This window comes from Lentzea alba (assembly GCF_011067745.1).
GTDB classification, from domain to species: domain Bacteria; phylum Actinomycetota; class Actinomycetes; order Mycobacteriales; family Pseudonocardiaceae; genus Lentzea; species Lentzea alba.
In genome coordinates this window covers 1-114,264 of sequence record NZ_JAAMPJ010000012.1, presented here as the reverse complement: position 1 = coordinate 114,264, position 114,264 = coordinate 1, and the positions used below count along the sequence as shown (strand labels likewise).

At 70.2% G+C, this 114,264-nt stretch carries 100 protein-coding genes (1 of these 100 only partly in view); 43 read left to right on the top strand and 57 right to left on the bottom strand.

Translation table 11 applies throughout. The features are described 5' to 3' along the window. The 3 genes from G7043_RS35455 to G7043_RS35445 all read right to left on the bottom strand — a co-directional run. Nucleotides 1–2,080, bottom strand: partial view of a tetratricopeptide repeat protein gene (locus tag G7043_RS35455; RefSeq protein WP_166053035.1) — the 5' portion only. It extends 293 nt beyond the left edge of the window; the window shows 2,080 of its 2,373 coding nt (coding positions 1–2,080); the start codon lies at nt 2,078–2,080; its stop codon lies beyond the left edge, outside the window. Nucleotides 2,081–2,088: 8 nt separating this feature from the next. Further along, nucleotides 2,089–4,782 (bottom strand): helix-turn-helix transcriptional regulator, encoded by a 2,694-nt coding sequence (locus G7043_RS35450; RefSeq protein ID WP_166053034.1) that lies wholly within the window; start codon nt 4,780–4,782, stop codon nt 2,089–2,091. A gap of 438 nt (nt 4,783–5,220) precedes the next feature. Then, nucleotides 5,221–5,973, bottom strand: a complete 753-nt coding sequence (locus G7043_RS35445; protein WP_166053033.1) for an IclR family transcriptional regulator — start codon at nt 5,971–5,973, stop codon at nt 5,221–5,223. Nucleotides 5,974–6,275: 302 nt separating this feature from the next. Between G7043_RS35445 and G7043_RS35440 the strand changes: the two genes are divergently transcribed. Then, nucleotides 6,276–8,648, top strand: coding sequence for an ATP-binding protein (locus G7043_RS35440; RefSeq protein ID WP_166053032.1), 2,373 nt, complete (start codon nt 6,276–6,278; stop codon nt 8,646–8,648). Nucleotides 8,649–8,655: 7 nt separating this feature from the next. Continuing rightward, complete coding sequence (locus tag G7043_RS35435) at nt 8,656–9,972, top strand: MFS transporter (RefSeq protein WP_166053031.1); 1,317 nt, start codon at nt 8,656–8,658, stop codon at nt 9,970–9,972. Between the two features lie 181 nt (nt 9,973–10,153). On the opposite strand, the gene G7043_RS50105 is transcribed toward G7043_RS35435, so the two are convergent. The 3 genes from G7043_RS50105 to G7043_RS35420 all read right to left on the bottom strand — a co-directional run bounded on the left by G7043_RS50105 (nt 10,154) and on the right by G7043_RS35420 (nt 12,651). Next, entirely contained in the window at nt 10,154–10,846 is a 693-nt protein-coding gene (locus tag G7043_RS50105; protein WP_166053030.1) for a response regulator transcription factor, read from the bottom strand. A gap of 77 nt (nt 10,847–10,923) precedes the next feature. Then, nucleotides 10,924–11,526 carry a helix-turn-helix transcriptional regulator gene (locus tag G7043_RS35425; protein WP_166053029.1) on the bottom strand — a complete coding sequence of 201 codons (603 nt, stop codon included), beginning with the start codon at nt 11,524–11,526 and terminating at the stop codon, nt 10,924–10,926. 183 nt (nt 11,527–11,709) lie between these two features. Beyond that, nucleotides 11,710–12,651, bottom strand: a complete 942-nt coding sequence (locus tag G7043_RS35420) for a hypothetical protein (RefSeq protein WP_166053028.1) — start codon at nt 12,649–12,651, stop codon at nt 11,710–11,712. Between the two features lie 392 nt (nt 12,652–13,043). Here G7043_RS35420 and G7043_RS35415 point away from each other — a divergent pair, with 392 nt between their 5' ends. Continuing rightward, nucleotides 13,044–13,553 carry a hypothetical protein gene (locus G7043_RS35415; protein WP_166053027.1) on the top strand — a complete coding sequence of 170 codons (510 nt, stop codon included), beginning with the start codon at nt 13,044–13,046 and terminating at the stop codon, nt 13,551–13,553. Between the two features lie 9 nt (nt 13,554–13,562). Next, complete coding sequence (locus tag G7043_RS35410) at nt 13,563–14,483, top strand: MBL fold metallo-hydrolase (protein ID WP_313888228.1); 921 nt, start codon at nt 13,563–13,565, stop codon at nt 14,481–14,483. Nucleotides 14,484–14,557: 74 nt separating this feature from the next. Here the strand turns inward: G7043_RS35410 and G7043_RS35405 are convergent, their stop codons facing one another. The 5 genes from G7043_RS35405 to G7043_RS35385 form a co-directional block, all read right to left on the bottom strand. Continuing rightward, entirely contained in the window at nt 14,558–14,926 is a 369-nt protein-coding gene (locus G7043_RS35405; RefSeq protein WP_166053025.1) for a peptidase inhibitor family I36 protein, read from the bottom strand. 43 nt (nt 14,927–14,969) lie between these two features. After that, a complete protein-coding gene (locus G7043_RS35400; protein ID WP_166053024.1) occupies nt 14,970–15,512 on the bottom strand; it encodes a hypothetical protein in 543 nt (180 codons plus the stop codon). A 45-nt stretch (nt 15,513–15,557) separates the two neighbouring features. Beyond that, entirely contained in the window at nt 15,558–15,932 is a 375-nt protein-coding gene (locus tag G7043_RS35395) for a hypothetical protein (protein ID WP_166053023.1), read from the bottom strand. Between the two features lie 6 nt (nt 15,933–15,938). Further along, nucleotides 15,939–16,265: a hypothetical protein gene (locus G7043_RS35390; protein WP_166053022.1), complete on the bottom strand. Its 327-nt coding sequence runs from the start codon at nt 16,263–16,265 to the stop codon at nt 15,939–15,941. A 221-nt stretch (nt 16,266–16,486) separates the two neighbouring features. Then, nucleotides 16,487–17,122: a winged helix-turn-helix transcriptional regulator gene (locus G7043_RS35385; protein ID WP_166053021.1), complete on the bottom strand. Its 636-nt coding sequence runs from the start codon at nt 17,120–17,122 to the stop codon at nt 16,487–16,489. Nucleotides 17,123–17,586: 464 nt separating this feature from the next. Here G7043_RS35385 and G7043_RS35380 point away from each other — a divergent pair, with 464 nt between their 5' ends. Then, a complete protein-coding gene (locus G7043_RS35380; RefSeq protein WP_166053020.1) occupies nt 17,587–18,678 on the top strand; it encodes a PucR family transcriptional regulator in 1,092 nt (363 codons plus the stop codon). 64 nt (nt 18,679–18,742) lie between these two features. Here G7043_RS35380 and G7043_RS35375 read toward each other — a convergent pair whose 3' ends face one another. Beyond that, the gene (locus tag G7043_RS35375) at nt 18,743–19,822 is read right to left on the bottom strand and encodes a PucR family transcriptional regulator (RefSeq protein WP_166053019.1); all 1,080 of its coding nucleotides are present in this window, start codon (nt 19,820–19,822) and stop codon (nt 18,743–18,745) included. 88 nt (nt 19,823–19,910) lie between these two features. Then, on the bottom strand, nt 19,911–20,528 hold the full coding sequence (locus G7043_RS49595; RefSeq protein ID WP_166053018.1) for a helix-turn-helix transcriptional regulator: 618 nt from the start codon (nt 20,526–20,528) through the stop codon (nt 19,911–19,913). A gap of 262 nt (nt 20,529–20,790) precedes the next feature. Here G7043_RS49595 and G7043_RS35365 point away from each other — a divergent pair, with 262 nt between their 5' ends. Continuing rightward, complete coding sequence (locus tag G7043_RS35365; protein WP_166053017.1) at nt 20,791–21,555, top strand: SDR family oxidoreductase; 765 nt, start codon at nt 20,791–20,793, stop codon at nt 21,553–21,555. Nucleotides 21,556–21,612: 57 nt separating this feature from the next. On the opposite strand, the gene G7043_RS35360 is transcribed toward G7043_RS35365, so the two are convergent. Genes G7043_RS35360 through G7043_RS35320 form a run of 9 tightly spaced genes read right to left on the bottom strand, consistent with a single transcriptional unit; the run spans nt 21,613 to nt 30,638 of the window. Beyond that, complete coding sequence (locus G7043_RS35360) at nt 21,613–22,617, bottom strand: 2-hydroxyacid dehydrogenase (protein WP_207312171.1); 1,005 nt, start codon at nt 22,615–22,617, stop codon at nt 21,613–21,615. A 9-nt stretch (nt 22,618–22,626) separates the two neighbouring features. After that, nucleotides 22,627–23,424: an IclR family transcriptional regulator gene (locus tag G7043_RS35355; protein WP_166053016.1), complete on the bottom strand. Its 798-nt coding sequence runs from the start codon at nt 23,422–23,424 to the stop codon at nt 22,627–22,629. Then, nucleotides 23,417–24,460 (bottom strand): L-idonate 5-dehydrogenase, encoded by a 1,044-nt coding sequence (locus G7043_RS35350; protein WP_166053241.1) that lies wholly within the window; start codon nt 24,458–24,460, stop codon nt 23,417–23,419. The genes G7043_RS35355 and G7043_RS35350 overlap by 8 nt, the downstream gene beginning before the upstream one ends. 9 nt (nt 24,461–24,469) lie before the next feature. Beyond that, nucleotides 24,470–25,228, bottom strand: coding sequence for an SDR family NAD(P)-dependent oxidoreductase (locus G7043_RS35345; RefSeq protein ID WP_166053015.1), 759 nt, complete (start codon nt 25,226–25,228; stop codon nt 24,470–24,472). After that, nucleotides 25,225–26,091, bottom strand: a complete 867-nt coding sequence (locus tag G7043_RS35340; RefSeq protein ID WP_166053014.1) for an NAD(P)-dependent oxidoreductase — start codon at nt 26,089–26,091, stop codon at nt 25,225–25,227. The genes G7043_RS35345 and G7043_RS35340 overlap by 4 nt, the downstream gene beginning before the upstream one ends. Then, on the bottom strand, nt 26,088–27,236 hold the full coding sequence (locus G7043_RS35335; protein WP_166053013.1) for a substrate-binding domain-containing protein: 1,149 nt from the start codon (nt 27,234–27,236) through the stop codon (nt 26,088–26,090). The genes G7043_RS35340 and G7043_RS35335 overlap by 4 nt, the downstream gene beginning before the upstream one ends. Next, entirely contained in the window at nt 27,233–28,282 is a 1,050-nt protein-coding gene (locus tag G7043_RS35330; protein WP_166053012.1) for an ABC transporter permease, read from the bottom strand. Before G7043_RS35330 ends, G7043_RS35335 begins: the two co-directional genes overlap by 4 nt. Then, on the bottom strand, nt 28,282–29,730 hold the full coding sequence (locus G7043_RS35325) for a sugar ABC transporter ATP-binding protein (protein ID WP_166053011.1): 1,449 nt from the start codon (nt 29,728–29,730) through the stop codon (nt 28,282–28,284). The genes G7043_RS35330 and G7043_RS35325 overlap by 1 nt, the downstream gene beginning before the upstream one ends. Then, nucleotides 29,727–30,638 (bottom strand): SMP-30/gluconolactonase/LRE family protein, encoded by a 912-nt coding sequence (locus G7043_RS35320; protein WP_166053010.1) that lies wholly within the window; start codon nt 30,636–30,638, stop codon nt 29,727–29,729. Before G7043_RS35320 ends, G7043_RS35325 begins: the two co-directional genes overlap by 4 nt. A gap of 206 nt (nt 30,639–30,844) precedes the next feature. On the opposite strand from G7043_RS35320, the gene G7043_RS35315 reads away from it, so the two are divergent. Continuing rightward, entirely contained in the window at nt 30,845–31,768 is a 924-nt protein-coding gene (locus tag G7043_RS35315) for a hypothetical protein (RefSeq protein WP_166053009.1), read from the top strand. Between the two features lie 46 nt (nt 31,769–31,814). Here the strand turns inward: G7043_RS35315 and G7043_RS35310 are convergent, their stop codons facing one another. The 6 genes from G7043_RS35310 to G7043_RS35285 form a co-directional block, all read right to left on the bottom strand. Further along, on the bottom strand, nt 31,815–32,306 hold the full coding sequence (locus tag G7043_RS35310; protein ID WP_166053008.1) for a hypothetical protein: 492 nt from the start codon (nt 32,304–32,306) through the stop codon (nt 31,815–31,817). 124 nt (nt 32,307–32,430) lie between these two features. Next, nucleotides 32,431–33,357, bottom strand: a complete 927-nt coding sequence (locus G7043_RS35305) for a substrate-binding domain-containing protein (protein WP_242643038.1) — start codon at nt 33,355–33,357, stop codon at nt 32,431–32,433. Between the two features lie 198 nt (nt 33,358–33,555). Then, nucleotides 33,556–35,043, bottom strand: coding sequence for a glycoside hydrolase family 43 protein (locus G7043_RS35300; protein ID WP_166053007.1), 1,488 nt, complete (start codon nt 35,041–35,043; stop codon nt 33,556–33,558). Continuing rightward, the gene (locus G7043_RS35295; protein ID WP_166053006.1) at nt 35,040–36,017 is read right to left on the bottom strand and encodes a carbohydrate ABC transporter permease; all 978 of its coding nucleotides are present in this window, start codon (nt 36,015–36,017) and stop codon (nt 35,040–35,042) included. The genes G7043_RS35300 and G7043_RS35295 overlap by 4 nt, the downstream gene beginning before the upstream one ends. Next, on the bottom strand, nt 36,014–36,928 hold the full coding sequence (locus G7043_RS35290; protein ID WP_313888227.1) for an ABC transporter permease: 915 nt from the start codon (nt 36,926–36,928) through the stop codon (nt 36,014–36,016). The genes G7043_RS35295 and G7043_RS35290 overlap by 4 nt, the downstream gene beginning before the upstream one ends. Continuing rightward, the gene (locus tag G7043_RS35285) at nt 36,925–38,595 is read right to left on the bottom strand and encodes a Tat pathway signal sequence domain protein (protein WP_166053005.1); all 1,671 of its coding nucleotides are present in this window, start codon (nt 38,593–38,595) and stop codon (nt 36,925–36,927) included. The genes G7043_RS35290 and G7043_RS35285 overlap by 4 nt, the downstream gene beginning before the upstream one ends. Nucleotides 38,596–39,526: 931 nt before the next feature. Here G7043_RS35285 and G7043_RS35280 point away from each other — a divergent pair. Then, nucleotides 39,527–40,696, top strand: coding sequence for a thiolase family protein (locus tag G7043_RS35280; RefSeq protein WP_166053004.1), 1,170 nt, complete (start codon nt 39,527–39,529; stop codon nt 40,694–40,696). 7 nt (nt 40,697–40,703) lie between these two features. On the opposite strand, the gene G7043_RS35275 is transcribed toward G7043_RS35280, so the two are convergent. Next, complete coding sequence (locus G7043_RS35275; protein WP_166053003.1) at nt 40,704–41,174, bottom strand: winged helix-turn-helix transcriptional regulator; 471 nt, start codon at nt 41,172–41,174, stop codon at nt 40,704–40,706. A 132-nt stretch (nt 41,175–41,306) separates the two neighbouring features. Between G7043_RS35275 and G7043_RS35270 the strand changes: the two genes are divergently transcribed. From G7043_RS35270 to G7043_RS35245, 6 genes are all read left to right on the top strand, one after another. Next, the gene (locus G7043_RS35270) at nt 41,307–42,644 is read left to right on the top strand and encodes an alpha/beta hydrolase family protein (protein WP_166053002.1); all 1,338 of its coding nucleotides are present in this window, start codon (nt 41,307–41,309) and stop codon (nt 42,642–42,644) included. A 117-nt stretch (nt 42,645–42,761) separates the two neighbouring features. Next, nucleotides 42,762–45,518, top strand: coding sequence for an ATP-binding protein (locus G7043_RS35265; RefSeq protein WP_313888226.1), 2,757 nt, complete (start codon nt 42,762–42,764; stop codon nt 45,516–45,518). A 101-nt stretch (nt 45,519–45,619) separates the two neighbouring features. Next, nucleotides 45,620–46,369, top strand: coding sequence for an SDR family NAD(P)-dependent oxidoreductase (locus G7043_RS35260; RefSeq protein WP_166053000.1), 750 nt, complete (start codon nt 45,620–45,622; stop codon nt 46,367–46,369). Between the two features lie 68 nt (nt 46,370–46,437). Beyond that, on the top strand, nt 46,438–47,319 hold the full coding sequence (locus G7043_RS35255; RefSeq protein ID WP_166052999.1) for a hypothetical protein: 882 nt from the start codon (nt 46,438–46,440) through the stop codon (nt 47,317–47,319). Nucleotides 47,320–47,401: 82 nt separating this feature from the next. Further along, nucleotides 47,402–48,346 (top strand): hypothetical protein, encoded by a 945-nt coding sequence (locus G7043_RS35250; RefSeq protein ID WP_166052998.1) that lies wholly within the window; start codon nt 47,402–47,404, stop codon nt 48,344–48,346. Between the two features lie 61 nt (nt 48,347–48,407). Continuing rightward, the gene (locus G7043_RS35245) at nt 48,408–48,818 is read left to right on the top strand and encodes a Calx-beta domain-containing protein (RefSeq protein WP_166052997.1); all 411 of its coding nucleotides are present in this window, start codon (nt 48,408–48,410) and stop codon (nt 48,816–48,818) included. Here G7043_RS35245 and G7043_RS35240 read toward each other — a convergent pair. Then, complete coding sequence (locus G7043_RS35240; RefSeq protein ID WP_313888225.1) at nt 48,796–51,579, bottom strand: AfsR/SARP family transcriptional regulator; 2,784 nt, start codon at nt 51,577–51,579, stop codon at nt 48,796–48,798. The two genes, G7043_RS35245 and G7043_RS35240, sit on opposite strands and share 23 nt — an antisense overlap. 100 nt (nt 51,580–51,679) lie before the next feature. Between G7043_RS35240 and rox the strand changes: the two genes are divergently transcribed. Next, complete coding sequence (gene rox / locus G7043_RS35235; protein ID WP_166052996.1) at nt 51,680–53,122, top strand: rifampin monooxygenase; 1,443 nt, start codon at nt 51,680–51,682, stop codon at nt 53,120–53,122. On the opposite strand, the gene G7043_RS35230 is transcribed toward rox, so the two are convergent. Together G7043_RS35230 and G7043_RS35225 are read right to left on the bottom strand one after the other, a co-directional pair. Next, entirely contained in the window at nt 53,103–53,678 is a 576-nt protein-coding gene (locus tag G7043_RS35230; RefSeq protein ID WP_166052995.1) for a M15 family metallopeptidase, read from the bottom strand. The genes rox and G7043_RS35230 overlap by 20 nt on opposite strands. A 127-nt stretch (nt 53,679–53,805) precedes the next feature. Further along, nucleotides 53,806–54,261: a hypothetical protein gene (locus G7043_RS35225; RefSeq protein WP_166052994.1), complete on the bottom strand. Its 456-nt coding sequence runs from the start codon at nt 54,259–54,261 to the stop codon at nt 53,806–53,808. A gap of 113 nt (nt 54,262–54,374) precedes the next feature. Here G7043_RS35225 and ppk2 point away from each other — a divergent pair, with 113 nt between their 5' ends. After that, a complete protein-coding gene (gene ppk2, locus G7043_RS35220) occupies nt 54,375–55,319 on the top strand; it encodes a polyphosphate kinase 2 (protein WP_313888224.1) in 945 nt (314 codons plus the stop codon). Here the strand turns inward: ppk2 and crtI are convergent. Together crtI and G7043_RS35210 are read right to left on the bottom strand one after the other, a co-directional pair. Next, nucleotides 55,310–56,776, bottom strand: a complete 1,467-nt coding sequence (gene crtI, locus G7043_RS35215) for a phytoene desaturase family protein (RefSeq protein ID WP_313888245.1) — start codon at nt 56,774–56,776, stop codon at nt 55,310–55,312. The two genes, ppk2 and crtI, sit on opposite strands and share 10 nt — an antisense overlap. A 17-nt stretch (nt 56,777–56,793) precedes the next feature. Continuing rightward, nucleotides 56,794–57,870: a polyprenyl synthetase family protein gene (locus G7043_RS35210; RefSeq protein ID WP_166052991.1), complete on the bottom strand. Its 1,077-nt coding sequence runs from the start codon at nt 57,868–57,870 to the stop codon at nt 56,794–56,796. 143 nt (nt 57,871–58,013) lie between these two features. On the opposite strand from G7043_RS35210, the gene G7043_RS35205 reads away from it, so the two are divergent. The 4 genes from G7043_RS35205 (at nt 58,014) to G7043_RS35190 (ending at nt 62,083) form a co-directional block, all read left to right on the top strand. Next, entirely contained in the window at nt 58,014–58,940 is a 927-nt protein-coding gene (locus G7043_RS35205) for a phytoene/squalene synthase family protein (protein ID WP_166052990.1), read from the top strand. Between the two features lie 13 nt (nt 58,941–58,953). Beyond that, a complete protein-coding gene (locus G7043_RS35200; RefSeq protein ID WP_166052989.1) occupies nt 58,954–59,916 on the top strand; it encodes a DUF5914 domain-containing protein in 963 nt (320 codons plus the stop codon). 81 nt (nt 59,917–59,997) lie between these two features. Then, nucleotides 59,998–60,306: a WhiB family transcriptional regulator gene (locus G7043_RS35195; protein WP_166052988.1), complete on the top strand. Its 309-nt coding sequence runs from the start codon at nt 59,998–60,000 to the stop codon at nt 60,304–60,306. A gap of 577 nt (nt 60,307–60,883) precedes the next feature. Beyond that, a complete protein-coding gene (locus G7043_RS35190; RefSeq protein WP_166052987.1) occupies nt 60,884–62,083 on the top strand; it encodes an HNH endonuclease signature motif containing protein in 1,200 nt (399 codons plus the stop codon). A 277-nt stretch (nt 62,084–62,360) separates the two neighbouring features. Here the strand turns inward: G7043_RS35190 and G7043_RS35185 are convergent, their stop codons facing one another. From G7043_RS35185 to G7043_RS35170, 4 genes are read right to left on the bottom strand one after another with little or no spacing between them, the layout of a single operon-like run. Next, the gene (locus tag G7043_RS35185; protein WP_166052986.1) at nt 62,361–63,884 is read right to left on the bottom strand and encodes an FAD-dependent oxidoreductase; all 1,524 of its coding nucleotides are present in this window, start codon (nt 63,882–63,884) and stop codon (nt 62,361–62,363) included. Continuing rightward, nucleotides 63,881–64,573: a class I SAM-dependent methyltransferase gene (locus G7043_RS35180; protein WP_166052985.1), complete on the bottom strand. Its 693-nt coding sequence runs from the start codon at nt 64,571–64,573 to the stop codon at nt 63,881–63,883. Before G7043_RS35180 ends, G7043_RS35185 begins: the two co-directional genes overlap by 4 nt. Then, complete coding sequence (locus G7043_RS35175; protein WP_166052984.1) at nt 64,560–64,877, bottom strand: lycopene cyclase domain-containing protein; 318 nt, start codon at nt 64,875–64,877, stop codon at nt 64,560–64,562. Before G7043_RS35175 ends, G7043_RS35180 begins: the two co-directional genes overlap by 14 nt. Next, on the bottom strand, nt 64,870–65,196 hold the full coding sequence (locus G7043_RS35170) for a lycopene cyclase domain-containing protein (RefSeq protein ID WP_166052983.1): 327 nt from the start codon (nt 65,194–65,196) through the stop codon (nt 64,870–64,872). The genes G7043_RS35175 and G7043_RS35170 overlap by 8 nt, the downstream gene beginning before the upstream one ends. Nucleotides 65,197–65,350: 154 nt before the next feature. Between G7043_RS35170 and G7043_RS35165 the strand changes: the two genes are divergently transcribed. Continuing rightward, the gene (locus tag G7043_RS35165; protein WP_166052982.1) at nt 65,351–68,773 is read left to right on the top strand and encodes a S8 family serine peptidase; all 3,423 of its coding nucleotides are present in this window, start codon (nt 65,351–65,353) and stop codon (nt 68,771–68,773) included. A gap of 236 nt (nt 68,774–69,009) precedes the next feature. On the opposite strand, the gene G7043_RS35160 is transcribed toward G7043_RS35165, so the two are convergent. Then, the gene (locus G7043_RS35160) at nt 69,010–69,756 is read right to left on the bottom strand and encodes an MBL fold metallo-hydrolase (protein WP_166052981.1); all 747 of its coding nucleotides are present in this window, start codon (nt 69,754–69,756) and stop codon (nt 69,010–69,012) included. 20 nt (nt 69,757–69,776) lie between these two features. Between G7043_RS35160 and G7043_RS35155 the strand changes: the two genes are divergently transcribed. Continuing rightward, complete coding sequence (locus G7043_RS35155) at nt 69,777–70,619, top strand: lipoyl protein ligase domain-containing protein (RefSeq protein WP_166052980.1); 843 nt, start codon at nt 69,777–69,779, stop codon at nt 70,617–70,619. A gap of 60 nt (nt 70,620–70,679) precedes the next feature. Here G7043_RS35155 and G7043_RS35150 read toward each other — a convergent pair whose 3' ends face one another. From G7043_RS35150 to G7043_RS35135, 4 genes are all read right to left on the bottom strand, one after another. Beyond that, nucleotides 70,680–71,345 (bottom strand): lytic polysaccharide monooxygenase auxiliary activity family 9 protein, encoded by a 666-nt coding sequence (locus G7043_RS35150; RefSeq protein ID WP_166052979.1) that lies wholly within the window; start codon nt 71,343–71,345, stop codon nt 70,680–70,682. Between the two features lie 120 nt (nt 71,346–71,465). Further along, nucleotides 71,466–72,722, bottom strand: coding sequence for a 3-deoxy-7-phosphoheptulonate synthase (locus tag G7043_RS35145; RefSeq protein WP_166052978.1), 1,257 nt, complete (start codon nt 72,720–72,722; stop codon nt 71,466–71,468). Next, nucleotides 72,719–74,095: a lyase family protein gene (locus G7043_RS35140; protein ID WP_390828832.1), complete on the bottom strand. Its 1,377-nt coding sequence runs from the start codon at nt 74,093–74,095 to the stop codon at nt 72,719–72,721. Before G7043_RS35140 ends, G7043_RS35145 begins: the two co-directional genes overlap by 4 nt. Nucleotides 74,096–74,317: 222 nt before the next feature. Then, entirely contained in the window at nt 74,318–76,195 is a 1,878-nt protein-coding gene (locus tag G7043_RS35135) for an FAD/NAD(P)-binding protein (protein WP_166052977.1), read from the bottom strand. A 217-nt stretch (nt 76,196–76,412) separates the two neighbouring features. Between G7043_RS35135 and G7043_RS35130 the strand changes: the two genes are divergently transcribed. Genes G7043_RS35130 through G7043_RS35105 form a run of 6 tightly spaced genes read left to right on the top strand, consistent with a single transcriptional unit; the run spans nt 76,413 to nt 84,470 of the window. Next, the gene (locus G7043_RS35130; RefSeq protein WP_166052976.1) at nt 76,413–77,210 is read left to right on the top strand and encodes a hypothetical protein; all 798 of its coding nucleotides are present in this window, start codon (nt 76,413–76,415) and stop codon (nt 77,208–77,210) included. Between the two features lie 52 nt (nt 77,211–77,262). Continuing rightward, nucleotides 77,263–79,458 carry an aminodeoxychorismate synthase component I gene (pabB, locus tag G7043_RS35125; RefSeq protein ID WP_166052975.1) on the top strand — a complete coding sequence of 732 codons (2,196 nt, stop codon included), beginning with the start codon at nt 77,263–77,265 and terminating at the stop codon, nt 79,456–79,458. After that, nucleotides 79,458–80,927, top strand: a complete 1,470-nt coding sequence (locus tag G7043_RS35120) for an AMP-binding protein (RefSeq protein ID WP_166052974.1) — start codon at nt 79,458–79,460, stop codon at nt 80,925–80,927. The genes pabB and G7043_RS35120 overlap by 1 nt, the downstream gene beginning before the upstream one ends. An 18-nt stretch (nt 80,928–80,945) precedes the next feature. Next, a complete protein-coding gene (locus G7043_RS35115) occupies nt 80,946–82,523 on the top strand; it encodes a class I adenylate-forming enzyme family protein (RefSeq protein WP_207312170.1) in 1,578 nt (525 codons plus the stop codon). Further along, nucleotides 82,516–83,712, top strand: coding sequence for an FAD-dependent monooxygenase (locus G7043_RS35110; protein ID WP_166052973.1), 1,197 nt, complete (start codon nt 82,516–82,518; stop codon nt 83,710–83,712). The genes G7043_RS35115 and G7043_RS35110 overlap by 8 nt, the downstream gene beginning before the upstream one ends. Beyond that, a complete protein-coding gene (locus G7043_RS35105; protein WP_166052972.1) occupies nt 83,712–84,470 on the top strand; it encodes an aminotransferase class IV in 759 nt (252 codons plus the stop codon). The genes G7043_RS35110 and G7043_RS35105 overlap by 1 nt, the downstream gene beginning before the upstream one ends. Here the strand turns inward: G7043_RS35105 and G7043_RS35100 are convergent. Together G7043_RS35100 and G7043_RS35095 are read right to left on the bottom strand one after the other, a co-directional pair. Continuing rightward, nucleotides 84,450–84,932 (bottom strand): carboxymuconolactone decarboxylase family protein, encoded by a 483-nt coding sequence (locus G7043_RS35100; RefSeq protein WP_166052971.1) that lies wholly within the window; start codon nt 84,930–84,932, stop codon nt 84,450–84,452. The two genes, G7043_RS35105 and G7043_RS35100, sit on opposite strands and share 21 nt — an antisense overlap. A 74-nt stretch (nt 84,933–85,006) precedes the next feature. Beyond that, nucleotides 85,007–85,399 carry a hypothetical protein gene (locus tag G7043_RS35095; RefSeq protein WP_207312169.1) on the bottom strand — a complete coding sequence of 131 codons (393 nt, stop codon included), beginning with the start codon at nt 85,397–85,399 and terminating at the stop codon, nt 85,007–85,009. A gap of 198 nt (nt 85,400–85,597) precedes the next feature. Between G7043_RS35095 and G7043_RS35090 the strand changes: the two genes are divergently transcribed. From G7043_RS35090 to G7043_RS35065, 6 genes are all read left to right on the top strand, one after another. After that, entirely contained in the window at nt 85,598–86,620 is a 1,023-nt protein-coding gene (locus tag G7043_RS35090; protein ID WP_166052970.1) for a LacI family DNA-binding transcriptional regulator, read from the top strand. Nucleotides 86,621–86,699: 79 nt separating this feature from the next. Continuing rightward, the gene (locus G7043_RS35085; protein WP_166052969.1) at nt 86,700–88,064 is read left to right on the top strand and encodes an ABC transporter substrate-binding protein; all 1,365 of its coding nucleotides are present in this window, start codon (nt 86,700–86,702) and stop codon (nt 88,062–88,064) included. Then, nucleotides 88,061–88,951 (top strand): carbohydrate ABC transporter permease, encoded by an 891-nt coding sequence (locus tag G7043_RS35080; RefSeq protein ID WP_166052968.1) that lies wholly within the window; start codon nt 88,061–88,063, stop codon nt 88,949–88,951. Before G7043_RS35085 ends, G7043_RS35080 begins: the two co-directional genes overlap by 4 nt. Next, a complete protein-coding gene (locus tag G7043_RS35075) occupies nt 88,948–89,796 on the top strand; it encodes a carbohydrate ABC transporter permease (protein WP_207312168.1) in 849 nt (282 codons plus the stop codon). The genes G7043_RS35080 and G7043_RS35075 overlap by 4 nt, the downstream gene beginning before the upstream one ends. Before the next feature lie 23 nt (nt 89,797–89,819). Next, nucleotides 89,820–91,907, top strand: coding sequence for a beta-galactosidase (locus G7043_RS35070; RefSeq protein ID WP_166052967.1), 2,088 nt, complete (start codon nt 89,820–89,822; stop codon nt 91,905–91,907). 10 nt (nt 91,908–91,917) lie between these two features. After that, nucleotides 91,918–93,441, top strand: a complete 1,524-nt coding sequence (locus G7043_RS35065; protein ID WP_166052966.1) for an RICIN domain-containing protein — start codon at nt 91,918–91,920, stop codon at nt 93,439–93,441. Nucleotides 93,442–93,529: 88 nt separating this feature from the next. Here G7043_RS35065 and G7043_RS35060 read toward each other — a convergent pair whose 3' ends face one another. From G7043_RS35060 to G7043_RS35045, 4 genes are all read right to left on the bottom strand, one after another. Further along, nucleotides 93,530–94,024 carry a GNAT family N-acetyltransferase gene (locus G7043_RS35060; protein WP_166052965.1) on the bottom strand — a complete coding sequence of 165 codons (495 nt, stop codon included), beginning with the start codon at nt 94,022–94,024 and terminating at the stop codon, nt 93,530–93,532. Between the two features lie 9 nt (nt 94,025–94,033). Then, a complete protein-coding gene (locus tag G7043_RS35055) occupies nt 94,034–94,546 on the bottom strand; it encodes a MarR family winged helix-turn-helix transcriptional regulator (RefSeq protein WP_207312167.1) in 513 nt (170 codons plus the stop codon). Between the two features lie 178 nt (nt 94,547–94,724). Further along, the gene (locus tag G7043_RS35050) at nt 94,725–96,506 is read right to left on the bottom strand and encodes a bifunctional sugar phosphate isomerase/epimerase/4-hydroxyphenylpyruvate dioxygenase family protein (protein WP_166052964.1); all 1,782 of its coding nucleotides are present in this window, start codon (nt 96,504–96,506) and stop codon (nt 94,725–94,727) included. Continuing rightward, complete coding sequence (locus G7043_RS35045; protein WP_166052963.1) at nt 96,496–97,344, bottom strand: shikimate dehydrogenase; 849 nt, start codon at nt 97,342–97,344, stop codon at nt 96,496–96,498. The genes G7043_RS35050 and G7043_RS35045 overlap by 11 nt, the downstream gene beginning before the upstream one ends. 112 nt (nt 97,345–97,456) lie before the next feature. Between G7043_RS35045 and G7043_RS35040 the strand changes: the two genes are divergently transcribed. Both G7043_RS35040 and G7043_RS35035 read left to right on the top strand, forming a co-directional pair. Then, nucleotides 97,457–98,098 (top strand): TetR/AcrR family transcriptional regulator, encoded by a 642-nt coding sequence (locus G7043_RS35040; RefSeq protein ID WP_166052962.1) that lies wholly within the window; start codon nt 97,457–97,459, stop codon nt 98,096–98,098. A 75-nt stretch (nt 98,099–98,173) separates the two neighbouring features. Then, nucleotides 98,174–99,478: an MFS transporter gene (locus tag G7043_RS35035; RefSeq protein WP_313888223.1), complete on the top strand. Its 1,305-nt coding sequence runs from the start codon at nt 98,174–98,176 to the stop codon at nt 99,476–99,478. A gap of 46 nt (nt 99,479–99,524) precedes the next feature. On the opposite strand, the gene G7043_RS35030 is transcribed toward G7043_RS35035, so the two are convergent. Genes G7043_RS35030 through G7043_RS35015 form a run of 4 tightly spaced genes read right to left on the bottom strand, consistent with a single transcriptional unit; the run spans nt 99,525 to nt 102,234 of the window. After that, a complete protein-coding gene (locus G7043_RS35030) occupies nt 99,525–100,148 on the bottom strand; it encodes a response regulator transcription factor (RefSeq protein WP_166052960.1) in 624 nt (207 codons plus the stop codon). After that, nucleotides 100,145–101,239, bottom strand: a complete 1,095-nt coding sequence (locus G7043_RS35025) for a sensor histidine kinase (RefSeq protein WP_242643037.1) — start codon at nt 101,237–101,239, stop codon at nt 100,145–100,147. Before G7043_RS35025 ends, G7043_RS35030 begins: the two co-directional genes overlap by 4 nt. Before the next feature lie 5 nt (nt 101,240–101,244). Next, nucleotides 101,245–101,814 carry a hypothetical protein gene (locus tag G7043_RS35020; protein ID WP_166052959.1) on the bottom strand — a complete coding sequence of 190 codons (570 nt, stop codon included), beginning with the start codon at nt 101,812–101,814 and terminating at the stop codon, nt 101,245–101,247. 60 nt (nt 101,815–101,874) lie between these two features. Continuing rightward, a complete protein-coding gene (locus G7043_RS35015) occupies nt 101,875–102,234 on the bottom strand; it encodes a winged helix-turn-helix transcriptional regulator (RefSeq protein WP_166052958.1) in 360 nt (119 codons plus the stop codon). Between the two features lie 27 nt (nt 102,235–102,261). On the opposite strand from G7043_RS35015, the gene G7043_RS35010 reads away from it, so the two are divergent. Continuing rightward, complete coding sequence (locus G7043_RS35010; RefSeq protein ID WP_207312165.1) at nt 102,262–102,774, top strand: group II truncated hemoglobin; 513 nt, start codon at nt 102,262–102,264, stop codon at nt 102,772–102,774. Nucleotides 102,775–102,783: 9 nt separating this feature from the next. Here the strand turns inward: G7043_RS35010 and G7043_RS35005 are convergent, their stop codons facing one another. Then, nucleotides 102,784–103,335, bottom strand: a complete 552-nt coding sequence (locus G7043_RS35005) for a CGNR zinc finger domain-containing protein (protein ID WP_166052957.1) — start codon at nt 103,333–103,335, stop codon at nt 102,784–102,786. Nucleotides 103,336–103,417: 82 nt separating this feature from the next. On the opposite strand from G7043_RS35005, the gene G7043_RS35000 reads away from it, so the two are divergent. Further along, nucleotides 103,418–104,368, top strand: a complete 951-nt coding sequence (locus G7043_RS35000; protein WP_166052956.1) for an EamA family transporter — start codon at nt 103,418–103,420, stop codon at nt 104,366–104,368. Nucleotides 104,369–104,372: 4 nt separating this feature from the next. On the opposite strand, the gene G7043_RS34995 is transcribed toward G7043_RS35000, so the two are convergent. Then, complete coding sequence (locus tag G7043_RS34995; RefSeq protein WP_166052955.1) at nt 104,373–104,834, bottom strand: VOC family protein; 462 nt, start codon at nt 104,832–104,834, stop codon at nt 104,373–104,375. Nucleotides 104,835–104,895: 61 nt separating this feature from the next. On the opposite strand from G7043_RS34995, the gene G7043_RS34990 reads away from it, so the two are divergent. After that, on the top strand, nt 104,896–105,873 hold the full coding sequence (locus tag G7043_RS34990; protein ID WP_166052954.1) for a helix-turn-helix transcriptional regulator: 978 nt from the start codon (nt 104,896–104,898) through the stop codon (nt 105,871–105,873). A gap of 230 nt (nt 105,874–106,103) precedes the next feature. Here G7043_RS34990 and G7043_RS34985 read toward each other — a convergent pair whose 3' ends face one another. Beyond that, nucleotides 106,104–107,309: a PP2C family protein-serine/threonine phosphatase gene (locus tag G7043_RS34985; RefSeq protein ID WP_166052953.1), complete on the bottom strand. Its 1,206-nt coding sequence runs from the start codon at nt 107,307–107,309 to the stop codon at nt 106,104–106,106. A 54-nt stretch (nt 107,310–107,363) separates the two neighbouring features. Next, nucleotides 107,364–108,497 carry a carboxylate-amine ligase gene (locus tag G7043_RS34980; protein WP_166052952.1) on the bottom strand — a complete coding sequence of 378 codons (1,134 nt, stop codon included), beginning with the start codon at nt 108,495–108,497 and terminating at the stop codon, nt 107,364–107,366. Nucleotides 108,498–108,652: 155 nt separating this feature from the next. Here G7043_RS34980 and G7043_RS34975 point away from each other — a divergent pair, with 155 nt between their 5' ends. The 4 genes from G7043_RS34975 to G7043_RS34960 all read left to right on the top strand — a co-directional run bounded on the left by G7043_RS34975 (nt 108,653) and on the right by G7043_RS34960 (nt 114,141). After that, nucleotides 108,653–110,911, top strand: coding sequence for a catalase (locus G7043_RS34975; protein WP_166052951.1), 2,259 nt, complete (start codon nt 108,653–108,655; stop codon nt 110,909–110,911). Next, nucleotides 110,911–111,294, top strand: coding sequence for an ankyrin repeat domain-containing protein (locus G7043_RS34970; RefSeq protein WP_166052950.1), 384 nt, complete (start codon nt 110,911–110,913; stop codon nt 111,292–111,294). Before G7043_RS34975 ends, G7043_RS34970 begins: the two co-directional genes overlap by 1 nt. A gap of 92 nt (nt 111,295–111,386) precedes the next feature. Continuing rightward, nucleotides 111,387–113,366 carry a DNA ligase D gene (gene ligD, locus G7043_RS34965; protein ID WP_166052949.1) on the top strand — a complete coding sequence of 660 codons (1,980 nt, stop codon included), beginning with the start codon at nt 111,387–111,389 and terminating at the stop codon, nt 113,364–113,366. An 82-nt stretch (nt 113,367–113,448) separates the two neighbouring features. Continuing rightward, nucleotides 113,449–114,141 (top strand): GAF and ANTAR domain-containing protein, encoded by a 693-nt coding sequence (locus G7043_RS34960; protein ID WP_166052948.1) that lies wholly within the window; start codon nt 113,449–113,451, stop codon nt 114,139–114,141. Nucleotides 114,142–114,264 lie beyond the last annotated feature (123 nt).

The window sequence follows — 114,264 nt, the reverse complement described above, 5'->3', positions numbered from 1 at the left end:
CCGCGGCCAGCGCGGCGGCCCGGCCGGGGTCGCCCAGCGCACGCCAGGCGCCTGCCGCCAGCGAGCGCCACGGCACCAGGGCGGGGTTCTCCGCGTCCCTGGCACGCAGGCGGATCGCGCACCTGTCCAGGTGTCCGATCGCCTGCTCGGCGTCACCCCTGGCGACCGCGACCGTCGCTCGCGCGAAGTCGAGGGCGACGCGGAAGTGCCCGAGCCCCAGCTCCGGTATCCCCGAGAGCGCCTCCTCGGCACGATCGATCTCCCCCCGCGCGACCATGAGCCGCACCTGCACCGCGTCCAGCAGCAGCCGGACGTCCCGATGCCATCTCGGCAGCTCGGCGACAGCGCGCTCGAGGTCGGCCTCGGCGTCGTCGAACCTGCCTTCCTGCGTCCTCGCCACGGCTCGCAGCATCAGCGCCCGGCCGGTGACCGCGATCAGTCCGCGCCGGCGCGACTCGCCCAGCACGCCCTCGATTCCGGCCACGGCATCGGCCACGTCGTCGGTCAGCCACAACGCGGAGGCGGCGGTCAACCGGCACATCAGCATCGCCGACGGATCAGCGAGGGCGGTCCGGGCGAGAGACCTGACGAGCTGCGCGTCCTCACCGCGCGCGGCGCAGACCCACGCGGCCACCCCCGCGCTGCCGGTGTCATCCGGCGCGGCGGCCAGGACCGGTGCCTCCAGCGCGCCGTACTCCGGTGCCTCGACCGGTGCGTCTCCGTTGATCCAGTACAACGACGTGACGCTGTCCCACTCGGTCGCGGACTCCGCGACCGCGCCGAACGTGTGCCGGATCAGCACGCCGTCACCCCGTGCGAACAGCTGGTCGGCAGCGGCACGGCGCACCTCCGCGCACTCCGGTGGCTGGGTCTCCAGCAGCATCCGGGACAACCGGCGGTCGCCGATCTCCGGTGCGCGGACGCTCTCCGCCAGCGCCAGCCGCAGCACCAGCTCGGCCCTGGTCACCGGGTCGAGGGGTTCCCGCAGGGCGCGTTCCAGGTGACGGACGGCCTGACAGGACTGGCCCCGTGCGATCTCACGCCGTGCGGAGGTGCGCAGCAGCGGCACGACCCAAGGGTCACCGAGCGGCGGCGTCCCGGCGAGGATCCGCGCCACCTCGATCTCGTCGACCGCGCCGCGGTGGCCCAGCCGCGCGGCCCGCGCGTACAGGTCCTGCCGCGCGGTCGCGGGCATGCCCTGCACCACCCGTGCCGCCGGGACGCCTGCCGCCAGCTCCGGCCGCGCGCCCGCGGTGACGAGGCCGGCTCCGACGAGCACGTCCAGCGCGCGGGCGGGCGAGAACTCCCGCAGTCCGGCCAAGGTGCAGGTGAGCGAGAAGCCGAAGCCGGGCCCGCAGGCCGCGATCGCCCGCACCAGCGCAGCCACCTCGGCGGGCAGCTCGCCCACGATCCTCGCGACCCGATCACCCACGACCTCGGCCGCCAGGTCGGCGATCATCGCCGCCGTGGACGCCACCGGTGCGAGCTCCTCGGCGGCACACCGGTCCAGCACCTCGCGCACCACGGCGGGCAGACCACCGGTGGCCAGCACGAGAGCCTCCGCGAACTCGCACTCCACCGGCGCGCCCACGAGCTCGGTGACGTGATCGATCGTCAACGGGCGCGGCACCAGCAGTCGCGCGCCGTCCAGCACCGGGTGGACACCGTCGGTCACGGTGACGATCATGAGACCACCATCGGCCCGGCCGCCCAGCTCCGCGAGCCACTCCCGGGACGAGTGGTGGAACCGGTCGGCGTCGTCCACCGCGACCAGCACCGGCGTCGTGCGCGCGAGACCGAGCAGCGTCGACGTGGCGGCGGAACCACCGGTGGGCCCGTCGACGAGCTGCATGAGTTGCAGGACAACGCTGAACTCGTCGGTCAGCGAGTCGCTGTTGCTGAACGCGGACAGCACCACCGCTCCCGCGCGCCGCGCGGAGCGCATCACGTGGCGGAGCAGCGTGCTGCGGCCGGCTCCGCGCGCACCGGCGATCTCGACCAACGGCGCACCGCCCCGGCCGAGGCAGACGACCGCCTCGTCCAGTGCCGCGAGTTCGGCTTCCGCGCCGACGATGGTCATCAGCTCGCCTACCGCAGCCGGGCGGCGAGTTCGGTGCGGGTCTGCACGCCCAGTTTTCGGTAGGCGTTGGACAGATGGCTTTCGACCGTGCGCACCGCGACGAACAGCGTGTCGGCGATCTCCCGGTTGGTCAACTTCCCGGCGGCGAGCTCGGCCACCCGGCGTTCGCCGCCGGTGAGCGCCTCGAGCGGCGTCGCGGACAGCACTCCCATCCGGCCGCCGGCCTTCACCAGTGCGTCCCGGGCCGCGTTGCCCGCGAGGACGTCACCGCAGCGCACCGCGAGGTCGACCGCCGCGCGGAGGTGCTTGCGCGCCGCCTTCTCCTGACCGGCGTTCAGCAACGCCAGTCCGAGTGCCGTCAGCGCTTCGCACTCCAGGAGCCGGACACCGGCGGCCGCGAGCTCGCTCACCGCGTGCTCCAGCGTCTCGATCTTCCCGGTCGCCAGTCCTTCGACGAGCAACGCGGAACCGCGCACCCACGCCGTGTCCCAGCCGTGGCGGTCCGGGCGGAAGCGCTCGACCAGGTCGAGGGCCTCTTCCTCGCGCCCGAGCTCGACCAGCAACTTCGCGGCGTCGGCCCACGGCACGATCAACGGGCTCGCGATGCCCATCTCGTCGAAGTCGCGGATGCAGCGGAGCAGCATCTCGACCGCGGTCCGCAGATCGCCGCGATTGCTCAGCAGGCGTGCCCGCGCCGCCGTCGCCCAGCTGTGTTCGATCGGCTCGATGGGCGTGGTGTGCTCGACGAGCAGCTCCGCGGCGCGGTCGTTCGCGCCACGGCGCACGGCCACGGCGGCGAGCAATCCGCGTGACCACGTGTCGCCCGCGCACATTTCGCGCGGCACATCCAGGTTCAACGCCCGTTCCGCGTCCGCCGCCGCGGCGGCGAGGTCGCCGCCGTCGAACGACATCGCCGCACGGGCGTTCAACGCGAGTGCCAGGGTCATCCGGCTGTCCCAGACCTCCGCCGACTCCACCACGCGGTTCAAAAGTGCCATCGCCTCAACCGGTTCGCCGCACAGGTGCAGGTTCGCGGCCGGCAGGACGTCCCAGAAGTCGTAGGGTCCGCGCGCGGGCGGCATCGACAGCTCGGTCAGTTCGCGCACCCTCGCGACAGAGCCGCCGGTCAGCAGTTCGGTGGACGCGAGCTGGTGGACCAGGCGCCGGTTCTCTCCGGCGGACAGGTCCGCGGACAGCGTGACGTCCCGCGCGAACGTCAGGGCCTGCCGCACGGTGGTCACGTCGTGGAAGCCGGTCACCATCAGCGTTTCCTCGACGAGAGCACGCAGCCGGGCGTCTTCTGGAGGAGCCTCGCGCAACACGCCCAGCAGCAACGGGAACGCCTCGTGGGAACGCCGGGCGTCCAACGCGACCTGGCCGTACCGAACCACCACGGACGCACGGGTCACGCCGTCCGGAACGTCCCGGACGACCTCGGCGTACATCGCCAGCGCGGCAGTCGGATCGGTGCGGACGAGTGCGTCCGCCAGCTCCAGTCGCGTGTCGACGTGATCGGGCACCGCCGCGACGGCCTTGCGCAACAAGGCGATCGCGGTGTCGGCACCGGCGGGCACGGCCCGCGCGGCTTCCCGCAGCGTGTAGACCATCCACGGCTCGTTCAGCTCGGGCAGGGCCAGGAGCAGGTCGGCGATGTCGGCGTGGGAGGCGCCTTCGTCGCGCAGCATCCGCGCGGCCCGCGTGCGCAGAGCGGTCAGCTCGTCCGGGTCCAGTTCGACGAGCACCCTGTCCCGCAACGCCCGCGAGGCGAACCGGCCTTCCGCCGTGAGCACCCCGATGTCGGTCAAGGTGGTCCTGGCCGCCTTCACCGCCGCCGCCGAGAAACCGAACAGGGCACCCGCGGTGTCCGGTCCGCTGCTGCCGATCAGCGCGACCGCGGTGGCGTACTGCCGCACCGGCGAACCCTGCGCCGCCAACCGATCCCAGACGCGCCCGACCGCCGAGGCGATCCCCTTGTCGCGCAACCACTCCGCTCCGGCGCTGTCGGGTTCCACCCCCTGCCCGGCCATGTCGTCGAGCCACCTCCGGAGATCGGCGGGAACTCCGCCGCACACCTCCTGGCAGGCCTGCACGAACTCGGGCGCGGGAACCCTGCCGAACCGCCGGAAGACCAGCTCCCGCACCTGCTCCTCGCTGAACGGGCCGACGCGGATCTCGGACGTGTCCAGCACCTCGATCAGGTCGCCGAACAGCGTCTCCAGCGAGGTGCACCCGGTGGGCGGGCAGGTGAGAACGACGCAGAGCGGCACGTCCGCGCTGCGCCGCGCGAGAAATCCCAGCCAGCGCGCACTCGCGGCGTCGCACCGGTGGGCGTCGTCCAGCACGATCACCAGCGGATGTCGTGCGGCGAGATCGAGAACAGCGGCGGTCAGCCTCGACAAGCGCGTGTAGTCGTCAACGTCCTCCGCGAGCAACCCAGCGGCGTGCTCGGACAGCCCTCGCACAGCGGTGTAGCCGGGGCCGCCCGCACAGGTGGTGACCAGCATTTCTGCCTCGTCACGCACCGAGTCGCGAAGCAGTTCGGCGAACGACGACTTGCCCATGCCGTCCACACCGGTCAGGAGCACCAGGCTCGGACGGCCCGCGACCACGTCCCGCACCCGTGTCCGCACGGCCTCGACCTCGACCGGCCGGTCCACGAGCAGACTGGTCGCCAGACCGCCGTCAGGCTCACCTCGCCGCATGCGCGCCCCTGTCCTCGCCACGTCCGAACCCATGCGTCGTACAGCATTTGGTACAGCGTTCAGCAATTGGCTCAGGCTACACACAACCTATTGAGACCGAACGACTTGATGACTACTTGAGGTAGCAAGTCCGTACCGCCCCGCAACCACGACACAGCGCCAACTTACGCCGTTCGGTCCAGAGTCCGTTCCGTCGCACGGCCACAGCCGCAACCAAGTGCCCGGCGTCGAAGTGGACCCATTCACTCACAGGAACCCCACCAGCCCCACTTTTCGGCACGCGGGGGCCCTACGTATCTCTGGACGGCACGCGGGGACCCCGCGTATCCGTCGCGGCGGGGCGGGGACTACGGAGCGTGATGGCGGCCGCCGGGTTGAGCAGACGGGCGGAAAGTGCAGATGACTACGTTGTCAGAACAGTCCGACTCGTCAGTGCTGCTAGAGCGCGGCGGTCTGGGCGAGGGTCCGCGCGAGCGAGGTCAGGTCGGTCACGAGCGATTCACGGAGCTCGGGCGTCAGCCTGGCCGCCAGCAGCGTCGCGCTCACCGCGGTCGGCGTCGCGGCCGCACTACCCGGCACGGCCACACCGACGCACACCACGCCCTCGGTGTTCTGCTCGTCGTCGAGCGAATGACCGCGTTCCCTGGTCAGTTCGAGATCGCGGCGCAACTCCTCGATCGTGCGGTGCGACCGCGGGGTGAGCACGGGGAGTTCCGCGATGCCGGCGAGGCGTTCGTCCAGTTCGTCGTCCGGCAACGACGCCAGCATCGCCTTGCCGAGCGCGGTCACCCCCGCGGGCATGCGACGCCCGATGTCGCTCGCGAGCCGGATCGGCTGGGAGCCGTCGTGCCGGGCGAGGTACACCACCTCGAGGCCGTCGAGCACGGCCAGCAGCATGGTCTCCTGGGCTCCGACCGGCAGCGTGGTGGCCGTGCGCCGGAACTCCTCGACGATGTCCGTGCCGGCGAGAAACGCCTGTCCCAGTTCGACGACCTTGTAGCCGAGGGACCAGCGCCCGTCGACCCGCCGGATCATGTGCGTGCCCTCGAGCGCGGTGCAGAGGTTCGCCACCGTCGACTTGGCGAGGTCGAGCGAACGCGCCAGCTCGGCGATGCCCAGTGGCCGCCGCTGCCGGGCGAGTTCCTCCACCAGCGCGACAGCACGGGTGACGGCGGGGGACCTGCTGTCCACCGACCGCAAGGATCGGGCCCCGTCCACCATCGTCTCCCTTGTTGCCAGATACTTGGACCGCAATGTATCTCATTCCGGTCCATCCGGTCCGCGATACGCCCACTTGCCAGACAGGCCGCCCCACCCGCCGCGCCGCGACACCGCGACTCGACCGTAGAACCGGAAACCGGCGGCGTGCCGCGTTCCAGAACACTTTTCAGGAAAGAACGATCCTGATTCCGTGAAGTTCGGCGCCCGATCCCGTGAATCGACGCCGATTCGGACTATTGACCCAAGAGCATCAGGCGCGTGACCCTGCGTTCATGCCGGCTGTCGCCAAAGGCACGCCTGGGAACCTGCCCTCGGATCTGTCGGCTTTCGTCGGTCGCCGACGAGAACTGGAGGAGCTCAGAAGCCTGCTGACGGAGTCGCGGCTGGTCACGCTGACCGGCGTGGGAGGGGTCGGCAAGACCCGGCTGGCCCTGCGGGTCGCGAGCACCGTGCGACGGGCGTTCCCCGACGGTCTGTGGTTCGTGGACCTGACCGAGTTGCAGGACGGGGCACTGCTCGCCCAGGAGGTCCACACCCCCGACACGCTGGCGTACCTCGTCATCACGGTGCTGGGCATGCCGCAGGGCGCGGGGCCGCCGTTGCGGCAGCTGACCGATCTCCTGGCCGACCGGCAGATGTTGCTGGTGCTGGACAACTGCGAGCACCTGTTGCCGGCGAGCGCGATGCTCGCCGACGTGCCGTTGCGCTTCTGTCCCGGACTGCGGGTGCTGGCCACCAGCCGGGAGCCGCTCGCGGTCCGGGGCGAGGCGCTCTACCCGGTGGCGCCGCTGGCCACTCCGGACGGCGCGGTGCACGCCGCCGACCTCGACCGGAACGACTCGGTGGCGTTGTTCCTGGCTCAAGCCCGCGCGACCGTGCCCGACTTCGCGCTCACCGGCGCGAACGCGGCCGCGATCGCCGAGCTGTGCCGCCGGCTCGACGGACTGCCGCTCGCGATCGAGCTGGCCGCCGCCAGGGTGAGAGCGCTCTCCCCCGCGCAGATGCTGGAGCGGCTGTCCAGCCGGTTCGCGTTGCTGTCCCGTGGCCCCCGCAACGCCCCGGAGCGCCAGCAGGCGCTGCGGGCCTGCGTCGAGTGGTCCTTCGCCCTGTGCAGCAAGCCGGAGCGGTTGTTGTGGGCGAGGGCGTCGGTGTTCGTCGGCGGGTTCGAACTGGACGCGCTCGAGGGTGCCTGCACCGACGACCGCCTGCCGGTCGACGAGGTGGTGGACGTGATCGCCGGCCTGATCGACAAGTCGATCGTGGAGCGGGTCGGCGGACAGGACGGGCACGCGCGGTACCGCATGCTGGAAACGCTGCGCGACTACGGACAGGAACAGCTCTGCAGGGCGGGCGAGCAGGCGATGTGGCGTGGCCGGCACCGCGACTGGTACGAGCGAACGGCGACCACGGCCGCGGCCGAGCGGATCAGCCGGCGCCAGACGTACTGGATCGCCCGCTTCACCAGAGAGCACCCCAACATCCGCGCGGCGGTCGAGTTCTGCCTGACCGAACCCGGCCAGGCCGAGCACGCGCTGAGCGTCGTCACCGGTCTGCCGTGGTTGTACTGGTGGTCGCGCGGCGTCTGCAGCGAAGGCCTGATCTGGCTGGAGCGGGCACTCGACCAGACCGGCGCCGCCACCACGACCCGCGTCCGGGCCCTGCTGCTGGCCGCTTTCCTGGCGACCTGGCTCGGTGACACCGCCGTCGAGACCTCGCGTCTGGCGGAGGGCGAGCGACTGGCCCGCGACCTGTCCGACACTCCCGGACTGGCTCTCGCCGCACTGATCAGGGGGTCGGCGGAGCAACTGCGGGGCAACGACCTGAGGGTCGTGGCCGCCTTCGCGCGGCGCGGCCTGGACATCCTGGCCACGCTCCCCCGGCCCGACCAGGAGCGGGAGACCACTCTCCGCCTGCAGTTGCTGCTCCAGCTGGGGCAGGCCGCCGCGCTCACCGGCGAGCACGACCGCGCCAGACGGTGTTTCCAGGAGGCGCTGTCGATCGCCGAGCACGAGGGCGCGAGCGTCAACGAGGCTTGGGCGAGGTGGGGCCTGGGGCTGGTGTCCTGGCGGCAGGGCAACACCGCCGTCGCCGCCCACCGCGTGCGCGAATGCCTGCGCTTCGTCAAGGACCAGGGCCTGCCGGACCCGCTCATGGCCGCGCTGTGCGTCGAGGTGCTGGCCTGGATCACCGCCGGCCGGGGTCAGCACCAGCGGGCCGCGGTGTTGCTCGGGGCCGCCGACCGGGCGCAGTCGTACCTCGGCAAGCCCGTGCTCACCACCGAGGCGCTGACCGCGGAGCACGGCCGCTGCACCGAGCAGATCCTCGCCGCACTCGGGGACGCCGCCTTCACCGAGGCGTTCCGCCGCGGCCGCGCTCTGCGGCTCGGCGAGGCGATCAGCCACGCACTCGGCGACCACGACGAACCCGTCCCCGCACCACCCGCCGCGTCGCCGCTGACCCGCCGCGAGCGCGAGGTCGCCGCCCTCGTCGCCCAGGGCCTCACCAACAAGGAGATCGCCGCCCGGCTGGTGATCGCCCGCCGGACCGCGGAGGGCCACGTGGAACGGATCCTGACCAAGCTCGGCTTCACCAACCGGACCCAGCTCGCCGCGTGGATGGCCGAACACACCTCGCCCCAGGAGTGAATCAGCCATGACGAACCGGACGGGCAGCTACCGCCGCGTCGCGGTGGCCGGTGGTGTCGGAACGTTCATCGAGGTCTACGACCTGCTCATCTACGGCTACCTCGCCACCGTCCTCGCCGCGCAGTTCTTCCCCTCGGGCGACCCGGCCTCCGCCCTTCTCGCCACGTTCGCCGTCTTCGCCGCGGGAGCGTTCGTCCGCCCGCTGGGGTCCGTCCTCTTCGGCCACCTCGGCGACCGGTTCGGCAGGCGGTTCGCGCTGACGTTCGCGCTGCTGCTCATGACGGCCGCGACCGTGGCGTTCGGACTGCTGCCGAACTACGCCGCCGTGGGCCTGCTCGCGCCGGTGCTGGTGGTGCTCTGCCGGGTGGTGCAGGCGCTGTCGGCCAGCGCGGAGCTTCCGGGAGCCATGCTGCTCATGCTGGAACACGCCCCGGCCGGTCGGCGCGGCCTGACCGCGGCGATCGCCAACGTGGCCTCCGTCCTCGCGACCGCGGCGGCGGCGACCGTCAGCCTGGTCCTGGCCAGAACGCTCACGCCGGTCCAGCTGGCGGACTGGGGATGGCGCGTCGCGTTCCTCGCCGCCGCGCCGATCGGGCTGGTCGGTCTCTACGTGCGCACCCGGTTGCTGGACAGCCCGGCCTTCGTCGCGCTGGGCGAGCTGGCCCGGGCCGGACGCACCCCGCTCGTCCAGGCGCTGACCACCGCGAAGCTCGGCATGATCGTGCTCGCGGTCTGGTTCGCGGCACAGACGATCGGCGGTTTCACGCTGTCCGTCGCGATGCCCGCCTACCTGATCCGGACCGGGCTCTCCCCCGCCGACGCGTACACGGCCAACCTCGCCGGAGTGCTCACCTCCGCGGTGTTCGCCGTCCTGGGCGGATACCTGGTCGACCGATTCCCGTTGCGGCGCATGGCGATCGTCGTCATGGCCGGCGTGGCCGTGACCGCCGTGCCCGGCTTCCTGATCATCACCGAGCACCGCAGCCTCACCGGGGCCGTGCTGGGCCAGGCGCTGTGCTCGATCTTCCTGGGCCCGGCCTACTCCGTCGGCGCGGTGCTCGCCATGACGTGGTTCCCGACCGGCATCCGGTTCACCGCGTTCGCCGTTCCGCTGGGCACCGCCACCGCCGTGTTCGGCGCCACCGCCCCGTTCGTGTCGACCTGGCTCACCACCGTCACACGCAGCCCGCTCGCGCCGGGCTGGTACCTGTTCGTCGCGGCCACGGCGGCCACGGTCGCGGTCGTCATCGGCACCGGACGGCTCGGTCAGCGCTCATTTCCCGGCTCACTTCCGCGTTCTTCGGATGGAATCAACTCGGCCTGACCGCTTCAATGACCCTGTTCGCCGCTCTCACACCCGCATCGCCGTGGAGGACTGCGGACCCGGCCGCACTCCATGGCGGACGGGACCTCCCCGGCTCGAAGCGGTTCGGCGACGAGGAGTCCCGGCGGGTTCGGCTTGGCCCGAACCCGCCGGGACGTCAGCCACCGGCCGAGATGATCAGCTAGGCCGCGAGCTCGTCCACCGGCAACACGTAACCGATGCCGCGCACCGTTTTGATGATGGAGTGCCTGGTGTCGGAGAGCTTCAGGCGCAGCCTGCTGACGTAGGTCTCGACGACGTTCGTGCTCCCCCCGAAACCGTGCTCCCACACGCGGTCGAGGATGGTTCGCTTCGCCACCACCTGGCCGGGGTTGCTCGCCAGCAGGTGCAGCAGCTCGAACTCGGTCACGGTGAGCAGCACCGGCCGCCCGTCCACCCGAGCCTGCCAGGTGTCGCGCTCCATCCAGATCCGGCCTGCCCGCAACGGCGTCGCGGCGCTCGTCAACGCCCGCCTGGCCGCGAGGACCTCGACCCGCAGCACGAGTTCGGCGGGCGTGCAGTCCACCGGCACGTAGTCGTCGGCCAGGCAGAGCTCGGCCGGTTCGCCGCCCTCGGCGACGAACATGATGCCCGGCCGTTCCGCCTCATCGCGCAGATCTCTGGCCACGGCCACGCTTCTCGCGTCCGGCCGGCCCGCGAGCAGGACGACGTCCGGCCGGTCCGCGCGGATCTCGTTCGGCGTCACCTCCTCCAGGGACACCGACCTGACCTGCATGCCGGCCGAGCGGAGGAAGTAGCCGGTCGACCGCACAGCGATCCCCGGGTCGTGGGCGACGAGGACGCGCAACGAAACCGCCTTGGAACTGACTTGCACCGGATCCGTGCCACGCTCGCACGGTTCCGGTGCGAATGTCAGCCTCGCCGGAACACGTTCCTCATTTCGAGGAACGATCACTTCACGAAACGGGCCGGGACGCGAGGGGGCCAGCTGGCCGAGTCGAGCACGCCGGCGCAGTAGGCCTTGGAGATCAGCGACGCGCGGTTGGCGACCTTGAACGTCCGCAGCATGGCGGCGACGTGGTAGCTCACGGCCTGCCTGCTGAGGAACAACCGCGTGGCGATCAACTCCGTCGAGTCGCCGTGGGCGAGTCCCTCCAGGATCCGCGCGTCCAGTTTCGCCAGCACGATGGCGGCTGTTCGCGGTGCCGGCGTCAACGTCACCAGGAACGCGCCGCGGAACGTGTACACGCACACCTGCGCCCGCTGGTGCCGCCGGTCACCGCGCACGACGTCCACCTGCTGGGTGAAGCCACCGGTGTGCGGGAGGAGCTCACCGCAGCGCTTGTGCACCACACCGCGCGACTCCGGATCGAGGAAGGAGGTGAAGTCCCTGCCGACCAGGTCGTGCGGCGTGGCGTCGAGGAGTTCGGCGAAGTCCGCGCTCACCCTGCTGATCACGAGGCGCGTGTCGAGGAACGCGCAACTCGGCGCGTCGCCGTGCAGCAGGACGCCGCCGCCACCGGTGATCAACGACACTTCTGTCAGGGCTGTCATGGCTTCCCCCCGTCCGATGATCGCCGTCCCGCGTGACGTTAAGAACGGGCACACCGGGAAGTCAATCCACGAGGGCGAAAACAATGGATCCTTTTCGGACAGAAGGATCCGGGACTAGGGCGTTTCAGAAACGGCGGAACGCTTTCCGCACTTCGCGGAGGCATCTCGATTGGGGTGGTGCGGTCACGGACGAGCCACCGGCACCGCCGGCTTCTCGCCATACGGCCGGCCCAGCGGATACCCCAGTCCGCGCAACACGTGCCAGTAGTGGCTTTGCCACCTCGCCCAGGCCATCCGGAAGCCGCGCAGCCGCGGAGCCGCCCCGAAACTCCCGGCGGAGCGGCACAACGACGCCACCAACCGGCCGTGCCGCGACTGGCCGGCGCTCGCCCCCTCGGCGTATTGGTGGAAGTCCTGGAACGACTCCGCTCGCGCGGTCGACAACAGAGCGAACAGCGGAGCCGTCGCTCCCAGCGTGCTCTCCGCGACCTCGATGTGCCTGGCGGCGCCGGCCGGTGCGCCGCGCCGGAACGCCTCGCCCGCCGCCGTCAGCTCGACCGCGATCAGCGCCAAGGACGTCTCGAACGCCTGGAGCATCCGGATCAGCAGGTACTCGTCGTGCGCCCGTCCGACCGGCACCACGCTGAACCGCAGAGCCCATTGCTCTGCCGCGCTGAGCTCCAGTCGCCGGGACAGCGTGAGCAGCCTGCTGTTGCCGTGCCGCAACCGCTTCAGCATCACCGACGGCGGCGGGCGGTGCTCCGGGAGCACCAGCGTCGCCCCTTCGGCCGCCTCCGCCTCGAACACCAGCGTGTCCCGGACGAGAGCGGCGACCAGCCGATCGTGCCGCAGTCGCGCGTCGGCGGCGTCGTCGGTGGCCGACGGCAGCGGCAGCAGATCCAGTGCCAGGTAGGAGTTGTAGTCGAAGGTGCCGTCGTGCTGGTCCAGGGCGATGTCGAGGAACGTCCGCACCGGTGTGGCGTGCGACAGCTGTGCGCGCGCTCGCACGAGTCGGCTCCGCAACACGCTGGGCGCACCGTGTTTGCCGGTCCGGTGGTAGATCCGCAGCACCTCCTCGCAGGAGAGGCCGCCGGAATCGAGCTGCGATGGCATGAACGCGGACACGCTGAAATCGTCTCCCGCAAACCGGCCACCGCGATGATCTCCTGGCACAAGTACTAGTGCTGCGGCCACGGGCTCCGAAGCGTGCGGAACCGAGGACGAAGGCCTCGCGGATCTCCCGCTGACGATGGCGCGAATGGGAGCGGTGCGGTTCGCCGTGCGGGGACTGTGTGACAACGAGGCGAACCGCACCTGCGTGTCCCGGTAGCGGCGGTGAGCGTGCCCCGGGATCGCTACGGCGGACAGTAGTGATCACCCGAGGGTGACGCCCATCCGAAGAAAGCGCAGAAATGCCGTGAAAGCGCGGAGCGACGCACGGCTCGCGCGGTCAGAAAGAAGCGGAAATCTCCCTGCTCGCCGAGCGGTCGCACGGATCTTGAACCTAGTCTCGCGCCATGCTCACGACGATCACGGCGGCCGCGGCCGCCCTCTCCGCGCTCTCGCCCGCGCTGCCCGTCGACCACCGCACCGTCGAGATGGACGGCACGAGCTTCCACCTCACGCTGGCGACGCCCACGGCGACGATCACGCCGGGCCGGCCGGTGACCATCGCCGGTCACGGCTACAACCCGGCGCAGGGCATCTTCGTCGCGCTGTGCGTCGTCCCGGAGGGCGTGACGCCGGGCAAGCCGGCCACCTACACGTCCCGGCCGACGCCGTGCCTCGGCACGCGTGGTTCCGGCGGCGTCTCGCACCGCGTCGCGAACGGTGCGACGGGCGAGCACACCTCCCCCTACGGCCCCGGCGGTTCGTTCGTGGTCGACCTGACGCTGCAGCCGAAGATCTCCGACGGCGTCGAGTGCGACGTGAACGTGAAGTGCGCCGTGGTGACCCGCGCGGACTTCACGGCCACCGACGAACGCCGGCTGGACCTCTACGTGCCGGTGCACTTCCGCCAGAAGTAGATTGCCGAAGTGACTTCAGAACCCCAGCTGCAGGAGCTCGTCCCCGGTGTCCACGCGTGGATCCAGCCGGACGGCACCTGGTGGATCAACAACGCGGGCGCCGTCCACTCGGGTGGTGAGGTCGTGCTCATCGACACGTGCGCGACGGCGCGCCGCACGAGACTGTTCCTCGACGCGCTCGACGCCGCCACCGGTGGGGCGCCGATCCGGCTCGCGGTGAACACGCACCTGCACGGGGATCACGTGTACGGCAACGCCTTGCTGCCGGACGAGACCGTGATCGTGGCGCACGAGCACACCCGGCAGGGCATTCTGCAGGACTTCATCCTCGCCAACACACCGCCGGTGTGGTCGCCGACGCCCGAGTGGGGCGTCGACGCGGTTCGCGCGCCGACGGTGTCCTTCCGCGACGAGATCACCCTGCACGCGGGCGGCAAGCCCGTCGTGGTGCGGCATCCCGGGTATTCGGCGCACACCGTGGGCGACGCGGTCGCGTGGCTGCCGGAGGACGGCGTGCTGTTCACCGGCGACCTGGTGTTCCACCGGGTGACCCCGATGATCGCGATGGGGTCGCTGGACGGCGCGTTGCGCTCGCTCGACTGGCTGGCCGCGTTCGAGCCGGCCGTCGTGGTGCCCGGCCACGGCCCGGTCGTTCCCGGTGCCGCCTTCGCCGAGGTGCTCGACGCGCACCGCAGGTACTACGAGTTCGTCGGCCACACCGCGGAAACCGGGCGGGACAAGGGCTGGACTCCGCTGGAGGCGGCCAGGCAGGCCGACCTCGGCGAGTTCGCGGACCTGCCGGACGCCGAACGGCTGGTGCTCAACCTGCACCGCGCCTACGCCGACGCCGACGGTGTCGAGATCAACATCGCCGCCGCTCTCGGTGACGCCATCGCCTACAACGGTGGTCCGCTGGCCTGCGCCGTGTGAGCCGAGGTCCACAGTGGAACGCCCGGCAGGAGTTCCTGCCGGGCGTTCCACTGTGGACTGTTCGGTCGATCAGGTCAGCACCAGTTGGTGTACAACCCGATGTGGCTGATCTTGTCCTCGTAGGCGGTGCCGACGTTGGTGAAGTTGTAGCCGGGAGGCAGGCAGCGGTGGGACCCCTGGGCGTTCCAGATGTGGAAGTAGTAGGGGGTGAGGTTCTTGATCGACGACGTGGTCTTGGCGTAACCGTAGTCCCGGACGTCGAGCTTCTTGCTCAGCGGCATCGCGTTGTCCCAGTAGAAGGCCCGGTAGCCCTCGAAGTTCCGCTCCGTGTAGAAGCAGACCTGGGCCTGCTTGCAGGGCTCTGCCGCGTTCGCGGGCGCCGCCGCGACCACCGGAGTGGCCAGCGCGGCCAGGGTGAGCAGCAGGATTCGCAGTTTCTTCATGTAACTCTCCGGTGTTCGAACAGGTGCAGGGGTGGGTGCGGAATCAGGCGCCGCCGATGTCCCGGGGCTGCCAGATGACGTCGTCGGTGGTCGCGACGTCACCGCTGACCCGGTAGGTCTTGTAGTCGCAGTTGGATTTGCGCTCGGTGATCTCGGTCTCGACCCACCAGCTGCGCACGTAGCCGGTGACGCCGAAGGTGCGCCACGGACTCACCTCGATGCGCGCCTGCTGCATTCCCGAGATCTTGTGCTCGATGGCCACCGCCCTGGAGACCTGAGCGGTGAACACCGCTTTGAAGAGCTGCCAGTCGCCGGTGTAGGTCTTGGTCGTCGTCCTCGTGTCGGTGATCGACCGCTCCAGGACCAGCGTCTGGGGGCGACCCGTGCTGTTGCGCAGTTCGCCGTAGGCGACGCGACTCAGGATCTCCTTCTTGTTGACCACCTTGGCGCGCTTGAACGACGAGCACGCGGCGCTGGCCTCAGGAGTCCCGAGAGGGCTCGACGAGGGCACGGCGAGCCCCGCCGCGGTGAGACCGAGAAGCATTCCGCCCACGGCGAAGGTGCGCAGGAAAACCTTACCGAACATCACGTTCAACCTCCGTTTGAGGAACGATCGAAAGGTGAGCGGAAATCAGCAGCGCGGAAGACCGCCGGTGTCGCTGCCGATGACGATCCGGCCGATGTTGTCGTTGATCCCGCTGGGCAGGTTGATGTCCCAGCCGTTCGGCACATAACAACCGCGCCCACCGGTGTACGACCTGATCTGGACCCGGTCACCGGTCGAGTTCACCACGTTCGTACCCGTGGTCCGGGTGCGATAGGGAGCGTTGTACGAACCCCATTCGATTCCCGTCCACACGACGGCCCCACCGTGGTTCGGATCGGCGAAGATGCACACCAGTCGCAAACCACGACAGTCGTCGATCGGCGCGGCGGAAGCCGGCGCCGCCGAGGCGACGATTCCCGCGACAGCGGCCAGCACGGTCAATCCGATACGTGCGCGCATCTCACGTCACCTCGTCTCGGTGCAGGGGCTGTCGCGGAGGTTGGGATTGACCTCGACGGACTGCAGCCGGTCGTTGTAGCCGCGGGGCAGCTCCCGGATGGCGTGCCCCCTGATCAGGCAGATGCTCAGGTTCTCGTTCGAACCGACCAGCTTGATCGTGTAGGACGTCCGGTTGATGAGCGCCGTCGTCTTGCGGAACGAGCCGCTGAAGCTGTAGAAGCCCGGCGCGCTTTCCTGCCAGATCGGCTTGCCGCCGTAGTCCTTGTCCACGTAAGCGCACGCCACGCCGAAGTCGGGACAGTCCTGAACAGCCGCGGATGCGGTGCCGGTCACACCGAACACCGTCGCAAGAGACGCTATGCTCAAAGCAAAGGAAACGCCGAGACGTGCCTTCACGGCCATCAGCTCCTAAACCATTGTCAACCACAGGGAAACCCGGACTGTCAACCAACTTCGCGGGGGTTCCGGGATCTTTCGTGATGACCGTAACAGCCGATCGGGTGAGCTTTATGAGTGTTACATGAGCGCTTTTCTCTAAAAACGACTCCGCAAACTTAGGAGGGACGCTCGTCAGCGAAGAGGTACCCGATACCGCGGATGGTCCTTATGAGTGAACGGTCCTCGTCGGACAGCTTGCGCCGCAACCCGTAGATGTACGACTCGACGATGTTCGACTCGCCCTGGAACTCGTAGCGCCACACGTGGTCGAGGATCGCCGACTTCGTCACCACCCGGCCCGCGTTGCGCACCAGCAGGAGGAGCAGCTCGAACTCGGTGGCGCTGAGACTCACCGGGCGGCCGCCGACCAGCACCTGGCGGGCGTCGCGGTCGATCTGGACTCGGCCGGCCTCGAACCGCGCACCGCCGGTCGACGTTCTCCTCCTGGCCACGAGCACTTCGAGACGCAGGACGAGTTCGCCGGGATCGCAGTCCGGCCGGACGTGGTCGTCGGCGAGACACAGCCGGTCCGCGTCCGCGTTGTCCCCCAGGGCATCGACGACGAACATGATTCCCGGCCGGGTGGCCATCCCCAGCAGTTCTCTCAGCAGTACCGCGGTTTCCGGTTCACCGAACTCGACCAAGACGACGTCCGGAGGACGGGAGTGGATCTGCTCCAGGCACCGCATGCCCACCGGCGCGATCTCCACCCGCATGCCCGCGGCGCGAAGTGCTTCGCCGAGGCTGGACACAGCCGTTGACCGTTCACGGACGATGAGGACCCGCAACGGACAACTGCCCGAAGCCTTCGCTTCCCGGCTCTGCTCCAACGTTCGTCCAGGTTCCGTCAGTCGCGCGCGCGTCGCGGGTGAACTCCCCATGAAGTGGCGACCGTAGGTACTGCCGATCGCCGATGTCACCACCGCCGCGCCCGCTTCCGAAGATGTCCGGAGAAATTCCGCTTCCACGGGAACTCTCGGGTCACCTGTCGAAGCGGTTTCCGAGTTCTTCGGATGGCGGCGTGCGGTACCGGCCTCTTGAATGGTCTTGTCCCCCTTCCCCTCAGAGACCGGGGGCGCAGCCGGACCCGCGGCCGGCCGGACTCACGCAGTATCACCCTCGTGAGGCAGGCTCCAGCCGGAGACGCGGTCCCGCAGGAGAACCCCGATCGCCCGGCGGAAGCGATCGGGGTTTTCCGCGAATGGTTGGAGCGCGCATGACTCATGTCAGGACACCACCCGTACTGGTCGAGCTCGACCCGGCACCGGACGACAGCGACAGCACCGAGCTGCGTGCCCTGCAGACGCTCGTCCTCTCCTTGCACGACAAGGTGATCAGCACCGGGACACTGCCGGAGCAGGACCTGTCGGCGCTGCGCGAGGCGGGTGCGGACTGGGCCGTCGCCCGACGCCCGCTCGACCCGGTGCTGCACATGGTGCGCCACCTCACCGACGACGCGGCGCGAGCCGTGTTCTCCCGCCGCGCCGACATCGGCCTCACCACCCGTGTCAAGGCCACCGGTGCCGCGGCCGCACGGGAGCTGCTCACCGGTTTCCAGCGGTCTTACGACAGCGGCGCGGACTCGTCCGCATCGCAGGACCGCCGCCTGCTCGCGTCGAGTCTGCTCTGGGGCGACGAGTTGCCCGCCGAACTGCGGGCACGGGCGGCCGACGCGTACGCAGTCGTTGCCGTGCACCGTAACGCGGACGGCAACGACCTGGAAACAGCGCTGGACCACGCTTTCTGGAGCTGCGGTGGACACGGCGCGCTGTCGTCGGTCACCGGCGAGGACGGCTTCGTGCTGGTGCCCACGAGCGACGAGGCGTCGGCCGCCGAGCTGTGCCGCGAGGTGTGCCGACGGCTGGGCGGCGAGCTGTGGCTGGGAGTGTCCTGGCGCCCCAGCCAGGAGATCGGCGCGGCCAGGCAGGAGGCGGACTCCGTGCTGGCCCTGGCCCGCGGCGGTCGCCGGCCACCCGGCGCCTACCGGGTCGAGGACGTGTTCGTGGAGTACGCGGTGCTCCAGGACCCTGCGGTGCAGGTGTCCTTCCTCGAACTGATCACCCCGGTGCTACGACAGGACTCGCTGCGCACCACGCTCGAGGTGTTCATCGACGCGAACGGCAACCGCAGCAAGGCGGCCGGCGAACTGAACATCCACCGCAGCACGCTGGACCACCGGCTCGGCCGCGTCGAGCAGCTCACCGGCTGCCGGCCCACCGGTGCCCGCGGTCTGCAAACGCTCGCCACCGCGCTCACCACGTACCGCGCGCTGCACGGTGGCGTCGCGTCGAGCCCTCCCCGCACCTGACGACCGCGATCGCGGGAAGGAGAAACGCCCGGTGGTTCCTGCCGGGCGTTTCTCGCGTCAGGCCTCAGGCTCCGCGGGCCAGCCCGAGACCGATGTCCACGCCCTGGTCCTGTGCCACGAGCGAGTGCAGCGCGTAGGCGGCGGTGAGCGCGCGCAGTCCCGTCACGGTCGACGGCGAGTGCCCGGTCAGCTGTTCGATGCGAAGCAACCGGTAGTCGATGGTGCTGCGGTGGATGATGAGCCGTTGCGCGGCTCGGGTGCGGTTGCCGTCCTCCGCGATCAACGCCTCCAGCGTCTCACGCAGCACGTCGACCTCCATCACCGGTTCGATCAACCGCCGGCAGAACCGTGCTGCCTGAGGCGAACGCAGCGCCGCGTACTCGACGAGCACGTCGCGGCGCCGGTACTCACCCGGCGGCATCCGCAGCGCGGTCACGAGCGACAGCACGTCCGACGCCGCTTCCCGGCCCTGAGGCACGCCCTCGCTGTCCGTCCACACCACCGCGGCCCACATGCCGTGCGGACGCACCAGACTGGCGGCTCGCGCGCACGCCCGCGCCGCGTCCTCCTCCGACTGCGCCGGCAGCAGCACATAGCCGCTCTCGCCGCTCAGCAACGTCAGCGTCCCCGGTCCGCCACATCGACGGAAAGCGCTTTCCGCCACGTCGGCGGTCGTGCCCCGGAGGCGGACCGCCACCACGGCGTACGCGGCCGCGACGCGCGCTCCGGAGGTCTCGGTACCGGCGAACTGGCCGGTGAGCAACAACAGCGCGAGCTCGCTCGGGGTCGGCGGCGTGGCGGCCGAGCCGTCGCGTCCAGCCACCCGGTGGAAGCCCTGCACGAGCTCGATGGCCACCCGTCCACAGGCGTCACCGAACCGGCGCACCAACGGGCAGTGCTCGTGCCGGGCGAGGTGGTTGTCCCGCAGTGCCGCGCCCATCAGCTGGCTGGCCATGATGGTGACCGTGTCCAGCAGGACGTCGAGTTCACCACCCGAACCCGCCCACAGCGCGCCGACGTCGCGCACCTCGGCCGCGGTGTCCGCAGTCCAGAAGTTCTCGCCCGCCAACGCGGCCTCGTACACCGGCAGCACTCGCCTCGCGAAGGTGTCCGGCGCCGTGACGACGGTCCCGATCTCCAGCATTGCTCACCCCAGTCGAAACAATTTCGCACACATGATTCGCATGACTGTGACTACAACTAGTCGACCGTCCAAGATTCCTGCCCCGCTCTCACAGGATGAGAATTGGATCCACCTTGGGTGGCCATTGATCCGGCATCAGGACGCCGGCAGCATAGGCCATTGCCACCATCGCGGTGCGATTGGCCGCGCCCAGTTTCCGCACCAACGACGCGACGTGGTACTCGACACCCGGCTTGCTCAGGTACAGCGTTCTCGCCGACTGCGCGCTGGACATCCCCGCCGCGACGTGCTCGAGGATGCGGGCCCTGAGCTCGGTCAGCACCAGCGGCTCGCGGCGGGGCTCGAACGACCACTCTCCCTGCTCCGGACGCACCGCGAGCACCACCTTCGCCCGGCCACCACCACCCGCCACCGCGGTCACCTCGACCACCGCCGGGCCCCGACCGCGTCCCTGCACCACCGAGTGCAGCGCCACCCTGCTCAACCGGCCCGCCACCAGGTCAGCGAGCTGCGCGCGCACCGACTCCGCGAAGCCGGGGTGCAGCACGTCGCCCAGGTCCCGCCCCAGGACGTCGTCCCCGAACTCGAGGCGGAACGTCGGATCGGCGTCGACGAACCGCAGCGAGGCGTCGAGATGCGCGCACGACCAGGTGTCCGCGTCGCACCGCCCACCGACCGAGGAACGCCCGGTGCCTTCCGAGCTCACGAACACCTCGCGACCAGGCCGGAACGGACGCGGCCGCATTTCCGGCGATCTGTCAGCGACACGCTCATTGGAATCCTCCGCAACGCGAACCAGCCCACGGCGGACAACATTAGACAAACCGAGGGCGGCGATTGAACAACATTTGATCCAAGCTTGAGGTAGCACTCCCCGGAAAAATCTCCGAAAGACGCGGAACTCCTTCCCCGGTTCTTTCGCGTCCCTCACACTCCAGCAACGGCCGACTGGTTTCCGGGAGTTCCGCATGCGCAGCACACCTCACGTCACGCCCCAGGTCTGCGTGGTCACCGGCGCCGGCTCGGGAATCGGCCGTGCCGTTGCCCAGGAACTGCTCGACACGGGCCACCGCGTCGCCCTCGCGGGCCGCAGGGCCGGCGCCCTGGCGGACACCGCCGCCCAGGCGGACCCGGATCACGTGCTCGCGATCCCTGCCGACGTCACCGACGAGGAGTCGGTGGACGCGCTGTTCGACGCCGTGCGGACTCGGTGGGGCCGCGTCGACGTGTTGTTCAACAACGCCGGTGTCTCCGCACCCGCAACGCCGTTGCACGAGGTCTCCCTCGCCCAGTGGCAGCGCCTGATCGACACCAACCTGACCGGTGCGTTCCTCTGCGCCCGCGCCGCGTTCCGGGTGATGCGCGAGCAGCGGCCGCGGGGAGGCCGGATCATCAACAACGGCTCCATCTCCGCACACACGCCACGTCCCGACGCCGTCGCCTACAACGCCACCAAGCACGCGATCACCGGCCTGACGAAGTCGATCTCGCTCGAAGGACGTCAGTACGAGATCGCATGCGGCCAGATCGACATCGGCAACGCGGCCACCACCATGACGAGCGGCATGAGCGCGGGTGTGCTGCAGGCCGACAGGTCGGTCACCGCCGAGCCCACGATGGAGCTCACGCACGTGGCGGAGGCCGTCCGGCACATGGCGGAACTGCCGCTGCACGCCAACGTCCAGTTCATGACCCTGATGGCGACCGCGATGCCCTACATCGGCCGCGGCTGAGCCCCCGTGGCGACGTTGATGAAGGGACCCTTCATCAACGTCCAGAGCGGACCGCGGTCACCTGGCCGTCGGGCGGCCGCGGTCGTGGGTGGCCGGAGTGCCGGGCACCGGTGTCATCGCCTCGAAGCCGTCCAGCACGGCCAGGACGTTGCGCGCCGCGAGCTCGACCATGGCCGCACGGGTCGCCTCGGTGGCCGAACCGACGTGCGGCAGGACCACCAGGTTCGGCACGCCGAACAGCGGGTCGGTCGGTTCACTGCGCGGCTCGTCGACCATGACGTCCAGCCCGGCCGAGTGCAGCCGTCCGGTGCGCAGCGCACCGATCAACGCGCTCTCGTCGACCACTCCACCGCGTGAGGTGTTGACCAGGGTGGCCGTCGGCTTCATCATCGCCAGCTCACGCGCGCCGATCAGGTTGCGCGTGAGCGGCGTGAGCGGCACGTGCAACGACACGATGTCACTGGTGCGCAACAACTCTTCCAGCTCGACGGAGCGGGACAGCGAGTCGCTCGGCTTGCCCGGGTTGTGGTGCTGGACGTTCATGCCGAACGCGGCGGCCCGTTTCGCGACCGCGTGCGCGATCTGGCCGTAGCCGATCAGGCCGAGTGTCGCGCCGTGCACGTCCAAGCCGAGGAAGACGTCCATCTGGAACGTCCGCCATTCGCCCCGCCGCATCGAGTCGATCGCCGCGCCGAGGCGGCGCCTGCTCATCAGCATCAACGACAGCACGATGTCGGCGGTGGTCTCGGCGAGCACGTGCGGTGTGTGCGTGACGACCACCTTGTGCTCCCGCGCCGCTTCCTGGTCGACCGCGTCGAACCCCATGGACGCCAGGGCGACCACCCGCAGGTCCGCGCCGGCGGCGTCCAGCAGCGCCGAGTCGACCAGGTCCGTGCCGAGCACCAACGCGCCGTCGCAGTCCTTGGCCAGCCGGTGCAGCTCCGCCGCCGTCGGTGGTGTCCGCTCATCCCACTCGACGACCTCACACCGCTCGGCGAGCAGTTCCAGCCCACGACCGGGCAAACCCGCCCTGGACACCATCACCCGCGGCCTGCGCCCCACACCCACCACTCACCTGCTCCGTTCTCGATGTTCCAGATCCACCAGCCGCGACAGCTCACCGGCGAGCACGTTGAGATCCGCCACCAGCGCGGCCGTGTGCTCGGGTGTCGCCCGGGACGACAGCAAGGTCACGCTGACCGCGGTCGGCGGCTCCATCCGTCCCGGGATCGCGACGCTGAAGCAGGAGATGCCCTCGATGTTCTCGCCGTTGTCGATCCCGTAACCGCGGCAACGGGCCTCCTCGATGTCGGCGCGCACCGCCGCGATCGTGGTGTGCGAGCTCTCGGTCCGCATGGGCAACTCGCGGATCGACTTCAGGCGGCTCTCGCACTCGCGCCACGGGAGCTGCGCGAGCATCGCCTTGCCCAGGGCGGTGACCACGGCGGGCATCCGCAGGCCGGTGTCGCACGCCAGCCGGACGGGCTGACGGCCGCCGTGCCGGCCGAGGTACACCACCTCGGTGCCGTCCAGCACGGCCAGCAACAGGGTTTCGGCCGAGGCGACCGGCAGTCTCGCCGCCAGCCGCTCGAACTCCGCGACGAGATCGGTGCCGGCGCGGAACTGCTCGCCGAGCTCGTAGATCTTGTAGCCGAGCAACCAGCCGTCGCCGACCCGTCGCACCATCCCCGTCGTTTCCAGTGCGGTGCACAGGTTCGCGATGGTCGACTTCGCGAGCCCGAGCCTGCGGGCCAGCGCGCTCACCCCCAGGGGATCACGGGAGCGGGCGACCTCTTCGAGCACGGCGACGGCCCTGGTGACGGCCGGAGACCTGCTCTCCACCTCGCGCAACGACCGGACCTCATTCATCGAGCCCACCGCTGAAGTCGAGCAGCACCTTGCAGGAGTTGCGCGGGTCGGCGGCCAGCTCGAACGCCGAGGGGGCGAACGGGGCCGGCACCACCTCCGTCACCACCGGGTCCACCGGCAGGGCGTCTTCGGCGAGCGCCGCCAGCACGGCGGACATCTCGTGGTCGAAGCGGAAACTTCCGAGGACCCGGATCTCCTTGGTCACCAACAGGTTCGCGGCGATCGGGCTGTCCCCCGGTGGCAGCAGACCGAGTCCCACGACCGTTCCGCCGCGGTCCACCGCGCGCAGACACGTGGTGAAGCCGGCGGGTGCGCCCGAGGACTCGATCGCCACGTCGGCCCGGAGGTCGTCCAGCACCACCGCTTCCGGGGTGCCGACGCGGACCGTCGTGGTGGCGCCGACCTGACGCGCCACGGCGAGCGGAGCCTCGTGCACGTCGGACACGACGATCTCGTCCGCGCCGGCGGCCCTCGCCGCGGCCACCACCAGTGCCCCGATCGGGCCCGCGCCCGTGACCAGAACCCGTTTGCCCGTCAGGGTTCCGGCGCGCCGGACCGCGTGCCAGGCGACCGAGGCCGGTTCGGCCACGGCGGCGCGGCGCAGGTCCAGTCCGGCGGGCAGCGGCAGCACCTGGGCGGCCGGCACCACGAGCACGCCCGCGAACCCGCCCTGCACGTGCGGGAACCGGGCCGCACTGCCGAGGTACGACGTGTTGGCGCAGATGTTGCGTCGATCGGAACGGCATTGCGGACACGTGTCGCAGGGTGTCGCGGGGTGCACCGCGACCTCCGCGCCGACCTTCACCCCGTCGACGCCGGGGCCGACCTCGCGGACGACGCCCGACACCTCGTGGCCGAGCACCAGCGGTTCTCTCAGCCGGAAGTCACCCACCGCGCCGTGCCGCCAGTAGTGCAGGTCGGACCCGCAGATTCCGCCGTAGTGCACGGCGACCGCGACCTCGCCGGGGCCGGGTTCGGGAACCTCGCGCTGTTCCACCCGGAGGTCTCCCGGGCCGTACGCGACCACCGCCCACATCGTCGCCACTCAGATCACCGCCGTGAGGCCGCCGTCGACGGCGATGACCTGGCCGTTGACGAAGTCGGAAGCGGGTGCCGCGAGCCAGACGAGCGTGCCGACGAGATCGGCGACCGTCGCCCAGCGACCGGCCGGGGTCCGGCCGCGGATCCACGCGTCGAACGCCGGATCCTCCACCAGCGGCCGGGTCAGCTCGGTGATCACGTAACCCGGCGCGAGGCCGTTCACCGTGATCCCCGAGGAGGCCCACTCCGCGCACATCCCCTTGGTCAGCATCGCGAGGCCGCCCTTGGACGCCGCGTAGGCCGCGATTCCCGGCCTGGCGAGCCAGCTCTGCACCGAGCAGACGTTGACGATCTTGCCGTGGCCGCGTTCGACCATTCCCGCGGCGACCGCGCGGCCGACGACGAAGGCGCTCGTCAGGTTCGTGTCGATCACGCGGCGCCAGTTCTCCACGGCCACGTCGAGCATCGGCTCGCGGTGCTGGACACCGGTGTTGTTCACCAGCACGTCCACCGGGCCGATCTCCTCGATCGCGGCCTGCACGGCGTCGGGATCGGTGACGTCGAACGCCGCCGTGCGGACCTCGGTCCCGACGGCGTCGCGCAGCCGTGCGGCCGCTTCGGCGAGCGCGGTCTGGTCGCGGCCGTTGAGCACGACGGCTGCCCCGGCCTCGGCGAGTCCCCGCGCGAGCGCCGAGCCGATTCCCTTGCTGGAACCGGTGACCAGCGCCGTCCGGCCGGTCAGGTCGAACAACGAGTTGGTCATGCGTTCTCCAGGTAGTAGTGCATCAGCGCGGCGTTGTCCTCGTCGCCGTGTCCTGCCGCGACCGCCCAGCGGTGCAGTTCGGACACGGCCGAGGTGATGGGCAGCGGGATGTTCGCCGTGCGGGCGAAGTCGCGCGCGGTCTCCAGGTCCTTGACCATGTTGCGCACCCGGCCGGTGGGCGTGAGGTCCACCTCGGCGAACTTGGTGAAGAACTCCTGCAGCAGCGGGGAGTCCGCCCGTCCGCCGGTGAGCGCGGTCAGCACTTCGGCGGGCGACAGTCCGGCGGCCCGCACGAGAGCGGCGGACTCGGCGAGTGCCGCGAACGCGCAGCCGACGAGCACCTGGTTCACCATCTTCACGAGCTGCCCGGAGCCGCTCGGCCCGATGTGCGTGATCTGCGCGGCCAACGACCGCAGCACCACCTGCGCGGCGACGACGTCCTCGGTCTCGCCGCCGACCATCAGGGTCAGTGCGCCCCGAGCGGCGGCCGGTGCGCCTCCCGACAGCGGCGCGTCGACCCAGCGGGCGCCTCTTTCCCGTGCCCGCGCGGCGAAGTCGCGGGTGTTGACCGGGTCGATGCTCGACATGTCGATCACGATCACGCCGGGCTGCGGGTCGGCCAGCACCCCGTGCGCGCCGAACACCGCGCTGTCGACGACGCCCGCCGAGTTCAGCGACAGGATCACGATGCCCGCCGCGGCCAGGTCCGCGGGAACGGGCACACCCGCGAGGCCCTCTTCTTCCAGCGCCCGCACGGCTTCACCGCGCACGTCGAACCCGCGGACCACGTGGCCCGTCGCGAGCAGCCGCCGCGCGATGGCGGCACCCATCACGCCGAGCCCGGCCACACCGACCTCTGTCATGACTGCCCCCATGCCTTCCGGTAGATCTCCCGATACCCCGACGGCGGATCGAACACCGGACCGGCGGGGACGGTGGCGCGCGTGATCAGCGCGGGTTTCGCGACGAAGCCCGACGGCGCCGCCCCGGCGATCGCGCGGTTGAGCTCGTCGACGAGCTGCCAGCCCTGCAGCAGCATGGGCTCGGCGACCGTGGCCGCCTGGTAGTCACCGGTGCGGACGCGCTGGAACTCCGCGGCGTCGCCGTCACCCGCGGCCACCGACATCGGCGGTCCGGTGGCGGGACGGCCGGCGTCGCGCAGTGCGGACTTGGCACCGCCGAAGTAGTTGCCGTTCACGCCGAGGAGGTAGCCGAGCCGATCTCCGTTGCGCTGCAACAGGGTCGAGACCAGGCTGGGCATGCGCGCGTCGGCGTCCTCGATCGGTGAGTCCTCATAGGACAGCACCGTGCAACCGGAGCACAGCTTGACGTACTCCTCCATCGCCTTGGCCTTGCGGACCGCGATCTCGTACTGCGAGTCGGTCAGCACGACCACGCCGGCCCGTCCACCCGAGTCCGCGACCGCGTAGGCGGCGGCGAGCCAGGCGACCTCCAGCGGATCGGTGGTGACGTTGGTGAACACCCCCGCGGCGGGCATCGGCCCCGGCGTCGCGCCCGCGTGCCAGCCGACGACCGGGATGCCGGCTTCGGCGGCCTGCTTGATGGTCGAGGCCTGTTCGGTGGCGTCGAACCCGCCGAGCACGATGCCCAGGGGCCTCAGGGCGACGGCCTGGTTCAGCGCCTGCGTGCGGCCCTGGGCGTTGCCCTTGCCGTCGAGCTGCGTGACCTGCCAGCCGATCGCCTGCGCCGCCTCCGCCACGGCCTGGCCGACTGTGTTGATGCCACCGTTGCCGAGATCGGCTCCGATGAACGCGATCGTGCCGCCGCGGTGCTGTGCGGCCACCGAGCCGGACGGCGGGGTGAAACCGGTGCGTCCTTCCAGGCTTTCGGCGACCCGCTTGCGCGCGTCGGCGAGCACGTCGGTGAGTCCGTCGGGCGTCAACCGCTGCTGTGCCGCGGTGCTCGTGGAACGGCCCTGCATCTCCGCCACGGTCGGGCTCGCGCAGCCGGTCAGCAGCAGCGCGGCCACGATCAGGATCGTTCTCATGCGGCCTTCTCCTCGAGCTGGTGCTTTTCCGCGCCCGCCAGGCGTTTGCGGCTGGCGAGGCTCGCGATCACGATCGCGGCCACCAGGGTCAGGCCGTTGAACAACGGCTCCAGGTAGAAGCGGCCGGGCAGCAGCTGCTGGAGCCCGGAGATGCCGATCGTGGTGATCGTGACGCCGAGCAGGGTGCCCCAGGCGTTGACGCGGCCCGGTCGGATCGTCGTCGAGCCGAGGAAGGCCGCGGCCAGCGCGGGCAGCAGGAAGTCGGGACCGATGTTGGCCTGCGCCACGCCACCCTGCCTGGCGGACAACAGGATGCCCGCGATCGCGCACAGCACGCCCGACGCGACCATCGAGCCCACCACATAACGTCGGCGCCGGATGCCCGTGAGCTCGGCCGCCCGCGGGTTCGCGCCCACCGCGTACAGGTAGCGTCCGGCCGGGAGGAACTCCAGCACCACCCACAGCGCAACGACCAGCAGCACCGCGATGACGAACGGGCCGGGCACCGGGCCGAGCGACCAGGTCGCCAGCGCGTCGAAGTAGGCTGCCCGCGCCCCGTCCGGGTCGACCACCTGCTTGCCGCCGGTGTACCAGTAGGTGATCGCGAAGATCACCTGACCGGTGGCCAGGGTGGCGACGAACGCGTCCACTTGGGCGAGTTCCACCAGCAGGGCGTTCACCAGGCCGACGACCGCGCCGCCGACCAGCACGAGCAGGATCACCAGGCGGTAGTCCATGCCGCGCAGCTGCAAGGAGAGCGAGAGCACCTGCCAGAGGCCGAGCGCGTATCCGGCGGACAGGTCGATCTTGCCCGCGATCATCGGCACGGTGACCGCGAGCGCGAGGACGAGCGGAACGGCGTTGCCCGCGGCGAGCAACCGGAAGTTCAGTCCGGTGGCGAACGTCTCGGGCGCGAGCGCGGTGAACAACCCGAGCAGTCCCAGCGTGACCAGCACCATGCCGTAGACCGTCAGCAGTCTTCGCGGGACCGAGGTGCCCTTGCGGGGCTCCAGCGCGGTCGAGCGGACCGAGGTGTGCGAGGGCATCAGACTCCTTTGTCCGGCAACCCGGAAGCAGCGGCGACGAGGGCTCCCACGGTGAGCGCGCCGCCCGAGAGCTCGCGGATCACCCGGCCCCGTTCGAACACGAGCGCGCGGTGGCAGATCGCGGCGACCTCTTCGAGATCCGTCGACACCACGAGCGCGGCGACTCCTTCTTCACCCGCCTTGCGCAGCAACGCGTAGATGTCGGCCTTGGCGCCGACGTCCACGCCCATGGTCGGTTCCTCCAGCACGACGACCGCGCGGCCGACGCCGAACCACCTGGCCAGCAACACCTTCTGCTGGTTGCCGCCGGAGAGCGTGTCGATCACGGCTTCCGGGTCGTCCGGGCGGACGCCGAACTCGCGCACGAGCTCCGCGGCCCTGGCCCGTTCGGCCCGCCGCCCGCTCCCCCAGACCTTCGGGTTCAGGAAGATGTTCTCCCGCACCGAAAGCCCGCCGGCCACGCCGTCGGCCTCGCGGTTGGAGGTGCTGAACCCGACCCCGGCGGCCACCGCGGCGGCGGTGTCGCGGGGCCGGAAGTCCGCACCCAGCAACACCATCCGCCCGGCGCGCACACCGAGCTCGCCCGCGACCGCCCGGCCGATCTCGTCCTGTCCGGCACCGCGCAGGCCGACGAGCCCCACCACCTCGCCGGCCCGCAACTCCAGGTCGACGGGTCCGACATCGTTGACACGCAGGCCCTGCAGCTCCAGCCGCACGTCGTCGCCGACCTCACCGGGCGAAGCCGCGGTGGTCTCCCTTCCCACGATCAGGTGCACGAGTTCCTGCTGCGGGATCTCGCCCGTGGGCCGCGCGGCGACCACCTGGCCGTCGCGCAGGACCACGACGGAGTCCGCGATCTCGTACACCTCGTCGAGGCGGTGCGACACGTAGATCATGCCGACGCCCTGGTCCCGCAACCGGTGCAGCACCTGGAAGAGCCGCTGCACGTCGGCCTGCGGCAGGCTCGCGGTCGGCTCGTCGAGCACGAGCAGCTTCGGCTCGCCCACGAGCCCGCGGGCGATGGCGAGCAGCGAACGTTCGGTGCGCGGCAGGTCGAAGACGCGGGTGTCCGGGTCGATGCCACCGCCGACGAGATCCAGCGTGCGGTGCGCCTGCTCGCGCACGGCACGCCACGAGATGACACCGGCCCTGCGCGGAAACCCGATGGTCATGGCGATGTTCTCGGCCACCGTCATCCACTCGACGAGGCCGAGATCCTGGTGCACGAAGGAGATGCCCTCGCGCGACCGGACGCCGTCGACCAGGATCGCGCCGGAGTCCTGCTCGTGCACGCCGGCGAGCGTCTTGATCACGGTGGACTTGCCGGCGCCGTTCTCGCCGAGCAGCGCGACGATCTCCCCGCGCCGCACCTCGAACGTCACGTCGTCCACGGCCTTGTTGCCGTGGAACGACGTCGTGAGGTGCTCGATGCGCAGCAGCGCCGTCATGCGACGGCACCCCTGGTGCTCGTGCGCACGCGGTAGAGACTCGTGGAGGCGGCGATGAACAACGTGCTGCCGTCGGCGCCGCCGAAGCACACGTTGCCCACGACCTCCGGCACCGCGATCTTGCCGAGCCGGGTGCCGTCGGGCGCGTAGACCTGGACCGAGTCCGCGCTGGAGGTCCACACGTTGCCGTGCTCGTCGACCCGGAAGCCGTCCGCGACACCGGGGTTGATCTCGGCGAACACCCGGCCGTTCACGCACTTCCAGTCGTCGGTGACGTCGTAGACCCGGATGCAGTGCTCGCCGGTGCCGTCGACGCGCAGCGCGCAGGACGTGTCGGAGACGTAGAGCAGGCTCTCGTCCGGGGAGAAGGCGAGCCCGTTGGGTTCCTCGACGTCGGTGATGACGGACGTGAGCTCCCAGGTCTCCGGTGCGAACCGGAAGACGTGGTTGGCGCCGTACTCGCGATCGCCGGGATACCCCTCGTGCGGCTGGACGATGCCGTAAGGCGGGTCGGTGAACCAGATCGCGCCGTCGGAAGCGACGACCACGTCGTTGGGCGAGTTGAGCCGGGCGGTGCCGAACCTGTCGACGACCACGTGCGTGGTGCCGTCGCTCTCGGTCCGTTCGATCGCCCGCCGGCCGTGCGAGCAGGCGACGATCCGGCCGTCGCGGTCGAGCGTCCGCCCGTTGGTGAACTCGGCGGGCTCGCGGTCGACCGTCACCTCACCGGTGGCCTCGGTCCAGCGCAGCACCCGGTTTCCCGGGATGTCGGACCAGATCACCGCCTCGTCCGCGGGCAGCCACAGCGGTCCCTCGCTCCAGGTCGCTCCGCCACCCAGGCGTTCGACCCGCGCGCCCGGTGCGAGCAGCCCGGTCAGCCGCCGGTCCTCGACGACGACGTCGTGCACCGCCCACCGCCCTTCTTCGTTCCACCTGTGGAACACTGTTCTACCAGTGGAACGGTGGACGAATGTCTAGAAGTTCTCCTCTTGTTCCGAACGCCGACAGACGCTATTCCGGGTTTTCCTCACGCCGAAGTTGATTCCGCGCTGTTCGGAGAACTTTCCGCCGCGGCACCACACCGCCTCCGGCGGAGAGTGGCGATGCTGGGCGGATGAGTCGCCGCGGACTGAACCTGGTCGACGACCACGTGAGCGCCCTGCGCGAGGCGGTGAGCACGGCCCTCGCCTCGCTGACCGCCGATCTTCCCTGGCTGAGCAGCGAACTCACGACCCGCCTCCTCCGCAACGACGACCTCCGCATCGCCCGCGAACGCCTGTTCGCCGTCATCGCCGCCGCCGCGATGGGCGGCAGGCCCGTGCAGGGCCTTCCCGTCGCGACCATCTCGACGCTGTGGTGGAGCGGCGTCGACGACGACGGCCTGCCGAACGCCGCGTTGCTCACTTTGCACCACATCAGCACCATCCGCGCCTCGAAGGAACGCCGCACGGGATGGATGGAGGACGTCCTCAAGTCCACCAACTCCGCCCTCGAAGCCTCGATCGCGACGAAGACCCGCCACGCCGGCGAGTTCAGCCGCCAGGCCGTCCTGTCGGACCACCTCGGCCTGCACGGCGGCGCCTACGCCAGGGACGCGGCCATGACCGCGCGGATCTGCGCACCGCGGACGGTCGAGCCGTGGCGCAGGTTCGGCATGCTCTACGGCCTGCTCCGCAGGACCACGCTCGACCACCGATCGTCCACTGTGGACGAAGACGGGAACCCGGCCCTGATCGTGCCCGACCTGTTGATGGCACACGCCTGCGCCCGCGCCGCCCCCGCCGCCAAGGTCGAGCTCGCCCGGCTGCGCAGCGAGGCGTCACTGCACCCGTACACGCGCGCGACCCTGCGAGACCTGCTGCGCTCGCCTCACGTCGTGGCGGCCTACCGCACCGATCTGCGCAGTCTGCACCACCGCGCCCACGCGCAACTCGACGAGCTCGAACCCGTTTCCCCGTACGGCGAACTGCTGAGGTCGACGCTGGACGAGGCACTGGAGACCGGGGTGCCGTCCGCCCGCGAGGTGGTGGGCCTGTAGTGCGCCACCGGGTGGCCGGCTCACCTCGGCCACCCGAGCACCGCGGTCACCTCACCGAGCCCGCGTAAGCAACGTAGGCCACGCCGTTGCCGCGCACCCGGAAGTGGATGAGCCGATCCGCGCCCATGCGCGTGCACGGGTCGCCCGTCCGTTCCGGCTGGACGTCGTAGGAGCCCCAGAGGTAGCCGCCGGACGCGCCGATCCGCGAACCCCAGTTCTCACAGACGATCTTGCTGACCGGCTGGGCGTTCACCGGCATGCCCTGAACGGCGCTCGAACTGATCGTCGGGCAGGCGCCGTCCTTCTTGTAGTTCACCCCGACCCAGGTCCGCACCGCGAAGGATCCCTGTCCGGGCACGGTGAGCGTCTGGGCCGCGTTGGAGACGTACAGGCAGATCCGGCGGTTGGTGACGGCCTCCGCCTGCGGCGTCAGCGACGTCGACACCGCGGGCGCTATCGTGGCGAGCAACGCCAGCACCGCGCCGAGCAGAACCGGGTGCCGGCCAGTTGACAGGTTCAAACGTCCAATTGCGTTCATGGCTCGGAGCGTATTGCCGCGCCCGGCTTTCGAACTCTTTTCTCCGCCGGCCACCGACCGCTTTCCTCAAACGGCGAACCTTGCTCAAGTAAAGCTCAAGAATCAAGCAGGTGCGCGAAGTGGGTTATTTCCGGAATTCGGCGAGGTTGTCCTTCGTCACGACCTTCACGGGAACGTCCACCACTCGCTGGACGCGCTCGCCCCGCACCGCCTTGACGGCCTGCTCGACGGCCTTGCGGCCGAGCAGGCCGGGCTGCTGGGCGACGGTCGCCGCCATCGTGCCCGCCTCGATCGCCGCGAAGGCCTCCCGTGTGCCGTCGAAGCCCACGACGTGCACGTCCTTGCCCGCCTTCGCACCGAGCGCCGCGATCGCGCCGAGCGCCATCTCGTCGTTGTCCGCGAAGACACCCTTGATGCGGGTGTTGCCGCGCAACAGGTTCGTCATCACGCTGAGGGCGCGGGCGCGGCTGAAGTCGGCGTTCTGCCGCGCCACGACCTTGATGCCACCGGAGTTCATGCCCTGCTCGAACCCGGCGCCGCGGTCGACGGTCGCCGACGCGCCGGTCACTCCGCGCAGGTGGACGACCTCGCCGGTGGCGGCGCGACCCAGTGCGATCGCCGCCAGCGCACCACCCTGGACGTTGTCGGAGGCCACCTCGGAGGCCACCTCGCTGCCGTTGATGGTTCGGTCCACCGTCACCAACGGGACGAGCGCGCTCTCCGCGACGTCCACCGCCGGGGCCGAGCGGGTCGAGTCGACCGGGTTGATGATGATCGCGCGCACGTGCTGCTCCGTGAGCGTTCGCACCTGCTTGACCTGGGTGTCGGCGTCGTTGACCGCGTTGAGGACGACGACCGACGCCCCCAGCTCGGCCGCGGCCTTCTCGATGCCGTCCTTCATCTCCTGGAAGAACGGGTTGTCCAAGGTGGACACCGCGAAGCCGATGCGGATCTGCTCACCGGTGCCGCCCTGGGCCAGTGATTCGGAACTGCACGCGGCCAGCGCCAGGAGCGAGCACATCGCCAAGCTGCCGAGCTTCAACTTCCTCATACCTCTTCGTCAACAGATGGTTGTTCCGGTCACGACCGCGACCGCGCTTTCCCCGCAGGATCGACCGCGTTCCGGACCCGAAACAGGGCTTTCCGCGCTGTGCGGAAAGCTTCCCGTCTATGGAGGAAGAATTACGAACCAATCAATGTCTCAAGCCGCTGCCTCCCGGCGGACTCAGCCGATTTGATGACAGGGCTGTCAGCTGTCGATCTGCTCGTAGTCGAACCAGTCGAAGTGGACAGTCCCGGCCGAGGCGAACATCCCGACGACCCGGCCGGTGAAACCGCCGGCGACCTCGGTGGAGAGATACCGGCCGTCGAGCGTGCCGAGTTCGGTGAAGGTGCCGTCCGGCTCCTCGACGCCGAAGGTGAGCGTGTCGGGACCGGTGCGCGGATCCTGCATCTTCCGCACCGCGTCCACCCGGACACCGATCACCAGTGGCCCGGCGGGTGCGGGACGGGACGCCACCACGGTGCGCAGCGGGCCGATGCGGGCCAGCACCCGCACCTCTCCCGCGGCCACCTCGATCTCGTAGTGGTGCCGCTCGTCGAACCGGACGGCGAGCCCGCCGCTGCCCTCGCCCGGATCGATCAGGGCGCGAGCGCGGCACGACTGGTGCCGCTGGCGCCGGCCGGCGAACACGACGCCGGGATCGTCGAGCGACTCACCGCGGGCGTGCAGGGTCAGCCAGCCGGGGCGTTCGTCGAGCCGGTAGTGGTGTTCGGGACGGTCCCGCGGCGAGATCCAGCACGGCGGCAGCACGTCGGCGTCGAAGTCGTCGCGCACGGGCTCCGGCGCGGTGGGATGGTGCGGCCACCCGAGTTCGGACGGGTCCGGTCCCACGGCACCGACGACCGGCCAACCGTCCACCCAGGACACCGGCGCCAGGAACGTCTCGCGGCCCAGCACGTGCCAGCCGGGCGTGCCGCCGCCGGGACGCACCCCCAGCAGCACCATCCACCAGGAGTCGTCGGGGGCCTGCACCAGGTCGGCGTGGCCGGTGTTCTGCACGGGGTGATCGGTGCCGCGGTGCGTGAGAATCGGGTTGTGCGGACACGGTTCGAACGGGCCGTCCGGCGTGCGGCTCCGCGCGATCGAGACGCCGTGACCCCGTTCCGTGCCGCCTTCCGCGATCAGCAGGTACCAGTGGTCCCCGATGCGGTACAGGTGCGGCGCTTCCGGGGCTTTCGCTCCTGGCGTGCCGGACCACAGGTGACGCGCCGGGCCGGACGTCTCGCCGGTGTTCGGGTCGAGGCGGATCTGGCCGACCCCGGCGACCGTGCACCAGCAGTTCCCCTCCTCGTCCCACGCGAGATCCGGGTCGATGCCGGGAACACCGGGCAGGCGAACCGGATCGGACCACGGTCCCGCCGGATCGGTGGCGGTGAACAACATGTTGCCGGCGTCGCTGACGTTCGTGACGATCAACCAGAACTTGCCGTCGTGGTGCCGCAACGTCGGTGCGTAGATCCCACCGGACGAGGGAGAGTCCGCGGGCAGCCGCAACTGGCTCGGCCGGTCCAGCGCGTTGCCGATCTGCGTCCAGTGCACGAGGTCACGGCTGTGGAAGATCGGGATGCCGGGGAAGTACTCGAAACTGGAGCACGCCACGTAGTAGTCCGCGCCGACGCGGCACACGCTGGGGTCGGGGTAGAAGCCCGGGATCACCGGGGTGGCGCCGCTCATCCCTTGATCGCCCCCGTGAGCACTCCGGTGCGGAAGTGCTTCTGCAGGAACGGGTACACCAGCAGCAACGGCACGAGCGTCAGCACGACCACCGCCATCTGCAGCGACAACGGCGCGGTCTGCGCGTGTGCCGTGCCGAAGCCGGAGTTGATCGAGCCGGGCAGTCCGTTGCCCCGGTTGACATAGGTGAGCAGCACGTAGGTCAACGGCCACCTCTCACTTTCCGTCGGCATGTACAACATGACGTTGAAGAACGAGTTCCAGTAGCCGACCGCGTAGAAGAGCGCGACCACGGCGGTGACGGCCCGCGAGGTCGGCAGGACGACGGACCACAGGATGCGCCAGTCCCCCGCACCGTCCACTCTGGCCGCGTCGATCAGGTCGGCCGAGGTCTCCGAGTAGAACGACCGCAGGACCAGGATGTTGAACACCGACACCGCGCCGGGCAGGATCAGCGCCCACCACTGCCCGTAGCCGCCGAGCCCGGTCACCACGAGGAAGGTGGGGATCAGGCCGCCGCTGACGAACATCGTGATGATCAGCAATACCAGCAGGAAGCGGTGCCCGACCGAACGCGGCCGGGACAGGCCGTAGGCGCACAGGATCGAGATCACCAGCGACACCGCCGTGCCCACGAGCGTGATGCCGAGGCTCACCAGCAGCGCGGTGCGGACGGTCGGGTCGCCCAGCATCTGCCGGTACGCCTCCAGGGTGAGGCCGTCCGGCCAGATCACCAGTCCTCCGGCGCGGTTGACCGCGGCCCTGGTGGACAGGCTGGTCACCACGATGATCCACAGTGGCCCCAGCACCGCCAGCAGCACCACACCCAGCGGTACGCCCTTGGCCGCCTGCCCCAGAGCCGTCGGCGGCTCCTCCCACGCCGGGCGTCGCGGGTTCCGTTTCCGGCCGCGGGCAACGGGTTTCGCCGCCGCGACCGGCGAGCTCGGACGATCGGTCGTGAGGGTGTCTGTCATCTCCGGTACAACCCGTCCCCGCCGAACGCGTGCGCCAGCTTGTTCGCACCCCACAACAGCAGCAGGGAGATCACGCTCTTGAACAGGCCGGCGGCCGCGCCGTAGCTGTAGTCGCCAGTCGCGATGCCGTAGTAGAAGGCGAAGGTGTCCAGCACGTCCGCGGTTTCGTGGCCGACCGCCTCCCGCTGGACCAGGAACTGCTCGAAGCCGACGGTCAGCGCGTTGCCCAGCCGCAGCACCAGCATCAGCACGATGACGGCGCGCAGGCCGGGCAGCGTGATGTGCCACATCCGCCGCCACCACCCGGCACCGTCGGCCGCCGCGGCCTCGTACAGGTCGGTGTTGATCGCGGCCAGCGCGGCCAGGAAGACGATGATCCCCCAGCCCGCCTCCTTCCAGATCACCTGGGAGGTCACCAGCAACGCGAAGGTGCCGGGCTCGGTCATGACGTCCCAGGTGGCGAGGTCGTTGGTGCGCAGGAACTGGTTGAGCGCCCCGGCACCGCCGAGCATCTGCTGGAAGATCGTGATCGTCAGCACCCACGAGAAGAAGTGCGGCAGGTAGACGACGGACTGGACGAAGGTGCGCACCCGTTCGCTGAGCACGGAGTCGAGCAGCAGAGCCAGTGCGATCGGAATCGGGAAGAACAGCACCAGCTGCACGAAGCTGAGGTAGAGCGTGTTCCCCACCGCGCCCCAGAACAACGGGTCGTTGAAGAGCCGTTGGAACTGGTAGAGGCCGACCCATTCGCTCTGCCCGACCCCGACCAGCGGGTCGTACGACTGGAACGCGGTCACCAGGCCGAACAGCGGCACGTAGTTGAACACCACCAGCAGGGCGACGGTGGGCACCGTCATCAGCAGCAGTGATCGATCGCGCCTCAGCCTGATCCGCAGGCTCAGTCCGCTCACTGACCGGTGCCGAACTTCTGCAGCACGTTCTCGTCCATCCACCCGGCCAGCCGGTCACCACCGCCCGACTGCCAGGTCTTGATCGCCTCCTGCACCTCGGAGACCTTCTTCTTGCCGTGGTAGCAGTCCTTGATGGAGTCCTCGACGGCCTGCGCCGCGTCCGCGGTGGCCATCGCCTGCGGCATGCTGACGTTCATGTTCCAGAAGACCGGCTTGTAGAGCGCTTTTGCGTTCGCGGCCTGCCAGGCGGTGTAGTCCCTCGTGACGACGTCCGCGCCGGGGTTGCTGATCACCGCGGGCGGCGAGGCGAGGAACGGGAAGGTCTGCGCCTGGACGTTCTTCTTGCCTTCCTCGTTGGCCGTGGGCACGCCGTTCACCACCGTGTGGTGCACGCCCTCGACCCCGAAGTTGACCATCGTGTACTCGGCGGTGCCGTACGGCGCGGCGAGGTAGTTGGCGACGGCCAGCAGTTCCTCGATCTGCTCGGGCTTGAGGTTCACGTTGAGGTAGCTCACGGTCGTCGAGGAGGTGGCCATGAACATCCGGGCTTCGCTCTTGCCGTCGGCGGCGAAGTAGTTGAACGAACCACGCCGGTAGCCCGGGTTGGCCGCGCTGCCCGACTGGTGGTCGGCGAGGTTCCACGTGCCGGTGCCGCCACCCGTGATCAGCGTCTTCCCGCTGTAGAAGCGGGTGTTGGCGTTCGCGTTGTCACCCGCGACCGCGTCCGGGTGCAGGTAGCCGGCGGTCGCCAGCTTGTAGTGCCAGTCGAGTGCTTCGAGGAACTCGGGCATCAGGTACTTGTGGACGAGCTTTCCGTTGTCCACCTTCCACTTCGCCGGCACGCCCCAGCTCGGGAACAGGTAGGTCCAGACGTCGTCGAAAGCCCACACGCCGCGTTTGGCGTCGGTCAGCTCCTTGCCCAGGTTCAACAGGTCGTCGGCCGACTTCACCTGGTCGGCCTTGATGCCCTTCGCGTCCAGGACGTCACGCCGGTAGTACGTGGTGCCGGTGACGACGAAGCTGCTGGAGAACGACGGGATCCCGTAGAGCTTGTCGCCCCAGGCGCCGACCTGCCAGGCACCCGTGGGGATGGCGGCGAGGTTGGGATACTTCTTGACCTTGTCGCCGGCCAGGTAGGGCGTCAGGTCCGCGAGCTGGGACGCGGCCAGCCCACCGACGTTGAAGGCCGCGTTCCACCACGTCGGCAGCTGGATCCAGTCGGGCAACCGTTTCGCCGCCGTCATCGTCGGGATGATCGTGGCGTAGTTGTTGCCGTCCGCGGGTTTCATCGTGAGGTTGACGCCGAGCGCCTTGTTCATGGCCTCGTAGAACGAGTTTCCCGGTGACGGCACGGTGCCCCAGAGCGGCGTGACGGCCGTGTAGGCACCACCTCGGCCCGGCACACCCGAGACGGTGGCGACCCTGCTGGACGGATAGGTGAGGTAGCCGGGATCGGTCAGGACACCGGGACCTCCTGCCACAGAAGGAATGTCGGGCGGCACCGCGGTGTTCGGCAGGTGGGCCGGCAATGCCGCCTGGAGAGCCGCCCCTGAGTTGACACCGGCTTGCGGCCGGGGAGCGGAAGAACAGGCGGACACCAACGGTCCGAACGCGGCGGCCGCGATCGCGGCCCGGACGAAGCTTCTGCGGTTCAGCTCGATGCCCATGCTGTGGGACCGACCCTTCTCCATCGAAGTGTCGAAGCGCTTAGATGATCGGGAGGGTAACCACGTTCCCGGCGGCCCGACAACATCCCTGCCAGGCGGCCTAAACCGCATCTACCTGCATGGATGCGCTTCGATTGGACCGAGCGCCATCGTCGAAGCGCTTCGATCCAGCCTTCGATTCAAGTCATCGACCGGTGGTTCGACCACAGCTTCGAAACAGGCGAACGCAGGGGCCACAATCAGCACTCGACGAATTCTCCATCCGCGATTCGACAACCTCCGAAGATCGAGGAAATCTGTCCTCGCACCAGATGAGGCATTCACCTCCAACGTTCGCAACGGACACCGGAAAGCACGAGGAAGGGTTGCGCAAACCGATGACTCATCTCTGGGGCAAGGCGATCGCGGCGGCGGTCGTCGTGGCGGGCGCGAAGCCGGTGGGCGGCGGCACGACCATCCTTCTGCACGGCACCAGTTCTTGAGGGCGTCCGCGAAGAACTCCAGCGGCACGTCCACTCCGGACAGTGTCGGCGTCCGGTCCAGGTGGCCCTGCGGGACGGCTCCCTCGGCTGTGACAACGGCGGAACCCTGCCGGAACCCGGCGTGGTGGGGCGGGAGCCTGCAAAACCAGTCAACGACTGGCAAAGTGCGGAAGAGCCACGTCAGCGGCAGCTCGGGGACTTCCGCGTTCTTCGGATGGCCACGCTTGCGCGGGGTGGCTTGAATGGCCGTGTCCGCCACTTCCCACGAGTCACCGCGGACGATCCGCGGCCCCGCCCGCCCTTCCGCACAAGTCCGCGGGCGGGGCTCCGCCGCACCTCCGCCGCACCTCCGCCGCACCTCCGACGATGTGACGCATCCTGACTTGGCTTACGTATAGTCAGGGGTTATCGTCCTGACTATGGGCTGGGATAGTCAGGAAGGACCTGTCATGACCAAGACCGCCGTCATCGTCGACGCCGTCCGCACCCCGCTGGCCAAGGGCAAGCCCGGTGGCGCCTACTCCGAGATCCACCCCGTCGACCTGCACAGCACGGTCCTCGCGGCGCTCGTCGACCGCACCGGCATCGATCCCGCCGTCGTTGACGACGTGATCAGCGGCGCCGTCGGGCAGGTCGGCGAACAGTCCGGCAACACCGCGCGCTGGGCCGCGCTCGCCGCCGGGTTCCCCGAGTCGGTGCCCGGTGTCACCGTCGATCGCCAGTGCGGTTCAAGCCAGCAGGCACTGCACTTCGCCGCCCAGGGCGTGATCGCCGGCGCCTACGACGTCGTCATCGCCTCCGGCGTCGAGTCGATGAGCCGGATCCCGATCGGCTCGCAGACCCTGGGCAAGGACTTCCTCGGCTCGAAGGTCGGCGCGCGCTACGACAACGGCCTTGTGCCGCAGGGCATCAGCGCGGAACTCATCGCCCAGCGCTGGAACCTCTCCCGCGCCCAGCTCGACGAGTTCTCCGCCGAGTCCCACCAGCGCGCCACCACGGCGTGGAAGAACGGGTTCTTCGACTCGCAGATCGCGCGCGTCAACGAACTCGGCGTCGACGAGACGATCCGTCCGGACACGACCGTCGAGGCCCTGTCCGCGCTGCGGCCCGCGTTTCGCAACGACCACTGGGCCGCGCGGTATCCGGAGCTCGACTGGCGCATCACCGCGGGCAACAGCTCCCCCGTCAACGACGGCGCCGCGGCGGTCCTGGTGACGAGCGAGGAAGCAGCCGCTCGCCTCGGCCTCACGCCGCGGGCCCGCGTCCACTCGTTCGCCGTCGCGGGTGACGACCCGATCTTCATGCTCACCGGCATCATCCCCGCCACCCACAAGGTCCTCGCCCGAGCCGGTCTGACCGTCCACGACATCGACGCCTTCGAGGTCAACGAGGCGTTCGCCCCCGTCGTGCTGGCGTGGCAGGCCGAGACCGGCGCCGACCTCGCCAGGGTCAACATCAACGGTGGCGCCATCGCGATCGGCCATCCGCTCGGTGGTTCCGGCGCGCGCCTGATGACCACGTTGCTGCACAACCTCGAACAGACCGGCGGCCGTTACGGACTCCAGGTGATGTGCGAGGCAGGAGGACTCGCCAACGCCACCGTCATCGAGCGGATCTAGTGCCGCACTAGCGCTTGATCCGGACCGCCAGCTCTTCCGGCTCCAGCGAAGGCGTTCCGGCCGGGGCGACCAGCACGCGGACCAGCTCGCCGGTCTCGGCGGACACCACCTGCAGCGGACCACCACCGGGCTGCAGGTGCGTGTCGCCCCACTGCATCAGGGCCACGATCACGGGCAGCAGGGCGCGGCCCTTGTCGGTGAGGACGTACTCGTACCGCGTTCGCGCTCCCGGCTCCTGGTACGGCTGCTTCTCGAGCATGCCGGACTCGACGAGTTCCTTGAGCCGCTTGGCCGCCACCGCCTCGGTGATGCCCACCCGTCGCACGAAGCCGTCGAACCGGGTGGTGCCGTAGAAGGCTTCCCGCAGCAGGAGCATCGCCGACTTGGTGCCGACGACGTCCAGTGCCTTCGCGAGCGAGCACTCGTCCGGCCGCCACTGGTCCAGCGCGGCCAGTGGCCCGTTCATCCGCATGGCCATGCCCGCAGATTACACCTGACTTGACCCAACCACACCCAGCTGGTGAGCGTTCCGTTCAGCCGATGAGCGGGTGGCCGGAGAGCCTCCGCCGGGGTGGAATGAACGGGCCTGGGAAGCCGACGGAGGTGTGGCATGCGAACACGGCTCGTGGTGTCGTTGCTGGGGCTCGTGCTCTTCACCGGTGGTGCGCCCGCGGTGGCCGCCCCGCCTGTCCCCGGTGACCAGCCGTTGCCCGGCTACACCGTCAACAACCCGCCGCTGAAGCCGGAGGTCGTCGACGGACAACCGACCAGGGTGCTGCAGGGCATCCACCAGCACTCCGCGTACATCGTCGAGGTGCCCGCGAAGTGGAACGGCCGGCTGGCCATGTGGGCGCACGGCTACCGCGGCACCGGCACCGTGCTCACCGTCGACCCGCCGGCCTACGGCCTGCGCGCCCGGATGCTCGGCCAGGGGTATGCCTGGGCCGCGTCCTCCTACTACCACAACGGTTACGACGTTCGCGCCGGCGTCCAAGCGACCCGCGATCTGGCGAAGCACTTCGGCACGCTCGTCGCCAAGCCGAAGCAGGTCCTCATCGCCGGCGTGTCGATGGGCGGGCACGTCATCGGTCGTTCGCTGGAGCAGTACCCCGGCTTCTACGACGGCGCGCTGCCGATGTGCGGCGTGCTCGGCGATCACGAGCTGTTCGACTTCTTCCTGGACTACCAGCTGACGGCGCAGGCGCTCTCCGGGATCCGCTCCTACCCGGTGCCGGCCGACTACCTCACCACCGTGGTGCCGCAGATCCAGGAGAAGCTGGGCCTGAGGACTCTCGTGCCCGGCGGCCCGGACACCGTGACGGACCGGGGCGCCCAGTTCCGCGCGGTCGTGACCGAACGCAGCGGCGGCCCCCGACCGGCCTCGGCGCCCGCTTTCGCGTTCTGGAAGGACTTCCTGTTCAGCCTCGCCGCGCCACCGGCCGACAACGCCCCGCTCGCGCTCGACCCCGGCAGGCTGGCGACCAACCTCGGCACCCGCTACCAGCCGAACTCGCCGGTCGACCTCAACCGCGAGGTGCAGCGGGTGGCGCCGCGCGACTGGCGGTCCCGCCTCTCCCCCGCGCTCACCGAGATCCCGAGGATCTCGGGCAAGCCGAGGGTGCCGGTGCTCTCGCTGCACGGGCTCGGCGACCTCTTCGTGCCGTTCTCGATGGAGCAGGACTACCGGACCGACGTCGCCCGCAACGGCCAGTCGAAGTGGTTGGTGCAACGGGCGATCCGCACGGTGGACCACTGCGAGTTCTCGCCGGCGGAGGCGGGCGCGGCGTGGAACGACCTGGTGGCGTGGACCGACCGCGGCCGCAAACCGGCCGGCGACACGATCGACAACCGCAACACAGTGGCCGCACCGACCTTCGGCTGCCGCTTCACCGACCACACCGCCTACAACGCCCCCGGCACCCGCAAACTCTTCTCCCCCTGCCCCTGACCCCTCCTGCTGACGCACACGCGGGGGCCTTTCGTACTGTCACGTAGTACGTAGGGTCCCCGCGTGTCGAAAAATGAGGCTGGCGGGGTGTGTGTGGGTGAACGGCGCTAGTTCGAGTTGTGGTCTGGTGGCGCGCGACCGGCAACTAGGCTCGACGCCATGTTGGTCGGCCGGGATGCGGAACGGGACCACGTCGAGCGATCACTGGGGCAGGCGTCGTCCGGTCGCAGCGCGGCGCTGGTCGTCCGTGGCGAGGCGGGGATGGGCAAGTCGGCGCTGCTCGACCACGCGGTGGCCACGGCTCACGGCATGCGGGTGTTGCGCGGTGTCGGCATCGAGTCCGAGGCCGAGCTGGCGTTCGGCGCGCTGCACCTGCTGCTGTACCCGTACCTGGACCGGCTCGACCTGCTGCCCGGACCGCAGGCGGCCGCGTTGCGGGGCGCGTTCGGGCTGAGCAGCGACACCGCGACCACTCCGTTCCTGATCGGCGCGGCGACGTTGACGTTGCTGGCCGAACTCGCGGCGGAGCAGCCGTTGTTGTGCGTGGTCGACGACGCGCAGTGGCTGGATCGAGGCTCGTCGGACGCTTTGCTGTTCGCCGCCCGGCGGTTTCAGGCCGACCCTGTCGCGATGCTGTTCGCGGTGCGCGACACCGCGGTGCCGTTCCACACGCCCGGCATCGAGGAGTTGCGGCTGCCGGGCCTCGCACCCGGCGCGGCGGCCCGGTTGCTCGACCATCACAGTCCCGGGTTGACGGCGCCGATGCGGGCGCGGGTGCTGGAGGAGGCCGACGGGAACCCGCTCGCGCTGCTCGAACTCGGTGCGGCACGGCTCGCGGCGCAACGGGAGGGCCGGGCCGAGCCCGCGCACCAGGTCGGTCCGCTACCGGTCACGCGACGGGTGCAGGAGACGTTCCGCGAGCAGATCGTCGGTCTACCCGAGGCGTGCCAGGCGATCCTGCTGGTCGCCGCGGCCGACCGGTTCGCCGGGATGGACACGGTGCTGCGCGTCGCGCGTGCGGTCGGGGCGGACACCTCCGACCTGGACGCGGCCGAACGCGCCGGCCTGATCAGCGTGACGGACGGGGAGCTGACGTTCCGGCACCCATTGGTGCGAGCCGCCGCCTACCAGTGCGCCACCCACTACCAGCGGATCGCGGTGCACCGGGCGTTCGCCGAGGCGCTCGTCACCCCGGACGTGCTCGACCGGCGGGCCTGGCACCTCGCGACCGCCACCACCGAGCCGGACGAGGCGGTGGCCGCCGAGCTCGAACGGACCGCGCTGCGGGCGGAACGCCGCGGCGGGGCCATGGCCGTGTCCGCCGCGTACGACCGCGCCGGGCGGTTGAGCGTGGATCCCGAACTCAAGGCGCGGCGCATCGCCAAGGCCGCCCTCGCCGCCTACGACGCGGGCAAGCCCGACCGCGCGGCACGCCTGGCCGTGGAGGTCACGTCCCTCACCTCCGATCCGCGGACCATCGCGGACGCGACGTTGCTGCGCGGCCAGATCGAGTACGAGCGGACGTCGCCCGAAGCGGACGCCACGCTCGCGTGCGAGGCGGCGCGGCTGATCATGGACAGCGATCCCGAACGAGCCGTCGTCATGCTGACCGAGATGATGTGCGCCGGGCGGGACGCGGGCGCGCTCCCCCTGATCGCCGAGGGCGCGCGATTGCTGGCCGAGTTGCGGCTGCCGCGGAGTTCCAGACCCCGCGCGTCCGCTGATGCGCAGATCTGCTGGGGGCACTTGCTGAGCGGCCGGCCGGAGCACGCCGCCGGACCGCTGCGCGCCATGGTCGAGATCGGCCGCGGGCCGGACGAGGACGTCATGCACCGGATCGTGGCCGGGTTCAGCGGTTTGATGCTGGCCGAGGACCAGGCGACCGTCGCGGTGATGGAGATGCTGCTGGCGGAGGTGCGCGCCAGCGGAGCGTTGACCTGGATCCCCTACGCGCAGGAGGTGCTCGCGCTGGCCCAGTCTCTGGGCGGCGACTTCCTCGCGGCGCAGACCTCGCTGGCCGAGGCGCTGGCCCTCAGCACCGAGTTCGGGATGGACATGGAGGTCGCGGTCCTGCGGGCGATCTCGGTGTGGCTGACCGCGGTGACGGGCGACGAACCGCGCTGCCGGACGTTGGCCGCCGAGGCACGGCCGGTCCTCGACGGACGGCACGCCGTCGGCATCGCGCTGACGTCCTGGGGCCTCGGCCTGCTCGACCTCGCCGCCGGACGGTACGGGGCGGCGTTCGACGCGCTGCACGCCGTGTGCACCGGACCGGCCAGGTACGACTTCCTCGTCCGCGCGGTCCCGGACCTGGTGGAGGCCGCGGTCCGGGACGGCCGCCCCGGCCTCGTCGCCGATCAGCTCACCGCGTTCGAACGGTGGGCCGCGCACGTGGACAGTCCGGTCGCGACGGCGTTGGCGCACCGTTGCCGGGCGATGATCGAGGACTCGGAGGAGCACTATCGGACCGCGCTCGACCTGCCCACCGGCCGGTTCGACCAGGCCAGAACGCGGTTGCTGTACGGCGAGTGGTTGCGCCGCAAACGCCGTCGCGGCGAGGCGCGTGCCGAACTCGCCGCCGCGCTGGCCGGGTTCACCAGGCTGGGCGCCTCGACCTGGGAAGCGCGCGCGACGAGCGAGCTCACCGCGCTCGGTGAACGGCCGTCGCTCGAACCGGCTGCCGACGACGCGCTGAAGAACCTGACACCGCAGGAAGTTCAGGTCGTCCGGCTGGCGGCGGCGGGCCTGAGCAACAAGGAGATCGGCGCGCAGTTGTTCCTCAGCCCCCGCACGATCGGCCACCACCTGTACCGCGCCTACCCGAAGCTGGGCGTCACCCGGCGGATCGAACTGGCGCAGCTGGGGCTCGGATGACTTAGTCGCGGGCCCCGCCGACCGGTCGCACGCCAGTCACGTGACCGATGTGGACCGGGCCGCCCAGGCCATAGCTTCTCCGGCAACGAGAGGAGCAGAACATGTTGCTGGAGAACAAGACCGCGGTGATCTACGGGGGCGGCGGCTCGATCGGCGGCGCGATCGCCGACGCCTTCGCCGCCGAGGGGGCGCGGGTGTTCCTGGCCGGCCGGACCCCCGCGAAACTGGAGACGGTCGCGGACCGGATCCGCGCCGCCGGCGGCCAGGTCGAGACGGCGGTGGTCGACGCGATGGACGCCGCCGCGGTGAACGACCACGTCGACTCCGTCGTGGAGAAGACCGGCAGCGTGGACATCTCGATCAACCTCATCACCCTGGAGGGGATCTTCCAGCCGCTGTCCGACATCTCCACGCCCGACTTCGTCGCGGCCATCGGCAAGGCCCTGACCACCCAGCTGATCACCACGAAGGCCGCGGCCCGGCACATGGCGAAGCAGGAGTCCGGGGTGCTGCTGTTCTTCGGCGGCTCGGACCCCTCGAACGCCAGCCCGGGCATGGGCAACGTGCAGGTCGGCTTCGACGCCGTCGAGTCGTTGCGCAGGCAGTGGGCGGCGGAGCTGGCACCGCACGGCGTGCGCACTGTGACGTTGCTGACCGGCGGCATCGTCGACACCTTCCCGGACGTCCCCGAGATGGAGGGGGCCAAGCAGAGCATCATCGACGCGTCACCGCTCAAGCGCGCCGCCACGATGGCCGATGTGGGCGCGGTTGCCGCGTTCGTCGCGTCGGAACGGGGCCGCAGCATCACCTCGACGCAGGTCAACATCTCCTTCGGCGCGTGCCACGGCTGAGCCTGACCGTTGGGCAAAGGGACGCTCACCACGTTGGCCGCGGTCCGGTCCTGTGCCAGGTTGGGCAGATGTTCACCCGATCTTCCCTGGCCACGACCCTGCTCGCCGTCACAGCGGTCGTCGTCCCTGCCCCCGCCTCCGCCCACGCGGACCAGTGGCAACGCGTCGGCACCGGCATCACCGAAGGCGTCAGCGGCCTCGCCGTGCTCACCTCCCGCGGTGACCACGTCGAGGCGCTCTCGGTGATCGACAACAAGAAGCCGGGGCAGGAACGCGTCCGCAGGATCGTCCTCGACGACTACCGCGTCACGGCGGTGCGACCGATGACGTGGCAGGGCGAGATCCCGGTCGACCTGGAAGCGGTCACCCGCGTGCCGAACCGGCCGGGCGAGTACGTCGCGGTGACCAGCGGCAGCCGTGCCTTCCACGTGCGGGTGCGGGGCGACGTCGTCACCGTCCTCGCCCCGTTCGACCTGCCTTCGCACGATCCGCGGGACAACGTGGAGAGCTTCGTGCTGAAGGCCGTCGGCTCCCGGCTCGCCGCGGTGTGGGCCGATCGCGGTGCGGGCATCCGGCCGACCACGCTCTACTCGGCGTACTTCTCGTTGCAGGACCACGAGTTCGGCCCGGTCAGCACGATCAAGTACGACTCCGGCGCGCACGAGGAGACCGTCCGGCACGCGTCCGACATCGCGATCACGCCGACCGGTTCGCTGCTCGTGTCCGGCGCGGTCGATCCCGGCGACGACGGCCCGTTCTCCTCGACGCTGCGAGAGATCGGCCGGTTGGCGCCGCGCAAGGACACCGTCGGCGTCGACCTGGCCCGCCGGCCGCACCTGCTCGGCACGTTCGGCGGGCACAAGATCGAGGCGGTGACCCTGGTGCGCGGCGGTGACGTCCTGCTCGGCACCGACGACGAGAATGACGGCGGCTGGGCGCTGCCGCGCTGACGTCCTGCAACAGCACGACAACCTCGCCACAACGGCACGCCGGTACTTCTTCGGTCGGCAGACCACAACCGAGGAGGACATGGTGAAAGCCAAACTGGCGACGATGCTGGCCGCGTTGCTGGCGATCGCCGCGCTCGTCGCGCCGGCCGCGAGTGCCACGCCGTACTACCGCGACGTCTTCGTGCGCGACAACGTGAGCGACGTCGGCAACGAGCCCAGCACCGGCAGCATCTACTACAGCCCTGACATCAGGGTGTGCCACACGGCGGTGTTCTGCGCTGTGTCGCAGAACCCGGTTGTCGGAGCGAACAACTACGTCTTCGTCACGCTGAGACGCAAGGCGGGCGCCATCGGCAACGTGGACGGCGCCCTCTACCTGTACCACAGCAACATCGGCGGCGGCACGGCGTGGCCGGGCGGTTGGACGTTCATCGGTGCGGCGGGCGCGAGCGTGCCGACGTTCGGCACCACCGTCATGATCACCTGGCCTGGCTGGAACGTCCCCGGCCCCGGGCACTTCTGCCTGCTCGCCAGATGGGTGTCGGGCGCGGATCCGATGACGTTCGGCGAGGTCGCCAACACCCAGCTCAACGCGCAGCGGAACAACAACATCGCGTGGCGCAACGTCGACTCCATCCGGATCCGCCCGTTCGACCGCGTCACCGTGCCCTACACGATGGGCAATCCAGATCGCGTCGAGGCCAGGCAGAGCCTGATCTTCGAGCAGCCCCTGCCGTTCGCCGGCAAGGTGACGATCGACCTCGGACGTGAGCTCGCGGAGCGGTGGAAGGCCTCCGGCCAGAGGGGCGTCGGGGTGAAGCAGGTGGGTGAGACGCAGGTCCAGATCGTCGAACCCAAGTTCGCCCGCATCGACGGGCTGACGCTCAAGGCCGAGGAACGCGTCCAGACCGCGCTGACGTTCGAGACCGGCGAGGAAGCGGGTACCGCCGAGCTGCACGTGCGCCAGGTCGACGTTCAGGGCGTGGATCTCGGTGGGGCGCAGTACCTCGTCAACGAAAAGGAGTGAGTATCAACTTCGGTGGGTCCGTCTCCGTTGAACGGAGCCGGACCCACCGAAGGGGTTGTCGATGAAGACGATCATGGTGTTGTTACTGCTGTTGCTGGGAATCGTGCCCGCACACGGGGCAACGGACTACGCCCTGCCGGACTGCCCGATCGTCGTGGACGCGATCGACGGGCCGGTGCACGAGTCGACGGGGCCCTACACCGCGCTGGTGAAACTGCGCGACTGCGAGGCGAAGCAGAACGTCGAGGTGTCGTACAGGTTCGTCGACGGCACCGCGAAGCAGGGTGAGGACTACCGGGCTCCGCAGAGCGGAACGGTCATGATCAAGGCAGGCCAGAGCCACGCCGGGGTGCCGTACACCGTGCTGCGGGTGACGGACCAGAAGAAGCAGTTCGCTCTGCAGATCACCGCGGTGAAGCCGGGTCAGGTCGGCAAGGCGGTGGCCGTGTTCACGATCGCCGGCAGGAGCTGAACAACGTGACCGCCTGAGCCCAGTGCCGGGCAGCCTCGGTCCACCGCCCGCACCGGCCCTCCAGGTCGGCGAACGTGCGGTGGACCTGGGCCTGCTCGAACTCGTCCGGCGCCTGGGCCCGGGTCGTCAGCGCGGCGGCGAGATGGTCACGGGCGGCGGCGAGGTCACCGAGTGCGAGCTCAGCCTCGGCGAGGTGGCGCAGGGTCTCGGCCTCGCGATGGCGGTCGCCCAGCATGCGGCACACCTCGAGTGCTTTGGCAAGACATTCCCTTGCCACGGCTGGATCTCCGAGCGCCAGCTGGGTGATGCCGAGGCCGGTCAGCGCGTCGGCCTCGAAGCGGTGGTCGGTGACCTCGCGGCTGATCCGCAGCACGTCGCCGAACCAGCGCAGTGCCGGTTCGAGATCGGCGAGCTGGTGGAAGGCGTTGCCCAGCGACATCAGCGTCGCCGCCTCCAGCCTTGCGTTCTGCTTGGCGCGGAACGTTTCCAGTGCCGCGAACAGCGGTGAGACCGCCAGTTCCGGGCGGCCCATCCGGACGTAGGTGTAGCCGAGATTGCGGCGAGCCAGCGCCACGCCCACGTCGTCGCCCGCGGCCCGGTGCACCTCCATCGCCGCGCGGTAGGACTCCAGTGCGAGGTCGAACTGGCGCAGCTCGGAGTGCGCGTTGGCCATGTTGTTGTGCAGCCGGGCTTCCCCGCGCAGGTCGCCCGCTTCGCGCACCAGGACGAGCGCTTGTCGTTGCACCACCATGGCTTCGGCGGTGCGCGAGGTCATCTGCAGGGCGATGCCCAGTCCTCGCAACATCTCGGCCTCGGCTCGCTGGTCGCCGAGCGCGTGGGCGGCCCGGACGGCGTGCTCGCACTGCTCGACGCGCGCCGCCCAGTTGCCGCGTGCCTCGAAGTAGCTCGTCAGCAGGTACGCCAGCTGCCAGGTCTCGCGGTGCAGGCCCGAACGGGCCGCCAGCCGGATCACGTGCAGCAGGTTCTCGCTTTCGGCGTCGAGGTAGGCCAACACCTCCACGCGGTCCGCGATGAACGGGAGGTCGTCGCACCGCGGCCGGGTGACGAGATCGTGGCGCGGGTTGAGAACTTCGTTGGCCGCGTGGACGATCGTGAGATACCGGTCGAGCAGTCGTTCCACGCCGTCGCCGATGTCGCCGCTCTGCCGGGCGAACAGCCGGATCAGGTCGTGCAGCGCGTACCGGCCGTTGCCCATCTCGCTGACGAGGTGCGACGCGACGAGCTCGTCCAGCCCAGGCCCCAGCGCGTCGGCGAGGTCGGCGGAGAAGCTCGCGCCGGGATGTTCGCCGAGCACCCGGAACAGCCGCGCCGCCTGTGGACTGAGCGTGCGGTGCGCGCTGGCGAACACGGTCCGGACCGTGCGGTCGTCCCCGTCGACCGTCAGCACGTCCAACGGGTCGTTGCGGGTCAGTTCGCGCACGAGGTCGGCGATCCGCCTGCCGGGCCGGATCGCGAGCCGCGCGGCCGCGATGCGCAACGCGAGCGGCAATCGTCCACAGTGGACCGCAAGTTCGGAGGTCGCCCCGGACTCGGCGCTCACCCTCGGCTCGCCGAGGATGTCGGTCAGCAGTGCGTGGGCTTCCGGCTCGCTCAACAGGCCGAGGCTCACGGTGTGCACGGCGTGGCGGGTGCCGAGTGCGGACAGCGTGTCCCGGCTCGTGATCAGCAGCAGGTTTCCCTGGTCGCCGGGCACCAGCGGCAGGACGTCCCGCGCACGGCGGACGTCGTCCAGAACGATGAGCACTCTCTTGCCGTGCAACAACGTCCGGTACAGCGCGGCCGGATCGGCGGGCACCCGGTCGGTGGGGATGCCGAGGCCGTGCAGCATCTCGGTCAGCGCCTGGGCCGGCGTGAGCCGTTGCAGGTCCAGGAACACCTGCCCGTCCGGGAAGAGATGGGCGACGCGGTGCGCCCACTCGACCGCGAACGTGGTCTTGCCGACGCCCGCGACACCGGAGACCACGACGATCGGCGGCAGTCCGGCGAGCGCGGCGAACTCGGCGGTGCGACCGGTGAAGTGACCGGCGCGAGCGGGCAGCTGGGCGGGTTTCGCGCTGTGCAGCACGGGATCGCGGCGCAGGATGGCGGTGTGCAGTGCGGTGAGGTCCGGGCCGGGGTCGACGCCGAGCTCGTCGGCGAGCCGGTGTCTGAGCCGTCGGAACACCTCGAGCGCGTCGGCGTGCCTCCCGTCGAGGTGCAACGCCCGCATCAGCAGGCCGACGAGCCGTTCTCTGGTCGGGTGGGCGACCACCAGCCGTTCCAGTTCCTCGATCGCGTTCTGCTGGTCGAGCCGGTCGGCCCAGTACGCCTCCAGCGCCGCGATCCGCTGTTCCCGCAACCGGTCGATCTCCGCCCGGCCCCACCCGAACAGCTCCGTGCCGGCCAGCGGCTCACCCCGCCACAGGCCGAGGTCCCTGGTGCGGTCGAACGTCTCCGCGTCGACGGACGCGTCGAGCTGGTAGCCGCCCGGCTTGGTCAGGAGCGCGCCGGGCATGCCGCAGTCGGCGAGCACTTGCCGCAGCCGCGCGACATGGCTGTGCAACGACCGCACGGCCGTGCGCGGTGGATCATCGCCCCACAGCACGTCCACGAGACGGTCGACCGGGACCGGTGTGCCGGCGCGCAGGGCGAGCACCGCGACGATGCTGCGCTGCCGGGCACCGCTCAACACCGCGCGCCCGTGCGGGCCGCACACCTCGACCGGCCCGAGGATCCGGACCTCACCACCTGATCCCCTCACAGCGCGTACGTTAGCCCGCGCATATCGCTTGCGGCATCACCTGGACGACCCCACAATCGGCCGCCGGCATCGGCTGATCGGAAAGACGAACGGGTGGTTCATGTTCGATGTGATCATTGCCGGAGGCGGGCCGACCGGCACGATGCTGGCCGCCGAACTCCGGCTGCACGACGTGCGCGTTCTCGTGCTGGAGAAGGAAACCGAGCACGTGTCGTCGTTCGTCCGCGTGGTGAGCCTGCACATGCGCAGCCTGGAGATCATGGCGATGCGCGGACTGCTGGACCGTTTCCTGGAACGCGGCAGGCAGCGTCCGGTCGGCGGTGTCTTCGCCGCCATCCCCAAGCCCGCGCCCGAAGGCCTGGATTCCGCTTACCTGCTGGGCATCCCGCAGCCGGTCGCCGATCGGCTGCTCGAAGCCCATGCGATCGAACTGGGCGCACAGGTCCGGCGCGGTTGTGCGGTGGCCGGTTTCGAGCAGGACGACGAGGGCGTCACCGTCGAACTGGCCGACGGAGAGCGACTCCGAACGCGTTACCTCGTCGGCTGTGACGGCGCGCGCAGCACCGTGCGCAAAGCGCTCGGCGTCGGCTTTCCCGGCGAGCCCTCGCGCAACGACACGCTGATGGGCGAGATGGCGGCGACCGCGTCCCAGGAGGAGATCGCCGCCAGGGTGGCCGAAGTCCACGAGACCGACAAGGTGTTCAGTCTCAGCCCCTTCGGCGAGGGGATCTATCGCGTCGTGGTCTCCGTCGCGGGAGTCAGCGAGGACCGCGCGGAACCGCCCACCATCGAGGATTTCCGCCAGCAGCTGCGCGCCGTCGCCGGAACGGATTTCGGCGTGCACTCCCCGCGCTGGCTGTCCCGGTTCGGCGACGCGACCAGGCTGGCCGAGCAGTATCGGGTCGGCCGGGTGCTGCTGGCCGGCGACGCCGCGCACATCCATCCGCCCGCCGGTGGCCAGGGCCTGAACCTGGGCGTGCAGGACGCGGTGAACCTCGGCTGGAAGCTGGCCGCGCAGATCCACGGCTGGGCACCGGAAGGGTTGCTGGACAGCTACCACGCCGAACGTCATCCGGTCGCGGAAGCCGTGCTGGACAACACCCGCGCTCAGGTGGCGCTGCACTCCCCCGAACCGGGCGCGCGGGCCGTGCGCAGACTGCTCACCGAGCTCATGGACTTCGACGAGGTGAACCGGCACCTCATCGAGAAGATCATCGCGATCGGGATCCGCTACGACTTCGGCCCCGGCCCCGACCTGCTCGGCCGCCGCCTGCCCGACGTCGACCTGTTACAGGGCAGCCTCTACGACCGGCTGCGCCGGGGTCGCGGCCTGGTGCTCGACCGCACCGAACGGCTGACCGCCGAAGGCTGGTCGGACCGGGTCGACGTCATCGCGGATCCCACCGCGGCACTGGACGTTCCGGCCGTTCTGCTGCGTCCCGACGGACACGTCGCCTGGATCGGCGAACACCAGCAGGACCTGAACGACCACCTCGCCCGCTGGTTCGGCGCACCGTCGCCGGTCAGCCGGGCGGATCGCTGATCGGCTGGGGACACTGGCCACCACGGGTCGTCAGGAGCTCGAAGTGCCACATTTCGTGGGCGTACGCCTGGCACAGCCCGTAGTCCGCGCCGTGCTGGACGAGCCAGTCGGCGGCGGCGGTCGGGCCGATGTCGATGGCCTGACCCGTCACGTGCTTCGACTTCTCCGGCGGGTGCACCCACCGCCGGGCTTCCGCCTCGCTGCGGTACAGGGCGATGGCCTCGTCCAGCAGCCGCTGCTGGTACTCGGCGCTGCGCCACCCGGAGGTCACCTTCAGCTCCACGCCACGGGCCTGGGCGTCCACCGCGGCCTCGCGCACCGCCGCCAGCAACGCCGGGTCGAGGTTCGCGATGGCGGCGTGCCCGCTGTCGTTCAACGAGATGCTCTCGTTCTTCGGAATGCTGCCGTCTCCAGCGACGCGGACCGGCGTGGGCGCGGACGGGCCTCCACCGGCCGGGCCACCATCAGGCGCTGACGCGCAAGCAGCGGTCACGAGGACGAGCGCGGCGACGAACGGAATCCGAAGTCCTTTGCTGCCAGGAGCTCCACCTGCCACGGTCTGCCCTCCTCATCAGTGGTGCCGAAGTCCGGCACCACTGACACTGCAGGAGTCATGTCCCCAGCCCGCGCGCGGAATGTGCGCATTGTGCAACGAGTTGTCGACAGAACCGCTCGGTCGCGCTTTACGCGTAAGGATTGCGCCCGGAAAGCCCGCCCACCTTGCACGGACCGTTCGCCGCGTCACGGCAGACGACGACACCGAAATAGGTGATCGAGTCACCGCTGATCGACCACTTCAGGTCGTTGTACTTCGTGTTGTCCTCCTTGTCGCAACCGGAGTGGTCGTACCGGCGCGTCGGCGTCGTGTCGGGGTGCAGCGACCCGTTGTAGAACAGGAAGTAGGCGTAGACCGGCTTGGCGTCGCAGCCCCAGTCCGACACGATCAGGTCGATGTTCGCGATCGAGCTGCGCCCGGTCCAGTCGAACGACGCCCCGGCGTAGCCGTAGTCCTGCGCCGAGTAGATGAAGTCCGACACGGCGGCACTGGCCGGAGGCGCGGTCACCAGGGCGGCCGAGAGCGCTACCACGGCGGTGGCCGCGACCCGGCCAGCGATCCTGCTGAAGGTTCTGGAGATCATGGCGGGCAGTCAACAGTGCGAGCCACCCGCGCAGAAGCCTTTGCTCCTCCGTGCAAAACCTCCGCAGACCCGGCCACGGTTTCACCGCCGTTACGCCGGGTATGTACGAATTCGTGACCGACCTGACCGACCTGACCAAGGGGTACACGGCCGAGTTCCCGGACGCCGACGAACCGGTGCTGCGCGACGCGAACGGCCGCGAGGTGCTCACGTGGCAGGAGAACTACCCGTTCACCGAACGGATGTCCCGTCCCGAGTACGAACGCCTCAAACGGCGGTTGCAGATCGAGCTGCTGAAACTCCAGTACTGGGTGACCGAGACCGGACAACGTCTCGTCATCCTCTTCGAGGGCCGTGACGCCGCCGGCAAGGGCGGCACCATCAAACGGTTCACCGAGCACCTCGATCCCCGCGGCGCGCGGATCGTCGCCCTCGGCAAGCCGAGCGAGCGCGAGCGGGGCGAGTGGTACTTCCAGCGCTACGTCCGCGAGCTGCCCACGGCGGGCGAGATCGTGCTGTTCGACCGGTCCTGGTACAACCGCGCGGTCGTCGAACACGTCATGGGGTACTGCACGAAGGACGAGTACGAGCTGTTCATGCGGCAGGCACCGGATTTCGAACGGATGCTCGTCGACGACGGGGTGCTGCTGGTGAAGCTGTGGTTCTCGGTGTCCCGCAACGAACAGCGGACCCGCTTCGTCATCCGGCAGATCGACCCGGTGCGGCAGTGGAAGCTCAGTCCCAACGACATCAAGTCGCTGGACCGCTGGGACGACTACACCGAGGCGAAGGTCGCCATGCTGCGCGCCACGGACACCGAGATCGCGCCGTGGACGGTCGTCAAGAGCAACGACAAGAAGCGCGCCCGGATCGAGGCCATGCGCAGCGTGCTCGCCCGCTTCGACTACGACGACAAGGACCTCGACGTGGTCGGCACGCCGGACGTTCGCGTCGTCGGGCCCGCGGCCACGCTGCTGGAGGAGGGCGAGGACGACACCGCGCTCAGCCCCACCCCCATCGCGCCCAGCACCGAGCCGGGCCCCGGGCTTCATCCCTGACGCCGCAGCCTGCCCGCCGCGAGCCGGCCCGAGATGAGCACCGGCGGGATGCCGACACCGGGTGTGGTGCCGCTGCCGGCCAGCACGACGTTGCCGTCGCGGAACGGCAGGTTGCCCGGCCGGAACGGACCGGTCTGGGCGAAGGTGTGGGCGGCGGAGAACGGCGTGCCCGCGGCCTGGCCGTCGCGCGCCCAGTCGTCCGGCGTGATCACGGCGAGCGGTTCGGGGTCGACGAGGAGTTTGCGCGCGGACATCTCCTCGACGAGCTCCGCCGCGTACCGGTGTGCCAGCGCGTCCCAGCGGATCGCGGCGCTGTCCAGGTTGGGGCACGGGGCCAGCAGGTACTGCAGGTGCCTGCCCTCCGGCGCGAGGCCGGGGTCGGTGAGCGTCGGGGTGGTGAGCAACAGCGAGGGATCGCTCATCAGCTTGCCCTGCCGGATGATCTCGTCGAACGTGCCGTCCCAGCTCTCGCCGAAGGAGATCGTGTGGTGTGCCAGGTCGTCGGCCACGCGGGCGGCGCTCAGGTGCACCACCACCGCGGACGGCGACCAGCGCAACGGCCTGAGCCGGCGTGGCTCGCCGTGCAGCAACCGGGTGCTCTGGGCCGGTCCGGTCGCGAGAACGACGGCGTCACAAGGGAAACGGTCGTCGGCGGTGCGCACGGCGCCGACCCGGTGTCCCCTGCGTTCGAGCTCCTCTACTTCCACGCCGTAGTGGAACCGCACCCCGGCGCGGGAAGCCGCGTCGGCCAGGGCCTGTGGCACGGCACGCATGCCTCCGCGCGGGAACCACACGCCGGCCACGGTGTCCATGTAGGCGATCACGGCGTAGGCAGCGAGGGCGTCTCGCGGTGCGACGCCGGCGTAGAGCGACTGGAAGGTGAAGACGCGCCGCAGCCGTTCGTCGTGCAGGAACTTCCCCACGGCACGGGCTAGTGAGCCGAAGCCGCCCAGCCGGGCGAGCGTGACCAGCTCCGGTCCCACCAGGTCGAACGGCGAGTCGAAGCTCGCGCCGATGAACCTGTCGCGTTCGGCCCCGTACAGCTTGGTCAGCCACGCCCGCAGATCGCGATATCCCTGGGCTTCTCGCCCGCCCGCGAAGTCGTGCACCGCCTGTTCCATGCGGTCCGCGTCGGTGTGCACGTCGAGTGCGGTGCCGTCGGCGAACGTCGCGCGGTAGGCGGGGTGCAACGGCAGCAGTTCGAGGTGCTCTTCGCGCCGCTGCCCCACCGCCGCGAAGGCCTCGTCCAGCAGTTCCGGCATGGTCAGCACGGTCGGGCCGGTGTCGATCCGATGGCCGGCCAGGTCGAGACGGCCGGCGAGCCCGCCCGGATGCGGCTGCCGTTCGAGCACGGTCACCTCGTGGCCCGCGCCGCGCAGATGTAGCGCCGCCGACAGGCCCGCGAGACCCGCACCGACCACGACCACGCGGTCCGTGCGTCCTTTCACCACGTGCACCACTGCGCTCTCCTCGCTCAGGTCGTCCGCGCCACGGCACGGCTCGCGAGGCGCATCAGCTCGTGGCGCGCGCCGTCGTCGATCACCGCGCGGTCCAGGGCCGCGAGGCCGGAGCTGGCCAGTGCCCCGATGTGCTTTTCCACAGCCGCGACGGCACCGAGCTCCACCAGCAACGCGCGGACGTCGTCAACGGTCCGTTCGCCGATCGCCGACCCCTCGAGGCATCGTCGTAACAGCCTCTGGGCCGCGGGCTTGCCGTGAGCGAGCGAGAGGGCGATCGCCATCAACGGCGTTCGCTTGCCCTCCCTCAGGTCCTCCCCCACTGGCTTGCCCGTGACCGAGGAGTCGCCGAACACGCCGATCAGGTCGTCCCGCAGCTGGAAGGCCACCCCGATGTCGTGACCGTACCCGCGCAGGCACCGCACGACGTCGTCGTCGGCACCGGCCAGCGCGGCCCCGAGGTGCAGCGGCCGTTCGACGGTGTAGGCGGCGGTCTTCAACGCGGCCACCCGGACGGCGTGTTCGAGGGATTCCTCGCGCCGGGCCACGGCCAGCAGGTCGAGGTGCTGCCCGGTGATCATCTCGGTCCGCATGGCCTGCCACGGCGGCCAGGCGCGGCCCAGCGCGTCGGCGGGCAGACCTGCGGTCACCAGCGCGTCGTCCGCCCACGCCAGGGCGAGGTCGCCGACCAGGATCGCCGCCGAGTCGCCGTACTGGCGGGCGCTGGCCGCCCACCGTTCGTGGCGGTGCCGGGCCGCGAACGACTCGTGCACCGACGGCCTGCCCCGTCTGGTCTTCGAGCGGTCCATCACGTCGTCGTGCACCAACGCGCAGCACTGCAGCATTTCCAACGCCACCAATGCGCGCACCACGGCGTCGGCCTGCGCCTGGCCACCCGCGGCCCGCCATCCCCACCACGCGAAGGTGGGCCGGATTCTCTTGCCACCGGCCAGGATCAACTGCCGGAGTTCCCCGGCGAGCTCGGGCGCGAGGTCCTCCCTGGCCCGCAGGAAGTCGTGCAGCGCCTCGTCGAGGAGGACGCGGAAGTCGTCCACCCGCGACGGGCAGGTGTCCACGCTGGTCAGCAGCGACATCGGCGTTCCCTCGGGAGTCGGTGGGAGTTCGGTGTTCCGAGCTAAGCAGCGCGGCCGGGGGTCTGCATGATGAGCGCCGCCGTTGTGCGGGGAGCAACTCGCAGACTTAGCGTTGAAGCACGTTCTCCTTGAAGGGACTGCTGATGTCGGCTGAGCGCGAACTGGACGCCGCGGGTGTCACCGCACCGGCGCTGCGCGACGCGTACCGGCGTTGCCGTGCGCTCAACGCACAGCACGGACGTACCTATTACCTGGCAACGAGATTGCTCAGTCCGGAGCAACGTCCCGCCGTCCACGCGCTGTACGGGTTCGCCCGGTGGGTGGACGACGTCGTCGACGACGTCCACAGTGGACCGGATGAGAAGTCGGCGGCCCTCGGCGCGATCGACGAGCGGCTGCGGGCCGCCCTGACCGACCGGTCGACCGACGACCCGGTGCTGGCGGCGTTGATCGACACCGTGCACCGCTACGACATCCCGGTCCGGCACTTCCAGGACTTCATGGCGTCCATGCGGATGGATCTCACCGTCACCGACTACCCCGCTTTCGCCGATCTCGAACGATATGTGCACGGATCCGCCGCGGTGATCGGCCTGCAGGTGTTGCCGGTGCTCGGGACCACCGTGCCCCGCGCGGACGCCGAACCCGCCGCGGCCGCGCTCGGCGTCGCCTTCCAGCTGACCAATTTCATCCGCGACGTCGGAGAGGACCTCGACCGCGGCCGGGTCTACCTGCCCGCCGACGAGCTCGCGGCGTTCGGCGTCGATCGCGAACGGCTGCTGCACGCGCGCGCCACAGGCCGGGCGGACCAGCAGGTCCGGGCCGCGCTGCGCGACCAGGTGCGGCGAGCGCGCGAGGTCTACGCGCGGGCGTGGCCGGGCATCGGGATGCTCGCGCCGCGCTCACGGCCGTGCGTGCTCACCGCCTATCGGCTCTACGGACGCATTCTCGACCTCGTCGAGGACGCGGACTGCGACGTGCTGTCGCGCCGCGTCGCCGTGTCCAACGGCAGGCGCCTCGCCGTCGCCCTGCCCGCCCTGGCCAGGGCGGTGTTCGCCCGTGCCGCCTGACGAGAGGACTTCCATGCGCGACCGCATTCCACTGCGGGTCTACTCGAGCCCGCCGTGGCGCGATCAGCGCCCGACCTGGCAGGACGCGAAGCCGGCGCTGATCGAGGCCGCGCTCAAACGGGCCATCGCGCGCCCGTCCGGCAACTGGTTCGTCGCCGGGGCCAGCAGGGACGTCGTGCGCGGCAAACCGTGCGGCCGCACCATCGCCGGACAGGAGATCGTGCTCTGGCGCGGGCCGCACAACGCGCTCATGGCGGGTTCCGGCGCGTGCCCGCATCTGGGCGCTCCGCTGTGCGACGGTGCCGTGGCCGAAGGAAAGCTGATCTGCCGCTGGCACGGCCTCGCGCTCGACGGCACCCGCTTCGGCGCGTGGACGCCCTACCCCGCACACGACGACGGCGTGCTGGTGTGGGTCCGGCTGGACCGCGCCGGGGGCGAGGAGCCGCTGCCCGCTCCGGTGCTGCCGGAGCGGCCGCCGGCGGGTTCGATCGACGCCGTCGCCACGCTGGCCGGCCGCTGCGACCCGGAGGACGTGGTCGCCAACCGGCTCGATCCCTGGCACGGCGCCTGGTTCCACCCGTACTCGTTCGCCAACCTGCACGTGCTGGAGACCCCGACCGAGGCCGAGGACCGCTTCCTGGTCGAGGTCACCTTCCGGCTGGCCGGCCGCGTCGGCGTGCCGGTCGTCGCCGCGTTCACCTGCCCGGAACCGCGCACCGTCGTGATGCACATCGTCGAGGGCGAAGGTGCGGGCAGCGTCGTCGAAACGCACGCGACCCCGATCCGCGACGGCCGCACCGCCGTGGTGGAGGCGACCATCGCGCACTCGGACCGACGCGGTTTCGCGCTGGCCAGGCCTGCTGCCGGCGCGTTGCGCCCGGTCATGCGCTGGGCGGCGGCCCGGTTGTGGCGCGACGACCTCGCCTACGCCGAACGCCGGTACGCACTGCGCCGGACGGGCCGGTTCCCCGACTGACCCGGCTCAAGTTGCACCGATTCTGAGTCGATTTTACGATGGCAGATGTCATCGAGGTCGACCCAACAGAGGACGTGCGTCATGCCTGAACTGTCCCGTCTGCCTCAGCCGGTCGCGGAGTCGTGGGACTGGCAGCTCGCCGGCCTGTGCCGCGGCATGGACAGCACCTACTTCTTCCACCAGCCCAACGAACGCGGCGCCGCCCGCGACCAGCGCGAGGCCACGGCGAAGGCCATCTGCCAACGTTGCCCGGTCATGCAGAAATGTCGATCACACGCGCTGGAGGTGCACGAAACCTTCGGCATCTGGGGTGGACTCGGGGAAAGCGAGTTGAGAGCGATGCTCGCGGAACGCGCCCGCAAACCGCGACCCACCCACCGCGCGCGGTAGCGGGAATGCTCGACAACGCCCCCACCACACCGAAGACGTGGGACCAGCGCTACGACCTGGGACCGTCCACCCGCACCGATCAGCGCCGACGAAGCTCATCGCCGCTCACGGCGTCGTGCCCGCGTTGGAGTCGGTGCTCGTGCCGTGTCTGGCGGAACTGGACGAACACGTGCCGACTGGAAGCACTCGGCGCCGCACTGTCCGAACAGGACTGTCTTTGACACAACCTCGGCGCGCGAGCGCCGGCCGAGGCGTTGTGCGACGCGGTGACCAAGCCAGGCCCCGCCGCGGTGCTGATCTGGGCGCACCGAACGGATCTCGCGGGCCGGGTCATTTCATCGCCGCTTCGCGACGATTGCGATTGGGGCTTGACTTCGGGGCCCTTGCGAGGTGCTTATCGGCCTGTAAAAGCCGGGCTGATAGAGCGCCCGGCCGATCCGAACACGGTAGCACCTCGCACCCAAAGTCAAGCCCCAATCGCGCGATGGTCGCCTTATCACCGCTTGGTCAGCGGTTCACTCTATCGTGGTCGCCTTTAGGCGTTATCCCGTCGTGATCTTGCGGTAAAGTAGAACACGTGATCGAAACCCGACTCCTCCCCACCGACGAGCTGCTGCGCAGTCTCGTTGATGAGGTGGTGGAGATTCGGGTTCGTGAGAATGCTGTCTTGCAGATGATTGCCGAGTTGGATCGGCGTGGGGCCGCGGGCGAGCTCGGGTACAAGAATTTGCCGCAGGTGTTGCGGCACGCGGTCCGCTGGGATCTTACGACGGCCAAGAAATGGGTCGCGAATGCCGGGCTTTTGAGCAGTGAGATCACCCCGACTGGCAGCGAACTCGCCCCCGAACTACCCGTGACCGCCGAGGCCGTGGCCGAGGGTGCGTTGTCGGTCGAGCACGTCACAGTGGTCGCCGAGGTGATGAAGGCCCTGCCCGCCGAAGCCGAAGAGTCCGTGGTGGGCTTCGCTCGCGAGCACGAGCCCAATGCGGTGCGCAAGTTCGGCAAGGACCTGGCCTACCGGCTCTACCAGAACGACCCCGAGCCGCGTGATCCCGCGCCCGCGCCGCAGGTCAACCAGCATGTGATGAGCTGGAAGAACGGCCAGCTGGAGATCAAGGCCCTGCTGGACACGGTGACTGGCGCCAAGTACCAGGCGCTGCTGGACCCACTGGCCAAGCCACGCCCGGAGACCGCCGAGGACGGCCCCGACCTGCGGCCACGGGCCGAACGTGAAGGTGACGCGCTGGCCGAGCTGGTCGATCTGATGCTGCGTGCCGACCAGCTGCCCGAACACGGCGGCGAACCGGTCACCCTCACCGTGACCATGCGCTACGACGACCTCGCCAATCAGGTCGGTCAGGCCACGCTGGACAACGGCGAGCGCATCCCGGCCGACCAGGTCCGCCAACTGGCGTGCAGTGCGGGCATCATCCCGCTGCTGCTGGGCGCCCAGTCCCAGCCGATGGACATCGGCCGCAAGACTCGTACCTTCACCGCCGGAATCCGCCGGACCCTCGTCGCCAGAGATGGAGGCTGCGCTTTTCCCGCGTGCGGCAGACCACCCAGACAATGCGACGGCCACCACGTGCGCCACTGGTCGGACGGCGGCGACACGTCCGTCGACAACGCCGTCCTACTGTGCCGCTCGCATCACACGCTCATCCACCAAAGTGAATGGGACGTGACAATGGAGCACGGCATCCCCACGTTCTACCCTCCCCGCTGGCTCGACGAAAACCGCAAACCCCGGAGAAATCTTCTCCATACCGCCGCCTGATCGCCCCACCGGCCTCGGTGGGGCGAAGGCGAAGCCGAGCCGTCAAAGGTCTGATGCCACGCCGGGAAGCGGTCATAAAGCGACCACCGCGCGATTGGGGCTTGACTTTGGGTGTGAGGTGCTACCGTGTTCGGATCGGCCGGGCGCTCTATCAGCCCGGCTTTTACAGGCCGATATGCGCCTCGCAAGGGCCCCGAAGTCAAGCCCCAATCACAATCGTCGCGAAGCGACGATGAAATGACCCGGCCCGTCGATGGCCGTCTGGCGGGGCAACCATCTAGCACGTTCGCCAGCGGCGGGCGACCGCACGCAGCACCGGCACGCGCCCCTCGGTCGGCACGGTCCACAGATCAGCACCCGCCACGCCCCAACGGCTCAACAGCTGGTTCGCCGCAGCGAATCCCGTGGTCGCCGCCCGTTCCATGAGCGCAACCGGCAGATCGATCCGCACCAGATCACCCGCCACCACGAGGAAATCGTCCGGTGTCGTCACTCCCGGCCTGCGCGCATAGCCACCGGCCGGAAACAACGGGCAGTCCTCACGCAGCTCGTGCCGTTCGTCAACGATCCCGGCCCGTTTCGTCTCGGGATAGACCTCGGTCAACTGCTCCCAGAGCCGAGCACGGGCCGCTTCTTCGTCCACATCGGACGGCAACGCGTAGCCGTGCAGCTCCACCACCGCGCCACCGGTGCGCGCGGCCCACGCCCGCGCCTCGTGTTCGTAGTGGTTGAGAACGCTGATGTTGTCGAGCAGGTCGTGCCCGCTGGTGCCCAGAAAGCCCGGCCGGTCCGGGTCCACCGGCGTGTCCAGCCAGTACCTCGACACGAGGAACCGGGGTGCGGTGCGCAGCTCACCGACCTGGGAGCGCCACGCCGCGTCTGCCAGCGTTGGTGACGCTCCGACGAGGGCGCGCAGGCCGGGGACGTCGGCGGCGAGCACCACGGCGTCCGCCTCGATCGAGCCGTCGCCGATGGTGACCGAGAAGCGCTTGTGCTCGCCCGGCTGCACAGAACCGACCTCGACGCCGGTGCAGACCGTCGAGCCCAGCGACGCGAGGTGGCGGCGCAGCGGCTCCCACAGGCCGTGCGGGAACGGGTCGGCCGCGACGTCGAACAGCAGGCCCTCGGCGGAACCGAGGAAGTAGATGTGGAACATCACCGCGAGTTCGGCTGCCGACATCTGGGTGGGGTGCACGAAGAAGCTGCGGGAGAACACCTCGAAGGCGAGGGCGTGCGCGGCTTGCGGGAACCGGATCCGTTCCAGGTAGGAGGCGGCGTCGAGGCCGTCGAGCTCCTCGTACACCCGCGGCACCGACACGTCGAGCAGTGACAGCGCCACACGCGCGTTGACCTGCGGCAGGTCTCGCCAGTGGAACGTGGGGCTGCCGCGCAGAAACGCGAGCGCGTTCCACGGCACGGCCGTCGGCAGCCCGGCGAAACCGTCGCGGTGGCCGGAGGCGTGTTGCAGCGGGTAGTCCGGCAAGCCGGTCAACGCGCGGCCTGCCGGGTCGACGCGTTTCAGCAACGCCCTCAAGTTGTAGTACTGCCGGAAGAACGCGTGAAAGCCGCGGGTCATCGTGGCTTCGCTGCCGTCGGCGAGCCTGGTGCTCCAACCGCCGACGCGACCGCCCAGGTAGTTCTCCCGTTCGCAGAGCACGACCCGTGCCCCGCGTTCGGCGAGCAGCGTCGCCGCGGACAGTCCGGCGATGCCACCGCCGACCACCACGACCGCGGGGGCGTCCCCGTTGAACTGCGCACGCCCGGCCGGCGCCGGGATCCGAACGGCCTTGCGATCCCTCACCGTTGCTCCTGCTCTGGCTTGTGGCCGGCGAACGTGTGCACCACTCCGAGTTGCAGACCGGGCACGGGTGCGCTGCGCACGCCGACGAACCCGTTGCGGCGCAAGCGGTCGCGCAGCGCGGTCGCACCGTCGAAGTCCATCACGCTGCGCCACAGGTAGGTGTAGAGCGACCGGTCGCCGGTGACCAGCCACCCGGCCGGGACGATGAACCCGCACAGCACCGTCCACAGTGCCGTGCTCACCATCGAGTCCCGCACCGAATACTCGTGCAACACCAACGGCGCACCGGGTTTCAGCAACGAGCGAACCCGCCGCAGCAACCCGTCCGGCTCCGGCAGGTTGCGCACCAGGTACGCGGCGAACACCGCGTCGAACTGTCCCTCGTCCACGTCCTCGGCGCGGCTGTGCACGAACCTCACCCGGTCCGGCCAGCGCTTCTCCCGGGCCCGCGCCAGCATGCCCTCCGACGCGTCCACGGCCACGATCTCCACGCCGGGTGACGCCGCGACCAGCGCCGCCGTGGAGGCGCCCGTACCGCAGCCGAGGTCGAGCACCCGCATGCCCGGACGGAGGCGGAGCGCCCGGGCCGACCGGCGCAACGCCTGGTGATAGCCGGGGTTGAGTCCGACGAGGAAGTCGTACCCACGAGCGGCGCGGGTGAACTTCCCCGGTACCTCAAGCTTGTTCACGTGCCAGCCTTCCCCGTTCCCACAGCAGCAGCACAGCGGTGACCATGGCGAAGCCGTAGAGGAAGTCCTCCACCGGGATGTCCCACGGCACCCGCAGCCCGCTGATCGCCCAGTCCGCGTACAGCACGACGGGTGCGTCCAGTTTGGTCAGCCATCCGTCGACCGGCACCTGGAAACCGAGCACGATCAGCATCGTGACCCAGTAAGCGGGCCGCTTGAACAACCCCGTGCGCAGCACGCACAGTTCGAGCAGCAGCACCACGACCACCGCGGCGGCCGCGGCGAACAGGTACTCCCTAAACATCGCGCAACCAGCGTTCCGAACGTCCGCGCACGGCCTCGTAGGTCAGCACCGCACACAGTGGAATGGCCACGAAGAACAGGACTTCCTCGATCGGCAGCACGCCACCGATCGTCACGCCGGTCGTGGCCTCGGGGTGGAAGCTCCAGTGTCCACGCAGAATCGCTATGACGTCCCACACCGCAAGAACGAGCAGCACCGGAGCGATGGCGCGCGCCAGCTCCGGGCCACGCCGGTAGACGCCGCGTCCCATCCACTCCAGCGGCACCGTGATGAGCACGCACGCACCCAGCACCACCAGGTACTCGAACTGGCTTCGCATCACCGACCTCCCACCTCGACCGTATGGGTGGCGCGGCGGGTCTGCACAACGGCGGGAGAAGTTCGAATCCTGATCTTGTGCAACCTGGGGAGCACTTTCTCAGTTTGGTGGAAGTGAGCGGCTGACGCCGTCTCATCCACTGTGGGGAGGACACGTGCGCATAGCACGCTGTTTCACGATCACCGTGCTCACCGCGGGGCTGCTCAGCCCGGCGGTGACCGCGGAAGCGGAGCCGGCGACCGCCGGACCTGGGGCTGTACCGGCCGACGTCATCACGCTGATCAGCGGTGACGAGGTCGTGGTGAACGAGAAGGGCGAGCTGGTCAGGGTCGAGGGCCGGCCGGGCATGTCGTTCGCCCAGTACGTCCAGAACGGCCACCAGTACGTGGTGCCCGCCGACGCGGTCAGCGCGGTCACGCAGAACCGCATCGACAAGCGGTTCTTCGACATCACCGCGTTGTACTCGTACGGCTACACCGACCAGAAGACTGACCGGATTCCGTTGCTGAACAACGGTTTCCGCGCTGCCGGCGTCGTGCAGAAGAAGGAAGCGGCCCAGCAGTGGGCCCAGCGCCGGGCGAACACGCTGAGCGCGGAGAAGCTGTGGCTCGACGGCAAGGCCCACGTGACGCTGGACCAGAGCGTCCCGATGGTGGGCGCACCGGCCGCGTGGGAGGCGGGGTTCGACGGCGCCGGCGTCACGGTCGCGGTGCTCGACACCGGCTACGACCAGCAGCATCCCGAGCTCAAGGACGTCGTGACGGTCGCGAAGGACTTCACGGGAATGGGCGTCCAGGACAACGCCGGCCACGGCACCCACGTCGCGTCCATCATCGCCGGGCGCGGCGAGAAGTTCCGGGGTGTGGCCAAGAGCGCGAAGCTCGCGGTCGGCCGGGTGTGCGAGATCCGCGGTTGCACCGAGAGCGCGATCGTCGCGGGCATGGAGTGGGCCACCCGCGAGGTCGGGGCCAAGGTCGTCAACATGAGCCTCGGCGGTTACGAGAGCGACGGCCAGGACCCGCTGTCGCTCAAGGTCAACCAGCTCACCGCCGAGACGGGCGCGCTGTTCGTGATCTCGGCGGGCAACTTCGGCGGCTGGCAGAAGGTCAGCAGCCCGGCGGCGGCCGACGCGGCGCTCGCGGTGGCGAACCTGACCAAGTCCGGCGAGGTCCACGAGTCGTCGTCGCGCGGCCCGCGCGTCGGTGACCTGGCGATGAAGCCGGACATCGCGGCACCGGGCGAGGAGATCGTGGCGGCACGGGCGGCGGGCACGCTCCCGGACGCCGCCGTCGACGACCTGCACGCGCGGCTGTCCGGCACCTCCATGGCCGCCCCGCACGTGGCGGGTGCGGCGGCGATCGTGCTGCAACGCGACCCGTCCCTCACCGCGGCCGAGCTGAAGACGCGGCTGATGACGACGGTGAAGACGCTCGGGTTCTCGCCCGACGACGGCGGCACGGGGTTGCTGAACGTGGGCCGCGCCGTGACGCAGCAGGTGCGGGCGGACGCGGGCAGCCTGTCGTTCGGACTCGTGACCTGGCCGCACACCGCGCCGATCACGAAGAAGGTCACCTACACCAACGCCGGTGACCAGCCGATTTCCCTTGCCCTGCAGCACGATCTGGGCGCCCGGTTCACCGTCGCACCGTCGGTCGTCGTGCCCGCGCACGGATCGGCCTCCGTCGACGTCGTGCTCGATCCGGCCAAGGGCATCGGCGCGTTCTCCGGACGCCTGCGGGCCACCGCCACCGGTGTCGAGCTGACCACCTCCGTCGGCGGGACCGTGGAGGAGGAGCGCCACGGACTGTCGTTGCGGGTCACCGGCCGCGACGGCAAGCCCGTCGGCAACGGCTGGATGGTGCTGATCGACCTGGCCACGAAGAACGCGTCCGTGCTCGAACTCGGCAAGGACGGCACGCTCGACGCGCGCATGCCGGTCGGCGACTACACCGTGCTGGCGCGGTTCGCGGAGGGCGAGGACAGCCGCACTTGGTACTCGCCGGCGTCGGTGACCGACGTGTCGGGCCGCTTCTCGACGGCGTCGGACGTCTCGGTGCACCTCGACCTGCAGCAGGCGAAGCCGATCGCGTTCGCCCTGGACGACGACCGGGTGGCGCCGCTGTACCGGCTGACCACCATGAAGGTGCCGGTGAACCCGTCCTTCCCCGACTCCATCTGGTCGCGGATCGACGGGCGGGTGCCGGTGTACGGCATGTCGTTCGGCGAACCGCTGCCGGACCTCACCTACGACACGGTGCTCGTCGCCGCCCAGCCGAAGATCGCGGTCGTCGGCGGGTTCCCGGTGAGCTACGACGGCGACAGCCCCTACCTGCCGCAGGGCGACCACACCTACGACGTCGTGGAACGCGGCGGTGACGTGCGCGGGAAGATGGTGCTGGTACGTCCGCAGGACGAGTTCGCGTTCACCGTGGCCAGGGAGCTGAAGCAGGCGGGTGCCGTCGCGGTGCTGTGGGCGGGTCCGCCCGACGTCGCGTGGGGCGACCGGATGGAGCTGCCGGTCATCACGGTGGGCAAGCACGCCGCACCGCAAACGCCTGCGCGGCTGACGTTCCGCTCCGTCACGACTTCCCCGGTCTCGTACACCCTGCACCAGGCCGAGAAGGGCGCACTGCCGGCCGGAAAGACCTACCCCGTCAAGCGTTCCGCGCTCGCCGAGGTCAAGGCGCGCTATCACACGTCCGGTGAGGACAGCACCGTGACGACGCGGAACTACCCGGTCGTCGGCGGCGTGGTGAACTCCGACCTGTTCATCGAGGAACCGCTCGGCTCACCCGCCACTCGGGTCGAGTACTTCTCGCCGGGCGCTTGGTACAACGAGGGTTCCGTCGGTCGTTTCGGCGATGGAGACGACGTGCGGGCGGACTCGTGGTCGAACCTGCGCGTCGAGAAGTTCGCGCCGGGCCGCAAGTACGACCGCTCGATCCTGCGCGGGATCGCCGCCCCGAGGCTCGGCAAGGCGGAGGCGCCGTGGCCGCACGGCGGCGGTGTGTCCCGCCTGTACCCTCACCTGGAGGCGAACGTCTCGCCGTTCGGCACCTCCAAGGCGGTGGAAGGCCGGGTGCGCAACAGCAGCCTCACCATGGAGCTCAAGCGCGACGGCGTCTCGCTGGGCACGGATTTCCTGTACAACAGCCGGTTCTACGCACCCGACCGGGACGGCCGCTTCACGCTGGACCTGCACGCGACGCGCAACTTCGTGGCGCTGTCGCCCGAGGTGCGCACGACGTGGGAGTTCTCGTCACCGGCCGACGGCAAGCTGCCGCTGTTGGAGGTCGACTACGCGCTGCCGCTCGACCTGCGCAACAGCTGGAAGGCGGGCGCTCCGATGCCCGCGAAGTTCACCGCGGCACGACAAGCGGGTGCGGACCGGGCGGTGGTGCGTGAACTGCGCGCCTACGCGTCCTTCGACGACGGTGCGACCTGGACGCCGGTCACCGGCGTGGTTCCTCCCGGGGGCAAGGCAGGTGGGTTCGTGTCGTTGCGGGTGACCGCCCGCGACAGCGACGGAAACACCGTCGACCAAACGGTTCTGCGCGCGTATCGCCTCAAGGCGTAACCGCGCTCCCCACACGTTCGACGAAGAAAGGAGTCGGACGGGAGCTTCCGCGATTACAAGAACGGTGACGGCGCCGCGTGCGCCGTGCCGCTCGTCAAAGCCGCGGCGGCGAGCGTGACCGTGGTGATCGACAGCGCGTTCCTGAACTTGTTCACAGAGCGCCCTGTACTCCGGTTCCTCGCACTGCGGCTGGCAGAACGGGAGGGCCCGCACACGTGCTGTGCGGGCCCCTCCGCTCAGCACGGCCCGAGCGCGACGACGAGTCCTTCCTCCGCTGCCAGCACTTCGCCGTCGAACTCCGCACGAGCGGCGGCCAGCGAGACCTCCCGGTCGTTGCCCGGCCAGAAGTGGGTGAGCATCAGCCTGCGGGCTCCTGCTCGCTTCGCCCAGTGGCCGGCCTCCGCGGAGGTCATCAGGTTGCGTGCGGATCGCAGGGTCTCGCCCTCGCGGTCGGTGGCCTCGACGATGAACAGGTCCGCGTCACGCCCGAGTTCGGCCAGTGCGGCGTCCGGACCGGTGTCCCCGGTGTAGGCCAGGGCGATCTCCCCCGCCTGCAAGCGGATGCCCGCGTTGTCCACGAAGTGCGGGAGCGGCAGACCCGTCAGCTCGAATGGCCCGACCCGGTAGGAGCCGGGCAGGGGATGCACGTCGAAGACCGCTTCCAGGTCGACGTCGGGCTCCAGACCGCTGAGCCGGGCGAGCACGCCCGGCGGACAGTACAACGGGATCCTCGGCTCAGCTTTGCCGCCGTAGAGCCTCATCCGGAACAAGCCGTGCAGGTCCACGCAGTGATCGGGGTGTTCGTGCGTGATGGCGACCGCGTCGACGGCGCCGTCCGGCCAGTGCGCGAGCAGGCGCGGCAGCGTGGCGTAGCCGAGATCGAGCACCAGCCGGTAGCCGTCCCAGTCGATCGCGAAGCCGCTGCAAGCGCGGCCCGGCTCCGGATAGGCGCCGCAACTGCCGAGCACGGTGACCTGTCGCATGGGTGCGAGCATGCCAGGGCATGCTTCTGCCCGTCGTGGTCGAGAATCACGGCGTGCCAACTGCGAACAACCTCGACCAACCCCGGCTGCTGGTCTCCGGAAGCACCGGGAGTGCGGTCACCGAGCTGGTGATCCCGGCACTGTTGCTGCGCGCCCCCGCCGCGGAGTGGTCGCAGCTCGTCCACATCTACGTGCCGCACGGCCCCACGGTCGCCTTCAGCGGCCGAGACCTCCGCTCACCCGGCATCGCCGCGGCAACGAGGGTGGCCCGCGCGGCGGGGTTCGAGCCGGTGGTCCGGTCGCCGGGCGGGCGCATGGTCGCCTACGACAGCGGCGCCGTGGTGATCGACCACCTCGACCGCACCACCGGCATCCGGCACGCGGGCAGCGCGACCTTCGCCGCGAACGCCGAGAGCCACGTCCGGGTGCTGCGCGGACTCGGTGACGTCGACGCCCGCGTCGGTGAGGTGGACGGCGAGTACTGCCCCGGCGAGTACAGCATCAACGTCGGTGGCACCACGAAGGTCGTGGGCTCGGCACAACGCGTCACCGCGACCGGTTCCCTGTTCAGCACCGTCGTGCAGATCGTCGTCTCGGACCGCGTGCGCGCCGTGATCACGGACGTGTCCGCCGCGCTCGGCTACGACCTGCGCGAAAGCTCCATCGCGGGCTTGGCCGACTACGTGCCGGGACTGACCGCCGAGGCGGTCGCCGCCGCGTTCGAGACGGACTACCGCGACCGGCTCGGCCTGACCGGCGGCCAGGTGCCGGCCGAGGTGGTCGCGCACGCGTCGACCGTCGTGCCGCAGGGCGACGCGCCCTTCCACGTCGACGACTGGACGCGGGCGAACCCCGTGCCATGAACGGCGCTTTCGTGGACCTGAGGTCCACGAAAGCGCCGTTCATGGCGAGAACCTGCGGCGTTAGCCGAAGTTCACGTCACTGCACCACATGTAGGCCTGGTCGAGATGGGAGGCCTGCCAGATCGTGAAGATCACGTGGTGGCCGCGGTAGGCGCCGGACGTCTGGACGTTGAACTTGATGTCCTTGGCCGGGGCGAACCTGCCGGTCTGCATGATGTAGTCGAGGTTGCCCCAGCCGAGACTCTGGGTGGTGGGGTCGTACCCGTTCTTGCTGATGTAGACCCGGATGTAGTCGGCGCCGTGGCTCGCCTGGTCGTACAGGTGCATCTGGAAGTTGGCGCCGATGCTGGTGGTCTTCCACCGGCCCGGTGTGTTCAGGGAGTTGTTGCGCGACAGGGCGTTGCTGCAGAGCTGCCCGTTGGGCGTGGCCCCCTGGAAGTTCCCGCCGAGACCGTCCCGCAGTGCGCTCATCCAGTTCCACATGGTGTCGGCGTTGGCCTGGAAGGCCTGCCAGCACATGGGGTCCTGTTCCCGCATGGCGGGGTTGGTGTGCTGGCTCCCCCACGTCTTCCAGCACTGGTAGGCGCGGGTGGCGGGACTGACGATCGTGCCGTGCGCCGAGGCCGTCGGCGTCCAGACGAACGTCGAGGCCAGCATGCCGATGATCAGGGCGACGACGGCACGTCGTCTGGCGGCGGACCAGGAGGTGGTGCTGCGCACACGCATGAATTGAGCCTCCATTCTCCGATGACCGAACAGCAGCGGCGGAATGGGAGCGCTCCCAGAACATTTATCTTACTCGTCACTCTTCGAAACAGCAATGATACATTGAGTGATGATGGGGTTTCATGATCGCAGGGGCAGGCCGCTGCGCAGCACTCCCTCGACCGTCAGCAGGGCCTGCTCGTTGTTGAGCCGCGGATCGCACAACGAGGTGTACCGGCGCGGGAGCACGGTCTCGTCGGGCACGCCAGAGCCGCCGAGGCACTCCGTCACGTCCTCCCCCGCGAGTTCGAGGTGCAGGCCTCCCGGCCACTCGCCCAGTTCGTGCAGGGTCTCGTGGAACGCCTCCGCTTCGCCGGTGATGTCGTCCAGGTGCCGGGTCTTGACGCCGGTGCCGGTGGTCCTCGTGTTGCCGTGCATGGGATCGCACATCCAGACGACCGGGTGACCCGCGTCCCGCACCGCGCGCACCAACGGGGGCAGCAGGGTCCGGACCCGGTGCGCGCCGAGCCGGCAGATCAGCGTGAGCCGGCCCGGCCGGCGTTCCGGGTCGAGTTTCGCGCACAGTGCGACGACCTCGTCGAGAACGGCGTCCGGGCCGATCTTGCACCCGACCGGGTTGGCGATGCCGGACAGGAACTCGACGTGCGCGCCGTCGGCGGCACGGGTGCGTTCGCCGATCCAGGGGAAGTGGGTGGACGCGAGGTACCAGCCGCCGGTGTTCGGGTCGACCCGGACGAGCGCCTCCTCGTAGTCCAGCAGCAACGCCTCGTGGCTCACCCACATGCCGTTGTGCCGCCAGCTCAGGCCGTCGCGGCTGGTGCGGCCGTGGTGGTCACCGGTACGCCGCCGGGCCAGGTCGTCCATCACCGCACGGGCCGAGTGGTAGGCGGTGACCATCCGCCGGGCGTCCGGAACCCGTTGGGACGCCACGGGAAGCGGGCTGTTCACCGCGAGCCCGCGGAAGGTCGGCATCACCTCGCCGTCGATCACCTCGGTCGGTTCGGAGCGCGGTTTGGCGAACTGGCCGGCCAGTCGTCCGATCGTGAGCACCGGTACGTCCATCGCGTGGCTGATCCGCTCCGCCAGCACGCCCAGGATCTTGTCCTTGGCCAGTGCGCCACGGCGTGCGGCGACCCCGAACGGTTCGGCGCAGTCACCGCCCTGCAGGACGTACGCCCGGCCCGCGGCGGCCTCAGCGAGCGCCTGCCGGACCTCGCGGACGTCCTCGGGGCTGGTCAGCGGCGGTTCACTGGCCAGCCGCAACCGCGCGCGGGTGAGCTCGCACGAGTCAGGCCAGTCCGGCTGGTGGGTGACGACCAGGTCGCGCCAGGTCGACGGATTCCACTCCCAGGCGGCGGAGCTCCGTGCGGCCGTCATTCGACGTCCAACGCGCGCTGCACGAGGTGGTCGGCCGCACCCAGATAGTCCGCGGGGTCGCACAAGGTTTTCAGCGTGCCGGCGTCGAGCACCGCCGCCACGACCGCGTCCTGGGCCAGCGCGTCGGCGAGGGCCCCGCCCCGGCCGGCGGCGGCCGCGACCGCCTGCATCGCCTTCGTCTTTCCCAGCTGTGGCGTCAACCGCGCGGACAGCCGTTCGGCCACGATCGCCCCGCGAGTGATCTCCAGGTTGGCCCGCATCCGGTCGGCGTGCACCCGCAGACCGGTGATCAGTTCGACCGCCGTGTGCGCCGCGCCGCCCGCCAGCCGCAGGCACTCCCTCAACGGCTGCCACTCCGCGTGCCAGGCGCCGCCGGCTCGTTCGTCCTCGGCGAGCATGCAGTGCGCGAGGGTGGCCGCGAGCCCGGGCACCTGCAGCGCCGCGGCTCGGATCATCGTGGCAAGACTGGGGTTCTGCTTCTGCGGCATCGCGGAGGAGACCCCTTTGCCGGCCGCCCCGGACTCGCTGAGCTCGGCGACCTCGGTGCGGCACAACGACTGCACGTCAACGGCGATCTTGCCGAGCGCCCCGGTGAGCAACGCGCACCACGCGGCGGTGTCGACGATCGGCGTGCGCAGCACGTGCCACGGCACCACGGGCTCGGCCAGCCCCATCTCGTCGGCGTAGGCGGTGATGAGGTTCGCGGCGTAGTCCGCGGGCAACCGGCCGAAGTGCAGCCGGGCGTGCTCCAGGTAGGCCGCCATCGTCCCGGCCGCACCACCGATCTGCACGGGCAGCCCGCGCCGCACGAGGTGTGCCGCTCGGGAGTCCGCCTCTCGCAACAGGTGCAGCCACCCCGCCGCCTTCAGTCCGAACGTCGTGGGCACCGCGTGCTGCGTCAGCGTCCGCCCCGCCATGACGGTGCGCCGGTGCCGGTCCGCCAGCTCCTCCAGTGCGCCGATCACCGTGGCGAGGTCCTGCCGGACGCGGACCACCACCTGCGCGATGACCAGGCAACAGGCCGTGTCGAGTACGTCCTGGCTGGTGGAGCCGCGATGGACGTACTCGGCCGCAGCCGCGTCGACCGCGGCAACACCCGCCGTCAGCTCCCCGACCACCGCGACCACCGGATTCGCCGCGCCACGCGACCGCGCGGCGATCCCGGCAACGTCGAAACACCCGTCGCGGGCGACCTGGCTGATCACCTCGGCGGCGAACGCGGGCACGGTGCCGACCCTGGCCTGGGCGCGGGCGAGTCCGGCCTCGGCCGCGCACATCGCCCGCAGCCACGCCTCGTCGGAGGTCATCGCCTCCACCTCGGTCGCCGCCCGCACCGGCGACAGCAATCCCGTGTCGCTCAAGGTGTGCGTCACATCGCCCTCCCGACGCCCACGCGCCCGCGCCCGCGCCGCGGCACGCAACACGCGCCGAGCGCCGTCCGCACCGGCGGCGGCAATCCCTTGTCACGCAACGTCTGGATCACATCGCCCTCCCCGCGTCCCCACGAACACGCCGAGGCACGCAACACGCACCGAGCACGGCCGGAGCGACCGCATCCGCGTCACCGATCAATCCCTTGCCGCTCAACGCATGCGTCACATCGCCCTCCCTGCGCCCTCGCGCCCACGCCGAGGCACACAACGCGACCCCAGCGCCGCCCGCGCGATCGCATCCGCGTCACCGACCGTCGCCGAAGCCGAACAAGGCCGGATCCCCACCGCGGTCGCCCAGTGCACCGACTCGGTCGGCACCCCCAGCGCGTACAGCCCTGGGTTCGGCGCGCCGTCGGCGGCGATCACCCTGGCCGGCCGGGGAGTCACGTCCAGCCCGCCCGTCTCCAGCACCCCGCCCTCACCGTCCGGAACCCGGTGCGGCCGGCACCGTCCGGCGGCGAGCAGGCGCCGCAGCAGTGAGTCGTCGGTGGTGCGGACATCGGGCGTGGGCATGCGCGCGTCGATCACCACCCGCACGGGCAGCGGCTGCGGCATCAGGTCGGCAACCGCGAAGAACGAATCCTCGACGGCTTCGACGCGCGTGCCGGGGCCGAGGACGTCCAGCACGCCGGCGGAGATCAGCGCCGCCATCTCCTCGATCCGCCGGGCGGGAGGCCCGATGGACAGGAACGCGTTGAGCGGGCTGAACCAGTGCTCCAGGTCGTCGCGATGGGAACGGCCCCGCAGTCCGCCGTGGTCGACCACCGCGCGGATCTCGTTGCGCAGGTCGCGCAGCACGTCCAGCGCCGCCTTGACCGGGCCGCGCACGTTGCCCTCGGCGGCTCTGGCCACGTCCTCGCGCAGGTGCGTCAGCAGCCACGGGCGGAACTCCTCGATCGAGGTGAACCCGAGCCGGTCCACCGGGTTCTCCACGCGCGTCCAGTCCCAGCGCGCACCCTCCGCGACGCCGTACTCGTCCAGCAGCGCCGCTTCCTCAGGACCCGGAGCGCACGACCGGTACCGAGAAGAGAACTCGGCCACCCGAGCGGGGCCCAGCGAGGCCAGCTCGGTCGCGTAGTAGACCGTCTCGACCTCCTTCGCGATCAACGGCCACAGGTGGGCGCGGAAGTCGACCGGCGCGGATCGCAGCGCCGCCACGACGTCCTCGGTCAGCACTGCTGCCTGGTGACGCCCGTGCGCGCCCTTCTGGTTCTCGCCCCTCGCGTGCAACGGCACACCGCGGCGCGACCCCGCGTACAGCCGCGGCTCGGAGCCGGAAGGGTGGTAGACGAGAACGCCGTCGCTGCGCTCGAACCGCCCACCCCGGCCGGTGGTCAGCACGGCCAGGTGATCGAAGAAGTTGAGTCCCAGGCCCAGCAACAGCGTCGGCTCGTCCGGTTCGACCGAGGTCAGGTCGGCGTCGGCGGGGTTGCCCGGTGCCACGTACCGCAGACCGCGGGCCGCGGCGAACTCGGTGAGCTCACGCTCGCGGACGCCCAGCCGTGACGGCAGGTGCCCCTGGGCCAGGACTACCGCGCCCAACCTGTCGAGCACCTGTCCGTCGGCCAGCCGGACCGCGTGCCCGGTCTCGTTCTCGGTCACGTCCACCGCGAGCTGGCGGTGGTGGACGATGCGCACCCCGACGGGAGCGGTGCGGGCTATCTCCTTCAGCGCCCACACGAGGTAGTGCCCGTAGAACGCACGCGTGGCGTAGGAGTCGGGCCCCAGGCGCCTGGCTTCGCTCCGGATCGTGTCGTTCCCGTCGTCGAGGCTCGCGGTGGACGCGACCGATCGCGACCATTCGTACAACGACGGGCCACGACGGACCGGACCTTCCATCCGCACGCTGTCATCAGGGAAAACCGTGACCTGAGAACACACCGTGTTCATCAGGAATCCGCTCGACTGCCGGGTGTTCCACACATTTCCAGAACCGTGTTCCGCAGGGTCCACCACGTGCACCACCAACTCATCACCAAGAACAGCAGGCAACCAATTGGCGCACATTCTTTCCAACACGGAGAGGCCTCGCGGACCCATGCCGACGATAGCCGAACTATATTCTTCCAAAATGGATTTACCCACTTCCAGGCATGCGGGCCGCCAACAGAACGCCTGAGAGTGTGTAGCGGACGTGAAGTTAGCGCTCACAAGTTCGGTTGAACCCTCACCTACAGACGGCCGTATGAATCCATGTACGCGCTTTCCAGCCACGTCGAACGGAGCAGTCGACGCACCGAAGGAGGCATTCGGTCCGATGTCCGACGAAAACGAGGGCGTCGTCATCAGCACGCACCGGGTGATGCCGGGCAGGATGGCGAGTTTCTCGACGTCGGTAAAGGGATTGCTCAGCGCGGCATCCAGATCACAAGGCTATCTCGACGGCAGAATGGAGAAAGCATCGGGCGATTCGGCGACCTGGCTGGTCATCTGCTGGTTCGACAGCCCCGAGAGCGCCGCCGAGTGGGACAGTTCGCGGTCTCACGCGACGTGGCGCGAGTACGTCGGGCGCTTCTCCTCCCGAGTCGAACCGCCCCGGCCAGCCCAGACAGGACAGGCAGGACAGACACCGCAGGCACCACCGGCCGCCGGACCACCGAAACCTCCACCGAAGTGGAAGACGGCGCTGGTGACGTTGATCGGCGTGTTCCCCGCGGTGCTGCTGGTCAACGTCACCGTCATCCCGCGCGTCACCGGTCTCCCGCTGCTGGCGCGCACGCTGATCCTGTGCGTCTGCGTGACAGGGCTGATGACCTGGGTGCTCATGCCGCAGGTGATGAAGGTGCTCGGTCCGTGGCTGCGCCGGGGCACCGTCCCCGTGGCGGCGCCCGCCGGTGACCCGTTGCCCACCGGCGGGACCTTGCAGACCATCCGGACCAGCCTGCCCGCCGTCGCCGACGCGCCGACCTCGAACTCACCCGGCCTCCGGCCCCCGGCCGTGCCGCAAGACACCGAAGCCCGCCAGGGCTCACGACCCCCCAGAGCGTCACGGTCACGGCACGCAGCCCCGGCGACCTTCCCCAGCGCGCCGCAGTCGCGCTCACGTCGCCGCTGAACAGCCGCCGCAGCACCAGTCGCCGCCGCCCCCGAGCACCGGAGCGTATTCAGTGCGGACTCTCCTGATCGACAACCACGACTCGTACACCTACAACCTGTTCCACCTCGTCGCGAGCGTGAACGGGGAAGACCCCCTCGTGCTGAGCAACGACGACCCGGAGCTCGCCAGGTTGTCGTTCGGCGACGTGGACAACGTGGTGATCTCCCCCGGTCCCGGACGACCGGGCAGAAGCCGGGACCTCGCCGGCTCCACCAGGTTCCTGGACCAGGACGTGCTGCCGGTGCTCGGCGTGTGCCTCGGTCACCAGGGACTCGGGTTCCAGGCGGGAGCGCGGATCGCGTTGGCACCGCAGGCCCGCCACGGCCACCCGACCACCGTGACGCACGACGGTCGCGACCTGTTCGACGGCATCCCCCAGGGCTTCACGGCGGTGCGCTACCACTCGTTGTACGTACCCGAACCGCTGCCGCCCGGCCTGGAGGCCACCGCCTGGGCGGAGGACGGCGTGCTGATGGGGCTGCGGCACCGGACCCGGCCGCACTGGGGAGTGCAGTTCCACCCCGAGTCGATCCTCACCGAGTGGGGCACCCGGCTGCTGGCCAACTTCCGCACGCTCTCCGAGGCGGCGCGGCCGTCCATCACCGTGCGCGGCACCACGAACACGGTGGTGGACAACGAAAGCGCGCCTGCACAGGACACCGGTCACCGCTTGCACACCGCCGTGTTCCACGGGGTCGTCGACCCCGAGCAGGTGTTCGCGGAACTGCACTCGGCGTCGGAACGCGCGTTCTGGCTGGACGGCGCCGGAGCGGGCGAACGCGGAGCGCGGTTCTCCTACCTGGGCGACGACACCGGTCCGCTCGCCGAGTACTGCAGCTACGACGTGCGGGCGGGCGTGGTCACCGTGGAACGCGCGGGCCGACCGGCGACCAGGCTGCGCGAGGACATCTTCACCTACCTGCGGCGCGGCCTGGCCGATCGCGCGCACGCCCAGCCAGACCTCCCGTTCGACTTCACCTGCGGCTGGGTCGGGTACTTCGGCTACGAGCTCAAGGCGGCGCTCGGCGGCCAGGCCGCCCACCGCAGCAGCACCCCGGACGCGGCCTGGTTGTTCGCCGACCGCGTCATCGTGATCGACCATCACGAACACACGGCGCATCTGCTCTGCCTGGCCGAGGACACGCGTTCGGGCCACGACGAGGCCGCCGGCTGGCTCGACGCCACGCTCGCCTTCCTCTCCTCGCTGTCGTCCCACGAGGCACCGCCCCTGCGGTCGTGGCCGCAGGAAGAGGACGCCGTGGAGATCACCGAGCGCTGGCTGTTGCGCGAGGCCGCCGACTACCGCGCCGATGTCGTTGCCTGCCAGGAACAACTGCGTGCCGGCGAGAGCTACGAGATCTGCCTGACCACGGCGGTCGAACTGCCCGCGACGTGCGCCTCCGCCGACTACTACCGGGTGCTGCGCCGGGTCAACCCGGCGCCGTACTCCGCCTACCTGCGCTTCGGCGAGGTCGACGTGGCCAGCTCCTCACCGGAGCGGTTCCTCCGGGTCGGCGCCGACGGTGTCGTGCAGGCCGAGCCGATCAAGGGCACGGCCGCCCGCGGCGCTACGCCGGAAGCCGACACCGCGCTGCGCGACGCGCTGGCCGAGGACCCGAAGACGCGCGCCGAGAACCTGATGATCGTCGACCTGCTGCGCAACGACATGGGCCGCGTGTGCCAGGTGGGCACCGTGCACGTGCCGGAGCTGATGGGGACCCGCACGTACCGGACCGTGCACCAGCTCGTGTCGACGGTGCGGGGCGACCTGCGGCCGGGCCTCGACGCGCTGGACGTCGTCCGGGCCTGCTTCCCCGGCGGGTCGATGACCGGCGCTCCCAAGGAACGCACGATGGAGATCATCGACGAGCTGGAGCCGAGCGCCCGCGGCGTGTACTCCGGCGCGCTGGGTTTCTTGAGCTGCAACGGATCCGCCGACCTGAGCATCGTCATCCGCACGGCCGTCTTCGCCGCGGGACGGGTGCGGATCGGCGCGGGCGGCGCGGTCGTGCTGGACTCCGACCCCGACGGCGAGTACCAGGAGATGCTGCTCAAGCTGGCCGCGCCGATGCGGGCGTACTGGAGCTCCGGCGCGCACCGGCCCGCCGCCGTGCTGTCCGCCGAGCCACGCGTCCATCGACAGGGCAGGCACGCGCGCCGTCGCCGTCGCACGGCTGTGGTGGGCGCAGAGGTGGAGGCCGGCTGATGAGCAGAGTCGACAACGCCGCCTTCGCACTGGCGGCGCACGCCGATCGGTCGAGCTGGTCGTCCCGGCCCGCCTACCTGGTGGGCGACGAGACGTGGTCGCACGGCCAGATCCACGACCTCGCGGCCAGAGCCGCGGGCGTGCTGTACGACCGCAGTGTCCGCAAGGGCGACCACGTGCTGCTGGCCGCGCCGGACGGGGTCGCGTGGGTCGTCGCCTTCCTGGCGATCACCCGGCTGGGCGCGGTCGCCGTGCTGGTGAACCCCGAGCTCACCGAGGCCGACCACCGGCTGCTGCTCGCGGACTGCGGCGCCCGCGCCTGCGTGACGGACGCGGCCCTGGAGGACCGCTTCTCCGGCCGCGGGTGGATCGACGTCGACCACCTGCTCGACCTGGCCTGGACGACCGCCGCCGGGCCGGTCGCGGACGTCACCGCGACGAGCCCGCTCTACGTGCAGTACACCTCCGGCACCACCGGCAAGCCGAAAGGTGTCGTGCACGCGCACAAGGACCTCGCCCTGTACGGCACGACGGTGGGACGTGACGTCCTGCGCATCGGCATCGGTGACGTCGCGCTGTCGGTGTCGAAGATGTTCTGGGCGTACGGCTTCGGCAACGCACTGGTGTTCCCGCTGCACTCGGGTTCGTCCGCGGTGCTCACCCCGCACCGGCCCGGCGCGGACGAGTTCGTCGAGCTGATCGCCCGGCACCGGGTGAACCTCCTGTACTCCGTGCCTTCCTCGTACGCGGCGCTGGCGTCCACCAGAACACACAGTGCGCTGTCTTCGCTCAGAGCCGCGGTGTCGGCGGGCGAGCCCATGCCGGAGGCGCTCGACGCCCGGCTGCGCGACGGGCTGGGGATCGAGGTGTTCGAGCAGATCGGCTCCACCGAGGCCGGGCACGCGTTCTGCGCCAACGGGATCGGCGACAACGTCCCCGGCACGCTGGGCCGTCCCGTCCCCGGCTGGGAGGTGCAGGTGCGGGACGCGCAGGGCTTTCCGACCCGCGGCGACGGCGAGCTGTGGGTGCGCGGCCCGACGCTGTTCTCCCACTACCTCAACCAGCCGGAGCTCACCAGCAGCACGCTGGTCGACGGCTGGCTGACGACGCACGACCGGGTGCGCCTCAACTCCAACGGCACGCTGAGCCACCTCGGTCGCACCGACGACATGGAGATGGTCGGCGGGATCTCCTTGTCGCCGTTGGAGATCGAGAAAGTGCTGGCGGCACATCCGCTGGTGCGCGAGGCCGCCGTCGCCGCCGTGCTCGACCACCACGAGGCCTCGCGGCTGCGGGCGTTCGTGGTGCCGGCCCGCCACACCCCTGGGCTCGAGGACGAGCTGATCACCTGGACCAGGTCCCGGCTGCCCGCGTTCAAGGTCCCCCGCACCGTGCGGCTCGTGCCACAGCTGCCGAGGACCGCCACCGGCAAGTTGCGCCGCCACGTCGTGCGCACCGGATCCTGGTAACCGACTGAGGAGTTTCCCTTGCAGCAAACCCTTTTCTCCGGCAGCGGTTTCTACATCGGACAGATGTTCCGCGCGGCGGCGTCCCGGCACGGCGCCGTCCCGGTCGTCCTGGACCGGCCGCTGGACGTGGCTCCCGACACCGGGCTGCAGCACACCTACCGCTCGCTCGCCGACCTCGTCGACCGGCTGGCGGACCAGCTGCACGCCGCCGGGGTGAGGCCCGCGAGCCACGTCGTCATCCACAAGCGCGACAACGTGGACATCGCGTTGCTCGGCTGTGCGGTGTCCCGCCTCGGCGCGATCCCGGTGCTGTTGTCGTCCGGCCTGGACGCCGGCGTGGTCGGGATCCTGCTCGGCCGGCTCGACCGGCCGATGCTCGTCACCGACGACGCGACGCTGTCCCGGCTGATGACGCACACCGACATCTCCAGGCTCACCAGCAAGCGGGTCGTCGTCACCGGAGCGTTCCCCGGTGCGGCCACGCTCGGCAACCTGGAGGTCACCGGCCGCGCCACGCCGGTCCGGCTGCATCCGGACGAGCCCGCGATGATCACGCACAGCTCGGGCACGACCGATGTGCCGAAGCTCGCCGTGCACTGCGCCCGTGCGCTGTGGAACAGGTTGGTGCCGCAGAAGATCATGGCGTTGCCCGTGCGCGGGGAGACGGCCGCCTTCTGCATGTCCTTCGTCCACTCGCGCTTCTACCACGCGCTCGGCACGTTCCTGTCCGGCGGCAGTCGCCTGCTCCTGCTGGTGGACCACGACCCCGCCTCGGTCGGCCCGCTGCTGGCCCGGTGGCAGCCGGGCGTCGTGGAGACGCACCCCAACACGTTTGTGCTGTGGGAGGACCTGGCGGACGCCCCCGGCGCACCGCTGCGCAACGTCCGCTGCTTCAGCAGCACCTTCGACGCCATCCACCCGCGCACCGTGCAACGGCTGCTCGGCGCGTCGCAACGGCGCGGCAAGTACCTCATGCAGCTCTACGGCCAGAGCGAGACCGGCCCGGTGTCCGTGCGCATGTTCACCGAACGAGGTGCGGCGCGCGGCAACGGACGACTGGTCGGCATCGGCATCCCCGGTTTCACCAAGGTGCGGATCACCAACGACTCCGGCGCCCCGGTGCCGCGCGGGACGGTCGGCCACATCGAGGCGCAGACCCGCGGCCGGATCGTCACCTACCAGGGCGCCCAGGACAGGTTCGCCGCCCAGCTCAACGGAGGCTGGTGGCGCATGGGCGACATGGGCACCCGTAGCTGGTGGGGCGGCCTGAACCTGATCGACCGCGAGATCGACCAGATCGACGAGGTGGACAGCAACCTGCGGATCGAGGACGTGCTGATGTCCCGGCTCGACGAACTGCGCGAGGTGGTCGTGATCCCCGGCGCGGACGGCGTCGCGGTGCCGGTGGTGTGCACCCGCAGCGGCGCGCCGCTGGCACCGGACCGCTGGCAACGGGCGACGGCCGACCTCCCCGCCCTGGGCACGCCCCGGCAGTGGGCTTTCGACGACCTGCCCAGGACGTCGACGTGGAAGATCAAGCGCGTGGCGCTCGCCCAGTTGATCGCCTCCGGGGACAGCGTGGTGGCCCGTGGCTGACGAGGCACCGGTGATCGTCGTGGGCGCGGGTCCGGTCGGGCTCTTCGCCGCCCTGGCCCTGCGCGCCCACCGGTTGCCCGTCGTCCTTCTGGAGGCAGACCCCGCGTCCCGGCACCGCACCGGCAGCCGCGCGCTTTACGTGCACGGAAAGTCGTTGGCACTGCTGGAATCCACGAGTGAAGGGCTGGGCGCGGAGCTCGCGTCCCGGGGCGTGCTGTGGAACGTCCGCCGCACCCTGTACCGCGGGCGGGAGGTCTATGCGCGGGAGTTCCCGCCGCACGACCGCTCCCGCGGCCTGCCCCCGTTCACCAGCCTCCGGCAGAGCGAGACCGAACGCGTCCTGCTCGACGCCTGTGCCAAGGCGGGCGTGGACGTGCGGTGGAGCCACCCGGTCAGCGAGGTCGTCGCGCACTCCGATGGCGTCACCGTCGCGACCGACGATGGCCAGACTTGGTCGGGCAGTCATGTGGTGGGAGCCGACGGCGCCAGGTCGACCGTGCGCAAGTGCACGGGGACCACGCTGGACGGCTCGGCCGCGGAGGGTTTCCACGTGGTCGTCGACGTCGCCGACGAGCCGGGCACCCCGCCGAGTCTGGAACGGGTGATGCACTACGAGCATCCCGCCGCGGAGGGCCGTGGCGTGCTCGTGGTGCCCTATGCGAAGGGTTTCCAGGTCGACGTGCAGAGCCGTGCCGGGGATTCACCGGAAGTCATCGCCTCGCCCCAGGAAGTGCTGCGGTGGCTGCCCGCGTTGATCGGACCGACTCCGGTCGAGCGCGTCACCGCGATCTCGGTCTACCGGTTCCTGCAGTTGATCGCCGATGACTTCACCGACCCGCACCGCCGGGTGCTGCTCGTGGGCGAGGCAGCCCACCTGTTCCCCCCGTTCGGCGCCCGCGGCATGAACAGCGGCTTCGTCGACGCACACGCGGCAGCGGACGCCATCGCGGCCGGCCGTCGGTCCCCCGCGGCGAACTCCGACGCCGTCACCGGGTTCGCCACCGCGAGGCGAGCGGCGGCCGAGGTCAACAGCGCCGCCGCGGGCGCGGCTCTGCGGCACCTGCGGCCACCCAGCACGGCGGCCCGGTTGCGGCGCCGGGCCGCGGCGTCCCTGGCGCCCGTGGTGCCTCGGTTCGGAGAGTGGCTGGAACATGCCCCGTACGGGCCACGAGCGGCGATGGGGCACTGATGACGACCGCGGACACTCCCCTGCTGGTGGCCGATTCCTGGCTGGTGCTGGACGGCTCGGTGCGCTCGCTGGACCGGCACGTCACCAGGTTCAGCCGGTCCTGCCTGGAACTCGGCGTCGTCACGCCGGGAGAGCTGAACCGCTTCTGGCGCCGGACGATCGCCGCCCTGCCGCGCACGGGCGCCTGGTTCCCGCGGGTCGAGCTCGTGGGCCACCGGCCGTCGTTGCGACTGCGGATCCGCCCGGCACCCGCGCGCGGCGAACACGTGCGGGTGTGGGTGCCCGACGGGCCCGATCACCGGCGGCAGCCCGCCTGCAAGGGTCCCGATCTGCTGGCGCTGGGCGAAATGCGGGCCGAAGCGGCGAGCCACGGCGCCCAGGAAGCACTCCTGCGGACCGCCGACGGCGTCGTGGTCGAAGCGGCCAGCTCGTCGGTGCTGTGGTGGGAGGACGACGTGCTGTGCGCGCCGCCCGAGGAGATCCCGGCGCTGCCGGGAACGACCGCCGGGCTCGTGCTCGACCTGGCCGCCGCGCGGGGAATCCGGACCGCCCGGCGGGCCCGGCGCATCGACGAGCTGGACGGCCGGGAGGTGTGGCTGCTCAACGCCCTGCACGGCGTCCGCCTGGTGACCGGGTTGATCGGCTCCGGCGTGACTCCGGGCGGCGGCAGGCACTTCACGCAGTGGCGGGAGCGGGTCGAACGGCTGCGCCTGCCGCTCGACCCGCCCTCTGTCGCGTCACCCGGCCGGGGCCGGTGACGGCGGAACCATGCGGGTGCTGATCGCGATGCGGTTGTAGGCGTTGATGACGGTGCTGACCCAGATGAGCGCGGCGGTCCCGGCCTCACCGAACTCGGTGACGGCGGCCCGGTACACCGCGTCCGGCACCTGTCCGTCGTGCACGAGGGTGATCGCCTCGGTCAGCGCGAGAGCGGCCTTCTCCCGTGCGTCGAACAGGGCGGAGCCCTGCCAGGTGCTCAACGCGTCGAGACGCTCCGCCGACTCGCCGCCGGCCCTGGCGTCCCGGGCGTGCAGGTCGAGGCAGAACTCGCACCCGTTGATCTGCGAGGCACGCAGGCGCAGCAGCTCCAGCAGCGGGGCGGGCAGTCCGGCCCGTGCCGCGGCGTCCGCGGCCGCGAGGTGCAGCGACCGCATCGCGGTGGACACGTCCGGGGTGACCGACTTCAGGTTCAGCCTCGGCTCAGTGGTAATGGTCGACATACCTCAACCATAGCTGAAACTTGTAAGATTTCCGTTGGGGCACAACAAAATTATCCGCTGACTCCACTGTGGACTCAGTGTTCTTGGCGCTGCGTCACGAACGACGAGAGCATGGCGCGAGCCGGGATGGCCGGCCGGCCGAGCAGGTCTTCCAGGGCCGGGTCGGTCACCGCGAACTGACCGGCTCGCGCCGCGCGGAACTCCTCGTCGTCCACGACGACCCGCGTGATCGTGCGCCCGGTGAGCTCACTCAGAACGCCTGCCACGTCGGAGAAGTCGAGCATCTCGGCGGCGGTCAACGGCGGTGTCACCCCGTCCAGCACACCAGGACGCATCAGGGCGGCGACGTCCGCCACGACGAGGTCGGCATGCGCGGTCCACGACACGGGCCCGTCCTCCGGGAGCCGGAACTCACCGGTTCGCAGCGCGGCGGGCACGTAGTGCTCGAAAGTGCTCGCGTCGAACACCTCACCGAGCGAGGCTGTCGTGGCGCCTGCCCGCGGGCGCGGCCGCGCAGGTCGCCTACCGGCTCCGGACCGGGGCTGGCACACGTTCGTCTGAGAACTCGGCCTTGACGCCGAGCTTCCGCCGACGCAGTATGACTGCGCAGTCATACAGGTCAGGACAAGATCGGCGACGCCGCCGCGGGAGCTACCATGCGACAGATGAGTCCGGGTGGGAGCTCTGCTTTGCCGCGCAGTGTCGACGTCGCCAAGCTGGCCGGGGTCTCGCAGAAGACCGTGTCCAGGGTCTTCAACGACGAGCCGTACGTCTCCGCTGACGTGCGCCGCCGTGTGCTGGAGGCCGCCGACCAGCTCGGCTATCGGCTCAACAACGCCGCGCGCGCACTCGCTTCCGGACGTACCCGGTCCATCGGTGTGGTCGCGCTCGGCACCGCTCTGTACGGCCCGGCTTCGTTGCTCATCGGCATCGAACGGGCCGCCCGCGACACGGGCTACGCGCTCCGCGTCGTGAGCACGGTGGAAGGTGACCCGACCGGGGTGGCCGGCGCCATCAGTTCGTTGCTCGACCAGGGCGTGGACGGCATCGTGATCTCCGAGCCGATCGACGACGGCCCGGTGCCGGTCAAGATCGACGTCCCGGTGCTCGTGCTCGGCGCACCACCGTCCTTCAGCGGACCGCGAGTCATCAACACGAGCGTCCACGCGTACGACATGGCTCGGATCGCCACCGAGCACCTGCTCGATCTCGGTCATGCGACCGTGCACCACGTCGCAGGTCCGCAACGCTGGTTCGCCAGCAAGGACCGGCTGGACGGCTGGCGGGCCGCTCTGCAGGCGCGCAACGCCGCCGAACCACCGGTCTTCGAAGGCGACTGGTCACCGGACTCCGGCCACGCGGCGGGTCGTCAGCTGGCCAGGACTCCCGGTGTCACCGCGATCTTCGCGGCGAACGACGACATGGCGATCGGCGTGATCCGCGCGCTGACCGAGTCCGGCCTGCGCGTGCCGGAGGACGTCAGCGTGGTCGGTTTCGACGACGTCCCGGTCGCCGCCTACGTCACCCCTCCCCTCACCACGGTGCGCCAACCGTTCGACGCCGTGGCGAGGGAAGGGCTCGCGCTTCTCGTGCACGCCATCGAAAAACCCGCGGAAGTCGTCCCGGCGGCGGTCGGCCAACCGGTCGACCTGGTCGTCCGCGCCTCCACGGCGCCACCACCCGCGTAACCGCTCGCGCACCTCCCCCTCCCAGCACGCCGCGCCTGCTCGCGTGCCGGTCACCCCTGCCCGCCTCCAGGAGTTCACCATGCCCGGATCACCCCAGTTCACCCGTCGTTCGTTCCTCGCGGCCACCGGTGTGGCGGCCCTCGGCACCGCCCTGGGCGGCTGCGGCTCCAGCGGCACGGCGCCCGCCGCCGCGGTGGCTCCGGTGAGTCAGGCGGACATCGACAAGGCCATGGCCACGCCCACCGAACTGACGTTCTGGACGTGGGTGCCCGACATCGACCAGGAAGTCGCGCTGTTCCAGCGCAAGTACCCGGCGATCAAGGTCACCGTGGTCAACGCGGGTCGTGGCACGCCGGCGTACACCAAGCTGCGCACCGCGTTGCAGGCCGGCACCGGGGCTCCCGACGTGTCCCAGATCGAGTTCCAGTACATCCCCACGTTCACGATCACCGACAGCCTGCTCGACCTGCGGCCGTACGGCGCGGAAGCGTTGCGGGACAAGTTCATCGACTGGACGTGGGGCCAGGTCAGCGGCCAGGGCGGCGAGGTCTGGGCCATCCCGCAGGACACCGGCCCGCTGGGACTGCTGTACCGGCAGGACATCTTCGACCGGCACGGCCTCAAGCCCCCGGCGACGTGGGACGAGTTCGCGGACGCGGCGAGGAAGCTGCACGCCGCCGACCCGCAGGTCTTCCTCACCAACCTCGCGGGCAACCAGGCGGCGGCGTGGCACGGCCTGATGTGGCAGACCGGCGCCAAGCCGTACACGGTCTCGGGTGCGAGCGACATCAGCATCAAGGTGAACGACGAGGCCTCCAAGAAGCTCGCGAAGTTCTGGGGTGGTCTGGCCCAGGAAGGCGTGATCGGCACCGAGGCCGACTTCACCGACGGGTGGTACGCCGCGCTGAACAACGGCAAGTACGCCACCTGGATCACCGCCGCGTGGGGACCGGTCTTCCTCGCCGGAGCGGCGAAGTCCACCGCGGGCCTGTGGCGGGCGGCGCCCCTGCCGCAGTGGAACGCCGCCAAGCCCGCCTCCGGCAACTGGGGCGGCTCGACCACGGCCGTCGTGAAGACGACCAGGAACCCGATCGCGGCGGCGATCTTCGCGCAGTTCCTCAACAGCGACCCGGAGAGCGCGAAGCTGTTCGCCACCAAGCAGTTCTTCTTCCCCGCGACCAAGGCGCTGGTCGCCGACCCCGGCTTCGTCGGTGACACGCCGGCGTTCTTCGGCGGCCAGCAGGTCAACAAGGTGTTCGCGGACGTCGGTTCGACGGTCGACCCGACGTTCGGGTGGCCGCCGTTCCTCGACCAGGTCGTGACGGACTGGACCGAGACGGTCGGCAAGTCGCTGACGGCGAAGACCGACGCCGTGGCCGCGCTGGACCAGTGGCAGTCGCGGATCACCACGTTCGCCCAGGGGCAGGGCTTCACGGTCCGATGAGCACGTTGTCGTCCACAAAGGATCGGCGTGGCTCCGCCGGACTGCTGTTCGCCACGCCGTTCCTGGTGCTGTTCGTCGTGCTGTTCCTCGCTCCCCTGGCGTACGCGGCGTACCTCAGCCTGTTCCAGACGAAGCTGGTCGGCGGCACGAAGTTCGTGGGACTGGACAACTACGCCAGGGCGGTCGCCGATCCCCTGCTGTTGCAGGGCGTGTTGCGGGTCGCGACGTTCTTCGTCGTCCAGGTGCCGGTGATGTTGTTGCTGGCTTTGCTGTTCGCGCTCGCGCTGGACAGCGGCCTGATGCGGCTCGCACGGGTCGTGCGGCTGGGCATCTTCGTCCCGTACGCGGTGCCGAGCGTCGTCGCCACGCTGATGTGGGGCTACCTCTACGGGCCGGACTACGGGCCGTTCGCCCAGCTGAGCCGGGCGGTGGACCTGCCGGTGCCGCGGTTTCTCAGCGAGGGCTGGATGCTCGGCAGCCTCGCGAACGTCGTGACGTGGGAGTTCGTCGGCTACAACATGATCATCCTGTACGCCGCGCTGCGCACGATTCCCGGCGATCTCTACGAGGCGGCGGCGATGGACGGCGCAGGTGCGTGGAGGATCGCCTGGTCGATCAAGCTGCCCGCGTTGCGGCCCGCGCTGCTGCTGACGCTGATGTTCTCGGTGATCGGCAGCTTCCAGTTGTTCAACGAGCCGAAACTGTTGCAGGCCATCGCTCCTGACGTCATCGACAGCGCCTACACCGCGAACCTCTACGCCTACTCGCTGACGTTCATCGGACAGCAGCCCAACTACGCGGCGGCCGTGTCGTTCCTGCTGGGCCTCGTGATCGTGATCGTCTCCTACGTCGTGCTGCTGACCGCGAACCGCCGGAGGACGCCATGAGACGCAGCACGCCGCTGACGATCGTGATGCTGGCCGCACTCGCCTACTTCCTGCTGCCGCTGTTCTGGTTGGTCGTCGCGTCCACGAAGAGCACCGAGGACCTGTTCACCACGTTCGGGCTGTGGTTCTCGGACGCGCCGCAGTTCCTCACGAACGTCGGCAGCACGCTCACCTACGACGACGGCGTGTTCGTCCGGTGGCTGCGCAACACCGTGATCTACGCGGTCGTCAGCGCTTCGGGAGCGGCCCTGCTGGCCGCCGCGGCCGGGTACGGGTTCGCCAAGTTCCGGTTCCGCGGCCAAGCGATCATGTCCAGCGCGGTGCTCGGCGCGATCATGGTGCCCGCCACCGCGCTGGCCATCCCGACCTACCTGCTGTTCGCGCAGGTGGGGCTGGTCAACACGCCGTGGGCGATCATCCTGCCCTCGCTGGTCAGCCCGTTCGGTTTCTACCTCATGCGGGTCTACGCGCAGGACGCCGTGCCGGACAGCCTGCTGGAGGCCGCCCGGCTCGACGGCGCGGGCGAGGTCCGGATCTTCTTCCAGATCGGGCTGCGACTGCTGGCGCCCGGTCTGGTCACGGTCGTGTTGTTCACGCTCGTGGCGACCTGGAACAACTACTTCCTGCCGCTGATCATGCTGAACGATCCGAACCTCTACCCGGTCACGGTCGGGCTGGCGGCGTGGTCGGCGCAGGCCGCGGGAGGAGGCTCCGGCGGGAACAGCGACATCCTCGCGCTCCTGCTGACCGGGTCCACCCTCTCCGTGCTCCCGCTCATGGCGGCTTTCCTGCTGCTCCAACGGTATTGGCAGTCCGGTCTGGCGGCCGGCTCGGTCAAACAATGACAGTCGATTCGGAGGTTCTGCCCATGGCGGTTCTGCCCGCCCGTGTGCTGTTCGGCGCCGCCTATTACCACGAGTACCAGCTCCGCGACCGGTTGAAGGAAGACCTGGACCTGATGGTGGAGGCGAACTTCACCGTCATCCGGGTCGGTGAGTCGGTCTGGTCCACCTGGGAACCGGAGAACGGCGAGTTCGACCTCGAGTGGCTGCGACCCGTGCTGGACGGTGCCCACGAGCGCGGGATCTCGGTGATCCTCGGGACGCCCACCTACGCCGTGCCGCCGTGGCTCGCGAGGCAGTACCCGGAGATCACCGGCGAACGGGCCACCGGGCAGCGGATCGGCTGGGGCGCCCGGCAGGAGGTCGACTTCACGCATCCCGCGTTCCGCTTCCACGCCGAGCGGGTGATCCGCGCGATCGTCGCCCGCTACGCCACGCACCCGGCCGTCATCGGGTTCCAGGTCGACAACGAGCCGGGCAACGAGCTCCTGCACAACCACGGGGTGTTCCAGCGGTTCGTCGACCACCTGCGCGAGAAGTACGGTGACGTCGAGACGCTCAACCGCGAGTGGGGCCTGGTCTACTGGTCGCACCGGCTGTCCACGTGGGCCGATCTGTGGACCCCGGACGGCAACTTCCAGCCGCAGTACGACGTCGCGTGGCGGGAGTTCCAGGCCCGCCAGGTCACCGAGTTCATCGCCTGGCAGGCCGGCATCGTGCGGGAGCACGCCCGCCCCGAGCACTTCGTCACCACGTGCATCTCCTACACGCGCCGTGCCGTGGCCGACGACGAGCTGAGCGCGAGCCTCGACATCGCCTCCGGCAACCCGTACTACGACATGCAGGACGGCCTCGCCCTGCCGGACCGAACTCCCGACGACTTCGAGCAGAAGTGGAAGACGACCGGCGTGTGGTCGTTGTTCCAGACCGCCGACTGGATGTTCTCCTCGCGTCAGGAACCGTTCCTGGTCACCGAGACCAACGCCGGTTCCATCGGCTTCGCCTGGGACAACCGACCGGCTTTCGACGGCCAGTGGCGGCAGGCCGCGTGGGCGCTGGTGTCGCGGGGCGCGCGCATGATCGAGTACTGGCACTGGCACACCCTGCACTTCGGCGCCGAGACCTACTGGGGCGGAATCCTGCCGCACCACGGCAAACCGGGCCGCACCTACGCCGAACTGGCCGCGCTGGGCGCCGAGTTCGACACCGCGGGAGCGTTGGTCGCCGGACTCGAACCGGACGCCGACATCACCATGGTCTACTCGACGCCCAGCAAGTGGCTCATGCAGAAGTACCCGCCGCTGTCCACTTCGGACGGGGAGCCGGACTTCGCCTCCTACCACCGGATCATCGACCCGTTCTACCGCGGCGCCGTCGACGCGGGCCGGCAGGTGCGGCTCGTGCACGCCCGGCAGCTGCGCGACCGGATGACGCCCGAGGAGGCCGCGCTGCGGCATCCCGTGCTGATCGCGGCCGCGCTGTACGTGGTGGACGACGAGACGATCGACTGGCTCGCGGCCTACGCCGAGGCAGGCGGTCATCTGGTGCTCGGGCCCCGCACCGCGTACGCCGATCATGAGGCCCGCGCCCGGCCCGAGGTCGCGCCGGCCCGGCTCGTCGAAGCCGCCGGGGTCCACTACGACGAGTTCAGCAACCTCCGTGCGCCGATCCCGGTGCACGGCCTGACCGAGCACGCCACCGCGACGCACTGGGTCGACGGGCTCACCGTGATCGACGCGGAGGTGCTCGCGCGGTACGACCACCCGCACTTCGGTCGCTGGCCCGCCATCACCGCCCGCGCGCACGGCAAGGGCCGCGTGACGTGCGTCGGCACGGTGCCCGGCCGCGACCTGGCGCGCGCGTTGGCCTCCTGGCTGGTCCCCCTGCCGGTCAGCGGATGGCGTGACCTGCCGGCGTCCGTCACGGCGTCCACCGGCACCGCGACCGACGGGCGCCGCGTGCACGTCGTGCACAACTGGAGCTGGGAACCCGTGCACGCCAAGGCACCCGTGCAGCTCACCGACGTCCTGGCGGACCGTTCCGTCCCGGCCGGCGAAGCGCTGGAGCTGGGCGCTTGGGACGTGCGCGTGTTCGTCGCCGATTCGACAGAGTGAGGAGCACACGATGTTTTCCCTGCAAAGACACCGGATGTGGCTGCTGACGGTGTTGCTCGTCCTGGTGGGAGGCACGCTCAACGCGTCACCCGCCCTGGCCTACGGCCCGTCGGTGCTCGTGGCGCCGTCCGGCGACTGCACCCGCCCGTACTGCTTCACCTACGCCAAGTCCGCGCAACTGCCCAGCGGCCGGCTCGTCGCCACGTACGAGGACAACAACCAGCCGCTCGAGAACATGACGTTCCCGATCTGGAGCAGCATCGACAACGGCAGGTCCTGGTCGCGCCGTTCGAAGGTCGCGGACACGTCGCCGCGCAAGTGGGGCAACTGGACCAACCCGCACCTTTACGTGCTGCCCCAACGGATCGGCACGATGCCCGCGGGAACCCTGCTGCTCGCCGGCATCTCCTCGCCGCCGGACCGGTCGGCGACCGCGATCCAGCTCTACCGCAGCAACGACGACGGCGCGACCTGGCGGTGGGTCAGCGAGGTGGCCCTCGGCGGCGGTCAGTGGGGCAGCCCGAACCCCAAGCCGATCTGGGAGCCGTACCTGCTCGTGGCGAACAACCGGCTGATCGTCTACTACTCCGACGAACGCGACAAGGACAACCACGACCAGAAGCTCGTGCACCAGACCTCCACCGACGGTCTGCGCTGGGGCCCGGTGGTCGAGGACGTGGCGATGGCGGACCGCGCGCTGCGACCGGGGATGCCGATCGTGACGCGGATGGCCGACGGCCGGTACCTCATGGTGTTCGAGATGGTCGGGCAACCGAACACGCCCAACAACTTCAAGATCTCGGCGGATCCGGAGTCGTGGAACGCGCTCGACGGCGGCACCACGATCGACCACGGCGGCAGCCCGATGGTGATCACCCTGCCGAACGGGCGGCTGGTCTACAACTCCCACGGTTCGGGGGACGTCCGGGTCAACACGGGCAACGGCGCCGGCCCGTGGACGCCGGTGCGCACGACCATGCCCACGGGCTACAGCCGCATGCTGCAGCCGGTGGCGGGCACCGGCCGGGTGCTGATCCTGTCGGTGGAGGGCTTCTGGGTCAACGAGCGCAACGCCGTCCGCTACGGCGACGTCGACCTCGGCCACTCGGCCGGCGCTTACTACAAGCTGGTCAACCGGCAGACCGGCAAGGTCCTGGACACCTTGCAGTCGAGCCTGCAGGACGGCGCCGATCTGGTGCAGTGGGCCGACAACGGCGGCGCGAACCAGCAGTGGCACGTGACCGACGTCGGTGGTGACTACCGGACGTTGTTCAACCGCAACAGCGGCCGTGTGTTGTCGATCTGGGACACCAGCACCGCCGACAACGCCCGCGCCGTGCAGTGGGTCGAGAACGCCGGTGCCGACCAGCAGTGGCAGCTCGTACCGGTCGGGGCCTACTACCGTTTGGTGGCAAGGCACAGCGGCAACGCGCTGTCGGTGCTCGACGGGTCAGGCTCTGACGGCGCCCAGATCGTGCAGCGCGCCTACAACGGGTCGTTCGACCAGCAGTGGCGGCTCGTCCGGGTCGGCTGAGCCCGAGGGCAGGCGGGAAGGCGGCGGCCACCGATGATCAGCGGTGGCCGCCGCCTTCCCTCAGCCGATCGACGAGCGAGAGCGAGCTCTACGACTGGAGGTCGCGCTGGTACCAGGTTCCTGACTTGCCGCCGAGATCAGCCGGGGTGGCAGGGCCGACCGGGACGAACCCGGTCTTGGTCAGGACTTTCCGGGATGCGGCGTTGTCGTGGGAGGTGGCCGCCCGCAGGGTGCGCAGGCCGTACGTCACCGCCGCCGTCCGGCACAGCTCCCGAACGGTCGTGGTCGCCAGGCCGAGGCCGGCGGCCTGCTCCGCGACCCGGTAGCCGAGTACGGCAGTGCCGTCCTCCAAGTCGTACAGGTTGAATCTGCCCAGTACCGAGCCGTCCTCGGCGACGAGCACGTAGAAGGCGCAGACGCCGGCCTCGTGCTCGGCCAGCAAGGCGTTGTACCGGTCGGTGAACTGGTCGAAGAAGTCGTCGCCGCGGTCGGGGATCGAGGCGGCGAAGTAGGTGCGGTTCGCCAGCTCGAAGGCCAGGACCGCCTGGGCGTGGCCGGCCTGCAGCGGCTTCAGCTCGGGCATCGCCCGAGCCTACGGCCGCACGGAACGCGTCAACGCCGCCAGGGCAGGTTCGCCGTTGACGGGCGGTCGGGGCCGGAGAGTCCGTTCAGCACGATTTCGCAGACGTCTCCGAGGACCCGGATCTGGTCGGGATCCAGCCGGTCGAACACCACCCCCCCGGACGGTGGCGACGTGACCAGGCGCCGCTCGCTCCAAAGTGGACCTGCCGACCGCGGTGACGACCGCGAACTGGCCGCGGCGGTCGCTCGGATCGCCTTCCCGCCGGACCAGGCCGTCGTCCGCCATGCGGCTGATCGTGTAGGTGAGCCGGCTGCGGGCGATCTTGAGCGCCTCGGCGAGATCGGTCATGCGCAGCCGTCCGCCCGGTGCCTCGGTGAGGAACACCAGCACGGAGTAGTACATGTGGCTGATGCCCGCGTCCCGGCGGAGCTGTTGGTCGAGGGTGTCCTCCATGAGCAGGGTGAGCGCCCGGTAGGCACGCCAGGCGCGGTGCTCCCCGTCGTCCAGCCACCGGGTCTCCATGATCCGAATCCTAGTGCAAATTTGAACTACCCCGCGAGGACCAAGACCTGGACGGCCAGACCCGGTCAACTCGTTCATCCTCCTCCGGAACCTCGACCTGCCCGGTGACCCGGAGGTCAGCCGTGACGTCGAGAAGCGCGGGGAAGAACTGCCCGTACTCCTGCCAGGGAGCCACGCTCTACTTCGACAACTGACCGGTTCGGCCCCGTGCGTCGTGGTGTGCCGCCATGCGCACGGGTGCGTTGGTGACACCGAACCCGCGGTAGCCACCGATCCGCTGGACCACCTCGAAGAACACCCTGGCGCCCGCGAGCTCGGTGTAGAAGTGCAGGTACTCGCCGTGCTCGTCGCGGTCGTACAGCACGGAGTGCTCGCGCAACGCGCTGAGGCGATCAGCCGGCAACCCGGTCCGTGCCGCAAGATCGTCATAGTAGTTGCCAGGGATGTCCAGCAGCCGCGCGCCCGACTGCCGCAACGCCTCGGCGCACGCGACGGCGTCGGTGCAGGTGAAGGCGATGTGCTGGGGCTCCTCGACCGCGGGTGCCCAGCCGCCGCGGCGGACCAGTGCGGCGTCCAGCGTGAGCCGGACGCCGCCACCGCTCACGCCGCGGCCCCGCACCAGCCCGAACGGTGCCGCGAACTCCGCGGTGGCACCGGGTTCCAGGCCCAGCACCGCGCGGTAGAAGAGCGTGGCCTCGTCGAAGTTGTCGAAGGGCTGCGTCAACGCGACGTGGTCGATGCCGGTGATTCCCGCGCCGGGGGCCGACTCCCCGGTCGGGACGAAGTCGCCGAGCCAGTCGTCGTTGGCGCACAAGAAGATCTGCGTTCCGTCCGGGGTGGCGATCGCGGTCAGCGGCGCTTCGCCGGGGCCCGCCGTCCGGGACAGCGGTGGCGCGAGCAGGACCTTCGCGCGCTGCGCCGCCGCTGCCGGGTCCGGCACGGAGATGCCGAGTGCTCCGATCGCGCCCGGCTCACCGTTCGCGTTGACCAACACTCGTGCGTCGCCCTGCGTCCACAGCTCCACCGGCTTCGAGCGGTGCACGCCCGTGCGTGTGAAGCCCAGCGCGGCCAGGTTCGACTCCCCCACGACCTCGGCGAACGCGTAGCCGTCCGAGACGGGTGCGGCCGGAACGTCCAGCAGCCCCAAGGAGTCCTTCAGACCGACCAGTGATCGCATCGCGTCGACCGCGGCCCGGTACGGGTCGGACTGGCGGAAGACGTCGTTGAACACCTCCAGCGAGAGCGGTCCGCGATAGCCGGCGTCGAGAACGTTGCGGGTGAACGTCGTCAGGTCGAAGTCGCCCTGGCCGGGGAAGAGCCGGTGGTGGCGGCTCCACTGGAGGACGTCCATCGGCAGCGTCGGCGCGTCGGCCAGTTGCAGGAAGAAGATCTTCTCGCCGGGGATCGCGCGGATGGCCCGCGGATCGTCCCCTTTGGACAGGATGTGGAAGCTGTCGAGGCAGACACCCAGCGCCGGATGCGCGGCGCGGCGCACGATCCGCCACGCGTGCTCGTAGCCGTTGACGAACCTCCCCCACGCCAGCGCCTCGTAGGCGATGCGCAGTCCCCGTTCGCCCGCACGTGTGGCGAGCAGGTGCAGCTGCTCGGCCGCGAGATCGTCGTCGTCGATCGCGTCCGGCGACACCGACGAGCACACCAGCACGGTGTCCACGCCGAGTTCGGCCATGAGGTCGAACTTGTGCTCGGCGCGGCGCAGGTTGGCGGCGAGCACGTCCGGCGGCACCGCCTCGAAGTCGCGGAACGGCTGGTACAGGTCGATGCTCAGCCCGAGGTCGGCACACCGCCGCCGGATCTCCGCCGGACCGCGGCGGGCGGCGAGCAGGTCGTTCTCGAACAGCTCGACGCCGTCGAACCCCGCCTCGGCGGCCGCGGCCAGCTTGTCGTCGAGCGTGCCGGACAGGCACACGGTGGCGATGGCGGTACGCAGGTCAGGACGCATGAGCGGGTTCTCCCTCCAACTCCTCGAAGTGCGCGAGCATCCGGTCCGCGTCCGGTTCGACGCCGGTGAAGAGCCGCAACGACTCCGCGGCCTGGAGCACGACCATCCCGCCGCCGTGCAGCACCCGGCAGCCCCGTGCCCGCGCGGCCGCGAGCAGCGCCGTCTCCAGCGGCCGGTAGACGATGTCGGCGACCCAGAGTTCCTCGCGCAGCAACGACTCGTCGATCGGCAGCCCGGGGTGCGCCGCCATGCCCGTCGGGGTCGCGTGCACCAGACCGTCGGCTGTCCGGACGGCATCAGGCCGGCACATGACGGCCCGGTCGGCGCCGAACCGGCGTTGCAATGCCGCCACCAGGCCCGCACCGCGACTCAGGTCGACGTCGTGGACGCCCAGCCGGCCGGTGCCGAGCGACAGCAGCGCGTGAGCCACCGCGGCGCCCGCTCCGCCCGCGCCGAGCAGCACGACGTTCTCCAGGCGAGCGTCCGGCAGGCCACGGCTGAGACTGCGCGCGAAGCCCGTGGCGTCGGTGTTGTGGCCGATCGCCTTGCCGTCCGCGAAGACCACGGTGTTGACGGCTCCCAGCGAGGCCGCCTCGGGAACGATCTCGTCCAGGTGCGGCAGGATCGTCTGCTTCACCGGATGGGTGATGTTGAGCCCGGCGAACCCCTCGGCCCTGGCTGCGGCCAGCACGTCCCCCGCCGGTTGCCCGATCACGTCGAGGTCGAGCAGGCGGTAGGTGTAGCGCAACCCGAGCTCACGGGCCTCGCGCTCGTGCAGCGCCGGACTCAGCGACGGACCGATGCCGGAGCCGATGAGTCCGATCAGGTAGTTGGTCACCAGGTCTCCCACCTAATGTACGAACTAGTGAGTTAACGCTAGCGCACTGGTCCACCCGCAGCAAAGGGCTGCACTAGAGTTGGCTGGTCGTCCGCAGATCGAAGGGGGCCCGGTGGCCGCACCGTCAGCCGATGCCGAGCGCCAGCGGGACAAGGACCGCACCCGCGCCGACATCCTGGACGTAGCCACCCGGGAGTTCGCGGACAAGGGCTACACAGGCGCGCGGGTCGACGAGATCGCCGAGCGCACCAGCACCACCAAGCGGATGATCTACTACTACTTCGGCGGCAAGGAACAGCTCTACATCGCCGTCCTGGAGCGCGCCTACCTGGCCATCCGCGCGCTCGAAGCCGAGCTCGACGTGGAACACCTCGAGCCGGAGGACGCCATCCGCCGGCTCGCCGAGCTCACGTTCGACCACCACGAGGCGCATCCCGACTTCATCAGGCTCGTCAGCATCGAGAACATCCACCGCGCCGAGCACATCGCGCGCTCGGAAGTGCTGGCGGGACTGGCGAACCCGGCGCTCGACTGCCTGACGCAGATCCTCGAACGAGGCCGCGCGGCCGGCCGGTTCCGCACCGACGTCGACCCGCTCGACGTGCACATCGCGATCAGCTCGTTCTGCGTCTTCCGGCTCGCGAACCGGCACACGTTCGCCGCGATCTTCGGCCGGGACATGCTCGACCCGGCGCGCCGCGAGCACTACCGGCGCATGCTCGGTGACATGCTGATCGACTATCTGACCAGCTGAAACCAAACCCTTGACACAGAGGGGTGGCGTGTCCGATTTTGTGTTAACTAACTAGATCGTACATCGGAGTACGCCGTGACCACATCGATGGCCCGCAAGACTGCGCTGGCAGCCTGGATCGGCAGCGCCCTCGAGTACTACGACTTCTTCATCTACGGCACAGCCGCTGCACTGGTCTTCAACAAGGTCTTCTTCCCCGCCGCCGACCCGGCGACGGGCACCCTGCTCGCGCTCGCCACGTTCGGCGTGGGCTACCTCGCCAGGCCCCTCGGCGCGTTCGTGCTCGGCCACGTCGGCGATCGCTTCGGCCGCAAGAAGGTCCTCGTCTTCACCCTGCTGCTGATGGGCGTGGCGACCTTCGCCGTCGGCTGCCTGCCCACCTACGCCTCGATCGGCGTGCTGGCGCCGGTCCTGCTCGTCGTTCTCCGTCTGCTGCAAGGACTTTCGGCGTCGGGCGAGCAGGCGGGCGCGAACTCGATGTCACTCGAGCACGCACCGGAACACCGCCGGGCGTACTTCACGAGCTTCACCCTGAGCGGCACGCAGGCCGGCCAGATCCTCGCCACCGCGATCTTCCTGCCCGTGGCCGCACTCCCCCAGGAAGACCTGCTGAGCTGGGGCTGGCGCGTGCCGTTCTGGTGCAGCGCGGTCGTCGTGATCGTCGGACTGGTCATCCGCCGCAAGATCGACGAGACCGCCGTGTTCAAGCGCACCAAGGTGGCCAAGCTGCCGGTCGCCACGTTGTTCCGCACGCACTGGGCCGACGTCCTGCGGGTCGTCCTCGCGGCCACCATCGCCTCGGTCAGCACGATCTTCACCGTCTACGCCCTGAGCTACGCGGTGAACACGATCGGCCTGGCCCGCACGTCCATGCTGTGGGTCGGCGTCCTCGCCAACGTCGTCGCGCTGGCCGCGATCCCGTTGCTGGCAGGGCTTTCCGACAGGATCGGCCGCAAGCCGGTGTTCCTCGCGGGGTGCGGCGCGTGCGCGATCCTGATCTTCCCGTACCTGTGGTCGATCTCCATCGGCGCGTACGGCCTGGTGTTCGCGCTCGGCATCCTGCTGTTCGGCGTGGCCTACTCCGCGATCAACGGCATCTGGCCGTCGCTGTACGGCGAGATGTTCAGCACCGAGGTCCGGTTGTCGGGCATGGCGATCGGCACGCAGTTCGGGTTCGCGATCGCAGGTCTCGCGCCGAGCGTGGTGTCGGCGATCGGCTCCGGCCGCGACGACTGGGTCGGGGTCGCGATCTTCACGGCGGCGGTGTGCGCGCTGAGCGCGACCGCGATCGCGACGGGACGCGAGACGTTCCGGCGTCCGACCGCGGAGCTCGGGCGTTCGGCGCGGGAGTCATCTGTTCCTGCCACCACTCAGGTCTGAACTGTCCACATCGGAATGAGGCCGCCCGCGGTCGAGGGCGGCCTCATCACACCAGACCGTGCGACTGGGCGTACAGCGCGGCCTGCGTCCGGTCGCGCAGCCCGAGTCGCCCGAGGATGCGGGAGAGGTGGTTCTTCACCGTGCCCTCCGACAGGTGCAGGCGCCCGGCGATCTCCCGGTTGGTCGCCCCGGCCGCGACCAGCCGCAGCACCTCCACCTCGCGCACGGTGAGCGGCTCGCGGTGGCTGTCCGACCGGCTCAGCACCGCCGCCAGCCTGGCCGCCGCGGCCGGGTCGAACTGGGCCACGCCCGCCGCGGCGAGCCGGACCGCCGCCGCGAGCTCCTGCGACGGCAGGTCTTTGAGCAGGTAGCCGGTCGCGCCCGCGCGCAGGGAGCGCACCACGTAGTCCTCGTCGTCGAACGTGGTCAGCATGACCACCCGGCAATCGGGTGCCCGCTTGCGCAGCAGCGTCACCGCCTCCACGCCGTCGATCCCCGGCATCCGCACGTCCATCAGCACGACGTCCGGGGTCAGCGTCACCGCCAGCTCCACGGCCTCGTGCCCGTCGCGGGCGGTGCCGACGACCTCGATCCCTGGCTGCAGGCTCAGCAACGACGCGATGCCCTCGCGGATCAGCCGCTGGTCGTCGACCACCAGCACGCGGGTCATGCGGTCCTCGCCGCGGGGATCGTCACCGTCAGCCTCGTGCCGGACGAGGTGCTGGCGAGGTCGACCCGTCCGCCGGACAGCGCGACCCGTTCCCGCATCCCGAGCAACCCGAACCCTTCCGCCGCCGCGCCCATGCCGCGCCCGTCGTCGGCCACGGCCAGCCGGGCCCGTTCGGCGTCGAGGTCGACCGCGACGGCGATGCGCGTGGCGCCGGCGTGCCTGCGCGCGTTGGTGATGCCCTCCTGTGCGGCCCGGTACAACGCGTGCAGGGCACCGACGGCATGGCCGTCCGGGGAACCGCTGACCGTGAGGGTGACTTCGTCCTGGCCCGCCACCAGTTCGTCGAGGGCGGCGAGCAGGTGGAACGAACGCAGTGACCGCACCGACTCACGCACCTCGCCGAGAGCCCGCCGAGCCGACTGCTCCGCGTCGAGAACGGCGGCCTTCGCGGCGGCGGGTTCGCGGTCGTGGAACGCGGAGGCCTTCTCCAGCAGCACCACGATCGCGGTCAGGTGGTGGCCGAGGTCGTCGTGCAGATCCCTGGCCACCCTGGCGCGTTCCGCCGCCGCCGACAGCTCCGCCACCGTGCGATGCGACTCCTGCAGCCGGATCCGCCCGTCGCGCTCCCGCACCGCCACCGCCGCCATCGTCAGCGTCAGCACCAGCCCGACGGCCAGCATCACCAGGTCCGACACCCGCTCCACGTGGGCGTACCAGTCCGGGACGCTCACCACCGCCGCCGCGAGACACAGAGCGGCCAGCCCGAACGCGACTGCCCGACCGAACGCGAAGTACGCGGTGAACGGCACGAGCACCAGCAACACCCGTACCAGCCCCGAACCGTCCACGAGGGCCAGCCCCGCGTAAAGGGCGGCCCGCACCGCCAACAGGGCCGCCGCCACCGGCTTCGGCGTGCGCACCGGGTAGCGGCGGAACTCCGCCAGGTCCACGACCACGAGCACCACCAGTCCGCCGACGAACAGCGGCAACGTGGTGGTGCCGAGCCCGGAGACCGCGGCGTACACACCCGCGACCAGCACCGCGACGCACAGCAGCGGCGAGACCCAGTACGCCGGTCGCGACATGTGCATGCCGCTCAGGCTAGTGCCGTGACCGGGCGCGGCGGCCACACCGCAGCGGACAACCATCCCAGCACCACGGCGCAGGCGACGTGCAGCAACGCGGACCACGGTGTGTCCGGCAGCGCCGCGAACACGGCCAGCAGCGCGAAGCTGATCCCGTACCCCCAGGCCGGGATCGCGGGAAACACCTTCGCCCGCACCATCGACGCCCCGAACGCCACCGTGCCGAGCACGAACACCAGTGACGCCCCCTTCAGCACTACCTCCGTCAGCACCGCCAGCTGCCCCGGCTCCTGGAAGAAGATCACCAGGTTCAGCGCGAACGCCACCCCCGTGAACAGCCCCAGCCCGATCATGTTCACCGCGAACGCGTACGCGCCGAACCTCCCCGACGCGTGCGCCTGGTGCCCGTGGAACGCCACCACCGCGGGTGCTCCGAACGCCGTTCCCAACCCGATCGCCAGACTGGTCGCCGCCGTCTCCCCGGTGAACGCCTCGACGGCCCCGGGCACCCCGATGGACAGGGCGAGAAGGATCCCGCACACCGCGCCGAACCTCGGCAAGAAGATCTTGTCATCCGTCACACCGAGGACGCTACGAGCGCGGACACCGTGCTCCGAAGTCCCGACCGGCCACTTCGGACGTCAAAGGTCATGCGGTGAGGGGTGCCGATCGGCACGTGCGGCATCCGGCGGCGCGATGACCGCGCCGGTGCGCGCCGCGCGCTCGAGCCCCCAGTCGTACAAGGCCTGCAGCGCCGGTCCCAGGCTGCGGCCTTCCTCGGTCAGCGCGTACTCGACGTACGGTGGCACCTCGGTTCGCGACACCAGACCGGCGTCCTGCAGCTCGCGCAGCCGCTGCCCGAACATCTTCTCGCTGATGCCCGGCACCTTGCGGCGCAGCTCGCCGTAGTGGTGGGACTTTTCCTTGAGGTGGGCCAGGATCACCGCCCGCCACTTGCCTCCGATGACGTCGAGGGCCAGCTCGACAGGACAGTGGTACATGGGCGCTCCTCACCAAAAGGTGCGTACTTGCCTGACTTCGCGCGTGCTGCTGGAGTGGGCGTCGTGATCAACGACGAGCCGACACCTTCTCTTTACACCTGGGCCGGTGGCGCGGACGCGTTGCTGCGCCTGACCGAAGCGTTCTACCGGAAGGTCGCGCAGGACGAGCTGCTGGCGCCGGTGTTCGCCGGAATGGATCCGGGCCACGCGCGGTACGTGGCGCTGTGGCTGGGCGAGGTGTTCGGCGGACCGGCCGCGTACACCGCAGAGCGCGGCGGCTACGAGTTCATGCTGGCCAAGCATCTCGGTCGGGCCATCACCGAACAGCAGCGTCGTCGCTGGCTGAACCTGATCATGGACGCGGCGGACGAGGTGGCGCTGCCGGACGACCCGGAGTTCCGCGCCGCGTTCGTGTCCTATCTGGAGTGGGGCACCCGGCTGGCGGTGCAGAACTCCGCGCCGGACGCCAAGCCCTTCCACGGGGCGCCGGTGCCGAAGTGGGGCTGGGGCGTGGCGCCGCCGTACGTCCAGGCGCCGTGACACCGGTCGTCACCGGTCCGCGCGTCGTTCCCGGAAGGCGATCATGTTCATCCGGTTGCCGCAGCGCACGGTGCAGAACCGCTTGAGGCCGTTGCGGGACAGGTCCAGCAGCAGACCGGCGCAGTCGTCCGCCGCGCAGATCCGCAGACGGTCCATCTCGTTCATCCGGATCACGTCGATGAGGGCGAGCGCGGCCTCCACCCGGATCCGTTCGGCCAGCGGGGAGTCGGGCTCGGTGGCGTGCATGTGCCAGTCCTGCGAGTCGTGCCGCACGAGGTGCGGGAGCGCCTTCGCGTCGCGCAGCATCTTGTTCACGGCTCCGACAGCGTCGTCGCGGTCGAGGGTCCAGACGTGGCGGAGCAGTGCGCGGGCGCGGTGGACGTCGCGCAGTTCCGCCTCGTCGTGGTCGATGCGTCCGGTGTAGCCGAAGTGGCTCAACAGGGCCGCGAGCTGGTCGACCGTGGCCAGTTCGTCGGCACCGCTGCGCGACGCCGAGGGGTCGGTGTTGCACAGCGCGACCACGAAGGCGAGCGACTCCTCCGTGTCAGGGGCAAAACGCAAATTGACTCCTTACCGCGACCGGCCTACCGTCAGGACCGTAACAACGATAGGTCATGACAACTCACGGCACGCGGAGGCGAGCATGGGTGTTCCGGCGACGTCCACCGGCCTGATCGCGGCCACGGTCTCGTTCATCTCGTTCAGCACCTCCGGAGTGCTGGTCAAACCGCTGCTGGCGGCCGGCTGGTCCCCGGCCGCCGCCGTCACGGCCCGCGCGCTCGCGGCGGGGCTCGTGCTGCTCCCGTTCGTCGTGGTGTCCCTGCGCGGCCGGTGGGACCTGCTGTGGCGGGCCAGGTGGTCCGTGCTGGGCATGGGCCTCGCCGGGGTCGCGCTCACCCAGGTCCTCTACTTCGCCGCCATCGGGCGGATCCCGGTGGCGACCGCGCTGCTCATCGAGTTCCTCGCACCGCTCATCCTGGTCGGGTTCACCTGGGCGGTCAGCAGGCGCACGCCCGCGCCGGTCGTCCTGGTCGGCTCGGTGCTCGCGGTCGGCGGCCTCGTGCTCGTGATCGGCCCCGGCGCGATCCAGGCCGTGGACCCGATCGGCCTGGCGGCCGCGTTCGGTGCCGCCATCGGGTGCGCCCTGTACTTCGTGATCGCCGCGCGCCCCAACGACGGCCTGCCGCCGGTCGCGCTCGCCGGGACCGGACTCCTGGTGGCCGCACCCGTCCTGGCGCTCATCGGGGCGACCGGCCTGCTCCCGTTCACCGCGACGTTCGGCGACGTGCCGCTGCTCGGCACCCCCGCGGCCTGGTGGGTGCCGCTGCTCATCGTCGCGGTCGTCGGCACCGCGCTCGCCTACGCGACCGGCATCACCGCTTCCGGGATTCTCGGGTCGCGGCTCGCGTCGTTCATCGGCCTGATGGAGGTCGTCTCGGCGTCAGTGCTGGCCTGGCTCCTGCTGGGCGAGGAACTCACGCCTCTGCAACTGGCCGGCGGTGTGCTGATCCTCGGCGGCATCGCGTCGGTGCGGGCCGAGCGGCCGAAGGTGGAGGTGGCCCCCACACCTCCGGCCGTCGCGTCCTGCCCGTGACGGCTCAGGCGTGGGCGACCGCCACGTCGACGACCCAGGTGACGCCGAACCGGTCGGCCAGCATCCCGAAGCCGGGCGTCCACTGCGAGGGGCCGAACTTCTCGATCACCGTCGCGCCGTCGGCGAGTCCTTCCCAGATCGGGGCGACCTCGTCGGCGCTCTCGCCGCGCACGGACAGGAAGAAGGGCTCCGCGGTGATCGTGGTGCCGTTCTCCCGCCGGGTGGTGGGTTCACCGGCGACGATCGGCTCGTCCGCACCGGGCACGTCGTAGGCCATGACGCGGAAGCCGTTGTCCGCGACGACCTCGCCGAACACCACGTTCTGCGCGCCGGGCACCTCGGCGGGCATCCCGAAGTCGCCGTAGGTGACGACGGTGAGCCGGCCGCCGAAGACCGACCGGTAGAACTCGAGCGCCTCCCGGGCCTGGCCGCGGAAGTTGAGATGGGGAACTGCGTTCAATGACATGAGTGCACGATGTCAGCAGTAGCGGACAGGGAACGTCCGCTACTCGTGCGAGGCTGAGACCATGCCGATCGCCACGTCGACGACCACCTCGGCCCGCCTGCTGTCGTTGCTGTCCCTGCTGCAGGTCCGCCGCGACTGGCCGGGCCTGCTGCTGGCTCAGCGCCTCGGCGTCAGCGAACGGACGGTGCGCCGCGACGTCGACCGGCTGCGCGAACTCGGTTACCTCGTGCACGCGGTCAAGGGCCCCGACGGCGGGTACCGGCTCGAAGCGGGCAGCCAGGTGCCGCCCCTGCTGTTCGACGAGGAACAGGCGATCGCGCTCGCCGTGGCGCTGAGGATCGCCGTCGGCACCGGCGCGGGCATCGAGGAGGCCGCCGCACGGGCGTTGGCCACCGTGCGTCAGGTCATGCCGTCACGGCTGCGTCAGCGCATCGACGCGCTGGAGATCGAGTCGTCCGGCCGCGGCACCCAGGTGGACACCGACCTGCTGGTCACGCTGAGCAACGCCATTCGCGCCCGCGAGGAACTGCGCTTCGACTACAACGCGCCGGGCCGCACCGACTCCGCACGGCCACCTCGCCGCGTCCAGCCGCACCACCTGGTCGTGCGGGCCGGCCGCTGGTACCTCGTCGGATGGAGCCCGGAGCGCGAGGACTGGCGGACGTACCGCGCCGACCGGATGACGCCGCGCATCCCCAACGGACCGCGCTTCACACCCCGCCAGGTCCCCGGCGGCGACGTCTCGGCGTTCCTGGCCGCCCGGTTCAAAGGCGCCGACACTCACACCTGGCCCTGCCGCGGCAAGGTGATCCTCGACCTGCCGCTGGCCGACGTGGCCCCGTTCACCGGCGACGACACCGCCTCGGAGGCCGGCCCCGCCCGCACCAGGCTCCTGACCGGCTCGTGGTCGTGGGCCGCGCTCGCCGCGAAACTGGCGCGCTTCGACACCGAGATCGAGGTGGTCGGCCCACCCGCCCTGCGCGACGCGTTCGCCGACCTGTCCCGCCGCGCCGCCCGATCGGCTAAGCGCGACCCGTAAACCGCCGCCGTGAGCCATCGTCACCAAAGTGCACGCGGGGAGCTTTCGTTCGCTCTGACAGTACGAAAGCGCCCCGCGTGGCAGCGGCACAGCAAGGCCAGCCCGCCCGCGAAGCAACCCCGCCACCCCACGGCACACCGCCCCCGACACCCGTCACCGAAGTACACGCGGGGAGCTTTCGTTCGCTCTGACAGTACGAAGGCGCCCCGCGTGGCAGCGGCACAGCGGGGTCAGCCGCTGTGGCGGATCGCCACCAGCGCGATGTCGTCGGTCGCCGGCCGGTCGCCGACCATCGTGGCCATGATCCGGACGCAGGCCTCCTCCGGCCCCATCGGGCTGACGGTCTGCCGCAACCGCTCCAGGCCCACGTCGAGGTCCTGTTCCCGGCGTTCCACCAGACCGTCCGTGTAGAGGACGATCAACGTGCCCGGCGGTACGTCCACGGCGGCACTGCGGCGCCCGGCGGTGCCGAGGTCGAACCCGATGGGCGGGCCGACGTGCACGGACGCGAACCCGGCCTCCTCCCCAGGCACGGCGAGGACCGGGGGCAGGTGCCCGGCCACGGCGAGGCTCATCCGGTGCGTCGCCGTGTCGATGATCGCGTACGCAACGGTGGCCATGGTGTTGTGCTCGAAGTAGCTGGCCTTGCGGTCGAGCTTGCCCAGCACCTGCGCGGGATCGAGGTACTCCAGCGCGTACGCGCGCAAGGCGCTCCTGAGCCGGCCCATCACGACGGCGGCCCGCAGGCCGTTGCCGACGACGTCGCCGATCACCACGCCGATGCGGTCGCCGGGCAGCTCGAACACGTCGTACCAGTCGCCACCGACGCCGCTTTCCGCGCCGGGGACGTAGCGGGCCGCGAGTTCCCAGCCGTCGGTGCTCGGCAACCGGGACGGCAGCAGGCTTTCCTGCAGCATCGTGGCGGCGGCGCGCTCGGACCGCGACCGGTCCACGTAGACGGCCACCGCGAGACGGTCGGCGACGAGCTGCAGCGCGTCGACCTCGTCATCGGTGAACCGGCGGCGCGTGGTGCTGCCGACGTGCAGGACCCCGGTCAGCTCGCCCTCGGCGATCATCGGCACGCCGAGCAGCACCCGCAGCCCGTGCTCCCACAGCAGTGGATTGACCACTGTGGACGGGTCGACGTGTTCGATCTGCACCGGTTCCCGGAGCTGGGCCACGCGGCCCGCGAAACCCTTGCCGACCGGCACGCGCACGCCCTGGAAGACCTCTTCCTCCAGTCCGGACGTCGCTTTGGCCACGAGCTGCGTGCCGCCGCGATCCACCAGCAGGACGGTGACGGTGTCGACGGCGAGCAGTTCGCGGGAGCGCTCCAGCAGCACCTCGAGCAGTTTGTCGAGGTCAAGCTGCTTGAGCGTGCCGTCCGTGACGGCGTCGAGGACGCGCAGGCGGATCGACGAGCCTTCCGCTGCCATGCCACCTCCACCCGCGCCGATCGTGTCGTCGACACTACTGCGTGGGTGCGGACCTCAGGACGCGGAAACCTCCCGCGAGTCGGCACGGTCGACGTCGAGCAGGCTCAGCAGCGCTTCCACCCGGCCTTCCCGGAACGCCAGGCGCTGCCGGTCCGCGCCACCGCCGTCACGGTCCAGCAGCCGCAGACCTCGTTGCACCGCAGGCAGATCACCGTTCGCTTCGAACACCGGGGTCAGTCGCCGCACCAGCTCGTCCAGCTGTTGCCGCACCGGCCGCGGTTCGCCGGACAGCACGTCCAGGACCGTGCCCGGCAGGCCAACGTTTGCCGCGCTCCAACAAGCCTGGCGCAGCGTGTCCTGAGGAACCGGCTCCGCCCGCACGCCGCGTCCGACGTCGACGACCGCCTGGGCGACCAGCGCCCGCGCGAGCGCCGCGAGCAGCACCGCGTCGTCCACGCTCGCCGCGACGTCGGAGACCCGCACCTCCACGGTCGGCAGCTCGGTGGCGGGCCGGACGTCCCAGTAGACCATCGCCCGGTCCAGCGCGGTGCCCGCGGCGATCATGGTGTCGCAGGCCTCCTCGTAGTGCTGCCACGAGGTGAAGTACGGCGGTGGGCCGGACACCGGCCAGCGCGACCACACCGTCGAACGCCAGCTGGCGAACCCGGTGTCCTCCCCGCCGGAGAACGGCGAGTTCGCGGTGACGGCGGCCAGCACGGGCAGCCACGGCCGCACGTGGTTGCACACCTGCACGGCGGTCTCCCGGTCGGGCACGGCCACGTGGACGTGACAGCCGCAGATCAGCTGCTGCTCGGCCAGTGCACCGAACTCGCGCGCGATCCGCCGGTACCGCAGGCTGTCCGTGATCTCACCGGTCGCGTGGCCCAGCGGAGGCGCTCCGACCGCGATCGCCCGGCACCCCGCCGTCCGCGCGGCCTGGGCGACCAACCGGCGTGTCTCCAGCAACTCACGGCGCGCTTGTTCCACGTCACGGCAGATCGTCGTGTTGATCTCCACCTGTGCCCCGGTCAGCTCGTGCTCCAGGGCGAGCCCCAACCGCTCCCGCGCGACGGCGACGACCTCGTCCGCCCGGTTGACCGCGACACCGGTCTCCGGGTCCACCAGGAGGAACTCCTCCTCGACACCGACCGTCGGACACCACACGTCCTTCGATGGCGCTTTCTCCACGTCTCACCATCCCGCTCGTGAACGCCGGCACGCGCCGGTAACGACGAATACCCACTTCGCCACGTTTTCCAATCCAGACGGCCCATCCCGGCAACGCATATCCAGCCCGAGCGCGGGTACTGCCTGTACGACAACCCCGCCCCGAGGAGGATGCAGTGGCGAGCCAAAAGCCGGGCAAGCTCGTGAAGGCCGCGCTCGAGAAAGCGGTCGACAAGGTCACCGAACTGGTGAACCCGCCGATCCCCGGCGCTCCGAACAGCGAGCCGCCGTCCCTCGATGAACCGACCGAGCCGCGCGGGCCGTTGCCGCCCAAGCAGGACCAGACCGGACCGGAGACGGTGTCGCCAACAGGCGCACCGACCGGCGCGCCGAAACTGTCCCAGGGGCAACAGGGCGACTTTCTCACCACCTCGGCGGGCGCACGGCTGTACGACACCGATCACTCGTTGAAGGCCGGCGAGCGCGGACCGACGTTGCTGCAGGACCATCACCTTCGCGAGAAGGTGATGCACTTCGACCACGAGCGCATCCCGGAGCGGGTGGTGCACGCACGCGGGTACGGCGCACACGGCGTGTTCGTGGGCTACGGCACGGCCGCGAGCGTCTGCAAGGCCGGTTTTCTGGGCGACGGCGTCGAAACACAGGTGTTCGTGCGGTTCTCGACGGTGCTGGGCTCGCGCGGATCGGCCGACACCGTCCGCGACACCCGCGGGTTCGCGACGAAGTTCTACACCCAGGAAGGCAACTTCGACCTGGTGGGCAACAACATCCCGGTGTTCTTCATCCAGGACGGCATCAAGTTCCCGGACGTCATCCACGCGGGCAAGCCGCACCCGGACCGCGAGATCCCGCAGGCGCAGAGCGCGCACGACACGTTCTGGGACTTCGTGTCCACCCACACCGAGGCCACCCACCACGTCATGTGGAACATGTCCGACCGCGGGATCCCCCGGTCCTACCGCACGATGGAGGGGTTCGGCGTCCACACGTTCCGGCTCGTCAACGCCGAGGGCGGGACCGCGCTCGCGAAGTTCCACTGGAAGCCGAAACTGGGCGTGCACTCCCTGGTGTGGGAGGAGGCCCAGCTGATCAACGGCATCGACCCCGACTTCCACCGCCGCGACCTCGCCGACGCCATCGAGTCCGGCGCCTTCCCGCAGTGGGAGCTCGGTCTGCAGATCTTCCCCGACACGCCCCGGCAGACCTTCGAGGGCATCGACCTGCTCGACCCGACGAAGATCGTGCCGGAGGAGCTCGCGCCGGTGCAGCCGGTCGGGATGCTCACGCTCAACCGCAACACGATGAACTTCTTCGCGGAGACCGAACAGGTCGCGTTCCACCTCGGGAACCTGGTGCCGGGCATCGACGTCACCGACGACCCGCTGCTGCAGGCACGCCTGTTCTCCTATCTGGACACCCAGCTGACGAGGCTGGCAGGGCCGAACTTCAACCAGATCCCGATCAACCGCCCGCACACGGCGGTGAACGACATGTTCCGCGACGGGTTCCACCAGCACGCCGTGCACGCCGGTGTGGCGCCGTACCGGCCCAACACCCTCGACGGCGGCAACCCGTTCGAGGCGACGGCCGAGGACCGGCCGCTGGTCGAGGTGGCTCAGCCGTTGCCCAAGGCGGTGAAGGTCCGCCAGGCGCCCGCGTCGTTCGCCGACCACTTCACGCAGCCGAGGCTGTTCTGGCTGAGCCTCTCGCCGGTCGAGAAGGAGCACGTCGTGCGCGCGTTCACCTTCGAGCTCGGCAAGTGCTACGAGCAGGCCGTCAAGGAACGTCAGCTGCGCGTGCTGGCCAACGTCGACGCCACGCTGTGCGCGCAGGTGGCCCAGGGTCTCGGGCTGCCGGCGCCGAGCCCCACCGTGCGACCGAAGAAGGTCGCGCCGAGCCCCGCCCTGTCGCAGATCGGGCAGACGTGGCCCACCGACGGCCGGCTGATCGGCATCGTGGTCGACCCGGCCGACCTCGACGGCGTGCGAACGGTCCGCGAGACGATCCTGGCCGGCGGCATGGTGCCGCTGCTGATCGCCCCGACCGGCGGTCCGATCGGCGACAGCGGCCTGGTCGCCCAGCGCACGTTCCTCACCGCGCGCTCGGTCGAGTTCGACGCCCTGCTGCTCGCCGGCGGCCCGCCGCCCGGTGCGGACGCCGTGCCGGCCAGGGACGCGAAGGCCGGCGCGCCCGGTGGCACCGTCGACCCGCGCGTGCTCCTGATGATCCAGGAGTGCTTCCGCCACGCCAAAGCCATCGGCGCCTGGGGAACCGGCCGCGCCGCCGTCGAGGCCGCGGGGTGCGCCGGGCCGGGGGTCGTGGTCGACGACGACGCCTCGCAGGTGTTGAAGTCGGTGACCGCGTTGCTGGGAGCCCACCGCGTGTGGGAACGCTTCCCCGCGACCATCTCCTGATGCTCACCGAGGAAGAGCTCACCTTCCTGCGCTCGATGTTCGACCTGGCCCGCACCGGCGACACGGGCCGGCTGGTCGAGGCGATCGACGCGGGGATACCGGTGAACCTCACCAACGGATCCGGCGACTCCCTGCTGATCCTCGCCGCCTACCACGGCCACCCGGACACCGTGCGGGCGTTGCTGGAGCGCGGCGCCGACACCGGGCGGGTCAACGACCGCGGTCAGACGGCGCTCGGGGCAGCGGTCTTCCGCCGCTCCGAGCGCTCCGTCGGCCTGCTGCTGGACGCGGGTGCGGACCCGGCCCTCGGGCCGAGGTCCGCGCTCGACGTGGCGCGGTACTTCGAGCTGCCGGACATGCTCCTGCTGCTGAACGGACGGTGACGTGCTGAGCTGCGCCAACGGGCGTAATTAGGCCGATCGGGTTACCTTCAGATTCCTGGTGACTGGGCAACACACCAGGTACGGAGGTGGCCATGCGCGCGGCGCACGACTCCGTTCCCGCCTGGATCGACCCCATGCTCGCCAAACCCGACGGCGGCCGCCTCCGCGAGGGTCCCCAGTGGACGTACGAGTACAAGCTGGACGGTTACCGCGTGGCGGCGCGGATCGCCCCGGACGGCACGACGGTGCTGACCAGTCGCAACGGCCTGGACCTCACCGTCGAGTTCGTCGAGCTGACCGAGGTGCTGGGCGCGGCGGTGCGGGGACGCGCCGCGGTGCTCGACGGCGAGGTCGTGGTCTACAACGAGGCCGGCCAGATCGACTTCGGGCTGCTGCAGCAACGGCGAGGCCGGTTCCAGAAGCACCGCACGGCCCGCCGCGAGGAGCCGTTCATCGACGTCCCCGTGCGCTTCCTGGCGTTCGACCTCCTCCTGCTCGACGGGGAACTGCTGCTCGACCAGCCGTACGAACAGCGCCGGCGGCTGCTCACCGCGCTGCCGATGCCCGACCCGTTCCGGGTGACCGTCGTGCCCTCGTTCACCGCCGCCGAACTGGCGGCCGACCGCCTCACGCCGCAGCGGTTGCTGGAACGCGTGGCGAACGAGGGGCACGAGGGACTCGTCGCCAAGCGCCTCGATTCCCCCTACCTGCCCGGCAAGCGGCCGGGCTTCTGGTGCAAGCACCCGCTCGTGCAGACCCGCGAGGTCGTCGTGTGCGGCTGGCGGCCCGGCCAGAGCGGTTTCACCGGCACGGTCGGCGGTCTGCTGCTCGGCGCGCACGACCCGGACACCGGTGCGCTCGTGTACATCGGCGACGTCGGCACCGGCTTCACCCGCCAGGACCGCGACCAGCTGCGCGACCGCCTGCTGCCGTTGGAGCGGGCCGGTCACCCGTTCGCGGCCTCTCCCCCGCGCGAGGACGTCGTGCGCGCCCGGTGGGTGGATCCGGTCCTCGTCGGCGAGGTGCGGTTCCGGCAGTTCACCCGAGGCGAGGAAGGCCGGCTCAGACACACCGCCTGGCGAGGCCTGCGGGCCGACCGCGATCCGGCCGAGGTGATCGCACCACAACCCGGCCGCCCCGGCCCTCCGCCCGCGCCCGCGACCGGCAGCCGGGTGACGGTCAAAGCGGGTGCACGCACACTCGCACTGTCCAATTTGGACAAGGTGCTGTACCCGGACGGCACCGCCAAGAGCGAGGTCATCGCCTACTACAGCCGGATCGCTCCCGTCCTGCTGCCGCACCTGCGCGGCAGACCCGTCACGTTCGTGCGGTGGCCCAACGGTGTGCGCGGGCAGCGGTTCTTCCAGAAGAACGCCGACGCCGGCGCGCCGGACTGGCTGCCGACCGTGCCGTTGCGGGGCGGCGGTTCCCGCAGCGGTGGCGACGAGATCGTGCGCTACCCGCTCATCCACGAGCTCGCCGCGCTGGTCTGGGCCGCCAACCTGGCCGCGCTCGAACTGCACGTTCCTCAGTGGACGGTCACCGGTGACGGCGCGCCGAACCTCCCGGACCGGCTCGTGTTCGACCTCGATCCGGGCCCCGGCACCACCGTCGTCGACTGCTGCCGGGTCGCCGAGCGCCTGTACGACGTCCTCACCGGCGACGACCTCACGCCGGTGGCGACGACGTCGGGGGCCAAAGGCCTTCAGGTCTACGCGGGGATCGCCGCGACGAGCGCGCAGGCTCCGTCGGTCTACGCGAAGGCCGTCGCGGTGGCGTTCGAGCGGGAGACGCCCCGGCTGGTGACCGCGACGATGGCGAAGGCCCGCCGCGAAGGCAGGGTCTTCATCGACTGGAGCCAGAACAACCCTGCCAAGACCACGATCACGCCGTACTCGCTGCGCGGCCGCGACGAGCCGACGGCGGCCACGCCGGTCACCTGGGACGAGGTCCGCGGCTGCCGGAAACCGGCGCAGCTGATGTTCACCGCGGAGGAGGTGCTCGACCGCGTCGCCGCCGTAGGCGACCTCTTCGCGCCGGTCGAGGAGAACCGGGCGCCGCTACTTGGGTGATGCCCCGCGCAGCGCACGTTTCACCCGGGATTCCGGTGGGGTAGAAGTATCAAGAGCGTCGACCTTGGTGATGGAGGCGTCAATGAGAGCGACTGACGACGACGGTTTCCGGGGGCTTGCCGAGACGCTCGGTGGCATCGCCCGAACACTGCAAGCCGAACCGGACGTCGAGACGACGCTGCAGGCGATCGTCAAGGCCGCCGTCGACTACGTGGGGGGCGCGGAACACGCCGGTATCTCGCTGGCCGAACATCGCAAGATCCGCACCGTCGCCCCGACCAGCGCCCTCGTCGAGACGATCGACCAGCTGCAGTACGACTTCCACGAAGGCCCGTGCGTCGACGCCATCACCGAGCACCAGACCTACCGCGTCGGCGACGTCGGCAAGGAGGCCCGGTGGCCGGCTTTCGGTCCCGCCGCCGCCGACCACGGCATTCGCTCGATGCTGTCCTTCCGCCTGTTCGTGACGGACTGGACCATCGGCGCGCTCAACCTGTACTCCAGCCGTGTCAACGCCTTCGGCCAACGCACCGAAGAAGAAGGTCAGCTGTTCGCCACGCACGCCGCGATCGCGCTCATGGGCGCTCAACGCGAGGCGCAACTCGGCGTGGCCATCGAGAGCCGCGACATCATCTCCACGGCCAAGGGCATGCTCATGGAACGTCACGACGTCGACGCCGCACGTGCGTTCCGGATGCTGGTCGAGGCCTCCCAGGCGGCCAACATCAAACTGCACGAGGTCGCGACCTGGCTCGTGGAGAAGCGCGCTGTCTAGGGCGTGTCCTGCGGATCTTCACCTGAGGTGGAGGACGATGCAGGCGAGGACGATCTCCGCGCGATGGTAGGCGGCTCGTTTCGCGAACCTGGTGGCCAGGCCACGAAACTGCTTGAGGCGGCT

What these genes read in the sequence shown, in the direction of transcription:
- G7043_RS35395 (WP_166053023.1), bottom strand. Translation starts at nt 15,932, where the DNA reads ATGCGCGCACGTATCGGATTGACCGTGCTGGCCGCTGTCGCGGGAATC.
- G7043_RS35015 (WP_166052958.1), bottom strand. Translation starts at nt 102,234, where the DNA reads ATGTACCACTGTCCTGTCGAGCTGGCCCTCGACGTCATCGGAGGCAAG.
- G7043_RS35340 (WP_166053014.1), bottom strand. Translation starts at nt 26,091, where the DNA reads ATGACAGAGGTCGGTGTGGCCGGGCTCGGCGTGATGGGTGCCGCCATC.
- G7043_RS35225 (WP_166052994.1), bottom strand. Translation starts at nt 54,261, where the DNA reads ATGATCTCCAGAACCTTCAGCAGGATCGCTGGCCGGGTCGCGGCCACC.
- G7043_RS35100 (WP_166052971.1), bottom strand. Translation starts at nt 84,932, where the DNA reads ATGTCGACCATTACCACTGAGCCGAGGCTGAACCTGAAGTCGGTCACC.
- G7043_RS34970 (WP_166052950.1), top strand. Translation starts at nt 110,911, where the DNA reads ATGCTCACCGAGGAAGAGCTCACCTTCCTGCGCTCGATGTTCGACCTG.
- G7043_RS35345 (WP_166053015.1), bottom strand. Translation starts at nt 25,228, where the DNA reads ATGACCAACTCGTTGTTCGACCTGACCGGCCGGACGGCGCTGGTCACC.
- G7043_RS35275 (WP_166053003.1), bottom strand. Translation starts at nt 41,174, where the DNA reads ATGGCCATGCGGATGAACGGGCCACTGGCCGCGCTGGACCAGTGGCGG.
- G7043_RS35070 (WP_166052967.1), top strand. Translation starts at nt 89,820, where the DNA reads ATGGCGGTTCTGCCCGCCCGTGTGCTGTTCGGCGCCGCCTATTACCAC.
- G7043_RS35305 (WP_242643038.1), bottom strand. Translation starts at nt 33,357, where the DNA reads ATGAGGAAGTTGAAGCTCGGCAGCTTGGCGATGTGCTCGCTCCTGGCG.
- G7043_RS34985 (WP_166052953.1), bottom strand. Translation starts at nt 107,309, where the DNA reads ATGGCAGCGGAAGGCTCGTCGATCCGCCTGCGCGTCCTCGACGCCGTC.
- G7043_RS35315 (WP_166053009.1), top strand. Translation starts at nt 30,845, where the DNA reads ATGAGTCGCCGCGGACTGAACCTGGTCGACGACCACGTGAGCGCCCTG.
- G7043_RS35105 (WP_166052972.1), top strand. Translation starts at nt 83,712, where the DNA reads ATGACGACCGCGGACACTCCCCTGCTGGTGGCCGATTCCTGGCTGGTG.
- G7043_RS35000 (WP_166052956.1), top strand. Translation starts at nt 103,418, where the DNA reads ATGGGTGTTCCGGCGACGTCCACCGGCCTGATCGCGGCCACGGTCTCG.
- G7043_RS35300 (WP_166053007.1), bottom strand. Translation starts at nt 35,043, where the DNA reads ATGAGCGGCGCCACCCCGGTGATCCCGGGCTTCTACCCCGACCCCAGC.
- G7043_RS35145 (WP_166052978.1), bottom strand. Translation starts at nt 72,722, where the DNA reads ATGACGGCCGCACGGAGCTCCGCCGCCTGGGAGTGGAATCCGTCGACC.
- G7043_RS35050 (WP_166052964.1), bottom strand. Translation starts at nt 96,506, where the DNA reads ATGCGTCCTGACCTGCGTACCGCCATCGCCACCGTGTGCCTGTCCGGC.
- G7043_RS35450 (WP_166053034.1), bottom strand. Translation starts at nt 4,782, where the DNA reads ATGCGGCGAGGTGAGCCTGACGGCGGTCTGGCGACCAGTCTGCTCGTG.
- G7043_RS35255 (WP_166052999.1), top strand. Translation starts at nt 46,438, where the DNA reads ATGTTCACCCGATCTTCCCTGGCCACGACCCTGCTCGCCGTCACAGCG.
- G7043_RS35170 (WP_166052983.1), bottom strand. Translation starts at nt 65,196, where the DNA reads ATGCGAAGCCAGTTCGAGTACCTGGTGGTGCTGGGTGCGTGCGTGCTC.
- G7043_RS34960 (WP_166052948.1), top strand. Translation starts at nt 113,449, where the DNA reads ATGAGAGCGACTGACGACGACGGTTTCCGGGGGCTTGCCGAGACGCTC.
- G7043_RS35260 (WP_166053000.1), top strand. Translation starts at nt 45,620, where the DNA reads ATGTTGCTGGAGAACAAGACCGCGGTGATCTACGGGGGCGGCGGCTCG.
- G7043_RS35380 (WP_166053020.1), top strand. Translation starts at nt 17,587, where the DNA reads ATGACTCATGTCAGGACACCACCCGTACTGGTCGAGCTCGACCCGGCA.
- G7043_RS35310 (WP_166053008.1), bottom strand. Translation starts at nt 32,306, where the DNA reads ATGAACGCAATTGGACGTTTGAACCTGTCAACTGGCCGGCACCCGGTT.
- G7043_RS35090 (WP_166052970.1), top strand. Translation starts at nt 85,598, where the DNA reads ATGAGTCCGGGTGGGAGCTCTGCTTTGCCGCGCAGTGTCGACGTCGCC.
- G7043_RS34995 (WP_166052955.1), bottom strand. Translation starts at nt 104,834, where the DNA reads ATGTCATTGAACGCAGTTCCCCATCTCAACTTCCGCGGCCAGGCCCGG.
- G7043_RS35295 (WP_166053006.1), bottom strand. Translation starts at nt 36,017, where the DNA reads ATGACAGACACCCTCACGACCGATCGTCCGAGCTCGCCGGTCGCGGCG.
- G7043_RS35135 (WP_166052977.1), bottom strand. Translation starts at nt 76,195, where the DNA reads ATGGGTCCGCGAGGCCTCTCCGTGTTGGAAAGAATGTGCGCCAATTGG.
- G7043_RS35405 (WP_166053025.1), bottom strand. Translation starts at nt 14,926, where the DNA reads ATGAAGAAACTGCGAATCCTGCTGCTCACCCTGGCCGCGCTGGCCACT.
- G7043_RS35130 (WP_166052976.1), top strand. Translation starts at nt 76,413, where the DNA reads ATGTCCGACGAAAACGAGGGCGTCGTCATCAGCACGCACCGGGTGATG.
- G7043_RS35440 (WP_166053032.1), top strand. Translation starts at nt 6,276, where the DNA reads ATGCCGGCTGTCGCCAAAGGCACGCCTGGGAACCTGCCCTCGGATCTG.
- G7043_RS35375 (WP_166053019.1), bottom strand. Translation starts at nt 19,822, where the DNA reads ATGCTGGAGATCGGGACCGTCGTCACGGCGCCGGACACCTTCGCGAGG.
- G7043_RS35210 (WP_166052991.1), bottom strand. Translation starts at nt 57,870, where the DNA reads ATGTCGCTGCTGACCAGCGTGGACACCTGCCCGTCGCGGGTGGACGAC.
- G7043_RS35120 (WP_166052974.1), top strand. Translation starts at nt 79,458, where the DNA reads ATGAGCAGAGTCGACAACGCCGCCTTCGCACTGGCGGCGCACGCCGAT.
- ligD (WP_166052949.1), top strand. Translation starts at nt 111,387, where the DNA reads ATGCGCGCGGCGCACGACTCCGTTCCCGCCTGGATCGACCCCATGCTC.
- G7043_RS35400 (WP_166053024.1), bottom strand. Translation starts at nt 15,512, where the DNA reads ATGTTCGGTAAGGTTTTCCTGCGCACCTTCGCCGTGGGCGGAATGCTT.
- G7043_RS35055 (WP_207312167.1), bottom strand. Translation starts at nt 94,546, where the DNA reads ATGGAGACCCGGTGGCTGGACGACGGGGAGCACCGCGCCTGGCGTGCC.
- G7043_RS35350 (WP_166053241.1), bottom strand. Translation starts at nt 24,460, where the DNA reads ATGTGGGCGGTGGTCGCGTACGGCCCGGGAGACCTCCGGGTGGAACAG.
- G7043_RS35150 (WP_166052979.1), bottom strand. Translation starts at nt 71,345, where the DNA reads ATGCGTGTGCGCAGCACCACCTCCTGGTCCGCCGCCAGACGACGTGCC.
- G7043_RS35355 (WP_166053016.1), bottom strand. Translation starts at nt 23,424, where the DNA reads ATGAATGAGGTCCGGTCGTTGCGCGAGGTGGAGAGCAGGTCTCCGGCC.
- G7043_RS35335 (WP_166053013.1), bottom strand. Translation starts at nt 27,236, where the DNA reads ATGAGAACGATCCTGATCGTGGCCGCGCTGCTGCTGACCGGCTGCGCG.
- G7043_RS35075 (WP_207312168.1), top strand. Translation starts at nt 88,948, where the DNA reads ATGAGACGCAGCACGCCGCTGACGATCGTGATGCTGGCCGCACTCGCC.
- G7043_RS35160 (WP_166052981.1), bottom strand. Translation starts at nt 69,756, where the DNA reads ATGCGACAGGTCACCGTGCTCGGCAGTTGCGGCGCCTATCCGGAGCCG.
- G7043_RS35435 (WP_166053031.1), top strand. Translation starts at nt 8,656, where the DNA reads ATGACGAACCGGACGGGCAGCTACCGCCGCGTCGCGGTGGCCGGTGGT.
- G7043_RS35025 (WP_242643037.1), bottom strand. Translation starts at nt 101,239, where the DNA reads ATGCACATGTCGCGACCGGCGTACTGGGTCTCGCCGCTGCTGTGCGTC.
- G7043_RS35415 (WP_166053027.1), top strand. Translation starts at nt 13,044, where the DNA reads ATGCTCACGACGATCACGGCGGCCGCGGCCGCCCTCTCCGCGCTCTCG.
- G7043_RS35155 (WP_166052980.1), top strand. Translation starts at nt 69,777, where the DNA reads ATGCTTCTGCCCGTCGTGGTCGAGAATCACGGCGTGCCAACTGCGAAC.
- G7043_RS35245 (WP_166052997.1), top strand. Translation starts at nt 48,408, where the DNA reads ATGAAGACGATCATGGTGTTGTTACTGCTGTTGCTGGGAATCGTGCCC.
- G7043_RS35280 (WP_166053004.1), top strand. Translation starts at nt 39,527, where the DNA reads ATGACCAAGACCGCCGTCATCGTCGACGCCGTCCGCACCCCGCTGGCC.
- G7043_RS35175 (WP_166052984.1), bottom strand. Translation starts at nt 64,877, where the DNA reads ATGTTTAGGGAGTACCTGTTCGCCGCGGCCGCCGCGGTGGTCGTGGTG.
- G7043_RS35325 (WP_166053011.1), bottom strand. Translation starts at nt 29,730, where the DNA reads ATGACGGCGCTGCTGCGCATCGAGCACCTCACGACGTCGTTCCACGGC.
- G7043_RS35085 (WP_166052969.1), top strand. Translation starts at nt 86,700, where the DNA reads ATGCCCGGATCACCCCAGTTCACCCGTCGTTCGTTCCTCGCGGCCACC.
- G7043_RS35195 (WP_166052988.1), top strand. Translation starts at nt 59,998, where the DNA reads ATGCCTGAACTGTCCCGTCTGCCTCAGCCGGTCGCGGAGTCGTGGGAC.
- G7043_RS35065 (WP_166052966.1), top strand. Translation starts at nt 91,918, where the DNA reads ATGTTTTCCCTGCAAAGACACCGGATGTGGCTGCTGACGGTGTTGCTC.
- G7043_RS34990 (WP_166052954.1), top strand. Translation starts at nt 104,896, where the DNA reads ATGCCGATCGCCACGTCGACGACCACCTCGGCCCGCCTGCTGTCGTTG.
- G7043_RS35030 (WP_166052960.1), bottom strand. Translation starts at nt 100,148, where the DNA reads ATGACCCGCGTGCTGGTGGTCGACGACCAGCGGCTGATCCGCGAGGGC.
- G7043_RS35285 (WP_166053005.1), bottom strand. Translation starts at nt 38,595, where the DNA reads ATGGGCATCGAGCTGAACCGCAGAAGCTTCGTCCGGGCCGCGATCGCG.
- G7043_RS35205 (WP_166052990.1), top strand. Translation starts at nt 58,014, where the DNA reads ATGTCGGCTGAGCGCGAACTGGACGCCGCGGGTGTCACCGCACCGGCG.
- G7043_RS35270 (WP_166053002.1), top strand. Translation starts at nt 41,307, where the DNA reads ATGCGAACACGGCTCGTGGTGTCGTTGCTGGGGCTCGTGCTCTTCACC.
- G7043_RS35365 (WP_166053017.1), top strand. Translation starts at nt 20,791, where the DNA reads ATGCGCAGCACACCTCACGTCACGCCCCAGGTCTGCGTGGTCACCGGC.
- rox (WP_166052996.1), top strand. Translation starts at nt 51,680, where the DNA reads ATGTTCGATGTGATCATTGCCGGAGGCGGGCCGACCGGCACGATGCTG.
- G7043_RS35330 (WP_166053012.1), bottom strand. Translation starts at nt 28,282, where the DNA reads ATGCCCTCGCACACCTCGGTCCGCTCGACCGCGCTGGAGCCCCGCAAG.
- G7043_RS35200 (WP_166052989.1), top strand. Translation starts at nt 58,954, where the DNA reads ATGCGCGACCGCATTCCACTGCGGGTCTACTCGAGCCCGCCGTGGCGC.
- G7043_RS35060 (WP_166052965.1), bottom strand. Translation starts at nt 94,024, where the DNA reads ATGCCCGAGCTGAAGCCGCTGCAGGCCGGCCACGCCCAGGCGGTCCTG.
- G7043_RS35425 (WP_166053029.1), bottom strand. Translation starts at nt 11,526, where the DNA reads ATGACAGCCCTGACAGAAGTGTCGTTGATCACCGGTGGCGGCGGCGTC.
- G7043_RS35080 (WP_166052968.1), top strand. Translation starts at nt 88,061, where the DNA reads ATGAGCACGTTGTCGTCCACAAAGGATCGGCGTGGCTCCGCCGGACTG.